General features: G+C 57.7%; 90 protein-coding genes and 4 pseudogenes (2 of these 94 running past the window's edge). 53 read left to right on the top strand and 41 right to left on the bottom strand.

What is annotated here, in order from left to right; all coding sequences use genetic code 11:
• Nucleotides 1–136, bottom strand: the 5' end (the start) of a protein-coding gene (locus JOE39_RS15890; protein ID WP_161632647.1) for a response regulator transcription factor. 659 nt of this gene lie to the left of the window's left edge; 136 of the gene's 795 nt are visible here — the first part of the coding sequence; the start codon lies at nt 134–136; its stop codon lies beyond the left edge, outside the window.
• A 167-nt stretch (nt 137–303) separates the two neighbouring features.
• Nucleotides 304–774, bottom strand: a complete 471-nt coding sequence (locus JOE39_RS15885) for an A24 family peptidase (protein WP_210078674.1) — start codon at nt 772–774, stop codon at nt 304–306.
• Nucleotides 775–849: 75 nt separating this feature from the next.
• Between JOE39_RS15885 and JOE39_RS15880 the strand changes: the two genes are divergently transcribed.
• Both JOE39_RS15880 and JOE39_RS15875 read left to right on the top strand, forming a co-directional pair.
• Nucleotides 850–1,305, top strand: a complete 456-nt coding sequence (locus tag JOE39_RS15880) for a TadE/TadG family type IV pilus assembly protein (RefSeq protein WP_003313906.1) — start codon at nt 850–852, stop codon at nt 1,303–1,305.
• Nucleotides 1,295–4,075 carry a PAS domain-containing sensor histidine kinase gene (locus tag JOE39_RS15875; RefSeq protein ID WP_210078570.1) on the top strand — a complete coding sequence of 927 codons (2,781 nt, stop codon included), beginning with the start codon at nt 1,295–1,297 and terminating at the stop codon, nt 4,073–4,075. Before JOE39_RS15880 ends, JOE39_RS15875 begins: the two co-directional genes overlap by 11 nt.
• Here the strand turns inward: JOE39_RS15875 and JOE39_RS15870 are convergent.
• The 3 genes from JOE39_RS15870 to JOE39_RS15860 form a co-directional block, all read right to left on the bottom strand.
• A complete protein-coding gene (locus JOE39_RS15870) occupies nt 4,072–6,108 on the bottom strand; it encodes a TadG family pilus assembly protein (RefSeq protein WP_210078571.1) in 2,037 nt (678 codons plus the stop codon). The two genes, JOE39_RS15875 and JOE39_RS15870, sit on opposite strands and share 4 nt — an antisense overlap.
• Before the next feature lie 137 nt (nt 6,109–6,245).
• Nucleotides 6,246–7,562: a bifunctional DedA family/phosphatase PAP2 family protein gene (locus JOE39_RS15865; protein ID WP_003421077.1), complete on the bottom strand. Its 1,317-nt coding sequence runs from the start codon at nt 7,560–7,562 to the stop codon at nt 6,246–6,248.
• A 3-nt stretch (nt 7,563–7,565) separates the two neighbouring features.
• Nucleotides 7,566–8,237 carry a DNA-3-methyladenine glycosylase gene (locus JOE39_RS15860; protein WP_024650513.1) on the bottom strand — a complete coding sequence of 224 codons (672 nt, stop codon included), beginning with the start codon at nt 8,235–8,237 and terminating at the stop codon, nt 7,566–7,568.
• Nucleotides 8,238–8,522: 285 nt separating this feature from the next.
• Between JOE39_RS15860 and JOE39_RS15855 the strand changes: the two genes are divergently transcribed.
• The 12 genes from JOE39_RS15855 (at nt 8,523) to lipA (ending at nt 19,930) form a co-directional block, all read left to right on the top strand.
• Nucleotides 8,523–9,788, top strand: a complete 1,266-nt coding sequence (locus tag JOE39_RS15855; RefSeq protein WP_016569050.1) for a glutamate-5-semialdehyde dehydrogenase — start codon at nt 8,523–8,525, stop codon at nt 9,786–9,788.
• Between the two features lie 22 nt (nt 9,789–9,810).
• Nucleotides 9,811–10,470, top strand: a complete 660-nt coding sequence (gene nadD / locus JOE39_RS15850) for a nicotinate-nucleotide adenylyltransferase (protein ID WP_161420682.1) — start codon at nt 9,811–9,813, stop codon at nt 10,468–10,470.
• A 60-nt stretch (nt 10,471–10,530) separates the two neighbouring features.
• Complete coding sequence (gene rsfS, locus JOE39_RS15845; RefSeq protein ID WP_003340916.1) at nt 10,531–10,917, top strand: ribosome silencing factor; 387 nt, start codon at nt 10,531–10,533, stop codon at nt 10,915–10,917.
• A 9-nt stretch (nt 10,918–10,926) separates the two neighbouring features.
• On the top strand, nt 10,927–11,394 hold the full coding sequence (gene rlmH, locus JOE39_RS15840) for a 23S rRNA (pseudouridine(1915)-N(3))-methyltransferase RlmH (protein ID WP_210078572.1): 468 nt from the start codon (nt 10,927–10,929) through the stop codon (nt 11,392–11,394).
• Nucleotides 11,395–11,423: 29 nt separating this feature from the next.
• Nucleotides 11,424–13,319, top strand: coding sequence for a penicillin-binding protein 2 (gene mrdA / locus JOE39_RS15835; RefSeq protein WP_003399770.1), 1,896 nt, complete (start codon nt 11,424–11,426; stop codon nt 13,317–13,319).
• Nucleotides 13,320–13,350: 31 nt separating this feature from the next.
• Nucleotides 13,351–14,454, top strand: coding sequence for a rod shape-determining protein RodA (gene rodA / locus JOE39_RS15830; RefSeq protein WP_003313892.1), 1,104 nt, complete (start codon nt 13,351–13,353; stop codon nt 14,452–14,454).
• 17 nt (nt 14,455–14,471) lie between these two features.
• On the top strand, nt 14,472–15,479 hold the full coding sequence (mltB, locus tag JOE39_RS15825; RefSeq protein WP_003313890.1) for a lytic murein transglycosylase B: 1,008 nt from the start codon (nt 14,472–14,474) through the stop codon (nt 15,477–15,479).
• Entirely contained in the window at nt 15,479–16,507 is a 1,029-nt protein-coding gene (locus tag JOE39_RS15820; protein WP_122220239.1) for a septal ring lytic transglycosylase RlpA family protein, read from the top strand. Before mltB ends, JOE39_RS15820 begins: the two co-directional genes overlap by 1 nt.
• A gap of 240 nt (nt 16,508–16,747) precedes the next feature.
• Complete coding sequence (locus JOE39_RS15815; RefSeq protein ID WP_003313886.1) at nt 16,748–17,908, top strand: D-alanyl-D-alanine carboxypeptidase family protein; 1,161 nt, start codon at nt 16,748–16,750, stop codon at nt 17,906–17,908.
• A 90-nt stretch (nt 17,909–17,998) separates the two neighbouring features.
• Nucleotides 17,999–18,274, top strand: coding sequence for a DUF493 domain-containing protein (locus JOE39_RS15810; RefSeq protein WP_003313885.1), 276 nt, complete (start codon nt 17,999–18,001; stop codon nt 18,272–18,274).
• Entirely contained in the window at nt 18,274–18,930 is a 657-nt protein-coding gene (lipB, locus tag JOE39_RS15805; protein ID WP_003313884.1) for a lipoyl(octanoyl) transferase LipB, read from the top strand. Before JOE39_RS15810 ends, lipB begins: the two co-directional genes overlap by 1 nt.
• A complete protein-coding gene (gene lipA, locus JOE39_RS15800) occupies nt 18,923–19,930 on the top strand; it encodes a lipoyl synthase (RefSeq protein WP_002555327.1) in 1,008 nt (335 codons plus the stop codon). The genes lipB and lipA overlap by 8 nt, the downstream gene beginning before the upstream one ends.
• A 119-nt stretch (nt 19,931–20,049) precedes the next feature.
• Here the strand turns inward: lipA and JOE39_RS15795 are convergent, their stop codons facing one another.
• The 6 genes from JOE39_RS15795 to leuS all read right to left on the bottom strand — a co-directional run bounded on the left by JOE39_RS15795 (nt 20,050) and on the right by leuS (nt 26,371).
• On the bottom strand, nt 20,050–21,387 hold the full coding sequence (locus JOE39_RS15795; RefSeq protein WP_210078573.1) for a lytic murein transglycosylase: 1,338 nt from the start codon (nt 21,385–21,387) through the stop codon (nt 20,050–20,052).
• 83 nt (nt 21,388–21,470) lie between these two features.
• Entirely contained in the window at nt 21,471–21,626 is a 156-nt protein-coding gene (arfA, locus tag JOE39_RS15790; RefSeq protein ID WP_002555325.1) for an alternative ribosome rescue factor ArfA, read from the bottom strand.
• Nucleotides 21,627–21,773: 147 nt separating this feature from the next.
• The gene (locus JOE39_RS15785; RefSeq protein WP_003391985.1) at nt 21,774–21,986 is read right to left on the bottom strand and encodes a hypothetical protein; all 213 of its coding nucleotides are present in this window, start codon (nt 21,984–21,986) and stop codon (nt 21,774–21,776) included.
• A gap of 5 nt (nt 21,987–21,991) precedes the next feature.
• Complete coding sequence (holA, locus tag JOE39_RS15780) at nt 21,992–23,029, bottom strand: DNA polymerase III subunit delta (RefSeq protein WP_024665247.1); 1,038 nt, start codon at nt 23,027–23,029, stop codon at nt 21,992–21,994.
• Between the two features lie 40 nt (nt 23,030–23,069).
• Nucleotides 23,070–23,675: an LPS assembly lipoprotein LptE gene (gene lptE / locus JOE39_RS15775; protein WP_003340893.1), complete on the bottom strand. Its 606-nt coding sequence runs from the start codon at nt 23,673–23,675 to the stop codon at nt 23,070–23,072.
• Between the two features lie 89 nt (nt 23,676–23,764).
• The gene (leuS, locus tag JOE39_RS15770; RefSeq protein WP_210078574.1) at nt 23,765–26,371 is read right to left on the bottom strand and encodes a leucine--tRNA ligase; all 2,607 of its coding nucleotides are present in this window, start codon (nt 26,369–26,371) and stop codon (nt 23,765–23,767) included.
• Between the two features lie 312 nt (nt 26,372–26,683).
• Between leuS and JOE39_RS15765 the strand changes: the two genes are divergently transcribed.
• Nucleotides 26,684–27,025 (top strand): hypothetical protein, encoded by a 342-nt coding sequence (locus JOE39_RS15765; protein ID WP_004416021.1) that lies wholly within the window; start codon nt 26,684–26,686, stop codon nt 27,023–27,025.
• Between the two features lie 101 nt (nt 27,026–27,126).
• Nucleotides 27,127–27,897, top strand: a complete 771-nt coding sequence (locus JOE39_RS15760; RefSeq protein WP_210078575.1) for a YdcF family protein — start codon at nt 27,127–27,129, stop codon at nt 27,895–27,897.
• 50 nt (nt 27,898–27,947) lie between these two features.
• Here JOE39_RS15760 and lnt read toward each other — a convergent pair whose 3' ends face one another.
• From lnt to miaB, 5 genes are all read right to left on the bottom strand, one after another.
• Entirely contained in the window at nt 27,948–29,468 is a 1,521-nt protein-coding gene (lnt, locus tag JOE39_RS15755) for an apolipoprotein N-acyltransferase (RefSeq protein WP_210078576.1), read from the bottom strand.
• A gap of 28 nt (nt 29,469–29,496) precedes the next feature.
• On the bottom strand, nt 29,497–30,339 hold the full coding sequence (locus JOE39_RS15750; RefSeq protein WP_003368790.1) for an HlyC/CorC family transporter: 843 nt from the start codon (nt 30,337–30,339) through the stop codon (nt 29,497–29,499).
• Between the two features lie 5 nt (nt 30,340–30,344).
• On the bottom strand, nt 30,345–30,845 hold the full coding sequence (gene ybeY, locus JOE39_RS15745; RefSeq protein WP_003313871.1) for an rRNA maturation RNase YbeY: 501 nt from the start codon (nt 30,843–30,845) through the stop codon (nt 30,345–30,347).
• A complete protein-coding gene (locus JOE39_RS15740; RefSeq protein ID WP_003313870.1) occupies nt 30,838–31,860 on the bottom strand; it encodes a PhoH family protein in 1,023 nt (340 codons plus the stop codon). Before JOE39_RS15740 ends, ybeY begins: the two co-directional genes overlap by 8 nt.
• Nucleotides 31,861–32,036: 176 nt before the next feature.
• On the bottom strand, nt 32,037–33,365 hold the full coding sequence (gene miaB / locus JOE39_RS15735; protein WP_003368786.1) for a tRNA (N6-isopentenyl adenosine(37)-C2)-methylthiotransferase MiaB: 1,329 nt from the start codon (nt 33,363–33,365) through the stop codon (nt 32,037–32,039).
• 139 nt (nt 33,366–33,504) lie between these two features.
• Between miaB and JOE39_RS15730 the strand changes: the two genes are divergently transcribed.
• On the top strand, nt 33,505–33,831 hold the full coding sequence (locus tag JOE39_RS15730) for a DUF1820 family protein (protein WP_003313868.1): 327 nt from the start codon (nt 33,505–33,507) through the stop codon (nt 33,829–33,831).
• Between the two features lie 42 nt (nt 33,832–33,873).
• On the opposite strand, the gene JOE39_RS15725 is transcribed toward JOE39_RS15730, so the two are convergent.
• The 4 genes from JOE39_RS15725 to JOE39_RS15710 all read right to left on the bottom strand — a co-directional run bounded on the left by JOE39_RS15725 (nt 33,874) and on the right by JOE39_RS15710 (nt 37,654).
• Nucleotides 33,874–34,422 (bottom strand): tetratricopeptide repeat protein, encoded by a 549-nt coding sequence (locus JOE39_RS15725; protein ID WP_003313867.1) that lies wholly within the window; start codon nt 34,420–34,422, stop codon nt 33,874–33,876.
• 295 nt (nt 34,423–34,717) lie between these two features.
• Complete coding sequence (gene hemL / locus JOE39_RS15720; protein WP_003392017.1) at nt 34,718–36,001, bottom strand: glutamate-1-semialdehyde 2,1-aminomutase; 1,284 nt, start codon at nt 35,999–36,001, stop codon at nt 34,718–34,720.
• 214 nt (nt 36,002–36,215) lie between these two features.
• A complete protein-coding gene (gene thiE, locus JOE39_RS15715) occupies nt 36,216–36,833 on the bottom strand; it encodes a thiamine phosphate synthase (RefSeq protein ID WP_210078577.1) in 618 nt (205 codons plus the stop codon).
• A gap of 23 nt (nt 36,834–36,856) precedes the next feature.
• Nucleotides 36,857–37,654 (bottom strand): hydroxymethylpyrimidine/phosphomethylpyrimidine kinase, encoded by a 798-nt coding sequence (locus JOE39_RS15710; RefSeq protein ID WP_096137828.1) that lies wholly within the window; start codon nt 37,652–37,654, stop codon nt 36,857–36,859.
• Between the two features lie 365 nt (nt 37,655–38,019).
• Between JOE39_RS15710 and JOE39_RS15705 the strand changes: the two genes are divergently transcribed.
• The 4 genes from JOE39_RS15705 to JOE39_RS15690 all read left to right on the top strand — a co-directional run bounded on the left by JOE39_RS15705 (nt 38,020) and on the right by JOE39_RS15690 (nt 44,014).
• Nucleotides 38,020–40,014, top strand: a complete 1,995-nt coding sequence (locus JOE39_RS15705; protein WP_003392021.1) for a 7TM diverse intracellular signaling domain-containing protein — start codon at nt 38,020–38,022, stop codon at nt 40,012–40,014.
• Nucleotides 40,015–40,136: 122 nt separating this feature from the next.
• Nucleotides 40,137–41,786 carry an acyl-CoA dehydrogenase family protein gene (locus tag JOE39_RS15700; protein WP_210078578.1) on the top strand — a complete coding sequence of 550 codons (1,650 nt, stop codon included), beginning with the start codon at nt 40,137–40,139 and terminating at the stop codon, nt 41,784–41,786.
• A gap of 52 nt (nt 41,787–41,838) precedes the next feature.
• Complete coding sequence (amn, locus tag JOE39_RS15695) at nt 41,839–43,302, top strand: AMP nucleosidase (RefSeq protein ID WP_003392026.1); 1,464 nt, start codon at nt 41,839–41,841, stop codon at nt 43,300–43,302.
• A 79-nt stretch (nt 43,303–43,381) separates the two neighbouring features.
• The gene (locus tag JOE39_RS15690; RefSeq protein ID WP_245227486.1) at nt 43,382–44,014 is read left to right on the top strand and encodes a pseudouridine synthase; all 633 of its coding nucleotides are present in this window, start codon (nt 43,382–43,384) and stop codon (nt 44,012–44,014) included.
• Nucleotides 44,015–44,027: 13 nt separating this feature from the next.
• Here JOE39_RS15690 and JOE39_RS15685 read toward each other — a convergent pair whose 3' ends face one another.
• The gene (locus tag JOE39_RS15685) at nt 44,028–44,519 is read right to left on the bottom strand and encodes an Lrp/AsnC family transcriptional regulator (RefSeq protein ID WP_003419292.1); all 492 of its coding nucleotides are present in this window, start codon (nt 44,517–44,519) and stop codon (nt 44,028–44,030) included.
• 336 nt (nt 44,520–44,855) lie between these two features.
• The gene (locus JOE39_RS26555; RefSeq protein ID WP_003392030.1) at nt 44,856–45,404 is read right to left on the bottom strand and encodes a hypothetical protein; all 549 of its coding nucleotides are present in this window, start codon (nt 45,402–45,404) and stop codon (nt 44,856–44,858) included.
• Here JOE39_RS26555 and JOE39_RS26550 point away from each other — a divergent pair.
• Nucleotides 45,348–46,067 (top strand): DUF6515 family protein, encoded by a 720-nt coding sequence (locus tag JOE39_RS26550; RefSeq protein ID WP_003313855.1) that lies wholly within the window; start codon nt 45,348–45,350, stop codon nt 46,065–46,067. The two genes, JOE39_RS26555 and JOE39_RS26550, sit on opposite strands and share 57 nt — an antisense overlap.
• Before the next feature lie 6 nt (nt 46,068–46,073).
• Here JOE39_RS26550 and JOE39_RS15670 read toward each other — a convergent pair whose 3' ends face one another.
• Complete coding sequence (locus JOE39_RS15670; protein ID WP_003340870.1) at nt 46,074–46,967, bottom strand: cation diffusion facilitator family transporter; 894 nt, start codon at nt 46,965–46,967, stop codon at nt 46,074–46,076.
• A gap of 25 nt (nt 46,968–46,992) precedes the next feature.
• Complete coding sequence (locus JOE39_RS15665) at nt 46,993–47,412, bottom strand: hypothetical protein (RefSeq protein ID WP_003340868.1); 420 nt, start codon at nt 47,410–47,412, stop codon at nt 46,993–46,995.
• 301 nt (nt 47,413–47,713) lie between these two features.
• Between JOE39_RS15665 and JOE39_RS15660 the strand changes: the two genes are divergently transcribed.
• Both JOE39_RS15660 and JOE39_RS15655 read left to right on the top strand, forming a co-directional pair.
• Nucleotides 47,714–48,640 (top strand): Gfo/Idh/MocA family oxidoreductase, encoded by a 927-nt coding sequence (locus JOE39_RS15660; RefSeq protein WP_044312205.1) that lies wholly within the window; start codon nt 47,714–47,716, stop codon nt 48,638–48,640.
• Nucleotides 48,641–48,715: 75 nt separating this feature from the next.
• A complete protein-coding gene (locus tag JOE39_RS15655) occupies nt 48,716–49,687 on the top strand; it encodes an alpha/beta hydrolase (RefSeq protein WP_210078579.1) in 972 nt (323 codons plus the stop codon).
• 9 nt (nt 49,688–49,696) lie between these two features.
• Here JOE39_RS15655 and JOE39_RS15650 read toward each other — a convergent pair whose 3' ends face one another.
• Both JOE39_RS15650 and JOE39_RS15645 read right to left on the bottom strand, forming a co-directional pair.
• A complete protein-coding gene (locus JOE39_RS15650; RefSeq protein WP_003313849.1) occupies nt 49,697–50,236 on the bottom strand; it encodes a thioredoxin domain-containing protein in 540 nt (179 codons plus the stop codon).
• A gap of 199 nt (nt 50,237–50,435) precedes the next feature.
• A complete protein-coding gene (locus JOE39_RS15645; protein ID WP_003392044.1) occupies nt 50,436–51,131 on the bottom strand; it encodes a tRNA (adenine(22)-N(1))-methyltransferase TrmK in 696 nt (231 codons plus the stop codon).
• Between the two features lie 167 nt (nt 51,132–51,298).
• Between JOE39_RS15645 and JOE39_RS15640 the strand changes: the two genes are divergently transcribed.
• The 4 genes and pseudogenes from JOE39_RS15640 to JOE39_RS15625 form a co-directional block, all read left to right on the top strand.
• Entirely contained in the window at nt 51,299–51,682 is a 384-nt protein-coding gene (locus tag JOE39_RS15640) for a RidA family protein (RefSeq protein WP_003340858.1), read from the top strand.
• A gap of 122 nt (nt 51,683–51,804) precedes the next feature.
• The gene (locus JOE39_RS15635; protein ID WP_210078580.1) at nt 51,805–52,818 is read left to right on the top strand and encodes a J domain-containing protein; all 1,014 of its coding nucleotides are present in this window, start codon (nt 51,805–51,807) and stop codon (nt 52,816–52,818) included.
• Between the two features lie 120 nt (nt 52,819–52,938).
• On the top strand, nt 52,939–55,473 hold the full coding sequence (gene hrpB / locus JOE39_RS15630) for an ATP-dependent helicase HrpB (RefSeq protein WP_210078581.1): 2,535 nt from the start codon (nt 52,939–52,941) through the stop codon (nt 55,471–55,473).
• A gap of 40 nt (nt 55,474–55,513) precedes the next feature.
• Nucleotides 55,514–55,886 (top strand): annotated as a pseudogene (locus JOE39_RS15625) (Sir2 family NAD-dependent protein deacetylase); the annotation flags it as partial.
• On the opposite strand, the gene JOE39_RS15620 reads toward JOE39_RS15625, so the two are convergent.
• From JOE39_RS15620 to JOE39_RS26365, 3 genes and pseudogenes are all read right to left on the bottom strand, one after another.
• Entirely contained in the window at nt 55,807–56,082 is a 276-nt protein-coding gene (locus JOE39_RS15620) for a transposase (protein ID WP_003392053.1), read from the bottom strand. The pseudogene JOE39_RS15625 and the gene JOE39_RS15620 overlap by 80 nt on opposite strands.
• Nucleotides 56,083–56,393: 311 nt before the next feature.
• Nucleotides 56,394–57,380, bottom strand: coding sequence for a LysR substrate-binding domain-containing protein (locus JOE39_RS15615; RefSeq protein ID WP_024650538.1), 987 nt, complete (start codon nt 57,378–57,380; stop codon nt 56,394–56,396).
• Between the two features lie 54 nt (nt 57,381–57,434).
• A pseudogene (locus tag JOE39_RS26365) lies at nt 57,435–57,734 on the bottom strand (integrase core domain-containing protein); the annotation flags it as partial.
• 258 nt (nt 57,735–57,992) lie between these two features.
• On the opposite strand from JOE39_RS26365, the gene JOE39_RS15610 reads away from it, so the two are divergent.
• The 14 genes and pseudogenes from JOE39_RS15610 (at nt 57,993) to JOE39_RS15545 (ending at nt 94,525) form a co-directional block, all read left to right on the top strand.
• On the top strand, nt 57,993–58,169 hold the full coding sequence (locus JOE39_RS15610) for a hypothetical protein (protein WP_154292360.1): 177 nt from the start codon (nt 57,993–57,995) through the stop codon (nt 58,167–58,169).
• Between the two features lie 237 nt (nt 58,170–58,406).
• Nucleotides 58,407–59,420: a TauD/TfdA family dioxygenase gene (locus JOE39_RS15605; RefSeq protein WP_010418193.1), complete on the top strand. Its 1,014-nt coding sequence runs from the start codon at nt 58,407–58,409 to the stop codon at nt 59,418–59,420.
• 74 nt (nt 59,421–59,494) lie between these two features.
• Nucleotides 59,495–59,740 (top strand): acyl carrier protein, encoded by a 246-nt coding sequence (locus JOE39_RS15600; protein WP_003399878.1) that lies wholly within the window; start codon nt 59,495–59,497, stop codon nt 59,738–59,740.
• A 152-nt stretch (nt 59,741–59,892) separates the two neighbouring features.
• Nucleotides 59,893–61,953: an asparagine synthase (glutamine-hydrolyzing) gene (asnB, locus tag JOE39_RS15595; RefSeq protein WP_245227485.1), complete on the top strand. Its 2,061-nt coding sequence runs from the start codon at nt 59,893–59,895 to the stop codon at nt 61,951–61,953.
• A gap of 20 nt (nt 61,954–61,973) precedes the next feature.
• Nucleotides 61,974–71,669 carry an SDR family NAD(P)-dependent oxidoreductase gene (locus tag JOE39_RS15590; RefSeq protein ID WP_210078582.1) on the top strand — a complete coding sequence of 3,232 codons (9,696 nt, stop codon included), beginning with the start codon at nt 61,974–61,976 and terminating at the stop codon, nt 71,667–71,669.
• Between the two features lie 10 nt (nt 71,670–71,679).
• A complete protein-coding gene (locus tag JOE39_RS15585) occupies nt 71,680–78,861 on the top strand; it encodes a type I polyketide synthase (RefSeq protein ID WP_210078583.1) in 7,182 nt (2,393 codons plus the stop codon).
• Nucleotides 78,862–78,916: 55 nt separating this feature from the next.
• Nucleotides 78,917–85,699, top strand: coding sequence for an SDR family NAD(P)-dependent oxidoreductase (locus JOE39_RS15580; protein ID WP_210078584.1), 6,783 nt, complete (start codon nt 78,917–78,919; stop codon nt 85,697–85,699).
• A 4-nt stretch (nt 85,700–85,703) separates the two neighbouring features.
• Complete coding sequence (gene fabD / locus JOE39_RS15575) at nt 85,704–88,871, top strand: ACP S-malonyltransferase (RefSeq protein ID WP_103362566.1); 3,168 nt, start codon at nt 85,704–85,706, stop codon at nt 88,869–88,871.
• A gap of 68 nt (nt 88,872–88,939) precedes the next feature.
• The gene (locus JOE39_RS15570) at nt 88,940–89,857 is read left to right on the top strand and encodes a hypothetical protein (RefSeq protein WP_003392075.1); all 918 of its coding nucleotides are present in this window, start codon (nt 88,940–88,942) and stop codon (nt 89,855–89,857) included.
• Between the two features lie 137 nt (nt 89,858–89,994).
• Nucleotides 89,995–90,594: a hypothetical protein gene (locus JOE39_RS15565; RefSeq protein WP_032631546.1), complete on the top strand. Its 600-nt coding sequence runs from the start codon at nt 89,995–89,997 to the stop codon at nt 90,592–90,594.
• A gap of 100 nt (nt 90,595–90,694) precedes the next feature.
• Nucleotides 90,695–92,251, top strand: coding sequence for a bifunctional aminoglycoside phosphotransferase/ATP-binding protein (locus JOE39_RS15560; protein ID WP_198711542.1), 1,557 nt, complete (start codon nt 90,695–90,697; stop codon nt 92,249–92,251).
• Nucleotides 92,252–92,521: 270 nt separating this feature from the next.
• Nucleotides 92,522–92,743: pseudogene (locus tag JOE39_RS15555) on the top strand (TauD/TfdA family dioxygenase); the annotation flags it as partial.
• 145 nt (nt 92,744–92,888) lie between these two features.
• On the top strand, nt 92,889–93,767 hold the full coding sequence (locus JOE39_RS15550; RefSeq protein WP_010418266.1) for a class I SAM-dependent methyltransferase: 879 nt from the start codon (nt 92,889–92,891) through the stop codon (nt 93,765–93,767).
• Between the two features lie 560 nt (nt 93,768–94,327).
• On the top strand, nt 94,328–94,525 hold the full coding sequence (locus JOE39_RS15545; RefSeq protein WP_003313844.1) for a hypothetical protein: 198 nt from the start codon (nt 94,328–94,330) through the stop codon (nt 94,523–94,525).
• 104 nt (nt 94,526–94,629) lie between these two features.
• On the opposite strand, the gene JOE39_RS15540 is transcribed toward JOE39_RS15545, so the two are convergent.
• The gene (locus tag JOE39_RS15540; RefSeq protein WP_026175031.1) at nt 94,630–94,878 is read right to left on the bottom strand and encodes a hypothetical protein; all 249 of its coding nucleotides are present in this window, start codon (nt 94,876–94,878) and stop codon (nt 94,630–94,632) included.
• A gap of 306 nt (nt 94,879–95,184) precedes the next feature.
• Between JOE39_RS15540 and JOE39_RS15535 the strand changes: the two are divergent.
• A pseudogene (locus JOE39_RS15535) lies at nt 95,185–95,612 on the top strand (hypothetical protein); the annotation flags it as partial.
• Nucleotides 95,613–95,686: 74 nt separating this feature from the next.
• Here JOE39_RS15535 and JOE39_RS15530 read toward each other — a convergent pair.
• Together JOE39_RS15530 and JOE39_RS15525 are read right to left on the bottom strand one after the other, a co-directional pair.
• Nucleotides 95,687–96,829, bottom strand: a complete 1,143-nt coding sequence (locus JOE39_RS15530) for an endonuclease/exonuclease/phosphatase family protein (RefSeq protein ID WP_210078585.1) — start codon at nt 96,827–96,829, stop codon at nt 95,687–95,689.
• Nucleotides 96,830–96,862: 33 nt separating this feature from the next.
• Entirely contained in the window at nt 96,863–97,525 is a 663-nt protein-coding gene (locus tag JOE39_RS15525; protein WP_029571518.1) for a YciC family protein, read from the bottom strand.
• 197 nt (nt 97,526–97,722) lie between these two features.
• On the opposite strand from JOE39_RS15525, the gene JOE39_RS15520 reads away from it, so the two are divergent.
• The 3 genes from JOE39_RS15520 (at nt 97,723) to JOE39_RS15510 (ending at nt 99,934) form a co-directional block, all read left to right on the top strand.
• Nucleotides 97,723–98,427 (top strand): DUF2076 domain-containing protein, encoded by a 705-nt coding sequence (locus JOE39_RS15520; protein WP_004416046.1) that lies wholly within the window; start codon nt 97,723–97,725, stop codon nt 98,425–98,427.
• Between the two features lie 397 nt (nt 98,428–98,824).
• Entirely contained in the window at nt 98,825–99,301 is a 477-nt protein-coding gene (locus JOE39_RS15515) for an NYN domain-containing protein (RefSeq protein ID WP_003392085.1), read from the top strand.
• Nucleotides 99,302–99,322: 21 nt separating this feature from the next.
• Nucleotides 99,323–99,934, top strand: a complete 612-nt coding sequence (locus JOE39_RS15510; protein ID WP_003392086.1) for a 3'-5' exonuclease — start codon at nt 99,323–99,325, stop codon at nt 99,932–99,934.
• 4 nt (nt 99,935–99,938) lie between these two features.
• Here the strand turns inward: JOE39_RS15510 and JOE39_RS15505 are convergent, their stop codons facing one another.
• Complete coding sequence (locus tag JOE39_RS15505; RefSeq protein WP_003313835.1) at nt 99,939–100,406, bottom strand: Lrp/AsnC family transcriptional regulator; 468 nt, start codon at nt 100,404–100,406, stop codon at nt 99,939–99,941.
• A gap of 167 nt (nt 100,407–100,573) precedes the next feature.
• On the opposite strand from JOE39_RS15505, the gene yedA reads away from it, so the two are divergent.
• A complete protein-coding gene (yedA, locus tag JOE39_RS15500) occupies nt 100,574–101,488 on the top strand; it encodes a drug/metabolite exporter YedA (protein WP_003419122.1) in 915 nt (304 codons plus the stop codon).
• A 62-nt stretch (nt 101,489–101,550) separates the two neighbouring features.
• Complete coding sequence (locus tag JOE39_RS15495) at nt 101,551–102,879, top strand: DEAD/DEAH box helicase (RefSeq protein WP_003340788.1); 1,329 nt, start codon at nt 101,551–101,553, stop codon at nt 102,877–102,879.
• Between the two features lie 42 nt (nt 102,880–102,921).
• On the opposite strand, the gene JOE39_RS15490 is transcribed toward JOE39_RS15495, so the two are convergent.
• Nucleotides 102,922–104,160, bottom strand: coding sequence for a TIGR03862 family flavoprotein (locus JOE39_RS15490; RefSeq protein WP_210078676.1), 1,239 nt, complete (start codon nt 104,158–104,160; stop codon nt 102,922–102,924).
• A gap of 106 nt (nt 104,161–104,266) precedes the next feature.
• The gene (locus tag JOE39_RS15485) at nt 104,267–105,184 is read right to left on the bottom strand and encodes a histone deacetylase (protein WP_057445506.1); all 918 of its coding nucleotides are present in this window, start codon (nt 105,182–105,184) and stop codon (nt 104,267–104,269) included.
• A 120-nt stretch (nt 105,185–105,304) separates the two neighbouring features.
• Between JOE39_RS15485 and JOE39_RS15480 the strand changes: the two genes are divergently transcribed.
• The 3 genes from JOE39_RS15480 to JOE39_RS15470 all read left to right on the top strand — a co-directional run bounded on the left by JOE39_RS15480 (nt 105,305) and on the right by JOE39_RS15470 (nt 107,470).
• On the top strand, nt 105,305–105,874 hold the full coding sequence (locus tag JOE39_RS15480) for a GNAT family N-acetyltransferase (RefSeq protein ID WP_003313831.1): 570 nt from the start codon (nt 105,305–105,307) through the stop codon (nt 105,872–105,874).
• 139 nt (nt 105,875–106,013) lie between these two features.
• The gene (gene tesB / locus JOE39_RS15475) at nt 106,014–106,883 is read left to right on the top strand and encodes an acyl-CoA thioesterase II (protein ID WP_003392093.1); all 870 of its coding nucleotides are present in this window, start codon (nt 106,014–106,016) and stop codon (nt 106,881–106,883) included.
• Nucleotides 106,880–107,470: an HAD family hydrolase gene (locus tag JOE39_RS15470; RefSeq protein ID WP_003392094.1), complete on the top strand. Its 591-nt coding sequence runs from the start codon at nt 106,880–106,882 to the stop codon at nt 107,468–107,470. Before tesB ends, JOE39_RS15470 begins: the two co-directional genes overlap by 4 nt.
• 105 nt (nt 107,471–107,575) lie before the next feature.
• Here the strand turns inward: JOE39_RS15470 and JOE39_RS15465 are convergent, their stop codons facing one another.
• The 5 genes from JOE39_RS15465 to JOE39_RS15445 form a co-directional block, all read right to left on the bottom strand.
• Complete coding sequence (locus JOE39_RS15465; RefSeq protein WP_210077340.1) at nt 107,576–108,523, bottom strand: IS110 family transposase; 948 nt, start codon at nt 108,521–108,523, stop codon at nt 107,576–107,578.
• Between the two features lie 407 nt (nt 108,524–108,930).
• Complete coding sequence (locus tag JOE39_RS15460; RefSeq protein ID WP_003313828.1) at nt 108,931–109,920, bottom strand: hypothetical protein; 990 nt, start codon at nt 109,918–109,920, stop codon at nt 108,931–108,933.
• 4 nt (nt 109,921–109,924) lie between these two features.
• Nucleotides 109,925–110,818 carry a neutral zinc metallopeptidase gene (locus tag JOE39_RS15455; RefSeq protein WP_003313827.1) on the bottom strand — a complete coding sequence of 298 codons (894 nt, stop codon included), beginning with the start codon at nt 110,816–110,818 and terminating at the stop codon, nt 109,925–109,927.
• Nucleotides 110,819–110,988: 170 nt separating this feature from the next.
• On the bottom strand, nt 110,989–112,275 hold the full coding sequence (locus tag JOE39_RS15450; protein WP_024684132.1) for an MFS transporter: 1,287 nt from the start codon (nt 112,273–112,275) through the stop codon (nt 110,989–110,991).
• A 138-nt stretch (nt 112,276–112,413) separates the two neighbouring features.
• Entirely contained in the window at nt 112,414–112,845 is a 432-nt protein-coding gene (locus JOE39_RS15445) for a Bro-N domain-containing protein (protein WP_003340777.1), read from the bottom strand.
• A 502-nt stretch (nt 112,846–113,347) separates the two neighbouring features.
• Here JOE39_RS15445 and JOE39_RS15440 point away from each other — a divergent pair.
• Both JOE39_RS15440 and JOE39_RS15435 read left to right on the top strand, forming a co-directional pair.
• Nucleotides 113,348–114,478 (top strand): DUF3383 domain-containing protein, encoded by a 1,131-nt coding sequence (locus JOE39_RS15440; protein WP_161421146.1) that lies wholly within the window; start codon nt 113,348–113,350, stop codon nt 114,476–114,478.
• Nucleotides 114,478–114,963: a hypothetical protein gene (locus JOE39_RS15435; protein ID WP_003313822.1), complete on the top strand. Its 486-nt coding sequence runs from the start codon at nt 114,478–114,480 to the stop codon at nt 114,961–114,963. Before JOE39_RS15440 ends, JOE39_RS15435 begins: the two co-directional genes overlap by 1 nt.
• Before the next feature lie 173 nt (nt 114,964–115,136).
• Here the strand turns inward: JOE39_RS15435 and trmA are convergent, their stop codons facing one another.
• Nucleotides 115,137–115,343, bottom strand: partial view of a tRNA (uridine(54)-C5)-methyltransferase TrmA gene (gene trmA / locus JOE39_RS15430; RefSeq protein ID WP_134942718.1) — the end only. The gene runs 879 nt beyond the window's last position; only the last 207 of its 1,086 coding nucleotides appear in the window; its start codon lies off the right edge, out of view; the stop codon is at nt 115,137–115,139.

Genomic DNA, 115,343 nt, shown 5'->3' with positions numbered 1-115,343 from the left:
CCTCAAGGCTTGAGTGGCAACGCACACACTCATAGCCGCTGCTTTCCAGAAACTCGCAGAGTTCTTCAACGATAAGGGGCTGGTCATCGACCACCAGAACTTTCGTGAGCGGGTCGTTATCCACAGGCAACTCCATGCTGTTAGGGGGCCGTTGACGGCGCCCCGATCCATTCAGCAAAACATGACTCGGCGTTATTCGATCAGTGCGGGTATTGATGACAGTACGCCATCGCGATGACTTAACCGTAGTCGTACTTTCTGACTATGTACATAGCAATAAAATTTTCCCGCAGCGTTAGTCGACTAGTGGAGCAGTGCCGTGCTCAGGAGTAAGCCTGCGAACAAGAAAGGTGAAAAAGGATATTTATCTGGCGCCGTGGGGTTCATATACCGATAACGTTGTGTAACCCATTGCTGTGTCGAAGGCCAGGCACGCTTTGCGACGATAAGCCAGGTCGCCATAGCAACCCCGGCGCCAATAAACGTACACAGTAGATAGGCACTGTTCGAGGCCAGCGCCAACGCCGTCATCAGTTTGACGTCTCCGGCACCCAACTTGCCGAGTGCATAGCCTGGCAATGTCAGCGCCAATGCCAAGGTCACGGCCAGCAAGGCCTCCCGCGCAGGCGAGCCGAGCCAGGTCATACCGGTCAAAGCCAGGTAGATAATAGCCAGCGCTGCGGCGCCGAGTGTCAGCCCGTTGGAAATCTGCTTGCAACGCGCATCCTGTTCGGCGCAAATTGCAAACCATATCAACAGGAAAAATAATTTCATCACGCCGAAGACATCCTGTTATCGGGAAAGAATCTATGCTGTGTTGATGCACTACATGTCAGGGTAGACGTCGATATGAAAACTGTTCTGCAACATACCTTGCCCCGTCGTCAACAGGGGGCCGCCGCTATTGAATTCTCTGCGGTGTTCGTTATTTTCTTTGCGGTGTTCTACGGCATGGTGAGTTATAGCCTGCCGTTGCTCATGGTCCAGTCATTCAATGCCGCCGCCAGTGAAGCGGTGCGCAGAAGTGTGGCCCTCAGTCCAACAGTTACCGGCTATAACGATTTGTTAAAGAGTCAGGCTCAGAGTGTGGTCATGAACCAGTTGTCGTGGATACCCCCTGCGCTGGGATTCAATATCAACCATACCAGCGTGACCTATAGCGCAGGCATTCTGACCGTAACCATCCAGTACCCCAAGACCCGACTGGCTCAGGTACTGCCCTTGTTGACTCTTCCAGGCATTGGCGAGGTTCCACGCTTGCCGAACAACCTGACTGCACAAGCGAGTCTGCAACTTGTCCCTTGAAAAGAATCGTTTGAGCCGTTGGCTGGGCCGTGGTGAAGCAACGCAGGTGCCGCAGCCCTTGCCTGTATCGAGCGAGCCCGGTCCGATCGGTGCGGATCTCTATCTGCTGCTGGATGACGAAGGCCGTATACAAAGCATCAGCCCGCACTTGCTCGCCCGGCTGGACGTCGCTGCGCCACTGCCGGCGGCTCAGCGTTTGATGAGTCTGCTGCTGCCCAACAGTGCACTGGTCATTGAAGGGGTGCCGCGTGACTGGCTGGGGCACATGCTCGACCTGGACTTCAAAGGGGACGATGCACACACCTTGCACGCCAGAGGCTGGGTGCAGGCGCATGGCAAGGGCTGGCTCTTGCAATTGCTGGATATCAGCGACCTGATGGAGGAGGCCAGTGCCGCGCGGAGCCGCCAGCAGTGCCTGCGGTTTGCCGGGCAGATGGCTGAGCGTGTGCGAGCGTGCAACGTCGAACGCCTGACTACGGTGGTGAGCGAGCAACTGGAGGAGCTCGCGCAGCTGTGGCGCATCCCCTGTGTGGCGCTGGTGTTACCGGAGGCCGGCGGTGTCGGCTGGCGTGTTTATTGTCAGTACAGCGCGCATACGGCGCCCGAGTTGTGGCAGGTCGGGCAGCGGCTGGGCACTGCGCTGGATCGATTCAACGTCGACGCTACACAGCAACTTAGGTTTGGCGGCACTGTCGATGAGGGCGCGCTGCAAAGTGCTTTCGGTAACGCTGACGGTTTTCTGATCCCCCACAGCCGCGATAACGTTGCCAAGGCCTGGCTGATGTTCGGATTTTATAACGCGCAGCAGCAGGCTCCGGACCTTGGCGAGCGCGAGTGGCTTAACCTCTGCTCAGCCTTGGCCGGGCCGGTTCTTTTTCGAATGTCCGAGCAACATAACCGTCACCATGTCGAACGCTTGGCGGTGCTTCAGGACCTGCTGGGCACCGGTTGGTGGGAATTGCTGCCGGATCGTGACGAGGTTCTGCTGGCACCGCAGCTGGCTCGCAGTCTGCGTCTGGGCGACCGGGTCGAGAGCCTGTCGCGTCAGGACTGGCTGGCACTGATTCATCCCGCCGATCGACAGGAGCTGTCCAGTCGTCTCGCGCAGTTGCGCGACAAAGGCACGCCGCTGTTGCTCTGTGTACGTCTTGCACAAAATGACCCCACTCAGGAAACCCTCTGGTTTCGTATCCAGGGGCAGGCATTGATCAGGGGCCAGGTTCAGCGTGTGCTGGGGTTCATGCTGGACGTCAGCGATATCAAGAATCAGGAAACCGAGGCTGCCGCCGCGCATGCCCGGCTGGATAACCTGATTGCCAGCTCGCCCGCCGTGATTTACGTGCAGCGTTACGACCACGGCAACCTGGAGCCAACCTTTTTCAGTGACAGCCTGACGCCTTTGCTGGGCTGGACGCTGGCCGATTGCGTCGATGGGCAACTGGCGGGATACATCCATCCCGAAGACCACGACATCTGGTTCGAGCGTAACCGGCAACTGCTGCGTGAAGGCTTCGTCAGCCGCCGTTTCAGGTTGCGCAACAGGAACGGCCAATACCACTGGCTGCTGGACGAGGCGCGACTGCTGCGTGACGACCTCGGCATGCCGGTGGAGGCGGTGGGGCTGTGGCTGGACGTGACCGAGGCCACCCTGGCCGCAGAGCATATACGGCGCAGCGAGGAGCGTTACCGCATTCTGGTCGAAGATTCGCCGGCGATGATCTGCCGCTACACGCCGGACCTGGTGTTGAGTTTCGGCAACCGGCCGCTGGCCAACTATATGGAGTGCACACCCGAGCAACTGACCGGGATCAACCTGGGAGACTGGCTGTCGGACGAGCAGCGCGAGGCGTTCATCAAGCGTATCGGCCAACTGACTCCGGAAGCACCGGTGAGTACCGAAGAAATCTGTATCGAGCTGCCGGGCCGCGAGTATGCCTGGTGGATATGGGCCGACCGAGGGGTATTCGATGAGCACGGCACGTTGGTCGAAGTGCAGGCGGTGGGGCGTGACAACACTGATGTACGCCGCTCGCGCATGCAGTTGAATCAGAGCGCGAAGATGGCAACGCTTGGCGAGATGTCCACCGGTCTGGCCCATGAGATCAACCAGCCGCTCAACGTCATGCGCATGGCCGTGGTCAACGTTCTCAAGCGTCTGGGCCGGGGTGATGTAGACATCGAATACCTCACTGAAAAACTCAATCGCATTGACACTCAGGTGCAGCGCGCTGCCCGGGTAGTCGATCACATGCGGGTATTCGGTCGCCGCTCTGAAGTAGAAGAGCAGTTGTTCGATCCGGCTCGGGCGGTCGAAGGCACCATCTCGATGCTGGCTGAAGGCATGAAAGGCAAGGGCGTGCAGCTGCGGGTCGGCGTGATGGTCGACGCGGTTCGGGTTCGCGGCCATGTCGATCAGCTTGAGCAGGTGCTGATAAACCTGATGGTCAACGCCCGTGATGCCTTGTTGTCGCGCCGGGAAAAGGACCGGGATTTCGAGCCATGGATCAGTGTCGAGGCCGAGCGCGATGAAAATATTATCCGCCTGGCGGTCCAGGACAACGGCGGGGGCATCGATCCGCGGTTGCTGGAACGCATTTTCGAGCCGTTTTTCACCACTAAACCGGTAGGTGTCGGCACTGGCCTGGGCTTGTCCGTCAGTTACGGCATTGTCGACCAGATGGGCGGCCAGCTCAGCGTCGCCAACGTCGGTGAGGGCGCTCGATTCCAGATCGAGCTGCCGATCTTCAACGCCGATCAGACCGGTAGCTAAATCACCAGCGTCGCCTGACCCAGATTGCAGCTCAGGTTGGTGCCGACGTCGGTGGCCCCCATGCCCACACCCAGTGATTCGAAAAGCGGGTCGACGACCGACGTGAGCAAGCGTGGCAGGGTGTCGTCGACAATCGCATCCAGCGCCAGGGTCAGGCTGTTCAGTGTGGCGGCAGTGCCAGTGATGATGTTGCCCAGCACATTGCTGGTCGCCGGTTTATATACATTCACTTTGACGCTTGAAGCCGTGCCGTTGAGCAAGGTGCTCGGTTTGGTGTGTGCAACGCGTATCAGGTAAAACGGGGCGCTGCTGATCTCCGGCAGGTTGGGCGAGCTGAACGTCGTGCTGGTCACCGTCGAGCTGCCCAGTGCCGACTGGCTGACGTTGTCGAAGGTCAGGCCGATACCGCCACCCCCGAAAGGCTTGCGCGCGGTGCAGTTACCCAGCAGCCCGGCGACCTTCTGGCAGGTCATGGTGCCGATATCGATGACTGGCACCGGCACGGCGGTGATGGCCGCCGGATCAGTGCTGGCGGGGAAGGCAGACGAACTGTCGATCGAGCCGATCTTGGCGCTTAGTAATGCTGCGTCGGTCTTGACGTTGAGGGTTTTGCTGGCGTTGCTGGTGCAGGTAAAACCGCTGACGTAGCTGTCGGCGCTGGCCAGTGACAGGCTCATGTCGATTCTCGGGCCTGCGCTCGACGAACTGTCGGAGGTCAGAAACTTGAAGTCGGTCACCATGCAACTGGTGAGTCCCAGCGCGCAGGTGGCCGAGGTCCCCAGCCCGGCGAGGTTCAGGCTCAGTGCGCTGTTGAGGATCGGCGTGAGGCTGCCAATCACTGAACCCGCGGTATTGACCAGCGAGGTCATCGTGCCGAGCACCGGCAGGTTGATCGACACCAGTGCGCGCATTTGTGCCGTGCGCACGTAAATCCGATTTGCACCGTTTCGCGGGTCGAGCGGGTCGATCTTGCTCGGGTCGCCGATTGCCGACAGCTGAGGCGGCTCGATTACCTGAATGCGTGTGGTGACCTGCGCGAGCCCGGCGATATTGACCTGAGTCGCGGTCAGAACGCCGCTCTTTTTGTTGGCCAGTTGCGCGATGCCCTGGACCAGATCCATCAGGCGCAGATTGGTATTCAGCGCGGCGAGGTCCGCGCCGCTCTGCACGGACAGCAGATCACCCAGAAGCACTGTGGTCGCCCCAGAGGCCAGCTTCAAGGCTTGCAGGCCCTGAATGGCGGCGGCACCGCCCAGTGTTGCGTTGGGGCTGATGACATTGATTGCGCTCTGCAGTAGCTGACTGACCGAAACCGAGGTGTTGAGTACATCGTTGTAACCAACCGCCGTGAGGCTGAGGTCGGTTTTCAGCCTGTTCAGGTAGCTCAGCAGGCTCAGGTTGGTGTCTGCGATGCCTTGCCAGTTGGCAACACTCAGGTTCAACGTACCCCCCAGCAGGCTGCCGACCACCGGGTTGAGGAGGGCGGCACCGGTGCTGTCCACAGTGACTCCCGCACTGCGAATGGTCAGCGCCGCCAGCGGCGCGGCACTGGCGGCAACGGCGGTGGCGCTGATCGTCACATTGGGTGGGGAAGGCGTCTTTTCGAACAGTGCGCCAATGCCGGCTGCAATGCTGCGCGGCACCGGATGAGCCGCGACCACCTGGATAGCCAGCGCCTGCGTCGAGTCGGCGACAAATACGCGAGGCCCTGCGACGTCCACGGTGAGTGTTCCGCAGCGAGTCACCAGGGTGCGGCCATCGGTATTCGGGACGAAGCCGTTGCGCGTGGCGCTCTGATTAGCGAAATCGGGCGCCGAGGCGGCTGTGCCGCTGCACGTGCCTCTACGGCCCGCCGCTTCCAGTGCGGCAATGTCCGCAACCCGCTGCAACGAGCGCTTTTCCAGATACAGCCTGCCGCTGTCGATAACGGTCAGCGTGCACAGCAATGCCAGGCCCATGGTCAGCGCCGCCATCAGGCCGATCGCGCCGCGTTGCCGGGAGGGCATCGCCGTATAACCATCCAGTGGAGACATCAACACTCCTTCGATCACGCCATCGCACACTCATTTGTCCCTGAAGAGTGTAGTCAACGCCTCGAAAGAGCACTGGCAAGGTGCCAGATTTAAGAAGTGTCGCACCCGTCCTGTGCGGGCGCGATCAGGTCTGTCGATCAATACTGGTAACGCAGCACGCCATGCGACAGGGCACGAACGGCGAAGATACCCAGCAAGGCGGTCATGGCGGGCACGACGAGCCACCAGACGCGCACCGACATGGCCGGCAAGGGGGCCTTGCGTTGAATGAACGCCAGGCTGGCGGCGCAAACGCAAAACGCCAGAAGCATGCCGGCGAGAATATCGGTAGGCCAGTGAACGCCCAGGTAAACCCTCGACAGCGCGATTGCCAGAGCCGGAATACCAGCGACCAGCATCCAGGTCAGGCGCAGCCGTACGGGTTGGCCACGTCCGGCCAGCACTCCCAGGGTCATGAACAGCGCAAAGGCTGCCGAGCTATGACCGCTGGGCATGCTGTACGTCGTCAGCGGCTCTAACAGCACTTCCGGGCGAGCGCGGGCGAAAAATGTTTTCAGGATGCCGTTGGCGATTGCGGTGCCCAGTGTGGCGGTCAGAGCAAAGGCTGCGTGGCGCCATTGCCTGGCAACCGCCAGTACGATGATCAGCAGGCTGGCGGCCAGCAATTGCGCCCTGAAATCGCCGATGCTGGTGACGAACACCACGATATTCTGCGTGGCTTCGCTGCGGTGTTCCTGGATGAGCGTCATCAGGCCGTTGTCGAAGTCGGCCAGCAAGGGGAAGCCGAAGAACAGCGCCGCGACCAGCATCAGGCTGAGCGCGGAAATCAGTCGGGTTGCGTAGCGTTTCTGGCGAATACTGCTCTGGATGCTCAGCCCGAACAGGACGGCCAGGCCGCCGCCAACCACGGCCGCCTCGGGCCAGAAGCCTTCCGGCAGTGGCAGGCGAATCGCTGCGCCTGCCGCCCAGCCCGGCATCAGGTAGGCAATCGACCAGCCTGCCGCCGCCAGCACGCTGACTGCCACGAAGCGCGGCAACGGCATGTCGCACATGCCGGCGATCATCGGCAGCATCGGACGCAACGGGCCGATGAAGCGTCCCACCAGCAAACTGGCAATGCCGTAACGGTGGAAGTATTTTTCCGCACCTTCCATCCACTCCGGGTGCGTGCGCAAGCCGGGCAATTGACGAATATTCTGATGAAAGCGCCGGCCTACGAAGTACGACACCGCGTCACCCAGCAGCCCGCCGAGAAAACCCAGCAACAGCACTTCGCTCAACGGCAGTATGCCGCTGCCCGCCAGGGCGGCGATGGCAAACATGATGACCGTGCCCGGCACGACGATCCCGACGATCGCGACGCATTCAATGAAGGCCACCAAAAAGATCGCGACAGCCACCCAGGAAGGATTTGCGGTCAGCCAGCCAGTCATTCCATTGAGCAGATCGCCCATCGGTCAGTTTCCTTGATCGAGAAATAAGTAGTCGCGGCCTTCGACCTGACCGCGTCTGAGAGGGTTCCGTGTGCAGAAACGGGCGTAACCGGCATCCACGAAGCGATACATCAAGTGCTCATCGCGCCCGGCAGGAATGCCCAGTCGGGTGGTCTGGATAATGCGTTCGGGTGTCTGACCGATGTCCTCGACCAGCAATTTTTCAGGGTCGAAGCGCTTGGCGTCCCACACCGGGACTTTCAGGCCGAGCGCCTTGCACAGCAGCGTCTGGCCAGCGCAAAGCCGTTGCGCCGGGCGCATCGCGCCGCTGGCGTCGGGGTTGTTCAGTTGCATCTGCGCCAGCGCGTTTTCGTCGCTGGTTGCGTCGGTCCAGGGAAACGCCGATTTGATCAGCACGGCATTGCCCGGCCCCTCGGCGCTGAAATTCAAAGAATCGCCGCCGCGTGCGTAATACATATAGATGTGCCCACCGTCGAGAAACAGCGCCTTGCGTTTCTCGGTATAGCCCAGCGAGGCATGGCTGCCCTTTTCGGCGCAGTAGTACGCTTCGGTTTCGATGATCCGTGCGGCCAGCCACAGGTCGCCCACCTTGTGGCGGATGACCTTGCCCAGCAGAGCGCGCGCCAGCACCTGGGCATCGCGATGAAAGAAGTGGTCGGGGAGGGCTGTGGGCATAATCGGGCGGGTACATTGAGAAAGAGCCCGATAATAACAAGCGCAACTTTAATTGCAGCTGAATGTGTCTGGATTAGGCGCTTTGTTGTTTCTGAACGTGACCGAATCATGACAAGCCGTTATGCCCATGCAGGGTGCCAGCCTGCGCATGGCCGCCGGCAACGCCTGCCACGGTGACGAAAAATCTGCGCACTGATATCGACCATCCGCCTGTCTGCGCTGTCGTTCGGGCGGCACGACAGCTATAATCAGCCGCTTTCCTCTTTGCCAAGACCTCTGAGACCAATGACTGAGTCCGTTCTTGACTACATGACCCGCCTGGGTCGCGCCGCCCGCGAAGCTTCGCGAGTGATCGGTCGTGCCAGCACTGCGCAGAAGAATCGCGCCCTGCAGGCCACTGCTGCCGCTCTGGACGAAGCTCGCGCCGAGCTGTCTGCCGCCAATGCGCTGGACCTGGCCAATGGTCAGGCGAACGGCCTTGAGCCGGCCATGCTCGAGCGTCTGGCCCTGACCCCCGCACGTATCGACGGCATGATCGTCGGGTTGCGTCAGGTAGCAGCGTTGGCAGACCCGGTCGGTGCGATCCGCGACATGAGCTATCGGCCGTCAGGTATTCAGGTCGGCAAGATGCGCGTGCCGCTGGGTGTTGTCGGAATCATCTACGAGTCACGTCCGAACGTGACCATCGATGCGGCCAGTCTGTGTCTGAAGTCCGGAAACGCGACCATCCTGCGCGGTGGTTCCGAAGCCATTCATTCCAATCGCGCCATCGCGGCCTGCATCGAGCGCGGCCTGGCCGAGGCCGGTCTGCCCGCTGCTGTCGTGCAAGTGGTCGAAACCACCGACCGTGCAGCCGTGGGCGCGCTGATCACCATGCCCGAGTACGTGGACGTCATCGTTCCGCGTGGCGGCAAGGGGTTGATCGAGCGCGTCAGTCGCGACGCACGGGTGCCGGTCATCAAGCATCTGGACGGCATCTGCCATGTGTACGTCAGTGCCCACGCCGATCTGGCCAAGGCGCAGAAGATCGCCTTCAACGCCAAGACCTACCGTTACGGGATCTGCGGCGCGATGGAAACCCTGCTGGTCGATCAGACCATTGCCGCCGACTTTTTGCCGTCGATGGCCGCGCAGTTTCGCGAGAAGGGCGTCGAGTTGCGCGGTTGCGAGCGTACCCGTGAGCTGATCGACGTGATCCCGGTCACCGAGGACGACTGGCACACCGAGTACCTGGACGCGATTCTGTCTATTCGCGTCGTGTCCGGGCTGGATGAAGCCATCGAGCACATCAACCATTACGGCTCGCATCACAGCGATGCCATCGTGTCGGACCACCAGAGTCAGGTGCGCCGGTTCATGGCCGAGGTCGATTCCAGCTCGGTCATGGTCAATGCGCCGACCTGCTTCGCTGACGGGTTCGAATACGGCCTGGGTGCCGAGATCGGCATTTCTACTGATAAGCTGCACGCCCGCGGTCCGGTCGGTCTTGAAGGGCTGACTTGCGAGAAATACATCGTGATCGGTGACGGCCAATTGCGCGGACAAGCCTGACTTGAATAGCCCCATGACCGCGCTGCCCAGACGTATCGGCATGCTTGGGGGCACGTTCGACCCGGTTCATATCGGTCATTTGCGCGGTGCGCTCGAAGTGGCTGAACTGCTGGAACTCGATGAGTTGCGCCTGACGCCCAGCGCCAGGCCACCGCATCGTGACATGCCGAGCGTCACCGCCGAGGATCGTCTGGCGATGGTCCAGAGCGCCGTTGCGGGTGTGTCGCCCCTGACGGTGGATGACCGTGAACTGAAACGTGACAAACCGTCGTACACCCTCGACACACTGGAATCGATGCGCGCCGAACTGGCGCCTCGCGACCAGTTGTTCCTGTTGCTGGGTTGGGATGCCTTTTGCGGGCTGCCGACCTGGCACAGATGGGAAGAACTGCTGGAGCACTGCCATATCGTGGTGCTGCAACGCCCGGATGCGGACAGCGAGTCGCCGGATGCCATGCGCAATCTGCTGGCGGCCCGCGCAGTCAGCGATCCCAAGGCCCTGAAAGGGCCGGGTGGACAGATTACATTCGTCTGGCAGACGCCTTTATCGGTGTCTGCCACCCAGATCCGTCAACTGCTGGCCAGCGGTAAGTCGGTACGTTTTCTGGTGCCAGACGCGGTACTGGCCTATATCGATGCACGCGGACTTTACCGCGCGCCGAACACTGATGGGTCGTCCTGAAACTGCTTTGATCGACAAGCGTCTGGACGGTCCCACACATACGAGCTGAATGAGTTTTATATGACAAAGCAAAAAATGAGCAGTGAAGACGTCATCAATGTTGCGATTGCAGCCCTTGAAGAAGTCAAGGGTGCCGACATCCTGACCATCGACGTGCGCGACAAGACCAGCATCGCTGACTACATGCTGATCTGCACCGGTACCTCCAACCGTCAGTTGAACGCACTGGTCGATAACGTCCGTGACAAGGTCAAGGCTGCCGGCCTGAAGTCCCTGAGCGAAGAAGGCAAGGGCGACAGCGACTGGGTTCTGCTGGACCTGGGTGATGTGATTGTCCATGTGATGACCGCTGCGGCACGCCAGTTCTATGACCTTGAGCGCTTGTGGCAGGGTGCCGAACAAAGCCGTGCTGCCAGCGCTGCGCACCACACACCGGGCAACGAATAAGGCTTTGATGTGCGTCTGCGTCTGATCGCTTTGGGTTCGCGCATGCCCAAGTGGGTGGAAGAAGGTTGGCACGAATACGCCAAGCGGATGCCCTCCGAGCTTGCGCTTGAACTGGTGGAAATCCCGCTCAATACCCGAGGCAAAAACGCCGACGTCGCGCGCTTTATCCGTCAGGAAGGCGAGGCGATGCTGGCGAAAGTGCAGCCGGGCGAGCGGATTGTCACCCTGGAAGTGCAGGGCAAACCGTGGAGCACCGAACAACTGGCGGTCGAACTCGATCGCTGGCGTCTCGATGCGCGTACGGTCAACCTGATGGTCGGCGGCCCCGAGGGGCTGGCGCCTGAAGTCTGTGCCCGCAGTGAACAACGCTGGTCTCTGTCGCCGCTGACCCTGCCGCACCCGTTGGTGCGCATCCTGATCGGCGAGCAGATGTATCGCGCCTGGACGGTCCTGTCCGGGCACCCTTATCACAAGTAGCACCGTCTTTTACTGTGAATACGGCCTAAATGTCTCAACCGATCCGCCTCAAAGACCACGAAAAGGACGCACGCCTGGTGCGCGGCAGGGTCGTGTTCGGAGCAGTGGCGGTCGTGTTGCTAGTGTGCGTGCTGATTGCCCGGTTGTATTACCTGCAGGTCATCCAGTACGAGTATCACTCCACGCTTTCGGAAAACAACCGCGTTCACGTTCAGCCGATTCCGCCCAGCCGTGGGCTGATCTACGACCGCAACGGCGTTGTGGTCGCCGATAACCGGCCCAGTTTCAGTCTCAGCATGACCCGTGAACGCGCAGGCGAGTGGTCCAGCGTGCTCGACACCATTGTGGAGATCCTGCAGCTCACCCCCGACGACCGCATCATCTTCGAAAAGCGCATGAAACAGGGGCGTCGACCATTCGAGCCGGTGCCCATCCTGTTCGAGCTGAGCGAAGAGCAGATCGCCCTGATCGCCGTCAACCAGTTCCGCCTGCCGGGCGTCGAAGTGGTTGCGCAACTGGTCAGGCACTACCCGCAAGGGCCGCACTTTGCTCACTCGGTCGGCTACATGGGGCGCATCAACGAAAAAGAGCTCAAGAGCCTCGACCCGATCAATTACAGCGGCACGCACCATATCGGCAAGACCGGTATCGAGCGTTTTTACGAGCCCGAGCTGCATGGTCAGGTTGGCTACGAAGAGGTCGAGACCAACGCCCGTGGTCGCGTATTGCGTGTGCTCAAGCGCACCGACCCGATCCCCGGCAAGGACATCGTCCTGAGCCTGGACATCAAGCTTCAGGAAGCCGCCGAAGCCGCACTGGGCGGGCGTCGTGGTGCGGTTGTCGCGCTGGACCCGGCCACCGGTGAAGTGCTGGCGATGGTCAGTGCGCCGAGCTTCGATCCGAACCTGTTTGTCACCGGCATCAGCTTCAAAGCCTATGCCGAGCTGCGCGATTCCATCGATCGGCCGCTGTTCAACCGCATCCTGCGAGGGCTGTACCCGCCGGGCTCGACCATCAAGCCTGCGGTGGCGATTGCCGGGCTGGATACCGGTGCAGTGACGCCTGGCTCACGGGTGTTCGATCCGGGCTATTACCAGTTGCCCAATTACGATCACAAGTACCGCAACTGGAACCGCACCGGCGATGGCTGGGTCGATCTGGATACGGCGATCATGCGCTCAAATGACACGTACTTCTACGATCTGGCGCACAAGGTGGGCATTGATCGACTGGCGACTTATATGAACAAGTTTGGTATCGGGCAGAAGGTCTCGCTGGACATGTTCGAAGAATCTCCCGGCCTGATGCCTTCCCGCGAGTGGAAGCGCGCCACGCGCCGGCAGGCCTGGTTCCCCGGTGAGACGCTGATCCTCGGCATTGGTCAGGGCTACATGCAGGCAACGCCGTTGCAACTGGCCCAGGCGACCGCGCTGGTGGCCAACAAGGGGGTGTGGAACCGTCCTCACCTGGCCAGAACCATCGAAGGCAAGGCACCTGTGGATGAAAACCCGATGCCGGACATCGTGCTGCGCGACCCGGCCAACTGGGGACGCGTCAATCACGGCATGCAGGAGGTGATGCACGGCGCGCGCGGTACGGCGCGCAAGGCCGCCATCGGTGCGCAGTACCGGATTGCCGGCAAGAGTGGTACGGCCCAGGTGGTGGCCATCAAGCAGGGCGAGAAATACGACCGCACCAAGGTGCAGGAACGTCACCGCGACCACGCCTTGTTTGTCGGCTTCGCCCCGGCCGACAATCCGAAAATCGTTGTTGCAGTGATGGTCGAGAACGGTGAGTCCGGTTCCGGCGTTGCTGCCCCCGTCGTACGTCAGGTCCTGGACGCCTGGCTGCTCGACGAAAACGGCCATCTCAAACCCGAGTACGCCGGTTCCCTGAATCTGGAGGCTGCGGCCCGTGAAGAGTAATTTCGACCGCATCCTGTCCAGTGAAGACGTGATGCGTCGCCGCGCCACGTTTCTGCAGCGCATTCATATCGACGGTCCATTACTGATCCTGCTGCTGACGCTGGCGGCGGGCAGCCTGTTCGTGCTGTATTCGGCCAGCGGCAAGAACTGGGACCTGCTGATCAAGCAGGCCAGTTCGTTCGGCATCGGTCTGGTGGCAATGGTGGTGATCGCCCAACTGGAGCCGCGCTTTATGGCGCGTTGGGTGCCGGTGCTGTATGTCATCGGCGTCCTGCTGCTGGTCGTGGTGGATGTCATGGGTCATAACGCCATGGGTGCGACGCGCTGGATCAACATTCCCGGGGTCATCCGCTTCCAGCCTTCGGAGTTTCTCAAAATCATCATGCCGGCGACCATCGCCTGGTACCTGTCCAAGCGCACGTTGCCGCCGCATTTGAAGCACGTGGCGGTCAGTCTCGCCCTGATCGGTGTGCCGTTCATTCTGATTGTGCGCCAGCCAGACCTGGGAACGTCACTGCTGATTCTGGCGTCGGGTGCCTTCGTGCTGTTCATGGCCGGCTTGCGCTGGCGCTGGATCATCAGTGTACTGGCGGCGGCCGTACCGGCGGCGGTGGCCATGTGGTTCTTCTTCATGCACGACTACCAGAAGCAGCGCGTACTGACGTTTCTGGACCCGGAAAGCGATCCGCTGGGGACCGGCTGGAACATCATTCAGTCAAAGGCTGCGATTGGTTCGGGCGGCGTGTTCGGCAAAGGCTGGTTGCTCGGCACGCAGTCGCACCTCGACTTTTTGCCGGAAAGCCATACCGACTTCATCATTGCAGTATTGGGTGAAGAGTTCGGCCTGGTGGGCATCTGTGCGTTGCTGATCATTTATATGCTGCTGATCGGTCGCGGGCTTGTGATCACCGCACAGGCGCAGACATTATTCGGCAAACTGCTGGCCGGCGCGTTGACCATGACATTTTTTGTTTACGTTTTCGTCAACATCGGTATGGTCAGTGGCCTGCTGCCAGTGGTGGGGGTGCCTTTGCCCTTCATTAGCTACGGCGGAACTTCGCTCGTGACCCTACTGTCAGCGTTTGGAGTTTTGATGTCGATCCATACACATCGTAAATGGATCGCTCAAGTTTGATTAAGGTGAACTATTCAATGCAAGTAATGCGTAACTGGGCTCGATATGCTCCGGTGGTCGGTCTGGTGGGCATCCTTGGATCGGTGCAAGAGGCACTGGCGGGCGACTACGACGGTTCGCCCCAGGTGGCGGAATTCGTCGGTGAGCTGACTCGCGATCATGGTTTTGCCGGTGAGCAGTTGATGAGCCTGTTCCGGGAGGTCGAGCGCAAGCAGGCCATTCTCGATGCCATTTCCCGCCCGGCCGAACGGGTCAAGCAATGGAAAGAGTATCGGCCGATGTTCATCACCGATACGCGCATCGCTCGCGGTGTCGACTTCTGGCGTCAGCATGAGGCCGCCTTGGCACGTGCCGAGCAGGAGTACGGCGTGCCGGCGCAGATCATCGTGTCGATCATTGGTGTAGAAACCTTTTTCGGCCGCAATACCGGTAATTACCGCGTGATCGACGCCTTGTCGACGCTTGGCTTCGATTACCCGCCACGCGCCCAGTTCTTCCGCAAGGAATTGCGCGAGTTTCTGCTGCTGGCTCGCGAGCAACAGGTTGACCCTCTGACCCTCAAGGGGTCGTACGCCGGGGCAATGGGGCTGCCGCAGTTCATGCCGAGCAGTTTCCGCGCCTACGCGGTGGATTTCGACGGTGACGGTCACATCAACATCTGGACCGATCCGGACGATGCCATCGGCAGTGTCGCCAGCTATTTCAAGCGTCATGGCTGGGTGGCCGGTCAGCCGGTGGTCAGTCGTGCCACGGCGCGTGGCGACCGGGTTGACGAGGGGTTGAGCCCTGCGCTTGATCCGGTAATGTCGGTCGGGGAGTTGCGACAGCTGGGCTGGGCGAGTCATGATGCGCTGCGCGACGATATGCCGGTGACGGCGTTTCGTCTGGAAGGCGACAATGGTCCTGAATACTGGCTGGGTTTGAACAATTTTTATGCAATCACTCGTTATAACCGCAGTGTGATGTACGCCATGGCCGTATATCAGCTGTCTGAATCGTTGGTTCAAGCTCGAGGCGTCAAGTAATGCGGGCATCGCCGATTCTTCAATCATTCAAGCTTCTGGCGTTGACTGGCCTGGCAGTGCTGGTCGCCAGTTGCTCGTCGCCATCGCGCACGACAACCTCACCGTCGCCCAAGGGCGGCGCCGTGGTGCGCTCGATGCCGGGGCTGGACATCAACCGTGCCCACAAGGACGGGGCGCCGTGGTGGGACGTGGATGTCTCGCGTATCCCTGATGCAACGCCAACCCTGCACACCGGCGCCTACAAGGCCAACCCGTATACCGTGCTGGGCAAGACCTACTTTCCGATGAGCGATGCCAAGCGTTACGTCGCTTCTGGCACTGCCTCCTGGTATGGCACCAAGTTTCATGGTCAGAACACCGCCAACGGCGAGGTGTATGACCTGTACGGCATGAGTGCCGCGCACAAGACTCTGCCGCTGCCCAGCTACGTCAAAGTGACCAACCTGGACAACAATCGCACGGTGATCCTGCGCGTCAACGATCGCGGGCCGTTCTATTCCGACCGCATCATCGACCTGTCCTACGCGGCCGCTAAAAAGCTCGGCTATGCCGAAACCGGCACTGCACGGGTCAAGGTCGAAGGTATCGACCCGCAGGAATGGTGGGCGCAACGAGGCCGTCCGGCGCCGCTGTTGCTCAATCAGCCGCAGGTCGTTGCTCAGGCGACGCCGCCTGCGCTGTCCGCTTCGACCGGCACCGTCGAGCAGTACACACCACCCCCTCAGCAGCACGCTGCACCCGTCGTGCCTATGCAGGTTGACGCAAAAAAAAACGCTTCAGGACAAGCCGCTGGGCTATTTCTCCAGGTGGGAGCCTTCGCCAACCCGGACGCTGCGGAACTCCTGAGGTCGAAATTGAGCGGGATGGTTCGAGCGCCGGTGTTCGTCAGCTCGATAGCGCGCAATCAGCAAACGCTCTATCGAGTGCGGATGGGACCGATCGACACGCAGGGTGAAGCCCAGCAGCTGCAAAACAGCGTCAGGTCGGCCAATCTGGGCCAGCCGAGCGTAGTGACATCGGATCAGTAAGTTTTTCGACAACCGTTCTCCGGCAATAATGGGGGACGGTATGCAGTCGCAGGCGGCGCAGATTTGCTTTCAGGGCAAGCGTTGCAGGTAACTGCCCACAAGGTCGTGTGTCGAACAGGCGACTTTGTCAGCCAGGGTTACAGCCTGGCGCCACGAGCCGTACCGAGGCGTTTCGCTTCGCCGGTCTGTTCAGTTTTGCCCGCAAGGGCATGTTTGCCCATTAGGATTCTCGAGAGACGGATGAACATCACCACCTTTGCAAAACGTTTGTGCCTGCTTGTTCCACTGATCATCACCCCGACTGTGTGGGCGGCAGAGCAGATGACGCCTGCTGCACCACAACTGGCGGCCAAGGCCTACGTGCTGATGGATGCCACCAGCGGCAACGTCCTGGTCGAGAACAACGGTGATCAGCGTCTGGCTCCTGCGAGTCTGACCAAGCTGATGACCGCCTACATCGCGACCCTGGAAATCCGTCGCGGCCAGATTGGCGAAAACGATCCGGTGACGATCAGTGAAAACGCCTGGCGCACGGGCGGTTCGCGGATGTTCATCAAGGTCGGCAGCCAGGTCACGGTCAGCGATCTGCTGCATGGCATCATCATTCAGTCGGGCAACGACGCCAGCGTCGCGATCTCCGAGCATATTGCCGGCAGCGAAGATGCCTTTGCCGACATGATGAACAAGACTGCTGCCGATCTGGGCATGACCAACAGCCACTTCATGAACCCGACCGGTCTGCCGAACCCTGAGCACTACTCGTCGGCTCACGACATGGCGATCCTGGCACGCGCGATCATTCACGAAGACCCGGCTCACTATGCGATCTACTCGCAGAAAGAGTTCTTCTGGAACGGCATCAAGCAGCCTAACCGTAACCTGCTGCTGTGGCGCGACAAGACCGTTGACGGTCTGAAAACCGGTCATACCGATGAAGCTGGCTACTGCATGGTGTCGTCGGCAGTACGTGACGGCATGCGTCTGATTGCCGTGGTGTTCGGCACCAACAGCGAACAGGCTCGTGCAGCTGAAACCCAGAAGCTGCTGACCTACGGCTTCCGTTTCTTCGAAACCCAGAACTTCTACCAGAAGGGCACCGAGCTGGCCCAGGCCACGGTCTGGAAAGGCACCGAGCGTCAGGTCAAGGCCGGTCTGGCTGAAGATCTGAGCATGACCATGCCAAAAGGTGACATGAAGAAGCTGTCTGCCAGCATGACCATGAACCCGCAACTGGTTGCGCCAATCGCCAAGGGCGACGTGATCGGCAAAGTCGAGGTCAAGAAAGACGATCAGGTGGTTCACACCGCCAATCTGATTGCGCTCGACGGGGTTGAGGAGGGTGGTATTTTCCGCCGCGTGTGGGATAGCATCCGCCTGTTCTTCTACGGCTTGTTCAACTGATCCAGTAACCAATGCCGACCTTCTCGCGGCCTGCTCATGATCTGAGCGGGTCGCGTGTCCGTCGTCACGGCTTGTGAGACCTTTACTGCCATGACTGATACCGACATCAAGTCGCACAAAATCGAATTTCCCTGCAATGACTACCCGATCAAGGTGATCGGTGACACCAGTGTGGGCTTTACGGCGGCCGTGATGGAAGTGCTTGAAAAGCATGCCAAGGTCGACCTCAAGACGCTCGCCGAGCGTCAGAGCAGCAACGGCAAATACACCACTGTGCAATTGCACATTGTCGCTACCGGCGAAGACCAGTTGCGCGATATCAATAGTGCCTTGCGCGCTACGGGTTTCGTGCACATGGTGCTCTGATGGCGGCTACGCTGGGTTTTCGTGATCTGGGCCTGATCGATTACGAAACCGCCTGGCACGCCATGAAGCGCTTTACCGACGAGCGTGGCCGCGAGGCTGCCGATGAAGTCTGGCTGGTCCAGCATCCGCCGGTTTTCACCCAGGGACAGTCCGGCAAGGCCGAGCATTTGCTGCTGCCGGGTAATATTCCTGTCGTACAGGTCGATCGTGGCGGCCAAGTGACTTATCATGGCCCGGGCCAACTGGTGGCTTATCTGATGCTGGACGTCAGGCGCCTTGGTTTCGGCGTTCGCGATCTGGTCACCCGGATCGAGAACACCCTCATCGCCTTGCTCGCCGACTACGGCGTCAAGGCTGCAGCCAAGGCTGATGCCCCCGGCGTATACGTTGACGGCGCGAAAATAGCGTCGCTCGGTCTGCGCATTCGCAACGGCTGTTCGTTTCATGGTCTGGCGTTGAACGTCGACATGGACCTTGAGCCGTTTCGCCGCATCAACCCTTGCGGATACGCCGGACTGGCCATGACCCAACTGAGCGATCAGGCTGGGCAGATAGAATTTTCCGAGGTAAGTGCCCGACTGCGTGCGCAGCTCGTCAAACACCTCGACTACGCTGAGCAGGCGACCCTTACGGGCGGAATAAACCATTATGACTGACACCGTGCAAACCCTGATCCCGACGCTGGATGTTTCCGAGCGAGTGGCCCGTCCGAAAGTCGAAGCGGGCGTCAAGCTTCGCGGAGCGGAAAAGGTTGCGCGCATCCCGGTCAAGATCATCCCGACGGTAGACCTGCCGAAGAAGCCTGACTGGATTCGCGTGCGTATCCCGGTTTCTCCGGAAGTCGACCGTATCAAGCAATTGCTGCGCAAGCACAAGCTGCACAGCGTCTGTGAAGAGGCGTCCTGCCCCAACCTGGGCGAGTGCTTCTCCGGTGGCACTGCAACGTTCATGATCATGGGCGACATCTGCACCCGTCGTTGCCCGTTCTGTGACGTGGGCCACGGCCGTCCGAAGCCGCTCGACGTCAACGAACCGAAAAGCCTCGCCATCGCGATTGCCGACCTGCGCCTGAAGTACGTGGTCATCACCTCGGTGGACCGTGACGACCTGCGTGACGGCGGTGCTCAGCACTTCGCCGACTGCATCCGCGAAATCCGCCTGCTGTCGCCGGGCGTGCAGCTCGAAACGCTGGTACCGGATTACCGTGGCCGGATGGATGTGGCGCTGGAAATCACCGCCGCCGAGCCGCCGGATGTGTTCAACCACAACCTGGAAACCGTACCGCGTCTGTACAAGGCTGCGCGTCCGGGGTCGGACTACCAGTGGTCGCTGACCCTGCTGCAGCGCTTCAAGCAGATGGTCCCGCATGTACCGACCAAGTCCGGGCTGATGCTGGGGTTGGGCGAGACCGACGAAGAAGTCATCGAAGTCATGCAGCGCATGCGCGAACACGACATCGACATGCTGACCCTGGGTCAATACCTGCAGCCTTCGCGCAATCACTTGCCCGTGCAGCGCTTTGTCCACCCGGACACCTTTGCCTGGTTCGCCGAGGAAGGCTACAAGATGGGCTTCAAGAACGTCGCCTCCGGGCCGCTGGTACGCTCTTCGTACCACGCCGACGAGCAGGCCAAGATCGCCAAAGCGATGCTCTGACAACACGGCGCAAAAAAAGAAGGGCCAGGTAGTGATACCTGGCCCTTCTTTTTTGCGGTTGATTATCGTGCCGATGCTCCGCGTTGGCATGCCGTTCTGGACGCTCTGCGTCCTCCCGATTATTGCCCGACAGGCTTGCGCAGGTTTTCCAGCAATTCATGCGTCGGGTAACCGTCAGCTGGCCAGCCGAACGACTGCTGCGCACTGCGGATGGCCTTGCGTGTATTGGCGCCGATAATGCCGTCTGGCGCGCCTGCGTCGTACTGGCGTGCCGAGAGCAGGGTTTGCAGCTCAATGCGCTCTGAGCGGCTCAGCGGCAGGTCTCCGCGTGGCCAGCTGCCCACTACATAGCCCGCGCCCTTGAAACGATCGGAAAGCAGGCTGATCGCCAGTGCGTAGGAAGTCGAGTTGTTGTACTTGAGAATCGCGCGGAAGTTGTCCAGCACCAGAAAGGCTGGCCCGCGATAACCGGCCGGCAACAGCAAGGCGGCTTGTTGCTGGCTGGCAGCGACCGGAATCGCTGAGCCGTCCGGTTGTTTCAGGCCCAGTTGCTGCCATTCAGCGAGACTTTTGCGGGTCGTCGAGTCGGCCAGCGAGTAATCGAATCCCGAGCCGAGCACCACTTCAAAGCCCCAGGGCTGACCACGCTGCCAGCCGGAGCTTTGCAGGTAGTGCGCGGTGGAGGCGAGGGCATCGGCAGGGGTGTTCCAGATATCACGTCGGCCATCGCCGTCAAAATCCACGGCATGGGTGTTGTAGGTAGTCGGGATGAACTGGGTCTGGCCCATCGCACCGGCCCACGAACCGAGCATTTTGTCCGGGGTGATGTCTCCATGCTGGATGATTTCCAGCGCGGCCAGCAACTGGCTCTGTGCAAAGCCGGGACGACGGCCTTCGTAGGCCAGCGTTGCCAGTGAGCGTATGACGGATTGCGTACCCTGGAACGACCCGAAATTACTTTCCATCCCCCATACCGCGACCAGCGCCTGACGATCCACGCCGTACTGCTGCTCGATCTTCTGCAGGTCGTCGGCATACTGCGAAAGCAGCGCCTGACCCTTGCGTACGCGTGCGGCAGAGATGGCACCGTCGAGGTATTCCCAGACCGGGCGGCTGAATTCAGGCTGGCTGCGGTCGGCCTTGACCACGCTCATGTCTGGGGTGACGCCGGCAAATGCCAGGTCGAATACGTCCGCCCGGATACCCGCCTTCAACGCCTGGGCACGAAAGCCGGCCTGCCATTCGCTGAAGCTGACGGCGGGCTGAATCGTGAGGTTGTCATCAACGACCAGCGCTGGCGTAGGCGCTACGGCAGGAGCGTTTGTCTGCACCTTGCTGGATTGAAGAGGTGTGGCATCGGCTGCAGTGGGTTTTTCTGCGCAGGCTACCAGGGCAACAAGACTGGAGGCAGCGATGAGTTGGCGCAGCTGCGGGCGACGGGTAAAACGAGAAGGCATGCTTGAGTCCAAGGGTATTACCGTTAGGTGCAGACCATAACACGGCTAAGCGGTTGAAAGCGCCCCGGAAATGTTGCTCGATATCAGGCTGCCATAAAGCAGGAAGCCTCCCAGCTTTTAGACTGGAAGGCTTCGCGGCGGTAGCTGCCTTTGCCCTTGGCGGGTTGTTCCTGACGACTGCGGAACAAAGGCTGGGCGATGATGGATTTGGCCTTGTTCGGCCGCTTTGGCTTGCTCATGGCGGGTGCTCCTGATGGGTGTTGTAAAACGCTGCGAATCATCGGGCAGAACGGCGCGTGTGTCTAATAGTCGTGTGCTATGACACTGAGCGCGTAATTGGCCGCGTGAATGAATACCTGTGGGAGCCAACTTGCTCGCGAATTTGATCAAAAATCAAACTGATGCAGTAGCGCCATCATGATGATTGCAAGGGGGGCAACTCCCATGCCTGTCGCCCAATTTGCTGCTGGGGTTTCCGCAAACCAGGAGCCTTTTACAGGGTATTTGCCAAGCGTCAGGAGTTTTACGATTGGCCATCCGACCGGATAGAAAATGGCACGAGCGACGAGTTCAAACAGGCCAGTAGGCAGGTCGCACATGAGGCCTACTCCGCAGGCAGCGCCAATCGTTGCCCTGCCATCAGCAGCGCCAGCCGGCTCAGGCTGCTCCATGGCGAGCCTGCGGCCTGGCCTTTGATCTGCGCATCAATGCGTTGCGCATCCATGAGCAGCTGGCTCCAGCGTTTTGCCGAGTGGCGTTGCAGGGCTTTGCCCATCAGTGGCTTGCGCTTGTCCCAGATCGGCGGGCGTGCCGAGCTGAATACCTTGTCCAGCGGCACGCCCTGGCTGAATTGTTGCGACATATTGGCCAGAGCGCGCAGTTCGCGGGTCAATGCCCAGAGAATCACCGGCGTTTCGACCCCTTCGCCACGCAGCCCTTCGAGCATGCGCAACGCATGGGCAGCTTCGCCATTAAGGACGGCATCGGTCAGGCCAAACACATCGAAGCGTGCACTGTCGGCCACCGCCGCCTGCACGGTCTCGACGGTGATCTGGCCTTCTTCGGCCATCAGCTTGAGCTTTTCGATTTCCTGCGCGGCGGCCAGCAGGTTGCCTTCGACCCGGGCAGCGATCAGTTCGACGGCGTCCTGAGTCGCCGCCAGACCCGCCTGCGACAGGCGCTGGCGAATCCATTGCGGCAGCTGGCCGATGTCCACCGGCCAGATTTGCACGAACTGGGTTTGCGCACCCTCGACCAGGGCCTTGCCCCATTTGGTTTTTTGCGCACTGCCATCGAGTTTGGGCAGGCTGATCAGCAGCAGGGTGTCTTCGGCAGGTCTGGCGCAGTATTCCATGAGCGCCGCAGCACCCTTGTCGCCGGGCTTGCCGGAGGGCAGACGCAACTCCAGGAGGCGGCGTTCGGCAAACAACGACATGCTGGCACCCGCCTGGAGCAATGTGCCCCAGTCGAAGCTGGCGTCGGCGCTGAATACCTGCCGCTCATCGAAGCCTTGCTGGCGTGCGGCCGCGCGAATGGCGTCAGCTGCTTCCTGGCAGAGCAGCGGGTCATCACCGCTGATCACATAGACGGGCGCAAGTGTGCCTTGCAAGTGCTTGCCGAGTTGGGCGGGGGCGAGTTTCATGATTCAGAGGATGTCGGGGCCGGAAACCGGCCCCGAACACTTATCTGGCTGGAACTTCGACAGGCGACTGCTGAGGTGTCTCGTCGCGGATTCGCTGAGCAGCCTCGAGTGCGTCGGCTTCGGCCTTGGCAACTGCGTCGGCCTTGGTCTGCAGCTCGTCCAGACGCGAAGGGGTCAGTTGCTGCAAGCGCGCCATCAGTTTCTGGATCAAGTCGTTGCGCATTTCCTGACGAACCTGAGAGGCTTCCTGATCGGAACCGGTCAGGTTGTTGCCGTCGTGCACGTAGGAACGGTCTGCGGTGACTTTATCGCCAAGCAGGAAGCGATCCCTGTCGCCATGCACTTCATAGGTCAGGGTGGTGGTCAGCTGGTATTCAGCCGAGCGACCCGAGCCCGAGTAGCTGATGGCGCGCTGAGTCTCGGCTTCGTTGGTCAGCATCAGCTTGTAAGGCGCGCCGGTGTAGACCTTGACGCCAGAGCTGGTCAGCAGGCGAGTGAGCTGAGTCACGGTTTCGCCATAGGCGTTGCGGGCGCTGACATCCAGCTCCTTGATCGCCAGCTCGGTGGTACCGGTGCCACGCAGCTGGAAGCCACAGGCACTCAACAGAACAGCCAGGCCCATCACCAGCAAATTGCGTTTGATCATCTTGATGCTCCCCTTGAATCCGTTTGGGCCGCCAGTGCGTGCCCTGGAAATATGTTCGGCGCCCTGCGTTTGCCGGGCGCCCGATCCAATCAGCTTGCGACGATGTTGACCAGCTTGCCAGGCACGACGATCACCTTGCGAATGGTCAGGCCATCAGTGAAGCGCAATACGTTCTCGTTGACGCGTGCAGCCGCTTCGACTTCTTCGCGGCTGGCACTGGCAGGCATCTCGATGTGGCCGCGCAGCTTGCCGTTGACCTGAATCACCAGTTGCAGACTGTCCTGCACCAGCGCATGTGCGTCGAATGCAGGCCAGCCCGCGTCGATGACCGGCTCATTGTGGCCCAGTTGCGTCCACAGTTCGTGGCTGATGTGCGGCGTGATCGGTGCCAGCAGCAGGGCGACGGTTTCCACGCCTTCCTGCATCAGTGCGCGATCCTGCGGTGTGTTCTGCGGGGCCTTCTCCAGCACGTTCATCAGCGTCATCACTTGCGCGACAGCGGTGTTGAATTTCTGGTTCTGGCCAATATCCTGGCTCGCCTGTTTGATCGCCTGATGAATCGCGCGGCGTACAGCTTTCTGCTCATCGGACAATGCCGCAACGTCCAGGCCGGTCGACGGGCCTTGAGCCACATGCGCCTGAGCCAGACGCCATACGCGGCGCAGGAAACGATGCGAACCTTCGACGCCCGAGTCGGACCATTCCAGGCTCATGTCGGGTGGAGAGGCGAACATCATGAACAGACGGCAGGTGTCGGCACCGTACTGGTCGATCATGGTCTGCGGGTCGATACCGTTTTTCTTCGACTTCGACATCTTTTCAGTGCCGCCGATTTCCACCGGCAGGCCGTCGCTGGTCAGTGTGGCGCTGATCACCTTGGCCTTGGCGTCTCTTTCAAGAGTCACGTCGGCCGGGTTGATCCAGGTCTTCTTGCCGCTGGTCTCCATGCGGAAGTAGGTTTCGGCGTTGACCATGCCCTGGGTGAGCAGGTTCTTGAACGGTTCGTTCGAGGTCACCAGGCCTTCGTCGCGCATCAGCTTGTGGAAGAAGCGGGCGTAGAGCAGGTGCAGGATCGCGTGTTCGATACCGCCGATGTACTGATCCACCGGCAGCCAGTGGTTGGCAGCGTTCGGCTCGACCAGTCCACCCTCGTAATGCGGCGACGCATAACGCGCGTAGTACCACGAGGACTCGACGAAGGTGTCCATGGTGTCGGTTTCACGCTTGGCCGGTGCGCCGCATTTCGGGCAGCTGCATTCGTAGAACTCGGGCATGCGCGCCAATGGCGAGCCTGCGCCGTCGGGCACGACATCTTCCGGCAGGACAACCGGCAACTGGTCTTCCGGGACCGGCACGTCGCCACAGGTGTCGCAATGCACGATAGGGATCGGGCAGCCCCAGTAGCGCTGGCGGCTGATGCCCCAGTCACGCAGGCGGAACTGGGTACGGGACTGGCCCAGGGATTTCTTGACCAGCGCGGCTTCAATGGCGTCGAACGCGTCCTGAAAAGTCAGGCCGGTGAATTCGCCGGAATTGATCAGCTCGCCGTGCTCACCGTAGGCCGGTTGCCATGGGGCAGGCGTTTGATCGCCGGCGCTGGTGCGGACCACGGGCTTGATCGGCAGGCCGTACTGGGTGGCGAACTCGAAATCACGCTCGTCGTGCGCCGGTACGGCCATGACCGCGCCATCGCCGTAGTGCATCAGCACATAGTTGGCGACCCACACCGGCAGTTTCTCGCCGGTCAGTGGATGCTCGACGAACAACGAGGTCGCCTGGCCTTTCTTTTCCTGCGTGGCAACGTCGGCTTCGGCAACGCTGCCGCCTTTGCATTCATCGATGAACGCTTGCAGTGCGGGGTTGCCTTGCGCCGCCAGGGTTGCCAGCGGGTGTTCAGCCGCCACCGCGACGTAGGTCGCCCCCATCAGGGTGTCGGGGCGGGTGGTGAAGACTTTCAGGTCACCGGCTTCGCCTATCGAGGCCTGGTCGTACGGAAACTGCACTTCCATGCCGCGCGAACGGCCGATCCAGTTGCGCTGCATGGTCTTGACCTGTTCAGGCCAGCCCGGCAGTTCGTCGAGGCTTTCCAGCAGCTCATCGGCGTACGCGGTGATCTTGAAGTAGTACATCGGGATTTCGCGCTTTTCGATCAGCGCGCCGGAACGCCAGCCGCGGCCGTCGATGACCTGCTCGTTGGCCAGTACGGTCTGGTCTATCGGGTCCCAGTTCACGGTGCCGTTCTTGCGGTAGATCACACCCTTTTCGAACAGGCGAGTGAACAGCCATTGTTCCCAGCGGTAGTAATCAGGCTTGCAGGTGGTGACTTCGCGCGACCAGTCAACCGCCAGACCCAGGCTCTTGAGCTGGGTCCTCATGTAGTCGATGTTTTCGTAGGTCCACTTGGCCGGTGCGACGTTGTTGTCGATGGCGGCGTTTTCAGCCGGCATGCCGAAAGCGTCCCAGCCCAGGGGCTGCAGAACATTCTTGCCCAGCATGCGCTGGTAGCGGGAGATCACGTCACCAATGGTGTAGTTGCGCACATGACCCATGTGCAGCTTGCCGCTCGGGTAAGGAAACATCGACAGGCAATAGAAAGTGTCCTTACCTGGCTGTTCACTGACTTCAAAAGACTTTTGCTCATCCCAGAACGTTTGGGCGGCGGCTTCGATTTCACGGGGCTGATAGAGTTCGTGCATGGCTACTTTTTACTAAGGATTAGTGACCCTTGACCTCTTCATTGCTTCGCCGAGTCAGGTCGGCACCGCGTGGCGGACAATTGCAACTGTCTGTGCGGTGCGTTCGGGCTCAAGAGCGCGGAAGTGGAATTACAGGAAGCGCAGTAGCATACATGAGGGCCGTCTATCGAGGGAAACCCTGATTGCTCCACTTGTGGGCTCAACGCCCGGCTGACAACCTCATCTGGCCGTTGGTCGTTGTTCCCTACCGGTTCTTGCAGCAGCGCTAAGCTCAAACGCGAGGGTGATGATTATCTTCGATGAGGTGAGCGGATGACAGAGTTGCAGCATGTTGTAAGCCTGACCCGGCTGTATGAGCGTCTGATCGACCGTCTCGGTCTTGCACTCGAGACGGCGAGTACCTCGGTCCGGCTCCGGAACGAGTCGCCTGCCGAGCTTGAGCTCAAGGGGCTGAGTCGTGCCGAGTTCCAGTTGATTGAAGCCTATCTCGAAAAAGGTTCCGGGGAAGCAGGCGCAGTTGTCGCGGACACGTCCATGAGCAGCGGTCTGATTACTGCGGAGCATGGCAGGTCGCCCCGTGCGTCAGCCACCATCGTTTGGCTGAAGGACCGGCGACGAGCCAAGGCGTCAGTGCGGCTGGGCCGTAACTCTTAGGCTCTGTACGAAAAGTGGCTGGCTACCTCGGGCTTCCTGCTTCAGACATTGTCGCGTGTCTGCAAACATTCTAGGCTGCGGGCACTCATGGAGATGTCCCGATGCCGCTGCGCTACCTGCTCAAAGCCCTTCTTTTGCCGCCCGGCATTCTGTTTGTCCTGCTGATCCTTGGCTGGTGGTTGCGTCGCACGCGGCCACGTCTGGCTGCGACTTTTTTCGCGGTCGGGCTCGGCGGATTGTGGCTGATGAGCCTGCCGGTCGCCGTAGAGTTTGCCGCTCGTAAGCTGGAGCAGGTCCCTCCCTTGCCGCAACAGCAGTGGGCGACAATGGCGCAGCAGGCGGATGCCATTGTGGTACTGGGCAACGGGCGCGAGCGCAACTCGCCGACCTGGGGGACAGACACGCCCACCGGTCTTGGACTCGAGCGCTTGCGTTTGGCGGCTCGATTGGCGAAAGAATCCGGACTGCCGATACTGACCTCTGGCGGCCTGCATTTTGACCAGCCGCCCAGCGAAGCGTCGATCATGGCGCAGTCGCTGCAGGATGATTTTGCTGTGGCGGTGCGCTGGCAGGAGGGCCTGAGCCGCACCACGTGGGAAAACGCGACCATGAGCGCCGCAATTCTGCAGCCGCAAGGTATCAAGCGCGTGGTGCTGGTGACTCAGGCCTGGCATATGCCGCGGGCACGCTGGAGCTTCGAGCAGGCAGGTTTCACGGTGGTGGGTGCGCCGGTCGGCTTTCTGGGGGTCGACAACGCCAGGCCTTTTGGCGGCTGGCTGCCTGAAAGTCGCGTGTTCACGCAGAGCGGGGTGCTGCTCAATGAAGCCGCAGGCTTACTGGTTTACCCTTGGATCTATCGCAAAGGACAATGACCATTTGAAGCCGATTTCACCCGCGTGCAGATGAAACCGGCTTCGTGCAGTCAGACGGTCTTGGAAATCCGTGCCGCCATCAACGCCCAGCCAAACAGCAGCAGGCAGACAATCGCCAGCGGCCATGAGCGCCAGTGCAGATACGGCGTGAGTTCATGCATGGGCACCACTTCGCCGTACAGCACGCCGCGTTCGAACTGCGGAATCTGCTCGGTGATCTTGCCGAACGGGTCGATCAACGCGGTCACGCCGTTGTTGGTTGCCCGGATCATCCAGCGGCCCGCTTCAAGCGCGCGCATTTGGGCCATCTGCAAGTGTTGCAAAGGGCCGATCGAGGTGCCGAACCAGGTGTCGTTGCTGACCGTCAGCAGAAGGTCGCTTTGTGCCGACAAGCCAGCGGCGAACTCTGGATAGACCACTTCGTAGCAGATGAACGGCGCGATGTGATAACCCTTGGCCTGCAATAACGCCTGATCGTTCGGCCCGCGCGCGAAGTCCGACATTGGCAGGTCGAAGAAGGAAATCAGCCCCCGCAGCAGGTCCTGCAGCGGTACATATTCACCGAACGGCACCAGCTTCTGCTTGTAGTAGGTGCCGTCACCCTGACCCGTGACCGTGATGCCGTTGTAATAACGATACTCACCGCGCCCGGTCGGTTCGCGTACCGGTACGCCGGTGATCAGCGCCGCGCCGCGGTCCGAGGCGAACTTGCCCATCATCGACAGATAGCCTTCTGCGCTTTCCTTGAGTACCGGCACGGCGGTTTCCGGCCAGACGATCAGGTCTGCCTGCTGCGAGCGGAAGGTCATGTCGCGGTACAGCGCCAACTGATCGTTGAGCTTTTGCGGGTCCCACTTCATGCTTTGTTCGACGTTGCCCTGCATTGCCGCGACTTTCAGTGGCGCGCCGGACGGCGATGTCCAGGCGTGCCCCTTGAGGGCCAAGCCTGTCACCCACGGGGCCAGCAACAGCACCACGCCCATGGCCAGAAACGATTTGCGTGCACGCAGGCGGTGCAGGTTGCACAACAGTGCAGCAGTCATCGCCAGCGAGAACGAAATCAGCCATACGCCGCCGACGGGGGCGAGCCCGGCCAGTGGGCCGTCGAGCTGACTGTAGCCGGAATAGAGCCACGGGAAGCCGGTGAGAAACCAGCCGCGAAACGCTTCCTGCCACAGCCATAGCGCTGCGAAGGCCAGCGCATCGGCCAGCGGTGCCTCATTGCGACGCAGCCAGCGCGCCCAGACCCAGGCGGGCAGGGCGAAGAACAGGGCAATGGCGGCGATGAACAACAGCATCAACAGCCCTGCCAGCAACACGGACGCGCCGCCGTAGGTGTGAATGCTGACGTAGATCCAGCTGGTGCCGGCGCCGTACAGACCGAAGCCATAGCACCAGCCGCGGGCCAGTGCCTGGCGCGGGTTCAGGCCGCGCAAGCCCAGATAGAACATCGCCACTGCCACCAGCACCAGAGGCCAGAGGTCAAAAGGCGCCAGGGCCAGGGTCGTGAGCCCGCCAGCCGCCAGGGCCAGCAGGTTACCGGGCCAGCCGGGGCGGGTTATCCAGCGCATGTAGATTCCTTAAAGCAGCATCAAGTGTTTACGGACGTGAAATGGGCGTCACGCGCAGCAAATGAATGCGACGGCTGTCAGCGCTCAGGATGCGGAAACGATAGGCACCGATTTCAGTGATTTCGTTGCGCTTGGGCAGATGGCCGAAGGCATTCATCACCAGACCGCCCACGGTATCGAACTCGTCGTCCGAGAACGTGCTGTCGAAGAATTCGTTGAAATTCTCGACCGGCGTAAGGGCCTTGACCAGGAAGTCGCCGCTGGGCAGCGGTTTGATGTAGCTGTCTTCCTCGACGTCATGCTCGTCTTCGATATCGCCGACGATCTGTTCCAGCACGTCTTCGATGGTCACCAGACCCGCCACGCCGCCGTATTCGTCAATGACGATGGCCATGTGGTTGTGGTTGGCGCGAAACTCGCGCAGCAGCACGTTGAGACGCTTGGACTCGGGCACGAAGGTGGCCGGACGCAGCAGCTTCTTGACGTCATCGCTGTCGCCGTCGGCCTTGAGGATCAGCGGCAGCAGATCCTTGGCCAGCAGCACACCGAGCACGTCATCGTGGCTCTCGCCGATCACCGGATAGCGCGAGTGCGCAGCATCGATGACCGCAGGCAGAAATTCACGGGGTGTCTGGGTCGCTTTGATGCTGATCATCTGCGAGCGCGGCACCATGATGTCGCGCACTTGCAGGTCAGCCACTTGAATGGCGCCCTCGACGATGGCCAGCGCTTCGCTGTCCAGCAGTTTGTTCTGGTGGGCTTCGCGCAGCAGCTCAAGCAGCTCCTGGCGGTTTTTCGGCTCATGGACAAAGGCCTGGGTCAGTTTACCCAACCATGACTTTTGCCCGTTGCTCGATCGGTCTTCGCTCATAGCCCTTACTCGTGGTCCTTGCTTGGTGTGTCTGAATGGGGAAGGTCGGCACTTTCGTCGTCAGCGTAAGGATCGGGATAGCCCAGCTCCTCAAGCAACGTTCGTTCCAGTGCTTCCATTTCTTCGGCTTCTTCATCATCAATGTGGTCGTAACCCAACAGATGAAGGCAGCCATGAATGACCATGTGCGCCCAGTGCGCGTCGATGGACTTGCCTTGTTCAACGGCTTCACGGTTGACAACCGGAACACAGATGACCAGATCGCCCAGCAACGGGATGTCCAGCATGTCGTCTGGAACGTCCGCCGGGAATGAAAGCACGTTTGTTGCGTAATTTTTGTGTCGCCAGGTGTTATTGAGCTCACGGCCTTCGGTTTCGTCAACCAGGCGGATGGTCAGCTCGGAGTCGGCACTGCGCTGACGCAAGCCCATTTCACACCAGAGGCGGAATCGGGCTTCGTCAGGGGCGCTTGTCTCGCTTGCAATCTGCAGGTCCAGCTCAAGCATCGCGGTGTTTGTCCCGTGGGTAACTGTTGTTGCCCGACGGACCATCGCTGAGGCGGTCGTCGAAACGCTCGTAGGCTTCGACGATGCGCTGCACCAGCGGGTGGCGAACCACATCCTTGGGTTTGAAATGCGTGAAGCTGATGCCCGGCACGTCCTTGAGCACATCGATGACGTGCGTCAGCCCGGAGCGAGTGCCCTTGGGCAGGTCGACCTGGGTGATATCGCCGGTGATCACGGCCGTGGAGCCGAAGCCGATACGGGTCAGGAACATCTTCATCTGCTCGACGGTGGTGTTCTGACTTTCGTCGAGAATGATGAAGCTGTTATTAAGGGTGCGTCCGCGCATGTAAGCCAGCGGTGCCACTTCAATGACCTGTTTCTCGATCAGCTTGGCGACGTATTCGAAACCGAGCATCTCGTACAGCGCGTCATACAGCGGGCGCAGGTACGGGTCGATCTTCTGCGCCAGATCGCCGGGCAGGAAGCCCAGCTTCTCGCCAGCCTCGACCGCCGGGCGCACCAGCAGGATGCGTCGAATCTGCTCGCGCTCCAGTGCATCCACCGCGCATGCCACTGCCAGGTAGGTCTTGCCGGTACCCGCAGGGCCGATGCCGAAGTTGATGTCGTTGCTGAGGACTTCCTTGACGTAACGCTGCTGGTTCAGGCCGCGCGGGCGAATCATGCCCTTTTTGGTGCGCAGCGAGACGCCGACTTCGGCGGCAGGGTGATTGTCCAGGCCGTCCACCCCCGATTCCTGAAGGAACAGGTGGACCATGTCCGGCGTCAGTTCGGTACCTTTGGTTTCCCGGTACAGACGGCGCAGCAGGTTCTCGGCGGAATGATTTTGTTTGGGGTCGCCAATGAGCTCGAATTGATTGCCGCGATTGCGGATCTCGATGTCCAGGCGTTGCTCGATCAGGCGCAAGTGCTCGTCGAGTTGCCCGCACAAGTTGGCGAAACGATGGGCCTCGAAAGGCTCGAGGGTGAAACGATGAGGTTCTATGGGTGCGTTCAAGGTCGTTTAATGGCCGTCCGGCGGCAATTGAGATGTATTGAAGAATACCCCTAGCGCTGGTTGTGCGAAAGCTTTGCCTTGTTAAAGGCTGCGCCAGGGATTCACCGTGCTCAATGGTAGGGACCGCGCAGAAACGAATTCATTCGGCGATTCGTTTCTGCGGCGACACTCAAGCTTTACTGTAGCAGCGAGCCGCGCAACGAGTGAGGCTGCGCGTCATCGATGTGTACATCGGCAAACTGCCCGATCAATTTGGGGTTGTCGCAGCGAAAATTGACGATCCGGTTGTTCTCGGTGCGCCCCTGCAGTTCGCCTGGGTCTTTCTTCGAGTAGTCGGTCACCAGAATGCGCTGGATGCTGCCCACCATCTGCCGGCTGATCTCGAAACCCTGCTGGTTCAGACGATGTTGCAGCGCGGCCAGTCGCTCTTTCTTCAGCGCTTCCGGCGTGTCGTCCTTGAGGTCCGCAGCGGGCGTGCCCGGGCGTGGGCTGTAGACGAACGAGAACGAGAAGTCGAACCCCACGTCCTCGATCAGCTTCATGGTGTTATCGAAATCCTTTTCGGTCTCGCCGGGGAAGCCGACGATGAAGTCGGAACTGATACTGATGCCCGGCACCGCGGCCCTGAGCTTGCGCAAGCGGGACTTGTATTCCAGCGTGGTGTGGTTGCGCTTCATCGCCGCCAGAATGCGGTCGGAGCCCGACTGCACGGGCAAATGCAGGTGTTTGACCAGCTCCGGCACTTCCGCGTGGGCCTGGATCAGACTGTCGGAAAATTCCAGCGGGTGCGAAGTGGTGTAGCGAATGCGGTCGATGCCATCGACGGCGGCGACTACGCGGATCAGGTCCGCCAGGTCTGCAACGCGGCCGTCGTGGGTGGTGCCGCGATAACCGTTGACGTTCTGCCCCAGCAGGGTGACTTCACGCACGCCGTTTTCGGCCAGGTGGATCACTTCGCTCAGCACATCGTCGAACGGACGACTGACTTCTTCGCCGCGGGTGTAGGGCACCACGCAGAACGTGCAGTATTTGCTGCAGCCTTCCATCACCGACACGTACGCGCTCGGGCCATCGACGCGCGGCTCGGGCAAGTGGTCGAATTTTTCGATTTCCGGGAACGAGACGTCGACCTGCGGCAAGCGGGTCACGCGTGCGGCGTCGATCATTTCCGGTAGGCGGTGCAGGGTCTGCGGGCCGAACACCACGTCCACGTAGGGCGCGCGATCGCGAATGGCTGCGCCTTCCTGGCTGGCCACGCAGCCGCCGACGGCGATGACCATTTCCGGATTGGCCAGCTTCAGCTCACGCCAGCGGCCCAACTGGGAGTACACCCGGTCCTGGGCGCGCTCACGAATCGAGCAGGTATTGAGCAGGATCACGTCGGCGTCTTCCGCGCGAGCGGTGACTTCCAGGGCCTGATGTTCGCCCAGCAGATCGACCATGCGCGAGCTGTCGTACTCGTTCATCTGGCAACCGTGGGTTTCGATATAAAGCTTTTTGGCCATGCGTGATGATCAACCGTGTCAGTGAACCGCGCATTATAAGGATGAAGGGCTCGGGTTCCTAGCGTCGGCTGTCCGACGAGGCGGGCGGACATGCTATAGTCCGTGCCCCTTTTTCATCTCTGATCATTACCCGCCCGTTATGACCAAACGCGAAGCTCCAATCTACAAGGTGATTTTCCTCAACCAGGGACAGGTGTTCGAGATGTACGCCAAGCAGATCTACCAAAGTGATCTGTGGGGCTTTCTGGAAGTTGAAGAATTCGTCTTCGGCGAGCGCACGACCGTTGTGGTGGACCCCAGCGAAGAGAAGCTCAAGGCCCAGTTCGAAGGCGTGGTGCGCAGTTTTGTGCCGATGCATTCGATTGTGCGCATTGATGAAGTCGAACGCATGGGCACGCCAAAGATCAGCGAAGCACGCGGCACCAGCAATGTGATGCCGTTCCCCATGCCGATGCCGGAAAAGTAAGCGTTGCAGGTGTGAATCGCGATTGCCCTGAAAGATTCCTGATCAGGGCAACGGAGAGAAAGGACTGCGCCCTTCGGCGGTCTGCAGTTCAAGCAGGTACTTGCGGAAAATCTGCCCCAGTACCTGAGTGGCCACTTCGAGCTCGTCACGCGGCATCTTTGCCGAGACTTCGTCGGCAGCGTCAAGCGCCTCTTCCGAGCCATTGACCGCGGCCATTTTCAGCACGACGTAGGCCTGAATGTTGTTGGCCTGCACACCTTCGCCACGGCTGAACATCAAGCCCAGTTGGTACTGCGCCTGGGCATGGCCCTGCAGTGAAGCCTGCTCGAAATAATTCAGCGCCTGCGGCAAATCGCGAGGTGCATTTTTGCCCTCGTAATAGAACTCACCCAACTCGTACTGCGCCTGCGCGTCCCCACCCTTGGCGGCCTGCTGGCAGGCTTCAAGCGCTGCAGGCAGGTTCTCTGGCTGGGTATTGAGGGTGCAACGACCCATCGCCGGGACTAACAACGAGTTGCCGCCGGCACTTGCCAGCAGGGGATAGACAAGCAACAGGCAGCCCAATACAAGGGTGCGGCCGGTGCGGTTCATGGGAGTCGACTTACCTCTGAAAAAGGTGCGGGCATGCCCGACCAGCTAAACGTGCTGGCTGCGCATTATGAAATAAGCAGAGCCAACCTTACAAAGTCTTTACGGATTTTCTGCTGCACGGCTTTAAAACGTCCTTTTTTCGGGCGGATTACCTGAAAGAGGGTTGTCGTCAGCCTGTATGTGCAGTGTTCGCATTGCATTGTAGAAGCAAAATACGGACTTAACGTTCAGTTTCATTCGTAGCCATCACTCGCGCCGGTTCACTGACACCCTGCGCGAGTGATGCCTGACGAGCTTATTTCAGCGCAGCGAATGCTTTTTCTGCGGCATCCAGAGTCAGTTTCAGCTCGGCATCGCCATGGGCGATAGAAGTGAAACCCGCTTCGAATGCGCTCGGCGCGAGGTACACGCCGCCGTCCAGCATCAGGTGGAAGAAGCGCTTGAAGCGCTCGGAGTCACTGGTCATCACGTCTTCGAACGTGACGATTTCTTCGGCTTCGCTGAAGTACAGACCGAACATGCCGCCGGCCTGAGTCGTCACAAACGGGATACCTGCGGCATCGGCGCGCTGTTGCAGACCTTCGAGCAGGCGGCGGGTGTAGTCGCTCAGTTCGTCGTGAAAGCCGGGACGGCTGATCAGGCGCAGGGTGGTCAGGCCGGCCGCCATTGCCAGCGGGTTGCCCGAGAGGGTGCCGGCCTGATAGACCGGGCCGAGCGGTGCGATGTGCGACATGATTTCGCGTTTGCCGCCAAAGCAGCCGACCGGCATGCCGCCACCGATGATCTTGCCGAAGGTGCTCAGGTCGGGCGTCACGCCGTAGTAAGCCTGGGCGCCACCGAGGGCTACGCGAAAACCGGTCATCACTTCATCGAAAATCAGCACCACGCCGTGCTCGTCGCACAGGTCGCGCAGGCCTTGCAGGTAGCCAGGCGCGGGCGGCACACAGTTCATGTTGCCAGCCACTGGCTCGACGATGATGCACGCCACTTCCTGACCCACTTCGGCCAGCAGGTCACGCACGGCGTCGAGGTTGTTGAACGGCACGGTCAGGGTGTGTTTTGCGAAGGCCGCAGGTACGCCGGGCGAGCTGGGCACGCCCAGGGTCAGCGCGCCGGAGCCTGCCTTGACCAGCAGGCTGTCGGAGTGACCGTGGTAGCAGCCTTCGAACTTGAGGATGCTGTCGCGGCCGGTGAAGCCACGGGCCAGGCGAATCGCACTCATGGTCGCTTCAGTGCCCGAGCTGACCATGCGGACCATCTCCATGGACGGCACCAGTTCGCAGACAAGGTCGGCCATTTCGGTTTCCATGGCCGTCGGTGCGCCGTAGGACAGGCCGTGTTCCAGCTGGCTGCGCACGGCATCGAGCACGTCGGGGTGGCTATGGCCAAGAATCATCGGGCCCCAGGAGCCGACGTAATCCACATAACGCTTGTCGTCTTCGTCAGTCACGTAGGCGCCCGCAGCGTGCTTGAAGAACAGCGGCGTGCCACCCACGCTCTTGAAGGCGCGAACCGGCGAATTGACGCCACCGGGGATGTGTTTTTGGGCGTTGGCGAACAGTGTTTCGGAACGGGACATGATCGGGTCTCTGCTTTGAAACGGGGAATTCGTGTCTACGCTGGGGTCAGCCGAGGCGGGCAGCTTCAGGGTGGGCTGCTTTATTGGGTGGCATGAGCCAGAGAAGGCGCAGGAACACGCACTATATCAAATGAAGCGCGGCTGCGAATGAGGATCCACGTACTTGTGGGAGCGAGCCGGGCGACGCTTCGCTCGCGCCCACAGTGATTGCGCTCTACAGCAGCGCCGTGAATGCACGTGCCCGGCGGGTCACTTCCTGGGTATTTTCAGCGCCGAACAAACCGTGCACCACGGCGAGCAGGTCGGCGCCGTGCTCGACCAGTTGCGGCGCGTTCTCCAGGGTAATGCCGCCAATCACCGCGATCGGCAGGTGGACCCGGGCACGCACCTGAGCGATCAGGTCCAGCGGTACGGCGGGGGCACCGGGTTTGGTCTGTGAATTGAAGAACCTGCCAAATGCCACGTACGTCGCGCCATCAGCCTTGGCTTGCTCGGCCAATTCCACGCGGCCATGACAGGTAGCCCCGACAATCGCCTTGTGCCCCAGCAGGGCGCGGGCATCGGGCAGCGAGCCGTCGGACTGTCCCAGATGCACACCCACCCCCAGCCGCGCAGCCAGTTCAGCGTCATCGTTGATGATCAGCCGGGTCTTGTAGCGTTCGCAGAGCTTGAGCAGTTCGGTCGCTTCGCGCAGACGGCGGGACTCGTCACTGTTCTTGTCGCGGTATTGCAGCAGCGTCACGCCGCCTTCCAGCGCAGCTTCGACGTACGACAGGAATTTTCCGGACAGCAACTGGCTGTCGGTAATGGCATACAGGCCACGCAGTTTCATGAATCGACCCTCATGGCGATGTGTTACGAGCAAAAATCCAGCGGCAGCCGACGTGGCACGAATTGCCCCCGGCCCAACTGTTCGGCATCCCTCAGGGTCCGCCAGGTGTAGTCGAGTGCCGATTTCACCGCGCTGACCAGTTCCTGTCCCTGAGCGATGCGCCCGGCCAGTGCGCTGGCCAGGGTACAGCCAGAGCCGTGGTAACTGCCGGGCAGACGTTCGCAGACGAAGGTGTGGGTCTGGCCGCCGCGCAGGTACAAGCGGTTATGTATTTGCTGCTCATCACCATGGCCGCCAGTGATCAACAGATATTCACAAAACGGCAGTAGTCTGTCAGCGCACTCATCCGCAGTGCCTTCGGGCAGCTCGGCAAGAATGCGGGCTTCCGGAAGGTTCGGGGTGGCGATGGTCGACAGCGGCAACAGGCGCTCGCGCATGGCGTAGCCGACCTCGTCCTTGCCCAATCTGCCGCCGCCGCCAGCGCGTAACACCGGGTCACAGACCATGGGCAAATGCGGGTGAGCCAGAAGCAGATCGACTACGGTGTCGACCATGTCCAGCGAGCCCAGCATGCCCAGCTTGACGGCTGCTACGCTCGAATCATTGAGGACTGCATTGGCTTGCGCAATCACCCACTCGCGATCCAGTACGCGGAAATCACTGACGTTCACGGTGTCTTGCACGGTGAGCGCGGTAATCACCGGAGCGGCATGGCAGCCTTGGGCGAGCAGGGCTTCTATATCGGCCTGCATACCGGCGCCGCCACTAGGGTCGTGGCCGGAGAGGCAAAGGACTACGGGGCGGGAGCTATAGATATTCATGGTGCGCGAGCTTATCACTAAACCTTTCGCGGGCCGCTCGGGGTGCCGGTTTTTTCTTGTGGATCAAGGTCAAGCGGCGACAACCGCAGGCTCGACAAAACCTTAAAAAGTACTCATGTTTGCTCTGCAGTCACCGATACAGAGCTATTACCTTGATTTTGATCGCGATACTGTCTTTAAGCTATTAGCGGCTATGCTTGATTGGCAAGACTGACGAGTGACGGTTCGGTTGTTTATTGATGTCTGCCGGTACATGTGCACGTTCAATGGTGTGTTTGAATCATTAGCCTGTTTCAAGGATAGAAATTTGCGGGACGTCGTAATCAATGGATGGATTGAACGCGACGACCTACCTTGGGGCTTCAATGCGCTATCTGTTGATCATTCTGGCTCTTTGGCTGCCGTTGCAGAGTCATGCAGTCGAGTTTGATGAAAACACTCGTTTTCTGTCGTTGGGCCGTGCCATTCAGGTATTCGAGGACCCGACCGGCGAGGCGACCATCGAAAGCGTCAGCGCCGCCTCTCACGCCGGTGCCTTTCAGCCCGTGCCTGCCGGAACCTTCAACGCCGGTTATTCACGTTCCGCCTTCTGGCTGAAAGTCGAGCTGACGTATCGCCCCACAGATGCCAGCATTCATAACGACTGGCTGCTGGAACTGGCCTATCCGCCAATGGACCACATTGACTTCTACGGCCCGGATGCCGACGGGCAGCCGACTCGAGCCTGGCATACCGGCGATATGCTGCCGTTCTCCAGCCGTCAGTTCGCCCAGAACAACTATCTCTTTCAGTTGGACCTGCCGCCTGGCCAGACGCGAACCCTGTACATGCGTATTCGCAGCGAAGGCGCTGTTCAGGCACCGCTCTACCTCTGGTCCACCCACGCCTATCTGGATGCGCAGCCCTCCAAGGTTTACGTCTTCGGTCTGATCTACGGCGTGCTGCTGGGCATGCTGGTCTACAACCTGTTCATCTACCTCAGCGTTCGTGAGGTGGATTACCTGTATTACCTGCTTTACGTCGCCTCGTTCGGGCTTTACCAGATGTCGATCAACGGCGTTGCCATCGAATACCTGTGGCCTGACAGCCCTTGGTGGGCGAATGCGTCGACCCCCTTCCTGATATCGCTGGCGACGTTATTCGCCTGCCAGTTTTCGCGCAGCTTTCTGGGTACGGCACAATTGAGCCGCTGGCTGGACCGCCTGCTGCTGGCGGTCATCGGCGCTGCCGTACTGGTCATGGGCATGGCCTTGTTCCTCAGCTACGGGCCGGCCCTGCGCGGCGCGGCTCAACTGGTCATGGCAGGCGCCCTGACGATCTATCTGGCGGGTATCGTTGCGGTCATCAAGGGCGAGCGTGTCGGGCGCTATTTTGTGCTCGCCTGGTCGGTGTTCATGGTCAGCGGACTGATCTTCGGCTTGATGCTGCTCGGCTATCTGCCCAATACCTTCCTGACCATGTACGCCTCACACATCGGCACGGTGCTGGAGATGGCCTTCCTGTCGATGGCGCTGGCCGACCGTATCAACCACGCCCGCCGGCAACAGGCGCAAACCTTGCTGGCTGCCGGTCAGGATCTTGAACGTCTCAACCAGCAACTGGCCAACAGCAACCGGCTGAAGGACGAGTTCCTCGCCACGCTCACCCATGAGTTGCGCACGCCGATGAACGGCGTGATCGGGTCGCTGGAGGTCATGCAGACGCTGGACATGGACGATGAACTCGAGATGTATCAGCAAACCGCCGCCAGTTCGGCGCGCGACATGATGAGCATGATCAATGGCATCCTGACCCTCACCGAGCTGCAGGCCGGTGTGCTGTACGCCGACTGCGAGTCGTTTGCGCCCGAGGATCTGGCCTACAGGCTGGAGGAGCGCTTCAGCGGTGCGGCTCAGGCCAAGGGCCTGATATTGACGCTCGATCTGGACGATAAACTGCCGCCGAACCTTCGCGGCGACGCGAGCAAGCTCTACCAGTGCATCGAGTGTCTGGTGGACAACGCGATCAAATTCACCCGCAAGGGTGCTGTGCAGGTGCGTTTCAGCGGTCATCCGCAGGACCTGGAGCGCCTCTACCTGCGGGTCGAAGTGATGGACAGCGGTATCGGCTTCAGCCGCCTGGACGAAGCCCGGCTGTATCAGCATTTCTTTCAGGTCGACGGCTCCATGACCCGGGAATACGGCGGGCTGGGCATCGGCCTGGCGATCTGCCGGAAACTGGTCGAGCTGCAGGGCGGCGAATTGAGTCATCGTTCCGAACCCGGCAAGGGCAGCTGTTTCACGCTGAGCGTCCCGATGCTGATGGTCGTGCCGGGCGCAGTGCGCAGGGCGCCTGAACTCAAGGCTCAATGGGGCATATAAGCGGCCTTATAGCGTCATCAGCTGAAAGCGCCGGCGGTTAGGCGGCTACGGCACTTTTGCGAGGGGCGGGTGCGTGATTCACTGTGTGCATATTGCGTGTGTACGCAGGCCGGAGATGACTCATGAACCTGAATCAATTCGCCGAAACCCACGAAGTCACCAATCAACCGCCGCCGCTCGACGGGGCAAACCTTTACCGTATCGACGTGCCGCTTCAGGAATGGAGCAGCCGATTCGGGGCGGGCTGGGCGCAGCCGCGTATCGACGCCTATGGTGCGCTGGCAGGTGGCCCGCTGATGGCAGCGGGCTTTCTGGCCAACCAGCACAAGCCCGAGTTTGCCAGCCATGACCGCTACGGGCATCGCATCGACCTGGTCGAATTCCACCCGGCGTATCACCAGTTGATGAGCGCTGCCATCGAGCACGGCATCCCATCGTTGCCATGGACCTATCCGCAGCCCGGTGCGCATGTCGCACGCGCGGCGATGAGTTATCTGCACACGCAGGCAGACCCCGGCAGCGGCTGTCCGCTGACCATGACCTTCGCCAGCGTGCCTGCGCTCAGGCTGCAACCGGACCTGGCTGAAATCTGGCTGCCCAAGGTGCTGTCGACTGAGTACGATCCACGCAACGTGGGCATTGCGCACAAGAACGGCGCGACCATCGGCATGGCCATGACCGAGAAGCAGGGCGGCACCGACGTGCGCGCCAATACCACACGTGCGTTCCCGGTGGGGGCAGGCGGCCCCGGCCAGGCCTACGAACTGGTCGGGCATAAGTGGTTCTGCTCGGCGCCCATGTGCGATGCCTTCCTGACCCTGGCGCAGACCGACAAGGGCCTCAGTTGTTTTTTGCTGCCGCGCCACCGGCCGGACGATACGCGTAACGAGTTCTACATTCAGCGCCTGAAAAACAAGCTCGGCAACTGGTCCAACGCCTCCAGCGAAGTCGAGTTTCGCGGCGCGTTGGCATGGATGATCGGTGAGGAAGGGCGCGGCGTGCCGACCATCATCGAAATGGTCGCCATGACCCGTTTCGACTGCATGATCGGCTCCAGTGCCCTGATGCGTCAGGCGCTGACCCAGGCAACGCATCATTGCGCGCACCGTGCGGTCAGTGGTCGGTTGCTCGCCGAGCAGCCGTTGATGCAGAACGTGCTGGCTGACCTGGCACTGGAAAGCGAGGCCGCGCTGGCCCTGACCCTGCGTATGGGGAGCGCGCTTGACCACCAGGATGATGATCACGAAAAGCGTTTCGTGCGCCTGGTCACGGCAGTGGGCAAATACTGGATCTGCAAGCGCGCCCCGGCCATGATCAACGAAGCCGCCGAGTGCCTGGGCGGCGCCGGTTATGTCGAGGACAGCATTCTGCCTCGCTTGTACCGCGAAGCGCCGGTCAACTCGACATGGGAAGGCTCCGGCAACGTGCAATGCCTGGATGTGCTGCGAACCCTGTCCAAAGAGCCCGGCGCGCTCGATGCGCTGTTCGACGAACTGGGCGACGGGCATGGCGACCGGCATCTGGCGGCGCACATCGGCACGCTCAAGGCGGCGTTTCACGACACCGGCGACATTCAGTACCGCGCCCGTCAACTGACCGAAGACATCGCCATCGCCTTGCAGGGCAAGTTGCTGCTGGAAGCGGGTAACGCGGCGGTCAGTGACGGCTTCATTGCCGGTCGACTGGTGTCCAGCGGGCGAGTGTATGGCGCATTGCCCAAGGGCGTTGACGTAGAAACATTGCTGCAAAGGTCCTCGCCACAGGTGGCATGAGCACGCGAACCCGTTACGATGCACGTCTGCAAGATCAGACAGGACATGAATCGTGACCCAAGCCTTTGTTGTTGTCGACACCGCCGAGCAGGCTGTAGAACGGCTCGCCGAGCTGCATGAACGCGCCACCAGTGCGCTGAGTCAGGCGCTCAAGCGCTACCTGAAAGACCGCGTCGAACCCACCGCCGAAGAGCGCGCGCAATTCAGCTATCCGGAATTGCGCCTGGTCTACAAATGCCAGGGCGAAGTGCCGGTGACCACGCGTGCCTATGCCAAGGTGCAACTGCCGGGTACTTACAGCGTCACCGTCACGCAGCCCAAGGCTTTCAAAAAGTACCTGCTCGAACAACTTGTCCCGCTGATGAACGATTTCACCGTAACGGTCGAAGTCGGCATGAGCGAGCAGAGCATTCCTTATCCTTATGTGGTCGAGCAGGGCGATGAGCTGGCCGGCACGGGCGTCACCGCTGCGGCGCTGGCACGGGTGTTCCCGAGCACCGACCTGTCGGCTGCCACCGATGGCATTGCCGACGGCCTTTACGACTGGGCCAACGTCGACCCGCTGCCACTGGCGCTGTTCGACGCTGCGCGGGTGGATTTCTCGCTGCGCCGTCTGGTGCATTACACCGGCAGTGACTGGCGCCATGTGCAGCCGTGGATTCTGCTCACCAACTACCATCGCTATGTCGACCAGTTCATTCTGCATGGCCTGGAAAAACTCCGCGAAGACCCGCGTTTCGTGCGCATGGTCCTGCCGGGTAACGTGGTAGTCGACAAGAGCATGGGCCAGGACGAAGCCCAGGCCATCGTCGCCAGCGTGGTCTGGCACCGCTATCAGATGCCGGCTTACCACCTGATCGCCGAAGACGGTCACGGCGTGACGCTGGTCAATATCGGCGTCGGCCCGTCCAACGCCAAGAACATCACCGATCACCTCGCCGTGCTGCGTCCGCATTGCTGGCTGATGATCGGTCACTGCGGCGGCCTGCGTCAGTCGCAGACCATCGGCGATTACGTGCTGGCTCACGCCTACATGCGTCGCGACGGGATTCTCGACCGTGTGCTGCCTCCGCATATTCCGATTCCGGCCCTGGCCGAAGTGCAACTGGCCTTGCAGGAGTCGGCTGCGCAGATTACCGGCGAGCGCGGCGAAGAGCTCAAGAAGCGCCTGCGCACCGGCACGGTGTTGACCTATGACGACCGTAACTGGGAACTGCGCTGGGCTCAGGAACGTCCGCTGATCAACCTGTCGCGCGCAGTGGCAGTTGACATGGAAAGCGGCACCATCGCCGCTCAGGGTTATCGCCTGCGTGTGCCTTACGGCACGTTGCTGTGTGTATCCGACAAGCCGTTGCACAGCGAAATCAAGCTGCCGGGTTCGGCGAATGCGTTCTATGAACGTGCGGTCAGCCAGCATTTGAAGATAGGTATCGCTGCGCTCGACCTGCTGCGCACCGAGCTGAACTCGCTGCACTCACGCAAACTGCGTAGCTTCGATGAGCCGCCATTCCGTTGATGGCTTGCCGTTAATAGATTGGTATTTGCACAAAGGGCCACTAAAGTGGCCCTTTCTGTTTTCCGATTGCCGAATTCTCATGTCCCGCACCCAACGCCCCGATTCCCGCCGTCCTGCCCCCAAACCGGCAAGTGCTGCCCGGCGTGTCGCCAAAGCGCCACCGGCCGAGCCGAAGCTGATCCTGTTCAACAAGCCTTTCGATGTACTGACCCAGTTCAGCGATGAGGAGGGGCGGGCCACGCTCAAGGACTTCATCAAGATCCCCGGTATCTATCCGGCTGGGCGCCTGGATCGCGACAGCGAAGGTTTGCTGCTATTGACCAACGACGGCCAGTTGCAGTCGCGCATTGCCGATCCCAAGCACAAGCTGGCCAAGACCTACTGGGTGCAGGTCGAAGGCGAGCCGAGCGATGAGCAATTGCAGCAGTTGCGCGACGGTGTCCAGCTCAACGACGGGCCGACCTTGCCCGCCGAAGCGCGGCAGCTCGATGAGCCGCAACTCTGGCCGCGCAACCCGCCCGTGCGCTTTCGCAAGAGCGTGCCGACAAGCTGGCTGGAGCTGGTGATCAAGGAAGGGCGCAATCGACAGGTGCGGCGCATGACCGCTGCCGTCGGCTTGCCGACCCTGCGGCTGGTGCGGGTCAGGATTGGCGACTGGACGCTGGAGGGCCTGGATCAGGGCCAGTACAGGGAAGTCGCCGCAAAACTGTGACGCAGGTGCCCGCTCAGTTACGCAGGTGAGTCAGCGGCATTTCGGTGCTGGCCAGCACTTGATTAAGCACAAAGCTCGATTTGACGCTGGTCACGCCTTCGATGCGGGTCAGATGGCCCAGCAGCAGTTTCTGATAGTGATCCATGTCCGGCACCACCACTTTTAGTTGATAGTCCGCGTCCATGCCGGTCACCAGGCTGCATTCCAGTACCTGAGGCAGGTTGCGGATCTGCTGCTCGAAGTTCTCGAAACGCTCGGGGGTGTGTCGGTCCATGCCGATCAGCACGTAGGCGGTCAGGTTCAGACCCAGTTTCTTGCGATCCAGCAGGGCAACCTGGCGCACGATATAACCGTCGTCTTCCAGTTGCTTGACCCGGCGCGAGCAGGGTGACGGCGACAGACCAATGCGTTCGGCCAATTCCTGGTTGGATATCCGTGCGTCCCGTTGCAATTCAGCCAAAATGCTCAGGTCGTATCTGTCGAGCTTGCTCACGATGCACCCCATTATCAATTCAATTGCGCTGGATTATTCATCTGAAGTCAAAAATTGCGCAAGTAATGTTTTAATCCGCAATATTAGCAATCTTCTGCCTCGGCCTCAGGCCTATTCTTTTAAACAGAATCACTGCCCGGACACAGCGTCCAGCGCGACTCGCCGAATCAGGCCAGCCGCGGCCTTCCACCCCATAGGGTGTGTCAGGCCCCCGGGCTACATACTGTCCAGAAGACGGCATGAGGTGAGCCAGCGTCAAAAGCGCTGCGCCAGGACGAAGTATCTCAAGGGGGCCATTTGGTCCCCTTTTCTTTGTCTGCTGATAAAGTGCGCAGAACGGCGCTACGCTTAAACAGTCTTAATGACGTCAACCCGCGCTCTAGTGAGGAAAGCATGAAATCTGGCATCTGGCAGTTTGCGGGTGTAAGTCTGTTGTGTCTGAGCATCGGTGCTCAGGCTTTGGCCGACGAACGTGATGAACCACCGCGCAATCCGCTTTACGGCAGCTCCGGTGAAAACGCGCAGCAGCGTCAGCAGCAACAGCAGCGTGCTCAAGAGCAGATCAACCAGCAGCGGCAGATCCAACAGCAGCAAAACCAGCTGCGCCAGGTCGAGCGTCAGCAGCAACAGCAGATCAACCAGCAGCAGACCAATCAGCAACGCCAGATTCAGGAGCAGCAGAATCAGCAGCGTCAGGTCGAGCGTCAGCAACAGCAGCAGATCCAGCAACAGCAGCTTCAGCAGCGCAACATCGAGCGCCAGCAGCAACAGCAGATCGAGCAGCAACAGCGTGATCAGCAGCGCCAGATTCAGCAGCAGCAAAACCAGCAGCGTCAGCAGTTGCGCCAGGCCCAGGACAACCTGCCGATCCAGAGCGGCCCGAAAGAGGCGTGGCAAACCCAGCCGCCGCGTCAGGGCTATTACCAGGACATTCCACGCGGCAACAACCGCAACTGGCAGGCCGGCAACGGTCGCCCCAATGACCGTTGGGAAGGGCGTCCCGACGGGCACGGCAATGGCTGGGGGCCAGGTCCGCAATATCGGCCTGGCTATGCGATAGATCGCGTACCGGGTGGCTACTCGCGTATTCCCTATCGTGGTCAGGACTATTACTACTCGGGTGGCTACTGGTATCGCCCGCAAGGCCCGCGTTATGTCGTGGTGACACCGCCCTACGGGGTGCGTGTCAGCAGACTACCGTCCTACTCTCAGGAAGTATGGATCGGCAGCAGCCTGCTGTTTCTGGCTGCCGGCACCTATTACGCCTACCAGCCGGACAGTCAGGACTACGTGGTGGTCAATCCGCCGCAGAACGAAGCCGTGTATCAGGCTCCGCCGGCCGAACAGCAGGGCAATGGCTACGATCCGGTGGCCTACCCTGCAAACGGGCAGAGCCCGCAGCAGGTCGAGCTGGATAAATACCAGTGCTACCGCTGGGCTGCGGAGCAAAGCGGTTTCGACCCGGCCAATGTCACCGGCCAGCCGCCGCCTGACGTGGTCGATCTGTATCGTCGCTCGATGGGCGCGTGCCTGGCGGGGCGAGGTTACAGCGTCAACTGATGGCGGTCAGGCACTGGCCTGCTTGACGACTTCCTGAGGGTCGGCGTGTACCAACACCTCGGCCTTCGGGAATTGCTTGTGAATGGCGTCAGCCACCTGATCACAAATTGCATGGGCGACCGATAGCGTCAGGCTACCCGGTAGCTCCAGGTGCAACTGCACAAACCAGTGATTGCCAGAGATTCGTGTACGCAGATCATGCGCCCCGAGCACGCCCGGCACTTCGCACGCCAGTGCCAGCATTTGAGTACTGACATCGGCGGGCAATTCCGCATCCATCAGCACCGATATCGTTTCGCGGGCGATTTGAAAGGCGCTCCACAAGATATACACCGCGATGCCCAGACCAAAATACGCATCCAACTGCTGCCAGCCGAAATACGCCAGCGTCAGCGCCACCAGAATGCTGGCGTTAAGCAGCAGGTCTGAGCGGTAGTGCAGCGAATCAGCGCGGATCGCTGCCGAGCCGGTCGCCTTGATCACCCGGTATTGCAGAGTGAGCAGTGCGATCGTCAGCGCGATGGAAACCACCATCACCACCATGCCCAGCAGCGGTGCGCCCAGCGGTTCCGGGTTCTGGATGCGCTCGACGGCCTGAACGGCAATCAGCACACCACTGACGGTGATGAACAACGCCTGCGCCATGCCCGACAGCGCTTCCGCCTTGCCGTGGCCGTAGCGATGATCGTCATCGGCAGGGCGCAATGCGTAATGCACCGCCAGCAGGTTGAGGAACGAGGCAGCGCCATCCAGCAGCGAGTCGGTGAGACCGGCCAGCAGGCTCACCGAACCGCTCAGCCACCAGGCAACGCCCTTGGCCAGGATCAGCGTCGTGGCGACCGCCAGCGAGGCCCGCGTCGCGAGCCGCAGCAGTCGGGAATGTTCGGCAGTGGTGCTCATGACGCTTCCTTGAACGGGATCGATATCAGGCAGCCGGGACCAGGCCCAGTGCTGCCAGTTGCTCGACGCTGCCTTTGTGCTGGATCAGGCGTGGATCGTTCAACGGCAGGGAACGGCCCAGCTCGGTTTCAATGATGGCTTGCAGCTTGGTGTTGTCGACACTGCCATCTGCCTTGAGCGCCTTTTGCAGCTTTTGCGGATCGATCTGCGCATGCTCGCCGGGCCCGTAATAGATCGCGCCGGTGGCGAAGTCCACCGCAAACGCAATCACGCCCGGAACGATGTAGAACAGCAGCGCGAAAGCATCCAGCGCCGCAATCGCCGGGTCAACCTTGCCATCGATCTGACCACGACGATCAGGATAGAAAATGCTGCCGCAGGCGGAGATCTGAGTCAGCAACGTGGCGACCAGAACGCCACCGATCAAGCGAGAAGGAATGCGCATGGAAAGCTCCTGAGATGAAGAGGGCAACTATACAAGGCAATGACTGCAAGGCTAAGACTATTGAGTGATAGCGTGGTTCTGCGGCCGTGAAGTTAAACCAAATGGGATGCGAAGCGCCCCGAACGGCGGAATCGTAGTGATGGGAGTGAGCTTGCTCACGAAGGGGCCTGAGCGGGCGCTGAAGATTATCGAATGTGAGATCGGCCAGGAAAACAGCTCCCGCGCCGATGCCCCTTACCGACCACGATTAACATCTGGTTTACTGTGCCGCACGATAACTACAAAAACTCAGGAGTCATGTATGCAACCGATTCGTCTCGGTCTGGTGGGTTACGGCAAAATTGCGCAGGATCAACACGTCCCTGCGATCCACGCCAATCCCGCATTTGAGCTGGTGGCCGTGGCTACTCAAGGCCAGCCGTGCGCCGGGGTAGAGAATTTCAAATCCCTGGGCGAACTGCTTGCGAGCGGGCCGCAGGTCGACGCGATTGCGTTCTGTACGCCCCCGCAAGGTCGCTTTGCCCTGGTGCAAGAGGCGTTGGCTGCCGGCAAACACGTGCTGGTCGAGAAGCCGCCGTGCGCGACCCTGGGTGAGGCGATGGCGTTGGTGACCCAGGTGCAAGAGCAGGGCGTCAGCGGTCTGTTCGCCTGGCATTCGCGTTACGCGCAGGGTATCGAAGCGGCGCGTGAGTGGTTGTCCACCCGCACCCTGCAGAGCGTGCAGATCGACTGGAAAGAAGACGTGCGCAAATGGCACCCCGGTCAGGCGTGGATCTGGCAGCCCGGTGGCCTTGGCGTGTTCGATCCGGGGATCAATGCCCTGTCGATCGTGACGCACCTGCTGCCAATGCCATTGTTCGTCGAGTCTGCCGAACTGCGCGTGCCGAGCAATTGCCAGTCGCCTATCGCTGCGTCCATCAAAATGTCCGACACACGCCATCTCGATATCCGCGCCGAGTTCGATTTCGACCATGGTCACGACGAACTGTGGAGCATCGAGATTCGCTGCGCCGAAGGCACGTTGCGCCTGGACAACGGCGGTGCGCTGTTGAGTATCGATGGCGTGCCTCAGTCTGTTTCGGAGGAGGGCGAGTACGCCGCGGTGTATCGTCACTTCCAACAGCTGATCGGCGATAAAGCCAGTGACCTGGACCTGCAACCGTTGCGGCTGGTCGCGGACAGTTTTTTCGTGGGCAGTCGGGCATCCGTTGAACCGTTCTACGACTGAGAGCCTCTCAGGTACAGGTGGGGGCAAACAGCGTTGCGCGCCCCCGCATACGTCAGCCTGACAAGAGAGCAGAAATTGGACACAAAACAGCCTTGGCCTTCCAGTGAGCAGGAGTTGGTAGAAGTACGACGGTTTAATAAAACCCTCGCGCGGATGCCGCGTTTCCAGATTCGCAATCGCGTCACGCCCCGGCTGATTCAGGCACTGTTGCGTGCGGCGCAGATCGGCAGCGTCCTGAAACCGGGAGGGCATGACCTTCGCATCGAGAAAAGAACGGTCAGCTCGGATAACGTAGCTGTGCCCGTGCGCATCATCCGCCCCAAAGGCAAACCCCGGGGCGTGGTGTTCGATATCCATGGCGGCGGATGGGTGATCGGCAACGCCCAGATGAACGATGATCTCAACGTCGGCATGGTCAATGCCTGCGACGTAGTCATTGTTTCGGTTGATTACCGACTTGCTGTGACAACCCCCATCGAGGGCCTGATGGAGGATTGTTTTTCCGCCGCCTGCTGGCTGTTGGGGAAGGACTGCGAAGAGTTTGCCGGCCTGCCGGTTATCGTGGTCGGCGAATCCGCTGGCGGGCATCTTGCCGCAGCCACCCTCCTGAAATTGAAAAGCCGACCTGATCTGCTCAAGCGCATAGTGGGTACAGTCCTGTACTACGGCGTTTACGACCTGACGGGGACCAAGAGCGTGCGTACCGCAGGGCCGGAGACGCTGGTGCTGCATGGTCCGGGCATGGTCGGCGCCATGCGCGCGCTCACCCCTGATCGAAGCGACGATAAACGCCGTGAACCGCCATTGTCACCACTGTATGGCGATTTGACCGGCCTTCCGCCCGCACTGATGTTCGTCGGAGAGATCGACCCGCTGCTGGATGACACACTGCAAATGGCCGAGCGCTGGGCCAACTCGGCAGACGTCGAAATGCACCTCATGCCCGAGTCGCCGCACGGCTTCATCCACTTCCCGACCACGTTGGCGCGCAAGGCGCTGGCGCGCAGCCGCGAGTGGATCAATGAGCGGATCGATGCGCTGAGTTGAGCTCGTCGCTCAACCTATCTCCGCGACCCACTTCGATACCGGGTCGCCACTGCTCAAGCCCGGCTGCACAAGACCGTCGATCATGAAGGTCGGCGAGACGTGTATGCCGTTCTGGCGAGCGTATTTGGCATGCCATTTCACGGCCTGCTCAAGCTCGGGATTGGCGAAAGCCTCTGCCAGCGCGAGGCCGCTGTAACGCTCGATGCGCGCGATGATGTCGTTAGGCGTCGCGTCCATGTTCGGGCCGGTGGCGTGGTGTTCGAACTCGAATTCCTCACGGTGTGACGCAACCGCCGCCATGACCGCCTTGGCGCTTTGCTTGCCGCCTTCAAGGGTCGCAGCCGCCAGAATGCAGCGCACGATGACACCCGAAAACATGTGCCAGGGCTGCGATTGCAGGCGGATTTTGACCGTGACCCTGTCTTCTCCGGCCTGAGCCAGCAGCTCATCGAGCTTGAAGAAGGCCTTCACCGAAAAGGGGCAGGTCGGCTCAAGGAAGACTTCGAACAGACGAGGCCCGTGGCCCCAGGAAAGTGCTTCGGAATGCATGGTCGTTTTACTCCCGTAGATGGTTGTGTAGAAGACGCGCCGGGCATAGGCATCAGAAGTGTTCTCCCGGACACCTCTCGTTCCTCACGCTCCGCGTCACACATTGCAGCGCTGACGCCTGAACCAGATGCAGGCACCCTTAAAGCCTGACCTGCGGATCATGCGGGTTTGAGAGCCGGTTCGGGCATGAGTTCGATTTTCAGGCCAGCAACGCGGTAATCCAGCGGACCTGTTGCGCAACGTCCTGCAGCTTCTCTTGATTCACGGCTTGCTGCGCGCGTTCGAAGTTGCGCAGCGTCTTGTGCTTCTTGCCCAGCAGACGCTGCCACTTGAGCAGAAATGCCGGGCTGCGCGCCTGCATCTGCAGCGGGCCGAAAAACAGCTCCTCAGCCGTGTACTTAACGGGGCCTGTGCGTTCGGCGACGATGATTTCGTAGTCGAAACGATTTTCCCGCAGCACCTCTTCGCTGACGATGCGGTAGTCATGCTCCATCAGCCAGACGCGCAACGGTTGCTCGCCGCCGTTGGGTTGCAGGATCAAGCGTTCCTGACCGCTCAGGCGCGCCTTGCCCGCTTCAAGGATGTCGCGAATCGTCTCGCCGCCCATGCCGCAGAGACTGATCGCCGTGATCGCGTCTTCCGCTTCGATCGCTGCCAGACCATCGGCCAGGCGCACGCTGACCTGATCCTCCAGATCGTTCTCGCGCACGGTGCGTTCGGCGGCACAGAACGGCGTCAACGCCACCTCGCCAGCCACCGCTGCCGCGATGACGCCACGGTTCAACAGCGCCACCGGCAGATAGCCGTGATCCGAGCCGATATCGGCCAGTCGTGCACCGGGTGGCACATGCGTCGCCACACGCTCAAGGCGCATGGACAATCTCTGTTCGTTCAACGGCAACCCCTTTCACCCTAAACGCCCGACAGCATGGCCGGGTCCGGGCGCGATTCTGTAGAGCAACGCGGCGCATTTCAACTTTCCGCGACAAAGCCTGCGGCTCGACCCCCACCTGTCGCTCGCGTAGGCTTGGCGTTTTCCATCCTTTGCAAAGCAGAGATCCCATGGCAAACGCAGACATCACCTTCACCCCCGATCCAGACCCGGAGTCCATCTCCTCGGACGTCGCCGACTTCAATGGCGTGCTGGTCAGCACCCAAATCCCCACCCATCCCGACGGCAGCCTTGAACTGGGCGGCATCACCGAGCAGAGCGAATGCACCCTGCGAGCCCTGAAAGACGCCCTCGAACGCGCCGGCAGCTCGATGGACCGGGTCATGCACCTGACCATCTACCTGACTGACATGGCCGATCGCGCCGCCTTCAACGAAGTGTACAAACGCTTCTTCAAAAAACCGTGGCCCGTGCGCGCAGCGGTGGGCGTGGCGGCGTTGGCGGTTGAGGGGATGCGGGTGGAAGTGACGGCGATGGCGGCCAAGGCGGGCTGACCGTAATGCACACACCTGACTGATGCTCGCGTCAGCGCTTTGCACCTGTGCAGAGTTGCATATCCCGTGGAACCGGATCTCGTTGCTTGCCACCAAGGCGGTATGAGTTTCCGGAGAAGCAGATGATCAACCTCACCAACCTTGCATCTTCGTTGGCGCGTGTGGCGCTCAGCGATTCGACAAAGCCAACGATAGACCGCGCAATAAACGTCGTCAGCCATATCGCTGGCAAAGTGGCGTTGCAGGTCAACAGCTCATTGCTGGAGCAGAAAAGCCGGCTCAACGAGCGTCAGCAGAAAGGCCTCGAGGTGATCCTCGACGCATTGCTCGGCAAGGAACCGGTGACCCATGTCGAGACGCACGAAGGGGGAGGCCGATTCAATCTGGCGCGAGCTGCCTTCGACGTGGCCAGCGTTGTCTGGGAGCGCGACAAGTCGATGCGCAACGTGATGAGCTTTTTGGGCGTCAGCGACAGCCAGGGCAAGATGTTGTTCTCTCTGGGCAAGACGCTGGCCGACGCGATGGCCAGTCTCGAACCTGAGCATGGCAAGCACAACAGTGAGGCGAACTACGCATTCTTCTCCAGCAACTTGAAGCTGAACAAACTGATGAACGACATCGCTGACCAGGTGATCAACGAGATTCATCAGCAGAACACCGATCGCGTGCGACGACCCACACCGGGTCCATCCTGGAGACCTGAAAGCACTCAACAGCAAGCACGCCCACAAACGCCTCCAAGCGCTCGCCCCCAGGCCAACAGCGCGCCGCCACCACCGCCGAAAGCCCAGCCCAATTCAGGCGCTCAGCGGCCGTCAACAGAGCGGCCCCACAAAACACCTGCTGCTGGCGCGTCCGCGAAGGTGGACGATTCCGCCCCCGCCAAGCCACCCGTCAAGCAGTTGTACGAGCACCTGGGCCTCTCGGACATGACGGCGGACCTCTCCGCAGTCAAAAAGGCTTACAAGAAAGCCTCGCTGAAGAATCATCCTGATAAGAACGTCGGTAACGAGGCTGAGGCGACTGAGCGTTTCAAAGTGATTTCAAATGCGTTCAGGATTTTGTCCGATCCAGAATTGCGCAAGAAATACGACAATGGCCTTATTGATGAGAACGGTAACGAGTTCAAGACCTGACTTTTCGGCGTGAGACATGCTGGCGGCAGTGTTTCTGGCTACTGCCGTTCAGCTAAAACACGCCGCCTGATTCCCCAACCCCACCCCGGTATACTCTCCCGCATCTCTCCGGGAGCCCCCATGACCTCGTTACCCATCGATGCCGTCCTGCCAGCCTTGCGCCAGGCCTTGTCCACACGCCATGAAGCCGTACTCGAAGCCCCTCCCGGCGCGGGCAAGACCACGCGCGTGCCGCTCGCGCTGCTTGAGGAAACCTGGCTGGCCGGGCAGACCATTCTGATGCTGGAGCCTCGGCGCCTGGCGGCGAGAGCGGCTGCCGAGCGCTTGGCCAGCGAGCTGGGCGAGAAGGTCGGCGAGACGGTGGGCTATCGGATTCGTCTGGAAAGCCGGGTCGGCCCGAAGACGCGTATTGAAGTGGTCACCGAGGGGATACTCACGCGTCGTTTGCAGGACGATCCGGCGCTGGAAGGTGTGGGGCTGCTGATTTTCGATGAGTTTCACGAACGCAGCCTGGATGCCGATCTGGCCTTGGCCCTGAGCCTCAATGGCCGGGAACTGTTTCGCGACGATCAGCCGCTGAAGATTCTGCTCATGTCGGCCACGCTGGAAGGCGAGCGGTTGGCGGCGTTGCTGGACGATGCGCCGGTGGTACGCAGTGACGGGCGGATGTTTCCGGTGAGCATGCAATGGGGGCGGCCTTTTCAGCCCGGTGAGTTTGTCGAGCCGCGTGTCGTTCAGACGGTACTGGATGCGCTGGGCAGCGAGTCCGGCAGCCTGCTGGTGTTTCTGCCGGGGCAGGCCGAGATTCGTCGCGTCAACCAGCAACTGGCGGAAGCACTGGGCGAGCGCGCCGACATTCTGCTTTGCCCTTTGCATGGCGAGCTTGATCTGAATGCGCAACGCGCGGCTATCGAACCGGCTCCCAAGGGCACGCGCAAGGTGGTGCTGGCGACCAACATTGCGGAAACCAGTCTGACCATCGACGGCGTGCGTGTGGTGATCGATGCCGGTTTGGCGCGGGTGCCGCGTTTCGATCCGGGCAGCGGCATGACGCGTCTGGAGACTCAACGCATCTCTCGTGCCAGCGCCACCCAGCGCGCCGGACGGGCAGGGCGGCTGGAGCCGGGCGTGTGTTACCGGCTGTGGTCCGAAGCGCAACACGATCAACTGGCCGCCTACGGGGCGGCAGAAATTCTTCAGGCGGACCTCGCCGGGCTCGCACTGCAACTGGCCCGCTGGGGCGTCACGCCTGCGCAACTGGTCTGGCTCGACGTGCCGCCAGCTGCGGCTTATGCACAGGCGCAGGATTTGCTGGTGCGTCTGGAGGCATTGAACAATCAGCCGAGTCAGCCGCCAGCCCTGACGCCACACGGTCAGGCGATGGCTGAGCTGCCTGCTCATCCGCGCATCGCCCATCTGCTGTTGCGCGGCCATGCGCTAGGGCTGGGCGAACTGGCGTGCGACGTGGCGGCCTTGCTGGGCGAGCGCGATATCTTGCGCGGCGCTGGCGCGGACCTGCACAGCCGCCTGACCCTGCTGGCCGGCACCGAACGCGCGGCGCGCGGCGCACAAGGCGGCGTGCAGCGGGCCAGACAGTTGTCGCGGCAATATCGGGGGTATCTGCGCGGCGCAGCGAACAGCCCGGTCGGCGATCCGGACCACTCCCGCTGGCTGGGCGCCTTGCTGGCGCTGGCCTACCCGGATCGCGTCGCACAGCAACGCCGAGCGGGCGGCGCCGAATACCGACTGGCCAATGGTCGCGCGGCACTGTTCGCCGAGGCTGATGCACTGATGAAACAGCCGTGGCTGGTCATCGCGGATTTGGGCAGTCGTCAGGGCCAGCGCGAAGAACGCATCTACCTCGCCGCCGAGTTCGATCCGGCACTGTTCGATTCGGTCTTGGCCGAGCAGGTCATCAGCGTGGACCAGATCGACTGGGACGAACGCGAAGGTGTATTCCGCGCAGAGCGACAGCGCAAAGTCGGTGAACTGATCATCAGTCGCGAACCACTGACCGGCCTCGACGAGACAACCCGCAGCCACGCGCTGCTGGCGCTGGTGCGTCGCAAAGGCCTGGAACTGCTGCCCTGGACGCCGGAACTGCGTCAATGGCAGGCGCGTGTTGCACTGCTGCGCGGCCTGGATATCGAGAAAAGCTCAGCGAGCGAGTGGCCTGATCTGAGCGACGCGCAACTGCTGGCGACACTCGAAAACTGGCTGATGCCCTACCTGGGCAAAGTTACCCGGCTCAGCCATTTCAGCCAGCTCGACCTGTCTTCGATCCTGCGCAACCTCCTGCCGTGGCCATTGCCGCAACAGTTGGAGGTGCAGGCACCCCAGACCCTGCAAGTGCCCTCTGGCTCGAATATTCGTATCGACTACAGCGAACATCCGCCGATTCTATCGGTGCGGCTGCAAGAGCTGTTTGGTTTGTCCGATACGCCGCGCATTGCCAATGGGCGGCAGGTGCTGAAACTGCACTTGTTGTCCCCGGCACGTCGCCCGGTGCAGGTGACGCAGGATCTGGCTAACTTCTGGCGGTCGACCTACATTGAGGTAAAGAAGGATTTGAAAGGGCGGTATCCGAAGCATTACTGGCCGGATGATCCGTTGGTGGCTGAGGCGACGGCGCGGGTGAAGCCGAGGGGGACGTAGAGGGCAAAATACTGGTTAAACCTTCTGGACTGGATGTTCTGTGCCTGAATTTGGAAGCGCCGCGAAGGCCCTGTCCCACGCCCCCGAGATCGTCATTTTCACGGGTGCGGGAATCTCAGCTGAAAGTGGCATCCCCACGTACAACGATCCATTGACCGGTATTGGGCTCCATACGATCCGCGCAATATGGAAGCAGCCAAGGCCTTTCGTGAAATCCTCCGTTGGTATGGGGATGGTACCTGTGGCCGCGCCAACAGGTCTCTAAAGCAGCTCCCAATGATGCATATCTCGCGGTGAGCCGACTGGCCAAATCAGGGTATAACGTCTCCGTGATCACTCAAAACATTGATGACTTGCATGAACGAGCGGGATCTGTGGATGTACTGCATCTCCATGGGAGTTTGCACCGGCCGGCGGTATGGCTAACGGAATAAATGCAGGTGGGAGCGCCGGGCTTTTCTGCGCTTGCAGCCGAATCCATTTGTGGACGAGGTTTGCGTTGAGACTATGGCTGAGTGCGACGCTGGCAATCGAGGCGCCGGGTTGGGCACACTCCGGAATGACTTGGGCTTTGAAGGGCTTGGAATAGGAACGGCGTGTTGGCTGCATGAAATAACCGCTTAAAAAGCTAGAACGGGTGTCCACTTAAATTTAAGTGCACACCATGCCCTGGCTTTGTCGGGCTGGGTAGATGACTGGGTCGGACGCATACGGATGGATATTGATGTGTGCGACGATAGGAGAAAGGTGTGTGTACGGCTGCGCGGTTTTAGTGTACGGGTGATGTTGAATGGTTTGCGGTGTTGCAACTGTAGCTCAGTGACTCGTCACTGCCTGATGGCATATGGCGATTTATGCCTATCTACGTGGTCTCCATTGCCATCCATGGGGGGCAGAGCATCGAACTCCTAGTCTCATTGTTAGTATATCTGGAGCTTGAGCATGCTTTGATTCCGGTCGTTCCTCAACGGATTTTTGTGTGCGCTAAAGTCTATGGACTCTGTGAGGAGGCGTTGCAGTACAAGATGTTTAGAGGCTTCTTTACTGAGCCAGTCAAGGAAGTCCCTGACGGGCGGATTTCGTTCTCTGCCAGGTACACAGGCCGAGACATAATGGGTCCCCGTTAGTTTAACCTCGGGCTTGTATGGCGTTAAAAAGCCTCGGGTAACACTGTCGACGGCTAAGACGTCGCTGGCGAGCACCATCCCATAGCCAGAAGTTGCAGCTTGCAAAGCATGATGTTCATCGTCGTACTCCATGAAAGTGGCGTTGGCCAGCCAATCGTCGTGTCCCGCCGCTTGGCACCAAGTCGTCCAGTCGAATGGGTTATGGCCATCAGCCTCCCAACGAACGTTGATGAGTGGGGACCTTGTTTCTCCAGATAAGGGCGTCCTGTAGGGCGTATAGGCCTGAAAGCTTTCGTCCATTAGATGTAGCTGATAGGTATCAGGGACCTCTTCGAAAACGCTGCTAATAGCCACGTCGATACTGGCGTCTCTGTGCAGGTCTGCCTGTGTTTTGCTGGTGATGATGTTGACTTGCATCGTTGGATGGCGGCGGTAGAAATCCCCTAATCTGGGAATGAGCCACAATGAGGCAAATGCATGGGTGGTTGTGACGGTGATTGCGTTCTCGTCGGTCTGTGAGCGTAGTTGACTAAGACTTTGGTTTATGCTTGAAAAATGCTGATGGATATTCTTGTATAAATCAAGCCCTTCAGTCGTTAGGGTGACTCCCTTGGCTACTCGCTCAAAAAGCAATAAGCCGAGCCAGTGTTCTAGTGATTTTATTTGATGTGAAATCGCTGAAGGAGTAACAAAAAGTTCAATGGCAGCCGCTTTGAAGCTGCTTAGTCGAGCCGCTGACTCGAACGATCGTAGAGACGTTAAGGGGATTTTTGAAAACATATTAGCCAGCACTCCATTGTTTGGGCGAATACATGGGCTATAATGTTTGTCCGGTTATTTTGGTATGTCAATCTTGCCGTGGCCTTGTCCCCGTAAAGCCGTACACCAACCCCTGCTAAATTGATACGGCTCCAAGCGCCTGAGCTTTCTCGGTGAGCGATAGTTCAAGGCGCTGTGCGGATGCTGTTCATTGTAGTATTCGAAGGCATTGCCAGGTTATACAGAGCCAATTTCTCGATCTGGCTTGGACGCTTACGCCACGCAACCACCCTTGATCGTCTTCATGAAGCTCTTGGCCATGCCGTTGTTCTGCGGGCTGCGAACTGGGGTGGTTACCGGTTGGATGCCGAGCAACTTCACGCTCTGGTACTCGGTCTATCTTAGCCGCGGGTTTCCCTTGTCGTCCCTTTTGTCCCCCCTCCTGTCCCTCCACTTCATCGTCGGATGAGGTCGAATGGTATTGAACACCATCGGACAGGGAAACACTGGGCGCATGGGTGAGGTCCAAGCTCCGTCTCCAGGCTATCAGCGGCAAGATAACGGGGTTATGGTTGGGTGATCGTGGTTTCTGAGCTGGACGTCACCTTAGAAGGCTATTGCCCAGGTGACCCCTTGGGCGGCACCACCGACAGTGCCAATAAGGTCGCCGATTTTCCTATGGGGAATACGATTGATGGCTGGGATAGAGGACTGATTAAAGAGCTGAGCGAAGTGATATTTATTGGCCATCTATGTGTGGCCCGCAAACGGCGAGCAAGAAGCCATCAAGGAATAGATGACGCGGAATGAATAAAATACATCAAGGATGAATTTATATAATTTGTTGGTATTTTCATTCAGTGATAGTTTTTGCTGAAGCGTTAAAGCAGTGGCGAAGATCCTGGGTTCGGCCAGGGCGATGTTCTTGACTCCATGCTGAAAGAAATCTGAATAGGAGGGCGGTGAGGTGATTCTTACAGACCCGAGCTTCAAGGTATTTATAAACGTTAACTCAATCAGTGTAGATTAAAGTTCTGGGGGGTTGTAATGGGTTTAAAATTATCAAGTGTTCCTTTTGAAATATCATACCCAGCTCAGAGTTTTGGCGTCGAAATCGAGAATTTAAAACTGCACAAAAATCTGTCCTTTGACACGATCGCAGCGATAAAAAAATGCTTGGCATATCGCGGGTTTGTGTTATTCAGGAATCAAAATCTTACACGGAGAGAGCAAATCGCAGTCACGCGACTGCTGGGCAATCCGAACCTGAAGTTACACTCTTGGGCGCCGCAGATAGAGACAGCTACTTTTGGTGATGACGAGGTGATTCCTAATGGGCTGCCGCTAATTAATCATGGGGAGATTTTGTATTTTGTGAATGGCCCGGATTTTTGCGACAAAACTCAGGATGAGCATGCGATATGGGATGAGAAAGACAATCATACCAAGGGTAAGGGAACTTCGTGTTGGCACACTGGCGACTCGGAAGCCATAAACGTTGAAACGATTAATTGCTTATATGCAGAGCTGGCTGCCGCACAAGGCGGAGCAACGTTATTTTGCGACACTGTTGCCGCCTATAATGACTTGGAAGACAGCCTGAAAAAGCGTATTGATAATCTTCGAGTGGTTCACTACTTTGTCGATCCTCAGCGTACTGAACCGGTCAGCCAACCATTAGTTAAAACCAATCCGATCACGCGGCAGAAATATCTTTATTTGAACTACAACACTATGGAGCGTGTTGAAGGGCTGAGTAAGTCAGAGAGCTACAGGCTCTTAAAGTTTCTGTTTGATCATCAAATTAAAGATCAATACGTTTATGAGCACTTTTGGAAGCAGGACGATTTTCTGATCTGGAATTGCAATGGCACCATGCACAAGCGTGGTGCGCTAGTCTCGAACCACAACAGGATCATGCGTCGGACGCAAGCTATTATTCCGGAGTTTACCAGTTACTACGAACGGGATAAAAGCCTGGCAGTGACCAGTCATGATAATGAAGACTGGCATCCATATCCTTTTGAGCGCGCAGAATTGGAGTCGGCCGGGTCGGCTTGATCTATTCGTTGAGGGTGCGTTTAAAAGTCCCTCCGTTGCGGTGGAATGTGCAATGGCTATGAAAGAGTGAATACATGAAAGAAAAAATCAAATCCTATCTGACTCAAAATTTCTTATTTGAGTTCGATGAGGATATAACAGAACAAGATGATCTCATCAAACTCGGCTTGATCGATTCGGTAGGTTATATTCAACTTATTTCTTTCTTGAAGAAGGAGTTTGGTATTGTGTTCACCCAGGAAGATATGATGGGCAATGTGCTGGTTTCTATCCAGAATATGGTAGAGTTTGTCGAGAAACGGGCAACGGCCACCCGGTAGTTCCGAGGTGCGGTTTAGAGGCCCACCAGTCCATCAGATACTGTTGTCAGTCAGGCAGGGCAGCTAAAGTTTGTCGATGCTTTTCTCCGTAATATTATTCGGTGTTTGTGGCGCGTGCGCGTTGACCTTGGCAAAAAAACTCCAAGCCGTGATTGGGACTTTCGACCTTCGCTAAGGCGGTAGGGCGCTACAGTTCTGTGTGGGGTGCCAACTTAAACTTTGGTGGGTTTATTTTTATGTGTGGGATAACTGGCTTCTTTGGTGTTAAAAATAAAAATCTCGATGAAACCACCGTCATAAAAAATATGCTTTCAATGATTGAACATCGAGGCCCCGACCAGGCAGGGTATTATGTCAATAATTCCATGGGCCTCGGCACCATGCGTTTAAGTATTATTGACCTTGCGGCAGGTATTCAACCCCTCAGCGATAGCACAGGTCAGTATTGGATTTCATACAACGGTGAACTGTATAACTACATCGAGCTAAGGCGTCGATTGCAGGTCTTGGGACACCATTTTTCCACTGAGTCCGACACCGAAGTGGTGTTGCGCAGCTGGATGGAGTGGGGTGATGAGGCCCTGGAAAAATTTAATGGCGCTTTCGCCTTCGCCATTTATGACACGGTTAAAGATGAAGTATTTATAGCGCGCGATCGCTTTGGTAAGCGCCCGCTGTTTTATACGCAAACCGACGGTGGTTATCTTTTTGCTTCAGAGATGAAGTGCTTTTTTGGCTTTCCAGGGTTTGAGTTCAAGTTTGACGAAATGTCCTTGTCCTCAATCCTCGCCCATTGGACACCCCTGCCATCGCAAACCCCGTTTCAGGGCATTCGTCAGCTGCCACCTGGGTCCATCATGACCCTGCGAGGGGCTCAGTGTGAGATCCGGCCCTACTACGCCCTGGATTTTCGCGCTGTGGGTTTTGATGGCACTGAAAATGAAGCCAAGGAAGAAATCCGCAACACTCTTGAGCAGGCGGTCAAGCTCAGACTGCGCAGTGACGTGCCTATGGGGCTGTACCTCAGTGGTGGTGTTGACTCCTCCGTGTTGACCAGTATTGCGGCAAGGATCATCAAGCAAAAGCCGCTGCGCACGTTTTCTGTGGAGTTTGAAGATAAGAACCTGGATGAGTCGAGTGATCAACAACTCGTCTCTGCGTTGTTCTCGACCAAGCATGAACGGCTGATTATTAACCATAAAGACATTGTTGATAATTTCTCGGCGACGGTTTTCCATGCTGAAATGCCGTTGTTTCGTACCGCGCCCGTGCCGATGTACATGTTGTCCAAGCATGTTCGCTCGACCGGTATCAAAGCGATTCTGAGCGGAGAGGGAGCGGATGAAGTCTTTCTGGGCTACAACATCTTTAAAGAGACTCTGTTGCGCTCCCAGTGGGACACCACTGAGCACGATGAGAAGAAACGCTTGCTGGCCAAGTTGTATCCTTACATGAAAAGCTTCAGTGAAGACAATGACTCGAACTTGATGGGTTTCTATAACGCTTATGCGAAAGAAAAAATCCCTGGGTTGTTCTCCCACGAAATACGTTTTCAAAATGGGCGCTTTGCCAGTCGGTTGCTGAAAACCAAGAATGATCCATTTGCTGGCATTCAGGCATGGGTGGCGAAAGACTCGGTGTACAGCGCGTTAAGCCCAACGCAAAAAGCCCAGTGGCTGGAGTTCAATACCTTGCTTTCCGGGTATCTCCTCAGTAGCCAGGGCGAGCGTATGGGCCTTGCTCATGGTATTGAAAACCGCTGTCCATTCCTCGACATCAATGTGCAGAAACTCGCCTCTTCCATCAATTTGCGTTTTGACGATGGCTTTACTGAAAAGTACATGCTGCGCATGGCCTACGATGGAATTCTGCCGGACCGTATCATTCATAAAGCCAAAACACCGTATCGTGCGCCGGACAGCGGGCCGTTTGTCGAACACGCCCTCGATTATCTCAATCATCTTTGCGAGTCCAATGCGCTGGACGCCATCGAGCTGATTAATCCGGTGTTTGCAAAAGCACTGATCAAAAAAGTGGTCGAACGAACCCTTGCCGGCGGTGAAGACATAACAGTCAGAGACAACCAGGCGTTTGTCTATCTGATGTCCTTGATCGAGCTGGATAAATGGTTTGTCAAACGTCAGGGCGCGGCTTATATCAATCCTTGCCGGGTGGATAAGTTGTTGGTTCAAGCCGTAGACGCAAGGCACTAGAAACCAAAGGGACAACGTTTATGTCAAGCACAAAAACTGACCTAGATAGCACCCAGGTCGCTATTGTCGGGGTTGGCCTTCGCCTGCCTGAATCAGACTCTATTGATGCTTTCTGGAGCAAGCTTAAAGCTGGAAAGTCCCTGATTAGTGAGGTGAATGAAAAGCGTTGGTCGAAGGCTGAGCTTTACGGTGATCCTAAAACCGGCGGCGATAAAACATCGAGTATTTGGGGCGGGTTCGTCGACGATATCGAGTGCTTCGATGCCAATTTCTTCGGGATTTCGCCCCGTGAAAGCAAGTTCATGGACCCCCAGCAACGTATTGCCATGGAAATGGCTTGGCATGCCTTTGAAGACGCAGGGATATGCCCATCCAGCGTGAAGGGGACGAACACCGGCGTTTTTATGGGGGTGTGTCACTGGGATTACGCTGAGCTGTTGGCGCTGAATCACACGCCGATTGATCCTTACTTTCCGACGGGAACGGCGTACTCGATTTTATCCAACCGGATCTCTTATTACTTTGACCTCAAAGGCCCCAGTATCAGCATTGATACCGCCTGTTCAAGCTCGCTGGTGTCGTTGGCGTTAGCGGTCAATGCCATCAAGTCCGGCGAGTGTGAGCTGGCCTTGGCCGGGGGGGTCAATTTAATCTGGAGCCCGCAGCATTTTATCGCCTTTACCAAAAATGGAATGCTCTCTAAAGATGGCAAGAGCTATACCTTCGATGACCGCGCCAATGGTTATGTGCGCGGTGAGGGCGGCGGGCTTTTGCTGCTCAAAGCGTTGGACAAGGCCATTGAGGACGGGGACAACATCTACGCCGTGGTGCGAGGTATTGCCAACAACCATGGAGGTAAAACCGGCTCACTGACCGTGACCAACCCTCAGGCGCAAGCGGACCTGATCGCAGAGCTTTATCGACGCAGTAATATTGATGTTCGCGATGTTAGCTATATCGAAACCCATGGCACCGGCACGCCGTTGGGTGACCCTATCGAGATCCATGGGCTTAAGAAAGCCTTCGCTCAGGCGAGCCACGCTGTCGATGACCCGCAGTCCAGAAAGAATTACTGCGGTATTGGCTCGGTTAAAACAAATATTGGACACCTGGAAGGTGCAGCGGGTGTTGCCGGGATTATCAAGATTTTAGCCGCGTTAAAGAATAAAGAACTGCCCGGAAACCTGAACTTTAAAAGCATCAACCCCAAGATAGAACTGACAGATACGCCTTTTTATATTGTCGACAAGCATCAGCCTTGGGCGAGTCCTGCGGAGGGCTCGACAGGGCGCATCGCCGGTATCAGTTCATTTGGATTTGGTGGCAGCAATGCCCATGCGGTGATCCAGGAGTTCATTCCTGAAACCGCGCAGTTGTCAGCCCGTGCAGTCGCTGATAACCATCCCGTGTTTGCGATCCCTGTGTCGGCCAAGTCAAGTGAGTCGTTGGTGGCGTATGCCCAGCGCCTGCTGGCGTTTCTGGAGGACAACCCTTCTGACCTGCCCGGCATTGCCCATGCATTACAGTGCCAGCGCGACGCGCTCACAGAACGCGTGTGCTTTGTGGTTGAGTCTATCGACGAACTGAAACTGGCGATTCGGAGCTTTATAGATACACGCGCTGCTGCCGAGCACACATTTGTAGGTAACTCTTACGATGCCGGAGAAGGCAAGAAACTTAGGAGTTACGCCGAAGAAAATCGAGCGTCACTGACTGAAAACTGGATGTCCAATCACGATATGCTCAGCCTGGCCCAGTACTGGGTTTTTGGGGTTGCCGTCGATTGGAATGACCTTTATCTCGACGCTAGCCTGATCCCCGCGAAAGTCCGCTTGCCGCTTTATTCATTTGAGCGCACGGCTTACTGGTTCCCCAAAAAGAACGCTGATGTGGCCAAGCCAAAACAGCCGGGTACAGTCGAATTTACGCTGTCGAGTAAAGCCTTCTTCCTGGAAGATCACACGGTTAATAACCAATCTATATTGCCGGGTGTGCACTATCTGGAAATGATTTTATCGACGATTCCCCGTGCCGATAAAATGATCAATGTCGACTTCTCAAACGTATTTTGGTTATCGCCATTTGCCATCGAACTGTCCGACGACGACGTCGATATCAGAAAGTCGATTTACCTCGACTTCGACAGTAAGCAGGCTGATGCAAACGCTGCCTCTGGGCCGCCAGGCAAAGGCTTTCGTTTTTATACCCATCCCAAAAATATCGAAGGGCAGGCTAAAGATAACGTTCGTGTTCATGTGCAAGGCGAGTATCAGCCGGGTTCAACGGTAGCCGATCGTATTGACCTGCCGGACATGTCGTCATTCAAGGAAATTCACCGCGATCAATGCTATCAATACCTTCAGAGCACAGGTATTTACCATGGCCCGAGGCTGCAGGGTGTCGAGCAAATCCATGTCGGCGTGGATGAAGTCTGGGTAAAGGTTTCAATCGCTGGGAGTCAACAATCATTCTCTGCCCACCCGGCAATTCTCGACTCGGTATTGCAGGCCGGTATTGCGACGGCGTTGTCCAATAACGCCTCACGTTATCCCTATGTTCCTTTTTCACTCGACAGTTTATCGGTCTATCAGATTTTCCCCACGACCGTCTGGGCTCGTATCCGTGAGAAAAATCGATTTGCCGGCACTAAAGCCTCGTTGACCTTTGACCTGAATATTTTTACCGAACAAGGCGAACAGGTAGCGTCGGCGAAAAACTTTACGATGTTCTTATTGCGCAGTCCCGTGGGTGAGCAAATGACCAGCAAGAACAACAGTGGCTCGAATGAACCGAGTAGCCAGAATCTTTATTTTTCGAAACAGTGGGTTGTTGACAGTACAAATCATCAACAGCCGCCAATAAGCTCAACAGCGCCCGCAGATCGTGCTAATCACGTGCTTGCCCTTTATGTGGGCAGTACGATTCAGGATGATCGCTGGATCGCCAATTATCGTAATCAGGTGTCTGCGCAAACGTCCTGCACGTTCCAGTCGATGGCGCTCTCTTCCCCTGAGGCAGTGAGCAGCGCACAGACGATTGAAGCGTACTCCCACGTGTTTTCATACATTAAGAAACTCCTGGAAACCAAGCCTAAAACTATTCAACACCTTTTGGTCTGCGCCTCCTCGACACTGCCGGATGTGATCCGCTCCAGCCTGACTGCGCTGCTGCGGGTCGCGCACAATGAAAACCCACGGATCCAGGGCCGCTTTGTATCGATAGAAAACTCTCCGCTGGTCGATTCCGGATCGATCATCGCCCGTGAGTTTCTCATCGCCGACGGAGCATTTAGCGTACGTCATGATGCGCAAGGCCTGCGTCGGATAGAACGGATTACAGCGCAACCCGTAAGGCCTGTTCAGGGAAAAATTCCGGTGCTTAATGAACAGCCGGTGTTCTGGATAACCGGCGGGCTGGGGGGTATTGGTCAACTGATTTCCAGGCAGCTCGCAGCGGATTTTCCGGGGTGCACGCTCTACTTGACCGGGCGCAAAACCGCCGCCGAGCAGCAGGCTGTTTTCTCTGCCTTGAAAAGTGAAATACAAGCACGGGGTGGCAAGGTCGATTATCAGCCACTCGATATTACCGATGTCGTTGAGGTCGAGAATTTTGTCGCTGCACTGAAGAATACTCATCACAGCGTTGATGTCATATTCCATGCCGCTGGCCACATTGCCGATAACTTCATCTTGCGTAAAGAGGTCAAGGATTCGCTGCCAGTGCTGTCGCCAAAGCTCGATGGGACGCTGGTTATTGATCAGGCGATCAAGCGTCTGCCATTAGGCAAGTTCGTGCTGTTCTCTTCGGTGGCGAGCACGTTTGGCAATGCTGGCCAAAGTGACTATGCCGCAGCCAACGCCTTTTTGGATGCCTTCGCGATTGATCGCAATCAACGGGTGCGCGAGGGGGAGGGGACCGGGCAGACGATCGCCATTAATTGGCCGCTTTGGCAAGAAGGTGGCATGAAAATGGACGCCGGCACCTTAGCATCGGTGCATGAAACAACCGGCATGGAGCCGCTTCCCACCCATGAAGCGATGCACGCGTTGCGTTATGCGCTGACCACCACCGATGATTCTCCGATCCTCGTCACGTACGGCAACCAGGAGAAAATCCACGCTTACATCGCAGGCCTTAACCAGCGCAGCGTTGTGCCTGAGGGGGGCAGTCAGGAGAGTCCTGATCCCTCGAAGAGCGGTGATGACGTCGATAATGAGGCCCTGTTTCAATATGCCCAGGACTATCTGAAGGGCAAGTTGGCTATCGTCATTGAACGCGACGCCAAGACGATCCGAGGCGATCAGAAAATCGAAGAGTACGGCTTTGACTCGATTATGGCGGTAGAAATGATCCGTCAACTCGAGGGGCAATTCGGTCAGTTATCAAAAACGCTGTTCTTCGAATACTTCACGATCAATGAAGTGGCCGATTATCTGATGGATGAATACAGCGAGAAACTAAAGAGCCTGTACCTGGAGGGCAGAGCGCCTGTCGTCGAGGTCGCAGCTCATACAGACACGCCCTCTAAAGACAAACAAGTCGCTGAAGAGGCGGCTGCCGCACCGGCACCGTCGATCAACAAGCAAATTGAAGCAGTACCTGTCGCCAGTCAGGTCGCCGCCGATGACCGTGATCAGCATGATATTGCGATCATCGGTCTGTCCGGACGTTATCCTAAATCGAGAAACATGGATGAACTCTGGGAATTGTTGAAAAGTGGCCAGCATGCGTTCGAGAAGATCCCGGCGGATCGCTGGAAGCACGACGCTATTTACTACAAAGAACGCGATGTGTGGGGTAAGTCGACGATCAAGACCGGTGGCTTCCTCGACGACATAGACAAGTTTGATCCGCGTTACTTTCAGATTTCTCAACTCGAAGCCGAGAAGATGTCACCGGAAGTCCGGCTGTTCCTCGAAGTGGGCGTCGAGGCCCTGGAAGATTCGGGCTATTCAAAAGAGTCGTTGCAACAGCTGTATAAAGGCGACGTGGGTGTTGTCGCGGGCACCATGAGCAACCACTACAACTTGTATGGTTTCCAAAACAACCTCACGCGGGGCGGTTCTGCCAGCGGCAGCTACACCGGCACGATCCCGAACATGCTGTCGTATTTTTATGGATTCACCGGCCCGTCCTTGTTTGTCGACACCATGTGCTCGGCGACATCGACCTGCATTCATGTGGCTGTGCAAATGCTGCGGTCTGGTGAGTCGAAAATAGTCGTGGCGGGGGGCATGAACTTGCTCCTGCACCCTTACAACCTGATCTCCAGTTCCCAGGAACATTTCACCACCAAAACCTCAGATGTCATCAGAAGCTATGGGATTGGCGCCGATGGCACTATTTTGGGCGAAGGCGTGGGTGCCGTGGTCCTGAAAACCCTGGCAGATGCCAAGCGTGATGGCGACAACATCTGGGGCATTATCAAGGGAACAGCCCTGTCCAATGCTGGCGTACGCAATGGTTTCACCGTTCCGCAGCCGCATATGCAGGCTCTGGCGATAGAAAAAGCGATTGAAGATGCGCAAATTGACCCGCAAACCATTGGTTACTTCGAAGGCCATGGTTCGGGTACTGAACTGGGCGACCCGGTCGAAATAAAAGGCGCTACCCAGGCCTTCCGCAAATACACCGATAAGAAGCAGTTCTGTCCGATTGGCTCGATCAAGTCGAACGTTGCCCACCTTCTAGCGGCCGCTGGTATCGCCGGCATCTCGAAGATCTTACTGCAGTTCAAGCACCAGCAGATCGTGCCGTCGCTGGGTGCGGATACGCTCAACAGCAATATTCGTTTCGAAGACTCACCGTTTTATGTGCATAAAGAACTGCAGTCGTGGCCAGCTCCTCGTTCCGAAAGCAACCTGGTCTTACCGCGTCGAGCATCGATCACCTCCATCGGTGCTGGAGGGATGAACTCGCACATGATTTTGGAGGAGTATGTCGACCCTCGGACGACCAGCCGCAGCCCGCGCCAGACCCAGCAACAGCTGTTTGTATTTTCGGCGACCAATCGTGATTCGCTGGTCAGGAACCTGCAGGGTTTTTCAAGCTACCTGAAAGACCACCGTGATGTATCGCCCGTCTCGCTGGCCTACACCCTGCAAGTGGCCAAGAACCAGATGAAATGCCGCCTGGCATTCTGCGCAGACAGCGTCAATGAGGTCATTGGGTCGATTGATAGCTGGCTGGGTGGTCTTTCCAGCAACCGTTCCGTGCGCTTCGTGGACAGTGTGTCGGGTGCGACCAAGGAGTTCTCCAGGAGGGAACTGAGTCAGGCTATCGAGAGCGCTGACCTTGAGACATTGGCCGAGTACTGGACCAATGGCTCGACCGTGGACTGGTTTGCCTTGCATGGCTTGAATGACCAAGCGGCCCTGGGTGCGATGATTAAAGTACGCATTCCGGCTTATCAGTTCGAGAAGAAACGCTGCTGGTTTGAGGTTCTGGAAGACGCCCCAAGCGTTATTGATCCTCTGGGCAACCGCAACAAATATCACCCGCTGGTCCGTGACAACACCTCCGACCTGAGCGGCATCCGTTACTCCGCTGATTTGATCGAGATTGAAATCCTCGACTACCTTTACCGGGTCAAGAAACAGCCGCAGTTAATCACGTTCAGCCTGCTCGATGCGGCGATTGCAGTGATGAAGCAGGCTGATCCGCAAAGCGGCTACACCTCTGTGCGTTGGGAGTTGCTGGCGCCTACCCCTGTTGTGCCTTCGCAGCTGTGTTATGCGGTGGCATTGAATGATCAAACGGGGCAATTTTCTGACGTTTACATCTCTTCCACAGCGGATGCGTCGACGCCGCATCAACTGTGTGCACGGGTCGAATTTGCCGTGCAAGCTGGCGATGGACGCAGGGTTCTCCAGCAGCCTTTTCCCGCGTTTGCGAATGCGACCGTTCGGGAAAGCCTTTCCGGTGCACAGGTCAGCAAAGCGCTGGAAGAGCACAAAATCGTTTTTGGCGATTACGTCAATGCTATCAGCGAGCTGCAGTTGATCGGTGAACAGCGCTATCGCGTGCACTTGAAAGATACTGATTATCGACACAATCACTTTGCCCGCAACACGACGTTTTTATCCGAACTCGGTTCGGCGTTGCAACAAGCCGTCCTCTACATCGCCTTGCGCCAAGGACTGGACCATTGGAGCGACTACGCGCTTTGCGCCTGCAATGTCCAGCTGGATTTAGCGTCTGTGTCGAAGGTCAGCAGCCTGCTGTTCTCCCTCGAATCGTCGGGGCAAGCGTTGCGCGGAACGATTGCGTTGGCTGATAAGAATGGCACTTTGTTGTCCCTCTTGGACGATGTGTATATCGCCAATAGCCAAGCCATTGAACCGCGTGCCGCCAAGACCATTGAGACGGCCAGCTTCCGCAGCCAACCCGTTTTCCGCCACGAGACTGCCGAGTCTCCGCGACCAGTCGCCGCCGCTGGCACGGAGTCCGACGGTCTCGGCAAAGCCGTGTCTGCCATCGTCGCTAAGCTTTTGAAGTTTGATGAATCCGAAGTGGACGCAAGAACCAGCTTCTACGAGTTCGGCTTTGACTCCATCGGCTTAACCCAGTTGAGCAAAGAAGTTAACGAAACGCTGGGCGCCAGAATCACCCCGGCCGTTTTCTTTGACTGCGAAAATATTGAGGCCTTGTGTTTTTACCTCAAGGATCAAGGCGTCAGCGGCACCAGTGAAGAGGCACCACAGAACAGCGCCTCTGCAGTGAACCAGGCTGCAACGCCGGTTTCTCGCGTCGAGAAACCAGAGGCCGAGCGGAATCCCCGTCTGCCGCACCCTCATGAATCCATCGCGGTCATTGGTATGGCCGGACGATTCCCGGGGGCCGCGTCGGTTGAAGCGTTGTGGTCGAACCTGCTCAATAACCAAGACAGCATTCAAGACTTCCCCTACCAGCGTTACAACCAGGACACCCAAGCAGCGTTCGCCGGTGTGGCTTGCGTCAAAAAGGGTGGCTACCTGGATAAGGTAGACGGGTTTGATGCGGCATTTTTCAATATTTCGCGGGTTGAAGCGGAGTTCATGGATCCACAGCAACGCCAAGTCCTGGAGGTGGTCTGGCACGCCGTTGAAAACGCCGCTTATGACCCCAGCCAGTTGCCTTCGGACACCGGGGTATTTATCGGGGTCAGCAACAATGACTACCGGGCATTGCTGCAAAAAGACCAGGAGCTGGACGGTTACATCGCCACGGGCAACTCTCACGCCATGCTGGCGAACCGTGTGTCGTTCTTCCTGGACATCCACGGCCCGAGTGAGTCGATTGACACCGCGTGTTCCAGTTCACTGGTCGCTATCCATAATGCCTGTGAAAGCCTGCGTTCCGGCTCGGCGTCCTTTGCCATCGCCGGTGGGGTCAATCTGTTACTCGACATCCAGGGCTTCGCCGAGCCTGACCATGCAGGCATGTTGAGCCTGGATGGGCGTTGCAACACCTTCTCGCGCAATGCCAATGGTTATGTTCGAGGGGAGGGTGTGGGCGTGGTCATCCTGAAGCCGCTTTCGCTGGCACAGAAAGACGGCGACAACATCCTGGCCGTGATTGAAAGCAGTGCGCATCAGCATGGCGGCCGGGCCAAGTCGCTGACGGCGCCGAATGCCAAGAGCCAGGCTGAGCTGTTGCGTACAACCCTTAAAAAGATCGACTTGAGCCAACTGCAATATGTTGAGGCTCATGGTACTGGCACCGAGCTTGGCGATCCTGTAGAGGTCAATGCGCTGAAACAGGCGGTGACGGAAACGCATGGTTTGCCGATTTATCTCGGCGCGCTGAAAAGCAATATCGGGCATCTGGAGTCAGCCGCAGGCGTGGCCGGCCTGATCAAAGCGGTGAAAGTACTCAGCGAGCGGACGGTGCCCGCCAATCTTCACTGCTCACCGTTGAACCCCTATATCGAGCTGCATGACAGCCGCTTCGTGATCAACGAACGCCAGTCCAGCTTGAAGGCCAGTGATCAGGGGATTTTCGCGGCGGTCAGCAGTTTCGGATTTGGCGGCTCGATTGCCAGCGTCGTTCTGCGCCGTTATGAAAGCAATCGGACGACTGCTCGTGCGCACCGGGCGTTTTCCGGGCACGAGGTGGTTCTGGTGCTGTCGGCGAAAACTCGCCGTGGGCTGGTCTCGCAAGCGATCAATTTACGCCAGCACCTGTCCAGTCATCCCGAGCAGATTGAGGAGGTGGCTTACACCCTCCAGGTTGGGCGTGCCGAGCTGTCTTACCGTTTGTCGATTGTGGCCATGGATAGCGCGGATGGCCTGAACAAACTCACGCGGTTTATTGAAAGTGAGGCCGCACTGTCCGATGCAGACTTCTCGACCGGGGCCAATGAGTTAAACCACGTGTCCATCTTTACCGGGCATATCAAGGGCTCGAAAACCGAGAAAATGTCCAACGAGGCACTGCCAGAACTGCTCACTTTGGACAATGCCAATAGGGTGGCGGAGCGGTTTGTTAAAGGCGTTAAGTTTAACTGGAATTTGCTCTACGGAGGCGCACGGCCTAATCGGGTTGTGTTGCCTGGTTATCCTTTCGAACAGCAGCGGTATTGGCTGCCTAAAGACCAAGTGACCACCTGGTATGACGTCGATAATTTTTCAAATGAGCAATTTGTAGAGCACTCATTTTATAAAAATTTACTGGACAGAGTGCTTGTGGACGATCTGGATACCGAGACGGTCCTGCAGCTATTGAGAAAGGATTAAGGGTGTCGTCATGAATAACTCCAATGAGATTGCTAACTTTCAGCGTTACATTATTGATCAACTCAAAGCGGGTCGTATTACTAAAGAGCAAGCGGTTCAGGCGCTGGCCAAAACCGACGCCACCGGGGGCCGTATGCGTGAAGAGCAGTCCGGGTCGCCGGGCAGTACGCGTTATGTGCCGGTGTGGCGCGATGCGCCGCTTGGGCGCGCGCTCGATGTGGCTCAGGCTCACGAACAGCATTGCGTGGTGGTCGTAACGGAGCACGGTCATGAGCGGTTGGTGGATACCTTGAAAGCCCGCCTGGATCAACGCCTGCTGGCCCGGATGACGGTAGTGTCGGCTCCCGAAGAGGCGGCCGCCCAAGGCACGCTTGCCGACCAGATGAGCGGTTTGGCCAGTGCGATGATCCTCGACGTTTTCGTCAGTTTGAAGGCGCAGGTCACGGCCATTTTGCAGCATGGTAAAGGCCGGAAAAGCTCGGCGGATACGCTGCTCCAGGTGTTTTTTCTGAGGCCCGATAGTTACGCTGAAGACAAAGTAGCGCACGAATCTGTGTATGTCGGAGTGGAAGCGGCTATTTCAGCCATGCTGAAAACCCTGAATAAGGAGCACCCGAGCATTACCACTCAACTGGTGGCGCTCGATGAAGCCTCATTGGGTCAGTTAAGCCAAAATAGCCTGGCCGAGGAACAGCACAGTCACGCGGCGTATGTGCGCTACCTCAAGAATGTCCGTTATGTTCAGGTGTTTGAAACGCTCAGTGAGCGTTCTGATGGTGCGTCGTTGCAAAGCTTTATAAAAACCGATGCGAGTTATCTGATTATAGGTGGCGTAGGCGGTATTGGTTTGCACTTGGCAGATTACATTTTGCGCCAGGGGCAGCAGGCCCGCGTCGTATTGACCGGGCGCCGCAGTGAAGCCGATCTGCAAAGTAATACGCCGTACCTGCAATTGGTAAACACCTACGGAAAGTCCCGGGTTTCCTATCTCACGGCGAACGCGGCGAGCTACTCGGACCTCAAGTCGCTGTTGATCAAGGTCGTCGCCTCCCATCACCTCGAAGGGATTTTCCACTGCGCCGGCACGTTGAATGACAGTTTTCTGGTCAACAAAACCGTCGAGCAGTTTGAAAATACCCTGGAAGCCAAAGTCAGTGGCAGCATCCATCTGATTCAGGCTGCAAACGACGTCAGTCAACAGACTGAAACGGGCTTTGACTTCATTCTATTTTGCTCCTCTTGTGCAGGCCAATTAGGTTTTGTCGGCCAGATCGACTATGCGGCCGGCAATGGATTCATTGATGGTTTCAGCGACGCTCGAAACAAGGTCGGGCGTAACGGCTTTGATCGCCTGTTGTCGGTGAACTGGCCGCTCTGGGAAAACGCCGGTATGGGTGTTGATCAGCAGGCGCTGAAAGAACTCCACGTCGAGTACGGTCTGTTGCCGTTGCCGGTCGATGTGGCCCTCAATCACGTGAATACGTTGTTACTGGCCGCCGATACCCACCGTGTTCTGGTGACCTATGGCGATCCGGTGAAAATTGATAGCCAGTACGTTAACGCTAAACCACAGCGGAACCTGCAAACCCCGGCGCTCAGTCAGCAAACGGCTCAAGCAGCCAGCGGGAAGGGCGCAGTGACATCGGTTGAGACTGCCTATGATCCATTGGTCGCTCACCTCAAACAGTTGATCTCCAGCGTCCTGAAGCTGGAGACAAGCAAACTCGACACCTTCGAGCCGTTGCAAAGCTACGGCCTCGACTCGTTTTCCATCATGCGGATCAATCAGGCGTTGAGTGAGCATTTCTCTCGACTGTCGAAAACGCTGCTGTACGAAGTGGAATCCATTCATGACCTGGCCACCACACTGAGCCAGTTGCAACCCGACGCGGTGCAGGCGTGGCTCGGCGCGGTTGCCCCGGCAGCGAGCCAACAGGCTCCGCAAGCCTCTGCCCGTCAGGACGCTCAGCCGCGTCCGGCAGTGCCCCGCGCAGTGGATGCGCAGGCCGGTGATGCGGTCGCCATTATTGGTATTAACGCGCAGTTTCCGGGGGCGGCGAATATCGAAGCGTTCTGGGAGCTGTTGCGCAACGGCGTGAACGCGGTGACCGAGATTCCTGAGTCGCGCTGGTCCCTGGAAGACTTCTATGCCACGGACAAAATCGAGGCCATCAGAGACGGTAAATCCTACTGCAAGCAAGGCGGGTTTCTTGAACAGGCTTATGATTTCGATGAGCAGTTTTTCAAGCTCTCACCACGAGAAATCCTCGCCATGGATCCGCAGGAGCGGCTGTTTATGCAGTCTTGCTGGCGTGCCCTGGAGGACTCTGGTTACACCAAAGATAAAATCAAGCAGCAGTATGACGGCGACGTTGGTGTCTACGTCGGCATTACCAAGACTGGCTTCAATCTCTACGGCCCGGCACTCTGGAATCAAGACGAACGCACGATTCCGACGACCTCGTTCAGTTCTGTCGCCAGCCGTATTTCTTATCTCTTCGACCTCAATGGGCCCAGCATGCCCATCGACACCATGTGTTCATCGTCGCTGGTGGCGATTCATGAGGCGGTCCATAGTCTCAAGGCCGGGCGTTGCCAGATGGCGATTGTCGGTGGCGTGAACCTGTATCTGCACCCCGCAAGCTATGTACAACTCTGTGCGTCCAGCATGCTGTCGCAAAAAGGTCAGTGCCATAGTTTTGGCGACCAGGCGGACGGCTTTGTACCGGGTGAAGGTGTCGCGACGCTTATTCTGAAGCCGCTTCGGCAGGCCCAGGCAGACGGCGACCGGATTTACGCAACAATCAAAGGCTCGGCGGTCAATCATGGTGGCGCCGCCAAAGGCTACACCGTGCCGAACCCCAAGGCGCAAACGGCGGTGATCGAGAAAGCCCTGAACAGCGCCAATATCGCAGCGGGCGAACTCAGCTACATCGAGGCTCACGGCACCGGGACGGAACTCGGTGACCCCATCGAGTTGAACGCACTCAAAGCCTGTTTCTCGGGTAATGACCTGCCTGAGTCTTCCTGCGCGATTGGCTCGGTAAAAAGCAATATCGGCCACCTGGAAGCCGCTGCCGGTCTGGCCGGTGTGATCAAAGTGGTGCTGCAGATGCAGCACCGGGTCCTGGTACCCAGCCTGCACGCACAGACGATCAATCCTAACTTGGAGTTCGACCAGTCGCCGTTCTATTTGCAGCGGGAGCTGATCGAGTGGCCATCGCGCAACAACCGCAATCGTATCGCCGGTGTTTCGTCGTTCGGTGCGGCGGGGGTGAATGCCCACGTTATTCTGGAGGAGTACACAGCGCCGCAGGAACAGGTCGTTGGCGCACCTGTCGGGCAAGAACATGTCCAGGCGTTGGTTTTCCCTTTCTCTTCGAATACCGAACAAGGCCTGAAAAGAAACTGCCGTCGGTTCCTGGATTTCCTTCAGGCGCAAGCGCCTGAAGCCTCCACTGCAATGGATATTGCGACGTTTATTCGCGCCACGCTTCGGGGGCTGGATAACAATCTCTCGTTGAATCAGGTTGACGATTCAACCCCCTTGGTCGATGCCGGGCTCAAACCATTTGATTTCTATCGACTGTTCGAGGCCGTCAACACCCGCTACGGGCTGAATCTGTCGATGCTCAACTGGCAAGGCAGCGTATCGATTGGGCGACTGGTGGCGGTTATTCAGGGCGGCGCTTCATCGTCGACCGTACCCGCGTTGCGTGACGTCGCGTTCACGCTGCAAACGTGTCGAAATGCCCATCAACATCGCGTCGCGATTTGTGCCAGGGATCTAGCCGGTTTTATCGAGCGTCTCCAGCGCTTCCTTGGCGAGGAAGACCCTCAGGTTAATGGTAGCGGCCTGTATGCCGGCGTGAAAACTCACCGGTTTGAAGAGCTTTCCAAGCAAAAAGCGCTGGCCCACGACCGCGTTCAGATTGCTTTTGCCCACCACGAGTCGGACGCCTTGGCGCAACTGTGGGTCAATGGCAGCTTTGAGCAGTGGGAAGGTTTGTACAGCGATGGGCTGCAACCGAAAAAATGCCGGATACCCGAGTATGCCTTTGCGGCCAACACCCATAGCTTCCTGGACAAAGTCGGTTCGAACGCAAAGGCCGTCAGACACCTGGATCAGCCATCAGAAGCAGGGAAGGTGAGCGCCGAAATCATCAGTCACGTGCCCGTTCGCCTTGAAGTGCCGGCCGTTGCCGGATTCATTCGAGAAAGACTGGCCAATGTACTCAAGATGGATGAGGCGTCGATCAACAATGAGGTGTCGTTTGTCGATTACGGTCTGGACTCCATTTTGGGCGTTGATTTAATCCATTCGCTTAATGAACAGTATCGTCTCGGTTTGAAAACCACGTGTATCTACGATTATCCGAATGTCGAGGATCTATCCCGCCATGCCCATGGGCTGATTACGCCTGTGACGATCGTCGACTCGTCGACTCAATTCGCTCGGCCAGCGCCTCAGCTACTCAGCGAGTCGCCTGCAACTGGCCAGGAACGCAACCAAAAGCCGATTGCAATTATCGGCATGAGTGGCCGTTTTGGCGGTGCCGATGATACCGAGGCGTTCTGGAACAATATCCGCGACGGCAAAGACAGCACCGAATCGGTGAGTCGTTGGGACCTGGCGGACTACCTCAATCAGGAAAAGTATCGCGACGGTGTTTGCCAGCGCGGTGGATTCCTCAATGAAATTGATAAGTTCGATGCGATCTTCTTCAACATTTCCGGGGTTGAAGCCACGTATATGGACCCACAACAACGCCTTTTCCTCGAAGAGGCGTGGCATGCCCTGGAGGACAGTGGCTATGCAGGCAGTCGCCTGACCCCTGAAGTGAAAGATCAGTTCGGCATTTACGTCGGCGGCTGGACTGGCGACTACAACGAAGTGTTCGAGGCCAGCGAGGCACCGGCGCAAGCGCTGTGGGGCAACATGGGCTCGATGATTGCGTCGCGGATTGCCTATTACCTGGATTTCAAAGGGCCGGCGCTGACCATCGACACTGCGTGTTCAAGTTCGTTGGTGGCGATCCATCAGGCTTGTAAAGACCTGCGACTGGGGATCACCAATACGGCGATTGCGGGCGGTGTATTTGTACAGACGACGCCGCGCTTGTACGTGCAGGCGACACAAGCCGGGATGTTGTCGCCCACCGGGACGTGCTCGCCATTTGATGAAAACGCCGATGGTTTTGTCCCCGGCGAAGCGGTCGGGGCGATTATTCTTAAACGTTTGGACGATGCCTTGGCCGATGGCGACAACATTCGCGCGGTCATCTACGGTGACGGCATCAACCAGGACGGCAGAACCAACGGCATCACGGCCCCAAGCGCCGTCTCGCAAGAGAAGTTGCTGAAACGGGTGTACAAGGATTTCGGTATTACCGCTAACGACATCTCCATGGTGGAGGCCCACGGCACCGGCACCAACCTGGGCGACCCGATTGAGTTCAACGCACTCTGTGCAGCCTTCACCACGGACTCCGCGCACAAGAATTACTGCGCCTTGGGCTCGGTCAAAGCCAACATTGGCCACACCCAATTTGCCGCCGGTATCTCGAGTGTGATCAAGTCGGTGCTGGCACTGGAACACAGCACCATTCCGCCGCTGATTCACCACACCAAAGGCAACTCGCGAATTGATTTGGCCGGTAGCCCGTTTTATGTCGCGAAATCTTCACAACCGTGGCAAGCCAGAAATGGCCGGAGGCTGGCAACGATCAGTGCCTTCGGTGCCAGTGGCACCAATGCACACGTGGTGCTCGGTGATTTACCCCAGCCGGTACGGCACACGGCGGAGAAGTGTGGGCCGCAGTTGATTCTGCTGTCGGCGAACTCTGACCCACAGTTGGTCAAACTCCTGCAGAAACTGCGTGAGCACCTCGAGTCTGACGCGACGGTGTCGCTGACCAACATCGCTTACACCTTGGCCTGCGGGCGCAGGCACTTCGGCAAGCGCGTGGCGATTCTTTGCCGCTCGGTTTCTGAACTGGCCAATGCACTGGGCTCCCTGCTGTCAGCAGCCAAGCCGAGCATGCAAATCTTTACGCCGAGCGACTTGGGGCAGGGCAATGCCCAGGCTTTGCTGAAACAAGCGCACGTCTATATTGAAAACGGCCAAGTCAACGACGCTTCGTTCCAGGGCAGCATTTGTAGCCTGCCGGCAAGTCCGTTCAATTCCATGTCGTTCTGGGCGTCTTCGAAGGATAAAGCGCCTGCGAAACAGGCCTCCGTTGCACGTCCGAGTCCTCCCGCATCAGCCCCACGAGCCACGGCGGCAAGGTCAAAAGCCGCCAGCAAGTACTGTGAATTCACCCTGACGGTGGATGATTTCTTCATCGCGGATCATTTGGTTATGGGGCAGAAAGTCCTGCCCGGCGTGATGTATATCGAGCTGATGAAACGCAGTGTTTGCGCGGTGTATGGCGACAAGTTCAAGAATGCCTACCAAATAGCGCTGAACGATATTGCCTGGGTTCAGCCGATGGTCTTTACCGACGCCACGCCACGCTTACCGATTATTGTGGAAGTGACAGAGCGAGGCGACAACGCTGACCTGAAGGTGCTGAGCCGAGATAAAAAGCAGCTGTATGCCCAAGCCATCTGTGAGTTGTCGTCAGGTCAACAGGTGCTGGCAGAAGATCAGTCGTTCAGTCACCTGAAAGCACAGGGGATCCGGTTCGATGAGATTGACCTGAGCGCGGCAGGGCTGGCCCAGTATCGAAAAGTACCGGCAGCGCAATGCTATGACTTGTTGCGTCGCCATGGCATTACCCACAAGACCCGTTTGCAGGGTATCAAGGCCCTCTACTTTTCGCCCTCGACGGTCATCGCTCAATTGCAACTGCCGTCGATCCTGGCGAATAAACAGTCGCCTTTTTCGGTTCATCCCTGCCTTGCAGACTCTGCACTTCAGGCCATCTCGATTCTCGCTGTAGCGCGGGATAAAGCCAAACAAACCAGGGATCAGGGCGGGGTGCAAACCCGGGTTCCTTTTGCAATAGACCGCTTTCAACAGTATCGGGAAATTCCACTCAACGCCTGGTCGGTTGGGCATGTGCTGAATGATGGCAAGAAAGAAATCTGGACCATTGTTATCTACGACGCGCAATCCAATGTCTGTGCGGTGCTGGATGGTTATCGCCAACGGATACTGTCCGGTGTGCCGCGATTGTCTGAAGCTTAAACAGGTCCTGGTGTTTGGGTGCTTTTGATTGTTACCTCTGGGTAGAAGGTTTGATATGAGCAATGCCGTGCATAACATTTATGCCGTTAATCGTTGGCGGCCAATAGCGGGCAGCCCGTCGTTGGCGACCGATGAAAGCGTTCTGGTTATTATTCCAGTCACTTCTGCGGCGGGTGTGTCGCCAAACAGGCAGAGATTATTGTCGTTGGTTGGCGGTCAGGCTCACTGCAGCTTTACTGCGCTGGATACGCTGGAACGTATGACCGCGACACTGGCGGACTACATCCCGGGAACGATTAAAAGTATCCTCTGGATCGGCGGTAGCCTTGATGTCTCTGTGCACGCAGAGGATCAAGGTTTACAGTATGGTATCGAAGAAAAAATCTTCTTCAGGTTCTTCAAGGCGTTGCTGGCATTAAAGGCTGATGAAGTCAGGTTGTCGATCACGGTCGTCACCAAGAATAACTTCAATGTCAACAACGAAGGCACTAACACAGCGGTCAACGCCGGGTTGCATGGGTTTGTCGGTGCCGCTGCGAAAGAATACAGCCATTGGACGATAAGCTTGCTTGATGTCGATGACGCCTTTGTGGCGCGTGCGACCTCAAACCCCTCGCTGGTGCGCTCGTCGCAAGGCATTGAAAAAAGAAAAGTCAAAGGACAGACGTATTGCTGCCGCGACGATCAATGGTATGCCGAGCACCTGGAGGTGTTGCCGGTTGAAAACGGCAGTGAGCCGGTCAAGCCGATCTACCGTGACAACGGGGTATATCTGATCATCGGTGGTGCCGGTGGCCTGGGCCAGGCCTGGACCGAAAGTCTTTTGCAACGGCACGATAGCCAAGTCATTTGGGCAGGTCGAAAAGCCATTAATGATGAAATCCGTCATTCATTGCGTGCCATGGAGAGACTCGGTCGTGCTCCCCTGTACGTATCGGTTGATGCCACCCAGCCACACCAAATGGAGCAATTACGACACACCATCCTCCGTCAATATGGCCGGCTGGACGGCATTATTCATTCGGCAATCGTCCTGGAGGACAAGACGGTTGCCAATATGTCTGAAACAACCTTTAGTTCGGCCCTTGCTGCGAAAGTGGATATTTGCCGAAACATCGAAAATTACTTTGCCGATCTAGACCTCGACTTCATCGCCTTCTATTCCTCGATCCAGAGCTTTGCTCGCCAGGCCGGGCAGAGTAATTACGCTGCGGGGTGCACCTTTAAAGACAGTTTTGCCCATTACTTGCAGGCCAAGTGCGCAACTACCCATGTCAGAGCCATGAACTGGGGGTATTGGGGAACCGTCGGCATTGTCAGTGATGCGTCGTATCAAAAGGTGCTGGAAAAAAGCGGGATGGCGTCAATCAACCCGACCATCGGCATGTTGGCCTTTGAGGCGTTGATTGCAGGGGATCATTTACAGGCCAGTTTTATCGCTGCCTACGATCCAGAAAAAATAACATTGATAGATAAGGTGACACTTCATCAGAACACTACAGAATTTGGTTTTGTGCAATCAACAACTCAGTTAAATAACGATGGAGTGGAGGGCTGTATGATGGAATATGTGTATCGGAATGAACACTATATGGCCCTAAGGGAGGAAGGCGTTTTTTACCTGGAGGACATGGACAGCTACCTTTGCCGGATCGTCGCTGCCGACCTTGAAACCTTGGGCGTGTTTTCCGGTACTGAGTTTTCCGTTGAAGACGTGCTTCGCAAGACCGATATTCGCGCAGGTTTTTCGCGCTGGTTGACGGAGACCCTGATGAGCCTTGTGCGCCAGGGCTACCTTCGTCACGACGCCGGTCAATTCAGCAAAACGGCAGAGTTTCCTGAGAGCGATGCCAGCGCAGCCTGGCTCTCCTGGAACACCGCAAAAGTTGAATGGCTGCTGGATGATAATAAATCCGCTCAAGTCAAACTGGTTGAAGCCTTGCTGATCCATACCAAGGAGATACTGACCGGGAAAATAAAGGCCACCGACGTCATGTTCCCTGACTCTTCGATGCGCATGGTCGAGGGTATCTATAAAAACAACCGCGTTGCTGACTACTTCAACCTGGTGCTTTCGAGGACGGTGGTTGACGAAATCAACACGCTGCTGGCCGCTGACCCTCAGCGGAAAATTCGCATTCTGGAAGTGGGCGCTGGCACCGGCGGTACAACCGCCGTGTTACTCAAGCACCTGGCGCCGTTTCACGCCAACATCGCAGAGTACTGCTACACCGACCTTTCGAAGTCGTTTCTGTTTCATGCCCAGCGGGAATACGGGCCAGGCAATCCATTCTTGCGCTACGAGATTTTCAACGTAGAAAAGTCGGTCGATGACCAACCACTGCAACGTGATTACTACGATATTGCAGTTGCCACCAACGTGTTACACGCCACCCGTGACATTGCCGCCTCGATTCGCCGGGTCTGGGAAGTTTTGAAAGATCAGGGCTCATTGATCGTCAACGAGCTCAGCCGCAATACCTTGTTCAACCACCTCACGTTTGGTTTCCTCGACGGTTGGTGGTTGTACAACGACGATCACATCAGGGTGCCGGGCTCTCCGGTTCTGGAGCCTGCCACGTGGCACAACACCGCCCTGCAAGTGGGTTACGGCTCTACGCAGTTCCCCGCCGAGCTGGCCCACGACATGGGGCAGTTCGTGATGTTGATGCGTGCGCAAAAGCACGCCGCGTCCCTTGCCCCCAAGGTCGTTGAGTCCGGATCCAGTCATTCATCAGGGAACGAGTCCTCCATGCATACCCCGTCAAATACCCCTTCGGCTGTCAACGTTGCAATGTTGAAAGCCAAGAGCCAGGCGTTTTTCACTGATCTGATCGCCGACGTCGTTCAGCTTCCTGTCGATGAAATCGCGCTGGACCTCTCCCTCGAAAAACTGGGATTCGATTCTATCCTGGTCGTCACCCTCACCAATAAACTGCGTGAGCATTTCGAGCAGGTCAGCAGTTCCCTGCTGTTTGATATTGATAGCGTCGAAGGCATCATCGATTACTTTATCGAGCAAGATACACAGGCCTTGGCGGCGTTGCTGGGTATTGATTTCAGCGATGCACAACCACCTAGTGCTGCCCCGGTTGCCGTTGCTTCTCACACCCAGGCCCCTGCCAGCGCAACTGCGGTTACTCAGTTTGACGTGATCGACCTGGGCGCATTCTCCCTTCAAGAGGTTGACGCCCCGTCGGCGTCGCTGCCTCAGGTGTTTGATTTCCAGGAAACCTACCCTGAACCCCGTCGTTCCGGCGATATCGCGATCATCGGGCTGAATGGTACTTACCCTGGCTCGCGGACCCTGGACGAGTTCTGGGAAAACCTGTCGCAAGGTCGTGACCTGGTGACCTCAGTGCCCAAGGCAAGGTGGGAGCAAACCGGCTTTAATCGGGTCGAAAATCCGGAAAATTTCAAGGGCGGCTTTATTGACGGCTTTGATCAGTTCGACGCGGAGTTCTTCGACTTCAGTGAAACCGATGCGCTGCTGACAGATCCTCAGGAGCGCAAATTCCTCGAATGTGCCTTCTCGGTGCTGGAAGATGCGGGCTACACCAAAGAGTCCCTGGCCGAAAGTGACATGACCACCGGTGTCTATGTCGGCGCGATGTACCAGGAGTATCAGCTGCACAGCGAAACGGCTAAAGGTCTGTACGAAGGGCAGGCCATCTCCAACAGCTTTGCCTCCATTGCCAACCGTGTTTCCTACATCCTGAACCTGGAAGGCCCTAGCGTCGCCATAGACAGCATGTGTTCGTCATCGCTGTCCGCCGTGCACCTGGCGTGCTCTGCGTTGAAGCTTGGGGAGATTGATTACGCGATTGCCGGCGGGGTCAATCTGACCTTGCATCCCAACAAATATGGTGTGCTGAAACAGGGCGGCGACCTTTCGCAGACCGGTAAATGTGCGAGCTTTTCCGAGAGTGCAGACGGCTATGTACCGGGAGAAGGTGTTGGTGCGGTCTTGTTGAAACGCTACGAGGATGCGCTGCGCGATGGCGACCACATCTATGGGGTGATTACCGGGTCGCTGATCGTTCACGCAGGCAAGACCAATGGGTATACCGTTCCAAGCCCGAAAGCTCACAGCAAGCTGATCTCAAAAGTGGTCCAACAGGCCGGCGTTCGTTCTGCGGACATTTCGTATATTGAAGCGCACGGTACGGGCACCAATCTGGGCGACGCCATCGAAATTCATGGGCTGAGGCAGGCGTTTTCCATCGATCAAGACTCGGCACAACAAGGTAAGTTCTGCTCGGTAGGCTCGGTGAAATCGAATATCGGTCATTGCGAAAGTGCCGCAGGCATGGCCGGTTTGACCAAGATTCTGCTGCAACTGAAATACCAGCAAATCGTCCCTTCGCTCCACTCGAAGAAGATTAATAAAAACCTGCAGATCGAAAAAACCTCCTTCTCGATCCCCCAGTTGCTGTCCCATTGGCGTCTGCCGAATAAAGAGGTCAAAAAGCGGATTGCCGGCCTGTCGTCCTTTGGCGCGGGCGGTGCGAATGCGCACTTCATCATCGAAGAGCACGAGGAAGTGTCGAATCAGGTCAATTACACGATGGATTACCCGGAACTGATCGTGTTGTCCGCAAAATCAAAGGAGGCGCTGCACCAGAGAGCTGCGCAGTTGCTGGGCTACATCCACTACAACGCTCAGCAAAACACCTCCCTGAACAACCAGCCACGATACTGGTTGGGCAACATTGCCTATACGCTGCAAACCGGCCGCACTCAAATGCCGTACCGCCTGAGCTTCCTGGCGGACTCCATCGAGCACCTTGAAGACAACCTCGATGCATTCCTGAATGATAAAAAAAGCAAATCCCCGCTGCATGTCTGCTATGCCAGCGAGATGGACGCCACAGCGAAGCTGTTGTACGAGGATAACTCCCTTGAGCTGATTCTTTCTGAATGGCTGAAGCAAGGTAAATACCAGAACATCGTCGCGCTCTGGGCCAAAGGGGTGGTGATTAACTGGGGCGGCCTGCTGGGGAAAAGAGGGCAACGTATCAGCCTGCCGACCTACCCGTTCTCACAAAACCGTCATTGGTTGCCGATGGGCAACCACACGGCCGGCGTGTCTCAAAAAGTCGAGGCAGCCCCTGTGCAGCAGCGGGTGAAAACCGTAGCCGCTATGGTTGAACCGGTCGTTGAAAAAGTCGCAGGGAAGATTGTTCAGAAAACCGTTGAGCCGGTGGTTGGCGAGCCGGTCATTACGGCACCGGTGGCGGTCGAAAAAGTCACCGCCGAACCGAAGTCGTTGTTTATTCATCGCTGGAACAAGGTGGACGTGAGCCCACATCCGAAACCGGCGCAGGCCGATACGAAAATCTGTGTCGTTGGCCTGGACACCCTGGATTACTTCCAGCGAGATCTGGAGACCTGCGGCCTCGATGCCGGCTCTTCAGAATGGCAGCAAGTCCTGCCGAACGGCTTTGCCCAGTCTTTCGCTGATCTGGCCAAGTCCGTCTCACGCCAACTGGCGAAGAAGGTCAAAGCCTGGCTGGCGGACAGCACTCAGCCTTTGCACCTGCAAATCATCATGCCGTTCGATCGCCAGTATCAACTCTATGCAGCATTGACCGGGGCGTTGGAACAGCACGTGCTGGGTGCTGCCAATGTCAAACTGACGATTATTTACTGTGAAGCCTTGTGCTCGTTTGCCAACATTTCGACGCTGATCAACCGTGCAGCAGACACACAGACTCACATCGCTGAATACCTGTGTGCCCACGACAGTATCTATGCCGGCAGCGTGCAGAAAGTCAGCCAGCCGGAATCAGGCTCGTTACTCAATGACAACGGTGTCTATGTCCTGGCAAACGGCTTGAATGAGGTGGGCCAAAGTGTGATTCGTGCGATTGATGATGAAACCAGCGGATGCCATATCGCAATCCTGGGTGACGCGCTTTCATCGCCAGACATCGATGAGCAAATCGGGTTACTTCAGAACAGCCTGGACAATACCAAAGTCGGCTACTACGCGGCTGAACTTGACGATAGAAAGTCCGTGTTCAATGCACTGTTGCTGATAAAAGACCAACTGGGCGATGTCCAGGGTGTGCATTACATTGTTCCGGCCGATGACAAGGTTCAGCAGCATAAGGAACCGTTGAAAGACAAGGCGCTTATTCGTCATCTAGCGGCACTGATTAACCTAGATGAGGCGACCTACTCATTTGACTCCCAGCTGCAATCGTTCTCCATCGTCATGACCGTCGAGGAACACGACAGTAAACAGCTCAACACCCTGGCAAAAACCTTTGCTCGTTATCGCGCGGCGTTGCAGGGTAGTGGTTACCGCGAAGGCAAGACCGTAGCGCTGGAAGTGGAGGGCAACGCGGCCAATGACATTGCCACTGCATTTATTCACGCCCTGGACAAAAACCATTCGGATGAGCAATTCGCGTTCATCTGGAAGGCCGCAACTCTCGCTGACAACACGCCAGTCATTCAACCGCAGGTAACCGTGGAACCTCCCGTTGCATCGCCTGCGCCACTGGCAGCGGTCGCGCAAAAACAGCCAGCCTATTCGTTTGATGGCGCCAGTGACGAGTTGCAGGCAACGGTTTCGTGGTTGGTTTCAATCTCCTCGGAGTTGCTGGACAAGGAGTCAGCTTCGTTTAGTCCTGTAGCAACGTTTACTGAAAACGGCTACGAGTCGATCAGCATTGTTGGGTTGTGTGAGTTGATCAACAGCCGTCTGGGGCTGGCGATCTCTGTGGTGGTGTTTTTCGAGCACGACACCATTCAGTCGTTGGCACAGTACCTGGTGGCTGAGCACGGCGACCAGATTGAAGAAGTGTTAGAAACCGACGTGGAGGGCTGATGCAATGAATGTCAGGACCGATGCGCTCGCCAGAGACACCGCCTCGCCGCTGAACCAGGGGATGGTCTATCCCCTGCACAGGGTATTTATGTTCGGCGGGCAGGGGTGTCATTACTATCAGATGGCGAGCCATCTATTCCTGACGCATTCAACGTTTCGTGAAGCCATGCTGCGGCTGGATCTGATAGGCCAACGCATACTGGGTAAATCGGTAATCGCGGAGATTTATCGTAAAGACAAGTCTCGCAGCGATGACTTCTCCTCTATCACGTTCACTCATCCGAGCATCGTGATGGTGCAACTGGCACTGGTCTCAACCCTCGCTGCTGAAGGGATCACCGCTGACTCGGTGATCGGCACGAGTTTGGGGGAGTTCATTGCCGCTTGTGTTGCCGGTGCCATTTCGGATACGGATTTATTGGCTGCAATCTGTGATCAAGCCTTATTGATCGAGCAGTTTGCAGGACAAGGCAAGTTGCCGAAAGGCGGCATGCTGTCGGCATTGATTACCCCGGATGAAAGGGACGCACTGCTCGCCGAGTTTCCTGAAGTTGCTGTTGCGGGTGTGCATCACTCACGACACGTCACCTTTTCGGGAGATACGTGGGTGATTGATGCGTTGGAAAAGAGCTGCCAGCAACGAGCTTTTTTATATCAGCGGATCGCTGTGGACTACGCCTTTCATTCGCCTGCCATACGCCCGTTAAAAGCGGCTTCTTTAGCGTCGATAAAAAAGTACACAACCGGGGCATTCACGCTGCCTTTTTACTCCTGTGCAACGGTTGCGCGGTGTCGTGTGATTGACGCCGAGCACTTTTGGGGGATCGTTGAGTCCCCCATCAACTTTGCAGACACCATCGACTTGATAGAGGCAAGCGCCACAGGCGCGACGCCTGTGTATGTTGATCTTAGTCCTTCCGGATCGTTGCATGGATTTGTCAAACAGCATCTGGGTGCGTTCAGGGCAAAGCAGGTCCCTGTGAGCCTGACGCTGATGTCGTTAATGAGTAACGACACGACTCAATACCAGGCCGGCGTGCTGACCCTAAAGCGCCTTGCAAAGGCGTATAGCGAAAGCGCTATCGCTCAACCCGGGCCTCAAGACACTACCTTGGTAAATCATTCTATGGAAAAGACTCGAACAAGCGTGGTCGGCAATAATCCAGCAAAGAACACTGCCCTTGTTTTTCCGGGACAGGCCTCACAGCGAGTGGGCATGGGGCGTGAATTGTTCGAACGTTTCCGTCGGCAGACTGAAATCGCCAGTGATATTCTGGGGTATTCCATTGAGCAGCTGTGCCTGGAAGACCCACAGAAGCAGTTGAACAAAACACAGTACACGCAACCTGCGCTGTATACCGTGTGTGCATTGCAGTACCTCGCCTATCGGGAAGATAACGAGGTGGTGATCGAGTTCCTGGCCGGGCACAGCCTGGGAGAATATGCGGCGCTGTTCGCCGCGGATGTCTTTGACTTTGAAACGGGACTGCGCATCGTCAAGCACCGCGGGGAATTGATGTCTTCCGCGAATGCCGGTTCCATGGCCGTGATCCTGAATTATAAAGCTCAGGATCTGCAGCAACTGCTCAACGATAACGGCATTACCAGCATTGATATTGCAAACATCAACTCTCCGGATCAGTTGGTGATTGCAGGGCCGCATCAGGCGCTGGAGGCGTTTGAAGGCATTATCAACTCGCTGGCGGGCACCTACATTCCTATTCCGGTGGGGGCACCTTTTCATTCGCGCTACATGCAGCCGATAGCACAAGATTTTGAGCGGTTTCTCGAGCCTTTCACGTTTCGACCGATGAATAAAACGGTGATCAGTAACGTCACCGGTTTGCCCCATCAGAATGAAATGCTGAAGAACCAACTGGTGAAGCAACTGTACAGCCCAGTGCAGTGGTTGGACAGCGTTCGTTACTTGATGGGGTTGGAGGTCGATGAGTACGTAGAGATCGGTCCTGGTGATGTGCTCACCAAACTGACAACAAAGATCCGAAATAAATGCTCGCCATTAGTCTTGGGTGAGAAAGTCATTCGCCAAGTGCCAGGCAGCACAGAAAGCGTGGAAAGCAAGGTTGCCCGGCAGCCTGCGAAAGACGGGTTGGGTAAGGCTTTCAAAAGTCGCTGGAGCCGGGGGGATGAGTTTTCTAGTTATTTTGGCCTGGCTTACCCTCATGTCCTGACGCTCTCGGAAGATAATCTGGATTATTCTTTTATAGAGCGTGCACAGGCGTGCGGACATCTAGCTTTTCAGGCAGTTCCTTGGACCGCTGAGGCGATTGATTCCGGTAGCCTGGACAGCATTCTTTCGAGATTGGGCGCCAAAAGATCCAATGACTCCGGGTGTGTGGGGGTGGCTATTACCCACAGTGAAAACGATAAGGTTCTGTTTTCAAAAGTTCTGGCGCATCAGTTGAACGCTGTCGCCCTGACCGGCGTCTACGGTATGACGACTGAACTGGTCTACTACCGGGTTATTTCGGCCTACCAAGGGCGTTTTAGTAGTACCCCACAAAAGAACAAGTTGTTTATCCGCGTGGATGATCCTCGCTGTGTTCAGGGCTTTTACCAGAAGCTACCGCAAGGTGTTCTTGAGCGTTTGCACCTGCAAGGGCGAATTGATGCTGCTCAGTTTGAGTTTGCGAAAAACATCGCTGCCTGTGATGCCATTATTCTCAATAATGAAGAGCATGACCTGGAGGCATTGATGGGCATTAACCGGTTGAGGGTTGAACACCCTGAACTGGATATAAAGATTGGCATCGAAGGCGCGCTGTCGGCCCCGAACGACTTCACTCAAGGGACGCTCAGTCAAATAGATTTTTTTGTCAGCAGTGAGTTGAACGTGCTGATAGGCGAGTCTTTTTTGCCTGGACTGATCAGGCAGACCCTTTTTTCCGCAAGCGACGCCTTTATAGTGGATCTCCCAGATCCTAAGACGATCCATTTTGGTGGGCGAGCCAAGACGTACATCACTAATGATCCAGCGATTCGCCAGCGTGCGGGTAACGCCCATGGTTGGCTGTCGGATGATCAAAGGCCAACGCTATGCAGGTTGCTACCGTCCAACTATCTGGCCATTTCCGAATGGCTCAAGGTTCAGTTCGTCAATAAACAGCCCTCGTTGGCTGAGTTAAGCTCGGCTCTTTTGAATGGCGTATAGGCTGCCAGGGCTTTGAGTAGTTGGACTGTCTCTTTTTTGTATATATTTAATTGCCAGGGAATGCCGGTATGACCAATCTGTTTATTTCTAACGTCGTGTTTGATTTCGGCGAGTCGAAGTCAATTGATAGCTTGTCATCTTGCATTAGTCCTGATGAGCTTAAGGCCTTTCGGGCGGGCGGCTTTGAATATTATGTAAATGAAAGTCGTGACGTTTATGCTGTGTGCGAAAAGGTAGCCGCGAAGGTCCTGGATGAGAGCCATGTCGTTCGAGAGGAAGTGACCGATATTGTCTATATCAGCTCAACCAAATTCATTGACAAGGTCGTTGGCCTGAGTGTCTACCTCTCGAAGTTGGCAGCGAATATCGGTATTCATAAGGCGACGTTGTATGCCTTGTCTGCGGGGGAGTGCGGTAATTTCGTTCATGCCTTGCGTTTTTGTGGGCAGATCCTGCAGGAGCGCCCAGACAGTAAGGTTTTGTTGGTATTCGCAGAAAAGCTGATGACTGACGAGGAGCGGCATTATCCTGGAACGGCGATTTTAAGTGACGGGGTAGCCGTTTGTCTGGTGACCTGCGAAAAAACCAGAAACTGCTACGAGGTTATCGCGCGGTCGGAGGCCACCGACCACCGAGTCACTAAGGCTTATGCTGAACAGAAAAATATTGATGCGTTGCGGCTCGCCTTGACCGCAATTCATACGCTGTCTAGGGATATTTTTTTGAAAGTTGATTTTGATAAAAGTGCTATAAGCCACTTCATAACCAATAACTTTATTATGCACTTGTCCAAAATGTACATTATGGAGGTCGGCGGCGACGCCTCAAAACTCAGGCTGCCAACGCTGCCTCCGAAAGCGCATGTTTTTACGATTGATAGTTTGTTGAATCTGACTGGGACCCCGATGGATGATGGTGATTTGGCCTTTTGCCTGAGTTTTGGCATGTTTTTTTGGGGGGCATGCATCGTTAAGTACCATGCCTGAAAAAGCTTTATGACCGCGTGTTTATGCCTTGGGGACGTACTCGCGCGGACGGGTCGAGTTGCGGGGCGCGCGGTGAGTGACCAGGTATTCAATGATTTTTTGTCGAGTGAAATGTTGCTATTGTGCAAGGGTGTGATATGCATGAACTACTGAAGGTAGCGATTGAGTCTGCTGTACTGTTATTTGTTCCGGGACCGACGAATACGTTATTGCTGGCGGCCGGCGTGTCCAAGGGGTTTTTGAAGTCTGCTGGTTTACCGCTGTTCGAGCTTTCCGGCTACGTGATTGCGATCACCTTCTATTCCATTCTGATCGAATATGTCTCGGGCAATACAGTTTGTCTGTTTTTCATGAAGGTGTTCTGTGCGGGCTATATATCTTACATGTCTTGCAAGACGTGGAAGCTTTCAGGTGACTTTTTAAAAGCGACCGAAACTATTTTGGGATTTAATATATTTATTGCTACGCTGTTTAATCCGAAAGCATTTATTGTGTCTTCGATCATCTTTTCCGTTACGCTTATCGACGATCCGCTTTTAATTGCTCAGGAAATGCTGGTCTTTTCTGGGGTTATGTTGCTGGCATCCCTTTTTTGGCTGAGCGTCGGAACTTTTGTCAATCTCCATTCGCAAGAAGGAGGGGGCACAAGGCAGGTAATACTTAAAGCATCAGCATCGGTATTGATGATGTTTTCTTGCGCTATATTATATTCAGGTGTTTCCAGCCTGCTGAGCTAATACTATTGATGACCAATATGAGCTGGACAGCGGTTTGCACAACCGTCTGTAGCAGCAATCATACCCTCCATGAATTTCCCCAAACTCCGAAGGATCACACGTGAGCCAGTCCCTGATTGCTGCCCTGCAAAACCCGGCCCTGTTCCCCCATCCGGTGGATCAGTTCCACGTCATCGAGACCCATATTTCCTGGGTCCTGCTTACGGGTAACTACGCTTATAAAATGAAGAAGCCGGTGAATTTCGGCTTCCTCGATTTCACCACCCTGGAAGCCCGCAGCCACTTTTGCAATGAAGAGCTGCGCCTCAACCAGCGCCTGACCGATAATTTGTATCTTGAAGTGTTGCCAATCACCGGCAGCGCAGAAGCACCGCAATTGGGCGGCGACGGCCCGGTAGTCGACTACGTGCTGAAAATGCGCCAGTTCCCACAAAGCCAGCTGCTCAGCACCTTGCAAGCCAACGGCGAACTGACCAGCGCGCACATCGATGAACTGGCCAGGCAGATCGCGCACTTTCACCTGAATGCCCCGAAAGTGCCGGCCACACACACCGCCGGCACGCCACACGACGTCATGGTGCCGGTGCTGCAGAACTTCGAGCAGATCCGCCCTTTCCTCAGCGACAAGGCTGACCTGGCACAACTGGAAGCCTTGCAGGCCTGGGCCGAAAGCAGCTTCGAGCGCCTCAAGCCACTGTTTGAACAACGCAAGCTCAATGGTTTCATCCGCGAATGCCACGGTGATATTCACCTGGGCAACGCCACTATGATTGATGGCCATGTGGTGATCTTTGACTGCATCGAGTTCAACGAGCCATTCCGCTTCACTGACGTGTATGCCGACACCGGTTTCCTGGCGATGGACCTGGAAGACCGTGGCCTCAAAAGCCTGGCGCGGCGCTTTATCAGCCAGTACCTGGAACTTACCGGCGACTACCAAGGCCTGGAGCTGCTGAACTTCTATAAAGCCTACCGCGCCCTGGTACGCGCCAAGGTTGCACTGTTCAGCATGCCTTCCGAGGCAGACGCGGTGCAGCGCGCAACCACCCTGCGCCAATACCGCAACTACGCCAACCTGGCAGAAAGCTACAGCACTACCCCCTCGCTTTTCCTGGCCATCACTCACGGCGTGTCAGCCGTTGGCAAAAGCCACGTGGCCATGCGCCTGGTAGAAGCACTGGGGGCAATTCGCCTACGTTCGGATGTAGAGCGCAAGCGCCTGTTCGGCGAGCAGCATGTCGAGAACAAGCCGCAGGCAGGGATCTACGCGGCAGATGCCAGCGCCGCCACCTACGCGCGCTTGAACGAGATCGCCGACACCGTACTGCGCGCTGGTTTCCCGGTGGTACTGGATGCGACCTTCCTCAAGCGTGAACAACGCGACGCTGCGGCGAAAATCGCTGAGGCCACCGGCGCACCGTTCCTGATCCTCGACTGCAATGCGCCACAGGCCGTGATCGCCGCTTGGCTGGCACAACGTCAGACAGACAAGAACGATCTGTCCGACGCCACCCTGACCGTCATCGAAGGGCAGCAGGCCAATCGTGACCCGCTCAGCGCCGAAGAGTTGCTGCTCAGCAAACGCGTGGAGACCAATGAAAGCGGGACGCTTGACGCGTTGGTTGCGCAAATTCGTCAGCGACTGTCCCGTTCGTAAGTAAAATTTATTGACATCAAGCCCTCATCAGATAAGGGTCAAGAAATACTGGCATTTTTCTTGACCCTTTTTGCGCTTTTTCATGCTGACGTTGCCGACAGTGGCATCGTAACTCCATCGAGCCTTCCTCGGTCATCCGCAGTGCCGACAGCATAGAACGGCACCCTCTATCTTTTTGCATAGGCTGAATCAAATGCATCGAGAGTGAATTTAAGTCATTTGCTGCCTGAATATGCCAGCTATAGCCTTAATCGAACAACATTACCCCCCCACCTGTTCAGCCTGCTGCAGAGTCACGTCCCACGGCTGGAAAATACTGTGCGCTGGCGCTGGCATAGCGGTGACGTAGCGATCTGGGATAACCGCGCCACCCAGCATTACGCGCTGGATGATTAAGGAACCCAAGAGCGCATCGTACGCCGGGTGACCTTCAAGGGCGAAGTACCGGTGGGCGTGCAAGAACAGCGGAGTCAGGTCACGAAAGGTCCTTAAAGCGGAATCTGGACGTTGCAAGCCAAATTGCAAGTGTCGATCGAAAAAACCAGCTATAGCAGACCAACAACTATTGATGGTGTAAAACGTGAAGGATAATCATGCAGAAAATATTAGTTGGCCCATAGTACGGTACAGGAAAGCTATGATGCTCACTTCACAGAAAAACGTTATTAATACGGGTATTCCAAGTCGAACTGCTTTTCAGGTTGCCGAACTCCGGGCCGCTCATCAGCTGCTGGATGAACCCATCATATTCAACGACCCGTTGGCCTTGCCGATTCTTGGCGAGCAGGCGGCAACCGACCTGCGACAGTATCCATTCCAATCCAACGATCTCCATGCGCGAGGCATACGTGCTGTCGTGGTTACTCGTAGTCGATTAGCTGAAGATGAACTCAAAAAATTTGTACACTCCGGAGTGAAACAATATGTCGTTTTAGGTGCCGGCCTTGATACATTCGCTCTCAGGAATACTTATCTTGAAGAGGGCCTTCATGTATTTGAAGTGGACCATCCATCTACCCAAGAATGGAAGAGAAGTCTCCTTAAAGAAGCGTCCATAAAAGTACCTGACTCATTGACGTTCGTGGCGGTTGATTTTGAAAGTAACACCTTAGCCGAAGAGCTGCAGAAAGCCGGTTTTCGCGCAGATCAACCTGCATTTTTTTCTTGGTTAGGCGTGACGATATACATATCCCAAGAAGCGATACTTGACACACTAACGTTTGTCGCGTCGCTGCCAAAAGGAAGCGGCGTAATTTTCGATTACGGCGTCACCCCTACGTTGCTCGATCCCATTGAAAATGCCATAGGCGATCATCTTGTGAGTTTGATCGGGCAACTGGGTGAGCCATGGAAAACATGGCTTGACCCCGCTGTCATTGAACATGAGCTTCAGAGTATAGGATTTCAGTCCGTGAGAGACTATGGCTCTGTTGAGCTGAATGAGCTCTATCTGGCTAGAAGAAAGGATGGTTTGCGAATGCTCGGAACATTTCGATTGATATGTGCGAAGACTTGAGTATGGGTTTGCACGGATCTAATAGGTGCGGTTTCGTGCATACAGTTGTTGCTTCAACCCTCTAACGCTACGTGACGGTCCCAAGCAAACGGCCCGCCTTGTTAGGGCCGTTTCGCTTTGTTATGGGCAGATCTTGCCGAGGGTGTCATCCTCTCAAAAAATATCCTCTCAAAATGTCAATCCTCCATAGCGAGATTGACAGTCAACGGTGTTGCTGACGAAAACGCCAGAAGTCCACTAATTTAGAAGCTACAACGCTGTCAATGTCGCAGGTGCTAGGTGATAGAAAGCATTACTGGCCGGATGATCCGTTGGTGGCGGAGGCGAGGGCGCGGGTGAAACTGAGGGGGACGTGAGGTCCGGGAGCAATGGCTCGTAATCCAGTAGACCGAGAGGCTAAGCCGTCAAGCTCTGCTAACCGATCACGTTGAACTGCGTCAGGCTAATTAGGAGCTCGGCTTTTCCAGCGGACTTTATAAAGCAAAAGCGCAAAAATGACGGCAAGAGGCTATCTATGCGGTTAAGCTGTCCGCCACTCAACCAATGGACAGGAATCCATAATGAAAACTAACTTCGCTTTGTTGTTGCTGGCAGTCATCTCTATCTCGGGCTGCGTTCAAACCGCTTACAGCAAAAGCATCGCAGTGACCAAGGATGCATCGGGCCGTGTTGTGCAGACCGTTGAAACAGAGACGGTCACGCAGCCAGGTCAAGGTTATGAAATGCGTCTTGAGAAAATTCAGGGCGTGCAACGTTGAGTTGATCTCTAGAGGGAGAGCCTCTTTATTCTGGTCACTTAGCTTGCAAGCGAGACAGTGACCCAGAGAACGCCAGGGCGCAAAGCCCTGGCAGGCAGCAGATGTCACTTTTTCTTTTTAGCCGGCTTTTCAACCTTGTCTGATTTCTTGGCCTTTTCTGGCTTGCTATCCGCTTTTTTGGCTGCTTTCTTTGGCTCGGCGTCTTTTTTCTTGTCTTTCTTTTCGGAAGACTTGGAAAGCGTTGAGGCCGCTTCAGATTTCTTGGCAGGTGATGCCTTCTTGTCTTTCAGATCCTTGCTGGCTTTCGAGGCTTCGCCTTTACTTTTCTTGTCGTCTTTAGCCATGTTGATCACCCTTTGGTGTATGCCGGTATTGGCACGTCGCCCATGGAAGTATCCATGGGCTAATCATTAGGCGAGCGCGCTCAGAAACGGTTCAAACTGTTTTGACCCTGTCGGCCGCTGAAGGACGACATTCAGATGCTCGGCGACTCGCCAGCTTATCGAGAGCTATAGAGCTGCGATTTCCACTTGGCTCAGGTATTTTCAATCACGCAAACGCTCAGGAGCCGATCGCGGAAAGTCGCCGAGCAATCGGGTAACCAGGGGAAGACATTGAACACTGCCAGATTTGTTTTCAAATCCCTCATCAAGCGCTGGATGAAAACCATCTTCTCACGGGATGACAACCGTAAACGCGAGCTCGAACCTCAGTGGACATGCCAAGGCCCGGGTTCAATCCTCATGGAGCGGTATCACCATATCGACGCCAGCGAGCAGGATAAGTACGGCTTCTACGACTATTACTACGAGTACGATATGTACTACTTCACGGAAGGCACCTTGTCCCTCGTCGCGCGCTGTTACACGGATGATGCGGATAGTCGGACTTTATGGGCATCGAGTTTGATGGATATGACCGCGCGCTTGAGCCTGACGATCGGTCTCTCCCGTTGGTAAGCGCAGCCCTGGCCCAGTTGAAGGCTGATGGGAAAACGAAATTCTTTACGTTCACCGGAAAAGGTTACGAGCCCATATTTGCGGACAATGAGCATGAAGGCGGCACCATGCGCGGAGCGCGCATCGAAGCTTCAGCGAGCACTCGACGCGATGCTGAGGACGGATGTTGAGCACCCTTGACGCCTGAGTGCGCTTTGCCCTTTCAAGGCACCACCGGCAACAAAAACCGCCCAATCACCGGCAAATGATCAGATATCAGCAACGTATCATCCCGCCGAACCCGCGCACTGACCCGCTTCAGGCTCGGGCTGTAGAACAGATAATCCACCGTCCGGTCCGGCCCGTTGATGCGGCTGTCGTTGGGGAAGTGCGTCAGCCATTTGCTGCGGTCGATGCCGCTGGATTCGGCGTTGTCGGGGATCATCGGGTATTTGTCCCATAGCTCGTGCAGTTCGCTGTCGGCGGCGTAGCCAAGGCGCTGTTGCTCGGGGAGGCGCTGGTATTGGCCCAGCGGCAGCAGGTTGAAGTCGCCGCCGATCAGCCAGGGCGTGCCGCCGCTTTCCAGCTTGTCCAGCTGTGTTTCTGTGGCCGCGACCTGTTTTTGTGCGGTGTCGCCGGCGTGTCTGGCGGTGGTCAGGCTGGTATTGATGACGGCCAGTTTGCCGCCGTCACGCAAGGGCAGGTAGCTGACCAGCAAGGCATCCTTTGGCTGAAACTGACGGCTGATGATGTTGGCGTCGGGCACCGGCAGTTGTATACGTTCGGCGCTGTCGATGTGGAAGCGGCTGAGGGTCGCCAGTTTTCTGCCGACGCTGCCCCAGATATGCGGGTTGGGTACGAACTCTGCCTTCCAGTAGAACGCCTGCGTGCTGCATGGGTAGAGGTCCGCGACACGTTCCTTGATCAGCGCCAGCTGATCCTGATAGTCGGAGTTCTTGGCGCCATCGTCGACGCCTTGCAGCAGCACGACGTCGGGTTGTTCGTCACGGATGACCCGCGCCACTTCATCCAGATTGTAGGCAAGGTCTTCATGGGTCGGGCGTTCGTCCGGGCCGCTGCCGTCGGCCATGTCATACCAGAATACATAGCGTTTACCCGCCAGGTACTGGATGTTCCAGGTCATGACTTTCAGCGCTTGCCCCGGCACCAGTTTCGGTGCCTCGACCGCAGGGTTGCAGCTGGCCGTGAGTAATTCACGGGCTGGAGGACGCCAGGTCAGTTGGAAAACCAGTAACAGCAATACGGCGACCAGCAGCAAGCCGTACAGGGTCAGACGTAGCAGTAAACGGGGCATCGGCTCGACTTGGGGCGCCTGGCGCTCAGTGAGGGATTCGGTATTGAGCATACCGAATCGACGCGCCTGACGTCAGCCTTTGCTTCAGGCGCGGTGAGCGGGCTCGCTGATCAGCATGAACAGGCGGAACGTCACGATGGTGGTGAACAGCTGCAGGAAGCTGCCGATGCTGTCGGTGATCACGGAAACCGCTGCGCTTTGCGGTTCCGGAAACAGGTACAGGCTGGCGCCCTCGAGCAGCCACAGGGGAATGTAGACGCTCAGGACGCACACCAGAATGCGCGTGAAGTGTCCGGTGGTCATCTGCATGCTTTCGCGCATGGCCATGAACGGCGTGAGTTTGCGCAGAACCAGCAGGTATTCGCTGAACGCCAGTTTGATCATCACCCAGATGCCGGGTACGACGAACAGTGAAAGGCCGAACATGATCAGCAGGGTGCTCATGGCCGAGAGCACGGCGAAGGTCGGCCACAGGCGCACGGCCATGGCCAGTACATCGCGGGTGTGTACGTCCTCGCCACGGCTGCGTGCGTCGAGAAACAGGATCAGCGCGGCCGTATAGATAGGGTAGAAAAACAGCCCGATCACCAATGCGTAGGCAGGTGACGTGTCGGCGGACATGGCGCTGCCCAGCGCTTGTTTGGCCAGCACTTCAAGGATCACGACAGGCAGGCACAGCAGCGCGATGCTGCCGAGATTGCGCCGAAAGAAATAAAGCGAATCCTGGATGATGTTCAACGGGTTCATGGAGATAGATCGCAGGCTAAAAGCAGGCGCACACTTTAGCCCATGGCCCCTGTCGAACCAAGCACAGTGGTTTTCCGCGCACGCCTTGTTATCTTTTTCTTCATGTCATTGAAGCGCGTCGATGAGGCCCCATTTTCTGCACATGGTCCTGCCATTGCGGCAGGGAAGAATTCCAGTGGCAACTCAGTGAGGTGGTCATGAACAGCGAAGAGCAAACCCTGATTGACGGTCTTTTCTCGAAACTGAAAGACGCTGAAACGGCATCCGCCCCGCGAGATGCTGCGGCCGAGGCGCGTATCAAGGAGCATCTGACCCGCCAGCCCGCTGCGCCGTATTACATGACGCAGGCGATTCTGGTGCAGGAAGCAGCCGTCAATCAGCTCAATCAGCAGGTAAAACAGCGCGACGAGCAGATTCAGCAGTTGCAGGCCGAGCTCCAGCAGGCCAAGGGCCAAGCCTCATCCGCGCCAGCGAGTGGCGGGTTTTTGTCGAGTATCTTTGGCAGCAGCGCCCCGCGCGCATCGCAGCCGCAACCGAGCCAGCCTTCCAGTGGCGGCTGGCGTGATGGTGGTGGTTTCAATCCTGCACCTGCGCCCGCAGCGGCGCAGGGTGGTTATGCCGCGCCGGCTCCGGCTGCCGGCAGTGGCTTTCTTGGCGGTGCGCTGAAGACTGCGGCCGGTGTCGCGGGCGGTGTATTGCTGGCAGAAGGTATCAGCAGCATGTTCAGCCACCACAGCCAGCCGCAGGAGATCGTCGAAGTCATTCACGACGCGCCACAGGCTCAGGACACCGGCTTGTCCAATGACCAGGGCGGTTGGGGACAGCCGGATCAGCAGTACACGGCTGACGACAGTTTCGACGATGGTGGCGACAGTTTCTCGGACGATGATTCGTTCGTTTGAGGATGTTACGGTCGTTCTTCACGTTCCAGCGCTCATCGTTATGCACAAATCTCCAAGAGCCCGAAAAGCGTGACTTTCGGGCTTCTGCCCGCAGGTCGGGGGCGTCGATCCGCGTTGCTCACGAATACGATGGTACAGATGCTCCATTTTCAGGGGTTACCGGCCTCTTCGCGAGCAAGCTCGCTCCCACGGCCTGCGGCCAGAATCAAGAGCAGACTTGTGTATAACGATGAGCGCTGGAGCGTGGGAACGATAATCTGTGCCATGACGCACGGGCTTCGCAGCGGCCGGTACCGATCCATCCCTCAATTCCTTCCTCAAACTGGCATACTGGGCGCCGATTCACGTTCCGGATCGCTGTAACCCGTGGGCATGTTGCCCGCCATGAGGAATTGCGGTGAAGAAGATCGCGGTGTTCGCCGACGTGCAGAACCTGTATTACACCGTGCGCCAGGCGCATGGCTGTCATTTCAATTACGCCGCCTTGTGGGCGGATATCCGCAAGCGCGGCGAGATCGTTCACGCGTTTGCGTACGCCATCGATCGTGGCGACAGCAAGCAACAGCAGTTCCAGCAGATTCTGCGCAATCTGGGGTTCACGGTCAGGCTCAAGCCCTACATCCAGCGTAGCGACGGTTCGGCCAAAGGGGACTGGGATGTCGGCATCACCATCGATATCATGGATTTCGCGCCGCAAGTGGACGAAATCGTGCTGGCGTCGGGTGATGGCGATTTTGACATGTTGCTCGAACGCGTGATCAGCAAGCATGGGGTCGAGGCGGTCGCCTACGGCGTGCCGGGGCTGACCGCGAACTCGTTGATCCGCGCCGCCAGCCGTTACGTGCCGATCGAAGGCGCGTTGTTGTTGAAATGAATTTACAGGGCCAGGCCAGTGTTGGAACGTATTGCAGTCATCGACTTTGAAACCACCGGCATCTCCCCAGGCCATAGCTGCCGGGCGACCGAGATTGCGGTGGTGATCATGGAGCAGGGGCGTATCGTAGAGCGCTTTCAGAGTCTGATGAATGCGGGCGTGCGTATTCCTGCGTTCATCGAAGGGTTGACCGGCATCAGCAACAACATGATTCGTACCGCCCCCAGCGCCGAGCGGGTGATGGGCGATGTGGCGGATTTTGTCGGTTCGACACCGCTGGTGGCGCACAACGCCTCGTTTGACCAGAAGTTCTGGGATTACGAGTTGTCGCGTATCGAGCGCACGCGCGAACAGAGCTTTGCCTGTTCGCTGCTGCTGGCCCGACGGCTGATGCCCGGCGCACCGAACCACAAGCTCGGCACGTTGACCCGCTATGCGCGCCTGCCCGACACCGGCAAGGCTCACCGGGCGATGGCGGATGCGGAAATGGCGGCCAACCTGACGGCGTACCTGACCAACGAATTGCGCCAGACCCACGGCATCTCTGCCATTTCTCACAAGATGCTGTGTTCCCTGCAGAAAGTCCCCGCCGCCAAGATCAGCGAAACGCTGAAGCGCCAGCGCGGCGTCTGAACTGTCAGTGCTCCTGTTTGCCGTTGCTGATCAAGTAATCGGCCGGCAGGCTCCGCTCCACTGCCGTCGACAGCACGATTGACGTCTTGCTGAAGCCAAATTTGGCGATGCGGTTGATCAGGTCTTCCAGGTGCGGCATCGAATCGACCGCCGCGCGCATGATCACACACGGGTCGCCCGTCACCCGATAACACTGGATCAGTTCGGGGACTTTCCACAGGTCCTTATAGGCCTGCTGATTGCCATGGCTGCCCATGCGCAATTCGATGATGCATTGAATCGGCAGGCCGACTTTCGACAGATCGACCTTGGCCTCGTAACCGGTAATCACGCCACTGGCTTCCAGCTTGGCGACCCGCTCGGCCACCGCAGGCGCGGACAGGTTGACCAGTTTCGCCAGCTGCGCAAAAGACGCCCGGCCATTTTTCAGCAGCTCATCGAGCAGAATCCGATCGTATTTATCCAGGGTCATGGCGTGCCTCGTACCGAGCGATGGGCGGTTTTAAAATAAAAGGAAAGCAGGCCTGACAAGCATTGAATCGTAAGTTTAAGCGCGTTTTAAACAGGTTTGTCTGCTTAATATCCGACTTCGGCCTTCATACAATAGGTCAACCATAACAATGATCCCAGAGCCTAGCCATGCCTCAATCCGTTCGCGTTTCGCCCTTGCTCATCGGCGCCTTTCTGGCCTTGTACCTGATCTGGGGTTCTACCTATCTGGTGATCCGCATCGGCGTGGAATCATGGCCGCCGTTGATGATGGCCGGTGTGCGCTTTCTGATTGCTGGCTGCCTGATGTACGGCTTTTTAAGGTTTCGCGGCGTGCCGGCGCCGACCTGGGCTGAGTGGAAAGCCGCGTTCGTGATTGGCTTCCTGCTGCTGGCCTGCGGTAACGGCGGTGTGACCCTGGCCGAACACGCAGGCGTTGCGTCAGGTGTGGCAGCGCTGGCGGTGGCGACCATGCCGCTGTTTACCCTGCTGTTCGGGCTGTTCTGGGGCAATCGCACCACTAACCTTGAATGGGCAGGCATCGTGCTGGGCCTGATCGGCATCGGCCTGTTGAACCTCGGCTCCAATTTGCAGGCCAGCCCTTATGGCGCCGCCGTGGTGATCTTTGCCGCCGCCGCCTGGGCGTTTGGTTCGGTGCTGAGCAAGCACCTGCCGTTGCCGAAGGGGCCGATGGCCAGTGCGGCGGAAATGATCACGGCGGGAGCGACGCTGCTGATCGGCAGTGCCTTGAGTGGCGAGCGTCTAACGCATATGCCGACGGCGGCGGGCTGGGGCGCGCTGCTGTATCTGGTGGTGTTCGGCTCTATCGTCGCGTTCAGCGCTTATATGTACCTGCTCAAGAACGTGCGCCCGGCAGCGGCGACCAGCTACGCCTACGTCAATCCGGCCGTGGCAGTGATGCTTGGCGTGGTGTTCGCTGGCGAAACGATTGGTGTCGAAGAGTGCATGGCCATGGTGGTGATCATCAGTGCCGTGGTGCTGATTGGCCTGCCGCAATGGCGCCGGTCGCCGCCGCAAGAGGCCGTATCGACACGCACAAGCTAACCGAGGCTCGCCGGACAGGTTAAACTGCGCGCCTTGCGTTGAATCTTTCCTACGGTATTTCCATGACATTCGCCTCTCTCGGCCTGATCGAACCCTTGCTGCGCGCCCTCGAAGCGCTCGGTTACCAGACTCCGACGCCTGTACAGACTCAGGCAATTCCTCCGGTACTGGCGGGCCGCGATCTGATGGCTGCTGCGCAGACCGGCACCGGCAAGACCGCAGGTTTTGCCCTGCCGCTGCTGCAACGGCTGACCATGGAAGGCCCGAAAGTCGCGCCCAATTCGATTCGCGCGCTGGTGCTGGCGCCGACCCGCGAGCTGGCCGATCAGGTTCATGAAAGCATTCGTCAGTACGCCGAGCATCTGCCGCTGACCACCTACGCGGCTTACGGCGGCGTGAGCATCAACCCGCAGATGATGAAGCTGCGCAGGGGCGTGGACGTGCTGGTCGCGACCCCAGGCCGCTTGCTCGATCTGCACCGCCAGAACGCGGTCAAGTTCTCCCAGTTGCAGACGCTGATCCTCGATGAAGCTGACCGTATGCTCGACCTGGGCTTTGCCGAGGAATTGCGCGGTATCTATGCGGTGTTGCCCAAGCAGCGCCAGACCCTGCTGTTCTCCGCGACGTTCTCCGACGAGATTCGTCTGCTGGCCGCGCAGATGCTCAATGACCCGCTGACCATCGAAGTCAGCCCGCGCAACGTCGCGGCGTCGTCGGTCAAGCAATGGGTCGTGACTGTCGACAAGAAACGCAAGGCGGATCTGTTCATCCATCTGATGAAGAAGCATCGCTGGGGGCAGGTGCTGGTGTTCGCCAAGACCCGGGTTGGCGTCGATCAACTGGTGGATCGCTTGCAGGGTTTGGGCATGAACGCCGACGGCATTCACGGCGACAAGCCGCAGGCCACCCGCCAGCGTGCGCTGGACCGCTTCAAGAGCAACGAAGTGAAGATTCTGGTGGCCACCGACGTGGCGGCGCGCGGTCTGGACATCGATGACCTGCCGACCGTGGTCAACCTGGACCTGCCGATCGTGGCCGAGGATTACATCCACCGTATTGGCCGCACCGGCCGTGCAGGGCTGACGGGGGAGGCGATTTCGCTGGTGTGTGCCGATGAGGTTGAGTTGCTGTCAGCCATCGAAGTGCTGACCCGCCAGACCCTGGAGCGCAAGGAAGAGCAGGATTTCGAACCGGAACATCGCGTGCCGAGCACGGATGCCAGCGGCCAGATCCTGAAAAAGCCCAAGAAACCGAAGAAACCCAAGGTGTCGGGCAGCAAGCGCAACCTGGGCAAATGGGTCGACAGCGGCGAGTCCGAGCCTGCGCCGGTGGTCAAACCGGTGCGTAAAGTACCGGTCTTCAACACCGGTCCGCGCAAGAAGAAGCCTTGAGGCGCAGTGCGCATTCAACGCGGAGTGTGGCGACGATCATGATCAGCGCGATTGCAGCCACTCGACCATCCCCAACCCCGCAGCGCGGCCGCTGGCGAAGCAGGCGGTCAGCAGGTAGCCGCCGGTCGGTGCTTCCCAGTCGATCATTTCACCGGCGCAGAATACGCCGGGCAGTTGCCTGAGCATCAGACGCTCGTCCATGGCCTCGAAGGTAACGCCGCCTGCGGTGCTGATGGCCTCATCAATGGGGCGCGGTTTGATCAGGGGCAGTGGCAGCGCCTTGATGGCCTCGCTCAACAGCTGCGGATCGGCAAACGCTTCACGAGGCGCAAGCTCGCGCAACAGCGCTGCCTTGGCGCCGTCCAGCCCCAACTGGCTGTGCAGATGCTTGGACATCGAGCGCGAGCCGCGGGGTTTGCTCAGGGCTTTTTGAATGTCTGTCAGCGCTTTGCCGGGCAGTAGATCGATATCCACAACCGCTGAGCCGTGAAGGTTGATCTGTTCACGAATCTGCGCCGACAGCGCATACACCAGGCTACCTTCCACGCCCGTCGCGGTCAGCACACATTCGCCCAGACGCAGGGCATGGCCATGCAGGCCCATCGCGATATTTTTCAGCGGCGCACCGGCAAACTTGTCGCGCAGCAGGTCGCTCCAGGCGCTTACCTCGAAACCACAGTTGGCGGCCTGCAAAGGCGCAACCTCGACCTGCCTTGCCTGCAGCCACGGCAGCCAGGCCCCGTCCGACCCCAGCCGCGCCCAACTGGCGCCGCCCAGCGCCAGCAACGTGGCTGCCGGCTTGATCGCCAGTTCACCGTCAGCATGAGTAATACGCAGGCTGCCATCAGCGTTCCAGCCCGACCAGCGATGCCGCGTATGAATCGTGACACCGGCATCGCGCAACCGCTTGAGCCAGGCGCGTAGCAGGGGGGCGGCTTTCATGTCTGTGGGAAACACGCGCCCCGAGCTGCCGACAAAGGTCTCGATGCCCAGCGCATAAATCCACTGGCACAGCGCATCAGCGTCAAAGCCGCGCAACAGCGGTGCGATCATCGGCGACCGTTCGGCATAGCGCGCCAGAAAAGCCGGGTATGGCTCTGAGTGGGTGATATTCATACCGCCCACCCCGGCGAGCAGAAACTTGCGCCCGACCGACGGCATGCCGTCGTACAGGTCGACCCTCAGTCCGGCCTGGCTCAACACTTCTGCTGCCATCAACCCCGCAGGGCCGCCTCCGATGATGGCGACGGTTCGGGCAGTGGAGGGGGCGAGGTCGGTCATGGTCAGCGAAATATCGATAGCAGAGGGGTGGGGCATTCTACCCGAGCGCTCTTTCAAGGTGTTGCGCACGTCATGCGCTGCGACTGAGGCGAAGTCCCGCGCAGGGTCACAAGCCCATGTCGTTCCAGACCCGTTGCGCACTGTGATGGAGGATACCGTGGCGCCTTGCGAGTGCCTGGCGGTCCTTGCTGTAGCCACCGCCGATCACGCCCATGACCGGAATGTCGCGGCCAAGGCAATGACGCAGCACCGCTTCGTCGCGATTGGCCAGCCCCTGGTCGGTGAGCTGCAGATAGCCCAGCGCATCATCCTTGTGGACATCCACGCCTGCGTCGTACAGCACCAGGTCCGGCTTGTAGAACGGCAGCAGGTAGTTCAGCAGGTCGTCGACCACGTTCAGGTAGTCGGCGTCGCCCATGCCCATTGGCAGCGGGATGTCCCAGTCGCTCTGCGCCTTGCGTGCCGGGAAGTTCTTTTCGCAGTGCAGCGAGACGGTAATGGCGTCCTCGGTATCGGCCAGAATGCGCGCCGTGCCGTCACCCTGATGCACATCGCAGTCAAAGATCAGGACCTTGTCCACGCGGCCGCTTTGCAGCAGGTACTGACTGATCACTGCCAGGTCATTGAAAATGCAGAAACCCGCCGGGTAGTCATAATGCGCATGGTGGGTGCCGCCCGCCAGATGGCAGGCCAGGCCATGCTTGAGAGCCTGTTCGGCCGTCAGCAGCGAGCCGCCTACCGCACGGATGGTTCGGCGTGCCAGAGCCTCGCTCCACGGCAGTCCGAGACGCCTCTGGTCTTCGCGCGACAGATCACCGCTAAGGTAGCGGCTGATGTAGGAAGGGTCATGAGCCAGCGCCAGAATGTCCGCCGGGCACAACTCGGGACGCATTAATTGAACGTCACTGGTCAGGCCGCTGTCGATCAAGTAATCGCGCAACAAACGAAACTTGTCCATCGGGAAGCGATGATCCGCCGGGAATTCCGGGCTGTAGTCTTCGTGGTAGATAAGCGGTAGGGACATTTTGCGTCCGTTGTAGGGCCGAAGCCCGATAGTGCCAGTAAAGTATCCGTACGCCCAGTTGTGTGGCGCAGCGGACGGCTGCACTGAAGCCCATTCATGTCTCGTGACACGGGAGAATCGATGGAACCGATACTCAAGCTTGATAGCGCCCGGCTGCGGATGCGGCAGTGGCGTGACGATGACTTGCCGGCGTTCGCCCGGATGAGTGCGGACCCTCGCGTCATGCGCTATTTTCCGAAGCCCCTGAGCCACCTTGAAAGTGCTGCCATGATCGGGCGGCTGCGTGGTCATTTTGCCGAACTGGGTTTCGGGCTCTGGGCGCTGGAGCGCAAGGACACCGGCGAGTTCATCGGTTTTACCGGGCTGCATGTGGTGGGTTTCAAGGCGCCTTTTACACCGGCCGTGGAGATCGGCTGGCGCCTGGCTTATGACCACTGGGGCCTGGGCTTTGCCAGCGAGGCGGCCTGGACCGCCTTGGGCTGTGGTTTCGAGCGCCTGGAGCTGAAGGAGATCGTGTCGTTCACGGCGGTCAATAATCAGCCGTCACAAAAGGTGATGCAGGCAATCGGTATGCAGCAGGATGAGTCCGGCAGTTTCGATCACCCGAACCTTGAGGACGGCCACCCGCTCAAGCCGCACGTGCTGTACCGGATCAGCCATGAGCAGTGGCTCAAGACGCTGAAGCCTTGATCAGGGTGCAGATTGAATTAAGCCAACCATCTTAAGTCTGTATCATTCCGTTTCAGTGGGATGGGCCCGAGGCCTGTCGGAAAATGCAGCGACTGCTGTTGCCGTACCAGTGCAAAGTCGATGTACGAGAGGAATGAGAATGAGCCAAGTGCTGGATGATCTGGTTGAGTTGCTGACGCTGGAAGCCATTGAAGAAAACCTGTTCCGCGGGCATAGCCAGGATCTGGGCTTTCGCCAATTGTTTGGTGGTCAGGTGCTGGGTCAGTCGCTGTCCGCCGCCAGTCAGACGGTCGAAGAGGACCGTCATGTTCACTCGCTGCACGGCTACTTCCTGCGTCCCGGCGATGCCGGTTTGCCGGTGGTCTATCAGGTGGACCGCGTACGTGACGGCGGCAGTTTCAGCACGCGCCACGTCAATGCCATCCAGAAGGGCAAGCCGATTTTTACCTGCAGTGCTTCGTTTCAGTACGACGAAGAGGGCTTCGAGCACCAGGCGACGATGCCGCAGATTGTCGGCCCGGAAGACCTGCCGTCCGAGCTGGAGTTGCTGACCCGCCGCGCGCACCTGATTCCCGAAGCGATGCACGACAAATTTCTGCGCCCCAAGCCGATCCAGTTCCGCCCGGTGACTTCCGAGGATCCGTACGATCCCAAGCCCGGCGAGCCCGTGAAATACGTGTGGTTCCGCGCCGATGGCAGCCTCTCGGACGTGCAGGCGCTGCATCGTTACATGCTCGCCTACGCCTCTGACTTCAACTTGCTGACCACCTCATTGCTGCCACACGGCAAAACCGTCTGGCAGCGCGACATGCAGGTTGCCAGCCTTGACCATTCGCTGTGGTTCCACAACGACCTGCGCACCGATGACTGGCTGCTCTACGCGATGGACAGCCCTTGGGCAGGCAATTCGCGCGGCTTCTCGCGCGGCAGTATCTTCAACCGCGACGGGCAACTGGTCGCATCCGTCAGTCAGGAAGGGCTGATCCGCCATCGTAAGGATTGGGCATGACACTCGAAGGCATACGGCACTGGGTATTCGACATGGACGGTACCTTGACCGTCCCTATCCACGACTTCCCGGCCATCAAACGTGAATTGGGCATCCCCCAGGACGACGACATTCTTGGGCATCTTGCTGCGCTGCCCGCTGAGGAATCGGCGGCCAAGCACGCCTGGCTGCTGGAGCATGAACGCGAGCTGGCGCTGGCTTCGCAGCCTGCCGAGGGCGCGGTCGAACTGGTTCGCGAGTTGTCAGCGCGCGGTTATCAGCTGGGCATACTCACCCGCAACGCTCAGGAGCTGGCCTATATCACCTTGAAGGCCATCGGCCTGGATGACTGCTTTGCCGTCGAGGATGTACTGGGCCGCGACGAGGCGACTCCCAAACCGGACCCGGCAGGTTTGCTGCAGCTGGCCACTCGCTGGAGTGTCGAGCCGGAGCAGATGGTCATGATCGGCGACTACATGCATGACCTGAACTGCGGCCGTGCGGCGGGCGCCAAGACCATTCTGGTCAACCTGAAGGACAACCCCTGGCCAGAGCTGACTGACTGGCACGCGGTGGATTGCGCAGAGCTGCGCGGGATGCTGGGGTGATCTGAGCTGCTTATCGTGCCAATGCGGAGCGCTCATCGTTATCCACAAGTCTGCTTTTGATTCTGGCCGAAGGCCGTAGGAGATTCTATGGTTTTGGGAAAGCCCTCAAGCCACTTTTGTTTGATATTCGCTCTGGTTCTTTAACAGAGCGAAGACTACTCGAGCCAACTTTCGGGAGAGCATGACCAGCGCTTGAGTTGTACTAAAGCCACGCTTTCTCTGCTCTTCATAAAAAGGCTTCCAGGCCGGCGTACGGCTCCCGGACATAGCCGCGTTGTGCAGCAACCGTCGGGCTTCTGGATCGCCGCGTTTGGTCAATCGACGAGGTCCATCACTTTGCCCTGATTTGGATACTCTCAGGTCCAGCCCAAGAAACGCGATAAAGGCGTTCGCTCCGCTGAACTCGCCTCGCTGAAAAGAAGTGACCAAGCGAGCTGCAGTCAGAAAGCCGATCCCTTCTACTTTCATACAGCGGTTGACCTGCCTCATCAGCCCGGCTTCCTGCAGTACATCGCGAATCTTCTTTTCAACGAGCGCCTCAAATCGTTTCATCGAGTTGACCTGATTGGCGAACGCTGTTCTCAGAAAAGGCTCGTTGGTCCAGCTTTGTACCAGGCCAGTACGAGCCTGAACCAAGGCTGCACGACGTCGGAACAGGCTCAGAAGCTGCCGATAAAGCGGGCTCGCAGGTATCCAGGGCCGCAACTCATCAAGCTCGTTTTTCAGGTATCGGGCCAACAAACGAGCATCTTGGGCATCGGTTTTGGCGCGTATGTTGACGCCTTTACGGTAATGACTGAGCTGATAGCCATCCACCATATAAACGTCACAGCCTGCTTCGTGGGCGGCATCCGCGAGCAGGACGTGATAGACGTTAGTGGCTTCGATGGCGATGGCGCAGCTGCTCGCCAAGGCCTTCAACCATTGGGTGATGGCGACTTTGGTATTGGGGATTGCCTCAAGTCGATCATATTGATCGTGGTAGATCACCAGCTCATTCTTGGCGACATCTACACCGATGATCGGTTTTTCCAGAGTAACCCGCATTGCCATAACGCCTCCTCGGGGATAAGGTTTACAGACTTGAAGGGGCCACACAGAGGCGCAGGCTTGTTTCTATCGTAGGTTGTGAGCCTTAAGCATTCTTTATCGGCGCTTGGGTGAAAGGAGGAGGGGTGAAATCTCCTACGGGTCTGTACTGCGCGAACAGTCAGAAGCGAACTAAGTCCCTCCTCCTCCCTTCAAGTCTTACCATACAAGCGAACTTGTTCGCGAAGGGGGCTGTATAAGCGCCGAAAATGCATCGACTGAAACACCGTCTTTGCGAACGAACTAAGCGTCGCCCGGTTCGCTCCTACGCCCTTCAGGCAGAAGCCTGGAAGCCCTTTATTCCAGGCGGTCTAAACCTTGTATGTAGCGCTGAACGCGGAGCGTGGGGACGATAGTTATATCCAGATCACTCAAAACGGCTTGAACAGCACCGCCTGGCCTTGCGGCGATGTGAAGATCCCGTCGCCGTTGTGGCCTACTTTCGGCACGATCACCAGACGCTGGTTCAGCCCTTCCGGGTGACGCTTCTGCAGATAGTTGAAGTAGTTCTGCCCACGAATCAGGCGGTAAGCGCCTTGCGCTTCGGCGGCGCAGGTCTTGTCCAGTGCAGGGTGGTTGCGGTCGGTGTCCAGCTCGCCCATCAGGTAGGTGATGTCGCGCTTCACGTAATTCTTCTCGATGTCAGCCGGCTTTTCCTTGCCCGAGTAGAACGGCATCTTGTTGAGGCCGTATTTCCAGTCGTTGAAGTTCGGGCAGCTTTGCGCGGTTACCGGTTCAGGCCGTTCCGCGTCGAAGTAAGCGTAGGACGACGGATTGGCGATCACGTAGCGCAGCTTCACCCCTTCACGTTGCAGCAGGGCGTCTTCCTTGCCGCCGATCATCGCGTAGCGCTGCACCACCTGCGCACCACCGGAGTGCCCGGCAATGACGATTTCCTTCAGGTTGGGGAACAGCTTGCTGTCGCTCAGGCGCTTGAGGATGTGGTCCAGCACCAGGAACGAGCTGACCGGCTTGGGATCGGTGGACGTTGCGCCTTCCATCCAGCTGTTCTGGCGCCAGCGCAGGATCGAGTCAGGCAAGTGGTGCGCAACGATATCCCTTTCATCCAGAAATTGCGGGGCGATCAGCAAGGTCTTGCCGCGCTCTCGGGACTGGTTGGCCGCACGTTCGATGCTGCGCAGATAGGTTTGCGCATTGCGCAGGCGACCGTGCAGGACGATCACCACGCGCTCGATCTTCGGTTTGGGGTGTACCCACTCCTGGCTCAACCCGAGGGTTGCCTCGGCGCCATTGATGGCGAGGCGATCCGGGCTGATGGAATTGACCGCTTGATCCTCGGCATGCGCCCCGAGGCTCACGAAGGCAGTGCTCAACAACAGGACCAGAAGCGGTTTAATCATGTGCTCAGAGACTCTTGGCGGCGAATGTATCGCATTGATTGATTTGACCTTGGGCAAAGCCTGCCTTGAACCAGCGTACACGCTGTGCAGACGTGCCGTGAGTGAAGGAGTCTGGGGCGACTCGACCACTGCTTTGCTGTTGCAAGCGATCATCGCCGATAGCGTTGGCCGCGTTCAATGCTTCTTCAATATCACCCGGCTCGAGCCAGTTCAAACGATTTTGTGCGTTGTAGGCCCAAACACCGGCAAAGCAGTCCGCTTGCAGCTCCTGGCGGACCAGTAAACCGTTGGCACCTTCCATTTTCTGTCCGGCCTGGCGAGCCTTGTCGACCTTGGCGGAAATGCCCAGCAGGGTCTGCACATGGTGCCCGACTTCATGAGCGATCACGTAAGCCTGAGCGAAGTCGCCAGCGGCGGAAAAGCGCTGAGCCATTTCACGGAAGAACTCCATGTCCAGATAGACCTGCTGGTCAGCCGGGCAATAGAACGGACCGGTTGCCGAAGTGGCGCGACCACAGGCGGAGTTGACCTGGCCGCTGAACAGCACCAGCGTAGGGTCCTTGTATTCGCGACCGTTCTGAGCGAATACGGCGCGCCAGGTGTCTTCGGTATCGCCAAGGATGCTGCGCACGAATTCGGCCTGCTGGTCGTTGGCCGGCGGCGCTTCACGCGTTTGCGCGCTGGGCGGGGCGCTCTGCTCGGTCACTTGACCGGTCAGTTGCCCGAGAATCTGCATCGGGTCCTGGCCTGTCAGCAGGCCGATGGCGACGATGATCACGATGCCGCCGATACCCAGCCCTTTGCCGCCGATGCGCATGCCACCGCCACCACCGCCACTGCTGCCGCCATCGCGCGCATCGACTACGTTGTCGCTGCGTCGGCCTTTTTTCCAGAGCATGTCGGATCCCTCTTCTTTTCGTGCAATGAGTGTCGCTGCTGATACGCGAATACGCCAGTCCGGAGTTTCGGCCAGCGTCGTGTGCAGAATGCGAGGGTATAGAGGTGTAACGGGGCTGATTGGTTCGCGCAAGCTGTGCCGTGGCTGTGTTTTGCTGAAACCTGCCGCTGTCAGGCCTGTTTCACGGGCTGCGCGTTGAGCACGTCCGGCGGCGAGGCGTCGGCAAAACGGTCGACCTGGCGCAACGATTTGAAGCCCGTCATCCAGGCGCCGACCACGCCCAGCGTGCAGACACCCCCCAGAATTGCGGCAGGGATTGCGCCGACCAGCGAGGCGCTGGTGCCTGCGCGGAACTCGCCCAGCTCGTTGGAGGAGCCAATGAACAGCATGTTCACCGCATTGACCCGGCCGCGCATGTTGTCCGGCGTCGAGAACTGCACCAGCGCCGAACGGATGAACACGCTGACCATGTCCGCCGCGCCCGCGATCAGCAGGGCCAGGCACGACAGCCAGAACAGTGTCGACAGTGCAAACACCAGATTCGCTACGCCGAACAGGCCGACGGCGAGAAACATGGTCATGCCGACGTTGCGCTGCAACGGGCGCATGCTCAGGTAAATGCCGACGCCCAGTTCACCCAGGCTCATCGACGCACGCAACATGCCCAGCCCTTGCGGCCCGAGGTGCAGCACTTCATGGGCGTAGATCGGCAGCAGCGCCACTACGCCGCCGAGCAGCACGGCGAACAGGTCCAGCGAAATGGTGCCAAGGATGATCGGCCGCGAGCGAATGAAGGCAATACCAGCGGTGAACCGGCCCCAGGCGCTGGAGCCCAGTTCCACCGGTTTACCGGCAAAGGGCGTTGCCACGGGGGCCAGAAACAGGATGCCGGCAATGAATGCTGCGACGCAGACCGAATACGTCAGCTCTGCGCCGCCCAGCCAGTACAGATAGCCACCGATCAGCGGGCCACCGACGGTCGAACAGCGCATGATCACGCTGTTGGTGGCGATGGCCGAGGCCAGTTGGTCGCGCGGGACAATCTGCGGCAACAGGCTTTGCAGCGCCGGACCGGTAAAGGCGCGGGCGCAGCCGTACAGCATCAGCGCGCCGTAGATCAGCCGCAGGTCTTGCAGCTTCAGCGCCGAGAACACCAGCAGAATGACGCCACAGATCGCCTGCACACCCCAACTGAGCATCAGGATGACCTTGCGGTTGTAGCGGTCGATCAGATCCCCGGCAGGCATCAACAGCAGCAACATGGGAATGAACTGAGCAAGACCCACATAGGCCAGCGCCATTGGCTCGCGGGTCATGTCATAAACCTGCCAGGCAACGACCACCGCCTGAATCTGCATGGCAAACACGGCCATCAGACGCGAGAGGATAAAACTGACGAAACCGGGCTGGCTGGACAACTTGACCGGGGCAGAAGGCGCGGAAGACTCGGAGCTCAAGAAAAAGGATCCCATTGAAGCAGCTGATTCAGGTTTTTGGTTTATACCCCAGCGTATCGATAGGAAGCTAATAAATATTCTGACAGTTTCGCAGTGATGAGCATGAACAGATGCACCCTTGCTCCTTATGCAGAGTGCTCACGCGGCGAATTTTTCTCTTGCAGGCGGCAGGCCAAGCATTCGACGCCACCAGACCACCGTAATGTGACGTGCAGGCGGTGTGAATTCGCTACGTAGCGTCGGAATTACTTCGCTGCTGAGCCATAGGCGCAATGCGCGGTTTTCCGGTACGTAGTGATGCACCAATAGCGCGTAAATGCCTGAATCGCTGATCATCAGGCATTTTTGCCATTCGCCATGACTGTGCAGCCACACATGGCGGTGTTGATCGCTGTCCAGTTTACGGGTCGAGCGCTCGTCCAGCGCCTTGCCCATCAGCCGAGCCATGTCCTGCAGGGAAAACCAGCATTGATACCCCAAGCGTACCGCCCGCAGCGCACGGTGATGGCGGATGAATATCAGGGGTTCTACACAGTCGGTGCAAAGGATAAGTTTCGGGTCGGTCTTCATGGGGCACTCAGTCTTTGATGTTGAGTCACCAGCTGTCGTCGCTAAACAACAGGGTGGCGACTGTGCGCAGGTTAGCGAACCGGCCATCAAAGAAACCGGCAGACCCGAAGGCCTCCCACACACAGTCACCATAACAAGCACTCACGCATTGTAATGCGTGAGGCCGATTGCGGTGCACTGATGCTTTTGATGGTTCGGATCGCTAAATCCGGCCGCTGATTCAGCAGCGACGGCACGTAGACTAGAGTGGGGTTGGCGTGTGGACAAGTAGTCAACCGCGGGATCAGATTAGTCCTACATGTTGTAGCTGCTTATTCCCACAAATGAGGCTCAACGATGTCCAGCCAGAGGCACAGCGCTCGAAGGACATTTGAGCAAGTTGGCGCGTTGTAAGAACTTTCCGAATTTCACGGGTTTGATGTGTAGCCCCAAAACTCTTGCATGCCTTCTGGTAGGTTCCATTGGTAATGGGCTGTATCAAGAGTTGTCAGGGAGACACTGAATGTTGTTTTTCCACATGCTGCCTTCGTGGAGTGAGCTGCGACAAAGGCTGAACCACGACATGGGGTATCAGCCAGGCGGCCACTTTCGCAATCAACGTAACGAACCTGCACCTTCGCGATCGCTGATCATTCGTCGTTTTGATTGCGTAAGAAGGGCATTCGACCTCGCTGAATGGGAGGCTGGTCGCATATTGGTACAGCGTTTTTCGGACCTCGACATCGCCAGCATCATCAAGGATTTGATCAATGTTGTTGCCCAGACGGCCATGATTGCAGTGGGCAGTGCCTTTACCGGAGGCTTGATAGGCGCAGGGGTTGGCTCAGCTTTCTTCGGGGTAGGTGCTTATCCCGGTGGCGCTCTCGGCACTGCGCTGGGATTACAGACCAGTACCTTCATTTTGGGAGTGCTGGGTCTGAAGTCCATCGCCGAGTACGTGGTCGATGGATTCCCGCGCATCGTCGGCTATTACTTGAGCGGCATCAAAACAGCATGGCAAGGGCCTCGCGAACAAGGGCTAAACCCGTTCATGAGCGACGATCCTTACGCCCAGAACAGCGCCACTCAAGACATCGCGAAAGGGCACGTGGAAGTCGTGCTGCTGTTGTTGGGCGCGATGGTTGAATACCTGACACGTGGCCGAGGCGACGCACGCCTTCTCGCGCAGGAAATGCGAGCCAGCCCCAGAGGCGAACGACTGGGGCAGTGGATGCTGAAGCATGAGGATGCACTGAAGAAGCGACCTGATTTGCAGAGGCCGTGGTCGAGCAAGAGTACGCTGGATGCTCAAGACGCTTTTACCCCCGTACCGTACTCTAACCGTGAAGGCGAAAAGAACCTAGAAAATGCAAAAGGCATAATCAAAGCGAGTGAAACTATTGGTCAGCCTGTAGAGGCTGTGATAAACGGACGCAAACGGCTGTTACGCGTTGATATCGAACCCAATGGTAAGCTTCAAATACAATCGGGTGGGGGAAAAGACTCCATCGTGGATTTCAGGCCCGATCTTTCCAAGCCGCTGGCCCCTCAGATCGATAAAGCCTTTAAACGCCTGCCTCAGTCCGTAAGAGATGAGTTGATCCGGAATGCGGAGAAAGGTCTGAAACGCTTGCAGGAAACGGGGAATATGTAATGACTGATAAATACGCTGTTGCTCTGGAATCGGGTGGCGTGTTGCCCGAAAGAGAAAATTTGATCCTCCAGGCATGGGGCGATGTACCGGTCTCGTATGTTCAAGATGAAGAACTTTTAAGTGCCTGCAGTTTTCTAGATTTGAAGATAAATAAATGGGAGGTCAATAAACAATGGAGTACTCAGCAAGAAAGTGAACCTTGGATCAGGATGGAAATACTCAGAGGTCAGGCGCTTGAGGACTATTTTCAACACGATGGCAAAACCTTGCGTAATGCGGGTCAGTACAAAGCGCTGCTCATACTCGAACTGGACGAGGGGGGCGTGGAAGTTGATGGTTTCTTGTTCATGCGCCTAATCTCAGTCTTTAGTGAAAGTTTTAAGGTTTACCGTTTTTGCGATGGTGTTCAGGAAGTTGATGAAAAGGCCCTTGCTTCTATATCGGCACGAAATACTGTTATGGAGCGATTGGTTGGGTGCTGGTAACTATAGAGATTAAGAATCTCCAGGTAAATATCGAGGGTCGCTTGGGGCGCGGCTGAGCTGCCACTATATTTATTTTTCTGGTGCTAGATAGGAAGCGAGAAACGATAGGACGCGAAGCGTCCAGAACTACATGCCGACGCAGAGCGTCGGCAAGATAGTCAGTCAGAGGGGCCTCAGCGCCTAACCAGCAGCACGCCCGATTCCATGTGGTGGGTGTACGGAAACTGATCGAACAGTGCGCAGCGCTCGACCCTGTGGGTGTCGTGCAGTTGGGCGATGTTGGCGGCCAGGGTTTCCGGGTTGCAGGATATGTACAGAATGCGCTCGAAGCGCCGGGTCAGTTCGCAGGTGTCCGGGTCCATGCCGGCGCGGGGCGGGTC

Origin of the sequence: Pseudomonas sp. PvP100 (assembly GCF_017833055.1) — a bacterium.
GTDB lineage: Bacteria > Pseudomonadota > Gammaproteobacteria > Pseudomonadales > Pseudomonadaceae > Aquipseudomonas > Aquipseudomonas syringae.
Note: the sequence above shows the minus strand (reverse complement) of the source record. Positions and strands in the feature narration are given on the sequence as shown.

Excerpts from the sequence above, each read along its gene's own strand:
- JOE39_RS15650 (WP_003313849.1), bottom strand. The coding sequence starts at position 50,236 with ATGCATTCCGAAGCACTTTCCTGGGGCCACGGGCCTCGTCTGTTCGAA.
- JOE39_RS15580 (WP_210078584.1), top strand. The coding sequence starts at position 78,917 with ATGAGCAATGCCGTGCATAACATTTATGCCGTTAATCGTTGGCGGCCA.
- hrpB (WP_210078581.1), top strand. The coding sequence starts at position 52,939 with ATGACCTCGTTACCCATCGATGCCGTCCTGCCAGCCTTGCGCCAGGCC.
- JOE39_RS15600 (WP_003399878.1), top strand. The coding sequence starts at position 59,495 with ATGAAAGAAAAAATCAAATCCTATCTGACTCAAAATTTCTTATTTGAG.
- JOE39_RS15730 (WP_003313868.1), top strand. The coding sequence starts at position 33,505 with ATGACCAAACGCGAAGCTCCAATCTACAAGGTGATTTTCCTCAACCAG.
- JOE39_RS15690 (WP_245227486.1), top strand. The coding sequence starts at position 43,382 with ATGTCCCGCACCCAACGCCCCGATTCCCGCCGTCCTGCCCCCAAACCG.
- yedA (WP_003419122.1), top strand. The coding sequence starts at position 100,574 with ATGCCTCAATCCGTTCGCGTTTCGCCCTTGCTCATCGGCGCCTTTCTG.
- JOE39_RS15465 (WP_210077340.1), bottom strand. The coding sequence starts at position 108,523 with ATGGCAATGCGGGTTACTCTGGAAAAACCGATCATCGGTGTAGATGTC.
- JOE39_RS15590 (WP_210078582.1), top strand. The coding sequence starts at position 61,974 with ATGTCAAGCACAAAAACTGACCTAGATAGCACCCAGGTCGCTATTGTC.
- ybeY (WP_003313871.1), bottom strand. The coding sequence starts at position 30,845 with ATGCTTGAGCTGGACCTGCAGATTGCAAGCGAGACAAGCGCCCCTGAC.
- JOE39_RS15550 (WP_010418266.1), top strand. The coding sequence starts at position 92,889 with ATGATGCTCACTTCACAGAAAAACGTTATTAATACGGGTATTCCAAGT.
- lnt (WP_210078576.1), bottom strand. The coding sequence starts at position 29,468 with ATGCGCTGGATAACCCGCCCCGGCTGGCCCGGTAACCTGCTGGCCCTG.
- rsfS (WP_003340916.1), top strand. The coding sequence starts at position 10,531 with ATGACAAAGCAAAAAATGAGCAGTGAAGACGTCATCAATGTTGCGATT.
- JOE39_RS15870 (WP_210078571.1), bottom strand. The coding sequence starts at position 6,108 with ATGTCTCCACTGGATGGTTATACGGCGATGCCCTCCCGGCAACGCGGC.
- JOE39_RS15635 (WP_210078580.1), top strand. The coding sequence starts at position 51,805 with ATGATCAACCTCACCAACCTTGCATCTTCGTTGGCGCGTGTGGCGCTC.
- JOE39_RS15440 (WP_161421146.1), top strand. The coding sequence starts at position 113,348 with ATGTTGTTTTTCCACATGCTGCCTTCGTGGAGTGAGCTGCGACAAAGG.
- JOE39_RS15520 (WP_004416046.1), top strand. The coding sequence starts at position 97,723 with ATGAACAGCGAAGAGCAAACCCTGATTGACGGTCTTTTCTCGAAACTG.
- thiE (WP_210078577.1), bottom strand. The coding sequence starts at position 36,833 with ATGAAACTGCGTGGCCTGTATGCCATTACCGACAGCCAGTTGCTGTCC.
- JOE39_RS15545 (WP_003313844.1), top strand. The coding sequence starts at position 94,328 with ATGAAAACTAACTTCGCTTTGTTGTTGCTGGCAGTCATCTCTATCTCG.
- rodA (WP_003313892.1), top strand. The coding sequence starts at position 13,351 with ATGCGTCGCCGCGCCACGTTTCTGCAGCGCATTCATATCGACGGTCCA.
- JOE39_RS15700 (WP_210078578.1), top strand. The coding sequence starts at position 40,137 with ATGAACCTGAATCAATTCGCCGAAACCCACGAAGTCACCAATCAACCG.
- lipB (WP_003313884.1), top strand. The coding sequence starts at position 18,274 with ATGGCGGCTACGCTGGGTTTTCGTGATCTGGGCCTGATCGATTACGAA.
- JOE39_RS15865 (WP_003421077.1), bottom strand. The coding sequence starts at position 7,562 with ATGGGCGATCTGCTCAATGGAATGACTGGCTGGCTGACCGCAAATCCT.
- JOE39_RS15765 (WP_004416021.1), top strand. The coding sequence starts at position 26,684 with ATGACAGAGTTGCAGCATGTTGTAAGCCTGACCCGGCTGTATGAGCGT.
- hemL (WP_003392017.1), bottom strand. The coding sequence starts at position 36,001 with ATGTCCCGTTCCGAAACACTGTTCGCCAACGCCCAAAAACACATCCCC.
- JOE39_RS15705 (WP_003392021.1), top strand. The coding sequence starts at position 38,020 with ATGCGCTATCTGTTGATCATTCTGGCTCTTTGGCTGCCGTTGCAGAGT.
- JOE39_RS15495 (WP_003340788.1), top strand. The coding sequence starts at position 101,551 with ATGACATTCGCCTCTCTCGGCCTGATCGAACCCTTGCTGCGCGCCCTC.
- JOE39_RS15860 (WP_024650513.1), bottom strand. The coding sequence starts at position 8,237 with ATGCCCACAGCCCTCCCCGACCACTTCTTTCATCGCGATGCCCAGGTG.
- holA (WP_024665247.1), bottom strand. The coding sequence starts at position 23,029 with ATGAAACTCGCCCCCGCCCAACTCGGCAAGCACTTGCAAGGCACACTT.
- fabD (WP_103362566.1), top strand. The coding sequence starts at position 85,704 with ATGAATGTCAGGACCGATGCGCTCGCCAGAGACACCGCCTCGCCGCTG.
- JOE39_RS15815 (WP_003313886.1), top strand. The coding sequence starts at position 16,748 with ATGAACATCACCACCTTTGCAAAACGTTTGTGCCTGCTTGTTCCACTG.
- JOE39_RS15570 (WP_003392075.1), top strand. The coding sequence starts at position 88,940 with ATGACCAATCTGTTTATTTCTAACGTCGTGTTTGATTTCGGCGAGTCG.
- leuS (WP_210078574.1), bottom strand. The coding sequence starts at position 26,371 with ATGCACGAACTCTATCAGCCCCGTGAAATCGAAGCCGCCGCCCAAACG.
- JOE39_RS15760 (WP_210078575.1), top strand. The coding sequence starts at position 27,127 with ATGCCGCTGCGCTACCTGCTCAAAGCCCTTCTTTTGCCGCCCGGCATT.
- JOE39_RS15640 (WP_003340858.1), top strand. The coding sequence starts at position 51,299 with ATGGCAAACGCAGACATCACCTTCACCCCCGATCCAGACCCGGAGTCC.
- JOE39_RS15455 (WP_003313827.1), bottom strand. The coding sequence starts at position 110,818 with ATGCTCTGGAAAAAAGGCCGACGCAGCGACAACGTAGTCGATGCGCGC.
- JOE39_RS15880 (WP_003313906.1), top strand. The coding sequence starts at position 850 with ATGAAAACTGTTCTGCAACATACCTTGCCCCGTCGTCAACAGGGGGCC.
- JOE39_RS15460 (WP_003313828.1), bottom strand. The coding sequence starts at position 109,920 with ATGATTAAACCGCTTCTGGTCCTGTTGTTGAGCACTGCCTTCGTGAGC.
- JOE39_RS15470 (WP_003392094.1), top strand. The coding sequence starts at position 106,880 with ATGACACTCGAAGGCATACGGCACTGGGTATTCGACATGGACGGTACC.
- JOE39_RS15480 (WP_003313831.1), top strand. The coding sequence starts at position 105,305 with ATGGAACCGATACTCAAGCTTGATAGCGCCCGGCTGCGGATGCGGCAG.
- mrdA (WP_003399770.1), top strand. The coding sequence starts at position 11,424 with ATGTCTCAACCGATCCGCCTCAAAGACCACGAAAAGGACGCACGCCTG.
- JOE39_RS15670 (WP_003340870.1), bottom strand. The coding sequence starts at position 46,967 with ATGAGCACCACTGCCGAACATTCCCGACTGCTGCGGCTCGCGACGCGG.
- lipA (WP_002555327.1), top strand. The coding sequence starts at position 18,923 with ATGACTGACACCGTGCAAACCCTGATCCCGACGCTGGATGTTTCCGAG.
- JOE39_RS15490 (WP_210078676.1), bottom strand. The coding sequence starts at position 104,160 with ATGACCGACCTCGCCCCCTCCACTGCCCGAACCGTCGCCATCATCGGA.
- JOE39_RS15665 (WP_003340868.1), bottom strand. The coding sequence starts at position 47,412 with ATGCGCATTCCTTCTCGCTTGATCGGTGGCGTTCTGGTCGCCACGTTG.
- lptE (WP_003340893.1), bottom strand. The coding sequence starts at position 23,675 with ATGATCAAACGCAATTTGCTGGTGATGGGCCTGGCTGTTCTGTTGAGT.
- JOE39_RS15565 (WP_032631546.1), top strand. The coding sequence starts at position 89,995 with ATGCATGAACTACTGAAGGTAGCGATTGAGTCTGCTGTACTGTTATTT.
- miaB (WP_003368786.1), bottom strand. The coding sequence starts at position 33,365 with ATGGCCAAAAAGCTTTATATCGAAACCCACGGTTGCCAGATGAACGAG.
- JOE39_RS15820 (WP_122220239.1), top strand. The coding sequence starts at position 15,479 with ATGCGGGCATCGCCGATTCTTCAATCATTCAAGCTTCTGGCGTTGACT.
- arfA (WP_002555325.1), bottom strand. The coding sequence starts at position 21,626 with ATGAGCAAGCCAAAGCGGCCGAACAAGGCCAAATCCATCATCGCCCAG.
- JOE39_RS15525 (WP_029571518.1), bottom strand. The coding sequence starts at position 97,525 with ATGAACCCGTTGAACATCATCCAGGATTCGCTTTATTTCTTTCGGCGC.
- JOE39_RS15485 (WP_057445506.1), bottom strand. The coding sequence starts at position 105,184 with ATGTCCCTACCGCTTATCTACCACGAAGACTACAGCCCGGAATTCCCG.
- JOE39_RS15810 (WP_003313885.1), top strand. The coding sequence starts at position 17,999 with ATGACTGATACCGACATCAAGTCGCACAAAATCGAATTTCCCTGCAAT.
- JOE39_RS15750 (WP_003368790.1), bottom strand. The coding sequence starts at position 30,339 with ATGAGCGAAGACCGATCGAGCAACGGGCAAAAGTCATGGTTGGGTAAA.
- mltB (WP_003313890.1), top strand. The coding sequence starts at position 14,472 with ATGCAAGTAATGCGTAACTGGGCTCGATATGCTCCGGTGGTCGGTCTG.
- JOE39_RS15435 (WP_003313822.1), top strand. The coding sequence starts at position 114,478 with ATGACTGATAAATACGCTGTTGCTCTGGAATCGGGTGGCGTGTTGCCC.
- JOE39_RS15725 (WP_003313867.1), bottom strand. The coding sequence starts at position 34,422 with ATGAACCGCACCGGCCGCACCCTTGTATTGGGCTGCCTGTTGCTTGTC.
- JOE39_RS15530 (WP_210078585.1), bottom strand. The coding sequence starts at position 96,829 with ATGCTCAATACCGAATCCCTCACTGAGCGCCAGGCGCCCCAAGTCGAG.
- JOE39_RS15855 (WP_016569050.1), top strand. The coding sequence starts at position 8,523 with ATGACTGAGTCCGTTCTTGACTACATGACCCGCCTGGGTCGCGCCGCC.
- JOE39_RS15685 (WP_003419292.1), bottom strand. The coding sequence starts at position 44,519 with ATGGGGTGCATCGTGAGCAAGCTCGACAGATACGACCTGAGCATTTTG.
- JOE39_RS15605 (WP_010418193.1), top strand. The coding sequence starts at position 58,407 with ATGGGTTTAAAATTATCAAGTGTTCCTTTTGAAATATCATACCCAGCT.
- JOE39_RS15785 (WP_003391985.1), bottom strand. The coding sequence starts at position 21,986 with ATGTGCGACCTGCCTACTGGCCTGTTTGAACTCGTCGCTCGTGCCATT.
- tesB (WP_003392093.1), top strand. The coding sequence starts at position 106,014 with ATGAGCCAAGTGCTGGATGATCTGGTTGAGTTGCTGACGCTGGAAGCC.
- JOE39_RS15710 (WP_096137828.1), bottom strand. The coding sequence starts at position 37,654 with ATGAATATCTATAGCTCCCGCCCCGTAGTCCTTTGCCTCTCCGGCCAC.
- JOE39_RS15585 (WP_210078583.1), top strand. The coding sequence starts at position 71,680 with ATGAATAACTCCAATGAGATTGCTAACTTTCAGCGTTACATTATTGAT.
- JOE39_RS15885 (WP_210078674.1), bottom strand. The coding sequence starts at position 774 with ATGAAATTATTTTTCCTGTTGATATGGTTTGCAATTTGCGCCGAACAG.
- JOE39_RS15660 (WP_044312205.1), top strand. The coding sequence starts at position 47,714 with ATGCAACCGATTCGTCTCGGTCTGGTGGGTTACGGCAAAATTGCGCAG.
- JOE39_RS15505 (WP_003313835.1), bottom strand. The coding sequence starts at position 100,406 with ATGACCCTGGATAAATACGATCGGATTCTGCTCGATGAGCTGCTGAAA.
- JOE39_RS15615 (WP_024650538.1), bottom strand. The coding sequence starts at position 57,380 with ATGTTTTCAAAAATCCCCTTAACGTCTCTACGATCGTTCGAGTCAGCG.
- JOE39_RS15795 (WP_210078573.1), bottom strand. The coding sequence starts at position 21,387 with ATGCCTTCTCGTTTTACCCGTCGCCCGCAGCTGCGCCAACTCATCGCT.
- JOE39_RS15445 (WP_003340777.1), bottom strand. The coding sequence starts at position 112,845 with ATGAAGACCGACCCGAAACTTATCCTTTGCACCGACTGTGTAGAACCC.
- JOE39_RS15620 (WP_003392053.1), bottom strand. The coding sequence starts at position 56,082 with ATGCAGCCAACACGCCGTTCCTATTCCAAGCCCTTCAAAGCCCAAGTC.